97 protein-coding genes, 3 tRNA genes and 2 pseudogenes (2 of these 102 cut by a window edge) are annotated in these 115343 nt (G+C 62.7%); 59 read left to right on the forward strand and 43 right to left on the reverse strand.

The window, feature by feature from the left end; genetic code table 11:
- Both B2U07_RS23160 and B2U07_RS23165 read left to right on the forward strand, forming a co-directional pair.
- Positions 1–897 (forward strand): annotated as a pseudogene (locus B2U07_RS23160) (cache domain-containing protein); its annotated part reaches 126 nt to the left of the window's first position; the annotation flags it as partial.
- A gap of 135 nt (positions 898–1032) precedes the next feature.
- Positions 1033–1761, forward strand: a complete 729-nt coding sequence (locus tag B2U07_RS23165; protein WP_419096366.1) for a methyl-accepting chemotaxis protein — start codon at positions 1033–1035, stop codon at positions 1759–1761.
- Positions 1762–1878: 117 nt separating this feature from the next.
- Here B2U07_RS23165 and B2U07_RS18790 read toward each other — a convergent pair whose 3' ends face one another.
- On the reverse strand, positions 1879–3006 hold the full coding sequence (locus B2U07_RS18790; protein WP_275547243.1) for a GGDEF domain-containing protein: 1128 nt from the start codon (positions 3004–3006) through the stop codon (positions 1879–1881).
- Between the two features lie 251 nt (positions 3007–3257).
- On the opposite strand from B2U07_RS18790, the gene B2U07_RS18795 reads away from it, so the two are divergent.
- Entirely contained in the window at positions 3258–4190 is a 933-nt protein-coding gene (locus tag B2U07_RS18795; RefSeq protein ID WP_275547242.1) for an SdiA-regulated domain-containing protein, read from the forward strand.
- A 1-nt stretch (position 4191) separates the two neighbouring features.
- On the opposite strand, the gene B2U07_RS18800 is transcribed toward B2U07_RS18795, so the two are convergent.
- The 7 genes from B2U07_RS18800 to B2U07_RS18830 form a co-directional block, all read right to left on the reverse strand.
- The gene (locus tag B2U07_RS18800; RefSeq protein WP_197859145.1) at positions 4192–4641 is read right to left on the reverse strand and encodes a DMT family transporter; all 450 of its coding nucleotides are present in this window, start codon (positions 4639–4641) and stop codon (positions 4192–4194) included.
- A 42-nt stretch (positions 4642–4683) separates the two neighbouring features.
- Positions 4684–5169: a GNAT family N-acetyltransferase gene (locus B2U07_RS18805; RefSeq protein WP_275547241.1), complete on the reverse strand. Its 486-nt coding sequence runs from the start codon at positions 5167–5169 to the stop codon at positions 4684–4686.
- Between the two features lie 14 nt (positions 5170–5183).
- On the reverse strand, positions 5184–5738 hold the full coding sequence (locus tag B2U07_RS18810; RefSeq protein WP_197859147.1) for a DUF4136 domain-containing protein: 555 nt from the start codon (positions 5736–5738) through the stop codon (positions 5184–5186).
- Positions 5739–5759: 21 nt separating this feature from the next.
- Positions 5760–6338 carry a DUF4136 domain-containing protein gene (locus B2U07_RS18815; RefSeq protein WP_197859148.1) on the reverse strand — a complete coding sequence of 193 codons (579 nt, stop codon included), beginning with the start codon at positions 6336–6338 and terminating at the stop codon, positions 5760–5762.
- A gap of 75 nt (positions 6339–6413) precedes the next feature.
- The gene (locus B2U07_RS18820; protein ID WP_275547240.1) at positions 6414–7163 is read right to left on the reverse strand and encodes a methyltransferase domain-containing protein; all 750 of its coding nucleotides are present in this window, start codon (positions 7161–7163) and stop codon (positions 6414–6416) included.
- Positions 7160–7465: a nucleotide pyrophosphohydrolase gene (locus B2U07_RS18825; protein WP_197859150.1), complete on the reverse strand. Its 306-nt coding sequence runs from the start codon at positions 7463–7465 to the stop codon at positions 7160–7162. The genes B2U07_RS18820 and B2U07_RS18825 overlap by 4 nt, the downstream gene beginning before the upstream one ends.
- A gap of 323 nt (positions 7466–7788) precedes the next feature.
- Complete coding sequence (locus B2U07_RS18830; RefSeq protein ID WP_275547239.1) at positions 7789–8646, reverse strand: MaoC/PaaZ C-terminal domain-containing protein; 858 nt, start codon at positions 8644–8646, stop codon at positions 7789–7791.
- A gap of 187 nt (positions 8647–8833) precedes the next feature.
- On the opposite strand from B2U07_RS18830, the gene B2U07_RS18835 reads away from it, so the two are divergent.
- Positions 8834–9826: an AraC family transcriptional regulator gene (locus B2U07_RS18835; RefSeq protein WP_275547238.1), complete on the forward strand. Its 993-nt coding sequence runs from the start codon at positions 8834–8836 to the stop codon at positions 9824–9826.
- Between the two features lie 105 nt (positions 9827–9931).
- On the opposite strand, the gene B2U07_RS18840 is transcribed toward B2U07_RS18835, so the two are convergent.
- Positions 9932–11287, reverse strand: coding sequence for a 3-oxoacyl-ACP reductase (locus B2U07_RS18840; protein ID WP_275547237.1), 1356 nt, complete (start codon positions 11285–11287; stop codon positions 9932–9934).
- Between the two features lie 303 nt (positions 11288–11590).
- Here B2U07_RS18840 and B2U07_RS18845 point away from each other — a divergent pair, with 303 nt between their 5' ends.
- From B2U07_RS18845 to B2U07_RS18885, 9 genes are all read left to right on the forward strand, one after another.
- Complete coding sequence (locus B2U07_RS18845) at positions 11591–12868, forward strand: acetyl-CoA C-acetyltransferase (protein WP_275547236.1); 1278 nt, start codon at positions 11591–11593, stop codon at positions 12866–12868.
- 417 nt (positions 12869–13285) lie between these two features.
- Complete coding sequence (locus B2U07_RS18850) at positions 13286–14728, forward strand: cytochrome ubiquinol oxidase subunit I (RefSeq protein WP_197859155.1); 1443 nt, start codon at positions 13286–13288, stop codon at positions 14726–14728.
- Positions 14729–14730: 2 nt separating this feature from the next.
- Positions 14731–15738, forward strand: a complete 1008-nt coding sequence (cydB, locus tag B2U07_RS18855) for a cytochrome d ubiquinol oxidase subunit II (protein WP_275547235.1) — start codon at positions 14731–14733, stop codon at positions 15736–15738.
- Between the two features lie 192 nt (positions 15739–15930).
- On the forward strand, positions 15931–16080 hold the full coding sequence (locus B2U07_RS18860; protein ID WP_197859157.1) for a DUF2474 domain-containing protein: 150 nt from the start codon (positions 15931–15933) through the stop codon (positions 16078–16080).
- A 119-nt stretch (positions 16081–16199) separates the two neighbouring features.
- Positions 16200–16700, forward strand: a complete 501-nt coding sequence (locus B2U07_RS18865) for an RNA polymerase sigma factor (RefSeq protein ID WP_275547234.1) — start codon at positions 16200–16202, stop codon at positions 16698–16700.
- Positions 16690–17610 (forward strand): FecR family protein, encoded by a 921-nt coding sequence (locus tag B2U07_RS18870; RefSeq protein WP_275547233.1) that lies wholly within the window; start codon positions 16690–16692, stop codon positions 17608–17610. The genes B2U07_RS18865 and B2U07_RS18870 overlap by 11 nt, the downstream gene beginning before the upstream one ends.
- 743 nt (positions 17611–18353) lie before the next feature.
- Positions 18354–20756, forward strand: a complete 2403-nt coding sequence (locus tag B2U07_RS18875) for a TonB-dependent receptor (protein WP_275547232.1) — start codon at positions 18354–18356, stop codon at positions 20754–20756.
- A 104-nt stretch (positions 20757–20860) separates the two neighbouring features.
- Positions 20861–22303 (forward strand): TldD/PmbA family protein, encoded by a 1443-nt coding sequence (locus B2U07_RS18880; protein ID WP_275547231.1) that lies wholly within the window; start codon positions 20861–20863, stop codon positions 22301–22303.
- A complete protein-coding gene (locus B2U07_RS18885; protein ID WP_275547230.1) occupies positions 22303–23622 on the forward strand; it encodes a TldD/PmbA family protein in 1320 nt (439 codons plus the stop codon). Before B2U07_RS18880 ends, B2U07_RS18885 begins: the two co-directional genes overlap by 1 nt.
- 3 nt (positions 23623–23625) lie before the next feature.
- Here B2U07_RS18885 and B2U07_RS18890 read toward each other — a convergent pair whose 3' ends face one another.
- The 3 genes from B2U07_RS18890 to B2U07_RS18900 form a co-directional block, all read right to left on the reverse strand.
- Positions 23626–23922, reverse strand: a complete 297-nt coding sequence (locus B2U07_RS18890) for a type II toxin-antitoxin system RelE/ParE family toxin (RefSeq protein WP_275547229.1) — start codon at positions 23920–23922, stop codon at positions 23626–23628.
- Complete coding sequence (locus B2U07_RS18895) at positions 23910–24167, reverse strand: type II toxin-antitoxin system Phd/YefM family antitoxin (RefSeq protein WP_197859164.1); 258 nt, start codon at positions 24165–24167, stop codon at positions 23910–23912. Before B2U07_RS18895 ends, B2U07_RS18890 begins: the two co-directional genes overlap by 13 nt.
- Positions 24168–24235: 68 nt before the next feature.
- The gene (locus tag B2U07_RS18900; protein ID WP_275547228.1) at positions 24236–25360 is read right to left on the reverse strand and encodes a class I SAM-dependent methyltransferase; all 1125 of its coding nucleotides are present in this window, start codon (positions 25358–25360) and stop codon (positions 24236–24238) included.
- Positions 25361–25429: 69 nt separating this feature from the next.
- On the opposite strand from B2U07_RS18900, the gene B2U07_RS18905 reads away from it, so the two are divergent.
- The gene (locus B2U07_RS18905; RefSeq protein ID WP_275547227.1) at positions 25430–26206 is read left to right on the forward strand and encodes a ferredoxin--NADP reductase; all 777 of its coding nucleotides are present in this window, start codon (positions 25430–25432) and stop codon (positions 26204–26206) included.
- On the opposite strand, the gene B2U07_RS18910 is transcribed toward B2U07_RS18905, so the two are convergent.
- Positions 26207–27232 (reverse strand): CNNM domain-containing protein, encoded by a 1026-nt coding sequence (locus B2U07_RS18910; RefSeq protein ID WP_296277457.1) that lies wholly within the window; start codon positions 27230–27232, stop codon positions 26207–26209.
- 195 nt (positions 27233–27427) lie between these two features.
- Between B2U07_RS18910 and B2U07_RS18915 the strand changes: the two genes are divergently transcribed.
- Entirely contained in the window at positions 27428–27670 is a 243-nt protein-coding gene (locus tag B2U07_RS18915; RefSeq protein ID WP_013714008.1) for a YdcH family protein, read from the forward strand.
- Positions 27671–27749: 79 nt separating this feature from the next.
- Positions 27750–28028, forward strand: coding sequence for a YdcH family protein (locus B2U07_RS18920; RefSeq protein ID WP_275547225.1), 279 nt, complete (start codon positions 27750–27752; stop codon positions 28026–28028).
- A gap of 97 nt (positions 28029–28125) precedes the next feature.
- Here B2U07_RS18920 and B2U07_RS18925 read toward each other — a convergent pair whose 3' ends face one another.
- On the reverse strand, positions 28126–28620 hold the full coding sequence (locus B2U07_RS18925) for a GNAT family N-acetyltransferase (RefSeq protein WP_275547224.1): 495 nt from the start codon (positions 28618–28620) through the stop codon (positions 28126–28128).
- A gap of 92 nt (positions 28621–28712) precedes the next feature.
- Between B2U07_RS18925 and radA the strand changes: the two genes are divergently transcribed.
- Both radA and B2U07_RS18935 read left to right on the forward strand, forming a co-directional pair.
- Positions 28713–30071 carry a DNA repair protein RadA gene (radA, locus tag B2U07_RS18930; RefSeq protein WP_275547223.1) on the forward strand — a complete coding sequence of 453 codons (1359 nt, stop codon included), beginning with the start codon at positions 28713–28715 and terminating at the stop codon, positions 30069–30071.
- 184 nt (positions 30072–30255) lie between these two features.
- A complete protein-coding gene (locus B2U07_RS18935; protein ID WP_197859172.1) occupies positions 30256–30408 on the forward strand; it encodes a hypothetical protein in 153 nt (50 codons plus the stop codon).
- Between the two features lie 7 nt (positions 30409–30415).
- Here B2U07_RS18935 and B2U07_RS18940 read toward each other — a convergent pair whose 3' ends face one another.
- Positions 30416–30787 carry a PilZ domain-containing protein gene (locus B2U07_RS18940; protein ID WP_275547222.1) on the reverse strand — a complete coding sequence of 124 codons (372 nt, stop codon included), beginning with the start codon at positions 30785–30787 and terminating at the stop codon, positions 30416–30418.
- A 166-nt stretch (positions 30788–30953) separates the two neighbouring features.
- Here B2U07_RS18940 and B2U07_RS18945 point away from each other — a divergent pair, with 166 nt between their 5' ends.
- On the forward strand, positions 30954–31460 hold the full coding sequence (locus B2U07_RS18945) for a DUF3015 domain-containing protein (protein WP_275547221.1): 507 nt from the start codon (positions 30954–30956) through the stop codon (positions 31458–31460).
- A 61-nt stretch (positions 31461–31521) separates the two neighbouring features.
- Here B2U07_RS18945 and glyA read toward each other — a convergent pair whose 3' ends face one another.
- Entirely contained in the window at positions 31522–32775 is a 1254-nt protein-coding gene (glyA, locus tag B2U07_RS18950; RefSeq protein ID WP_275547220.1) for a serine hydroxymethyltransferase, read from the reverse strand.
- A 161-nt stretch (positions 32776–32936) separates the two neighbouring features.
- Positions 32937–37154, reverse strand: coding sequence for an EAL domain-containing protein (locus tag B2U07_RS18955; RefSeq protein WP_419096357.1), 4218 nt, complete (start codon positions 37152–37154; stop codon positions 32937–32939).
- A 449-nt stretch (positions 37155–37603) separates the two neighbouring features.
- Between B2U07_RS18955 and ettA the strand changes: the two genes are divergently transcribed.
- Complete coding sequence (ettA, locus tag B2U07_RS18960; protein ID WP_296277462.1) at positions 37604–39271, forward strand: energy-dependent translational throttle protein EttA; 1668 nt, start codon at positions 37604–37606, stop codon at positions 39269–39271.
- Positions 39272–39976: 705 nt separating this feature from the next.
- Here the strand turns inward: ettA and B2U07_RS18965 are convergent.
- Entirely contained in the window at positions 39977–40309 is a 333-nt protein-coding gene (locus tag B2U07_RS18965) for a PilZ domain-containing protein (RefSeq protein ID WP_197859177.1), read from the reverse strand.
- 9 nt (positions 40310–40318) lie between these two features.
- Positions 40319–42631: a DUF1631 domain-containing protein gene (locus tag B2U07_RS18970; RefSeq protein WP_275547218.1), complete on the reverse strand. Its 2313-nt coding sequence runs from the start codon at positions 42629–42631 to the stop codon at positions 40319–40321.
- 206 nt (positions 42632–42837) lie between these two features.
- Between B2U07_RS18970 and B2U07_RS18975 the strand changes: the two genes are divergently transcribed.
- The 3 genes from B2U07_RS18975 (at position 42838) to B2U07_RS18985 (ending at position 43080) form a co-directional block, all read left to right on the forward strand.
- Positions 42838–42913, forward strand: a tRNA-Asn gene (locus tag B2U07_RS18975).
- A 9-nt stretch (positions 42914–42922) separates the two neighbouring features.
- Positions 42923–42999: transfer RNA gene (locus tag B2U07_RS18980), tRNA-Pro, on the forward strand.
- 5 nt (positions 43000–43004) lie between these two features.
- A tRNA-Lys gene (locus B2U07_RS18985) sits at positions 43005–43080 on the forward strand.
- Positions 43081–43366: 286 nt separating this feature from the next.
- Here B2U07_RS18985 and B2U07_RS18990 read toward each other — a convergent pair.
- From B2U07_RS18990 to B2U07_RS19005, 4 genes are all read right to left on the reverse strand, one after another.
- Positions 43367–44668, reverse strand: coding sequence for an NAD(P)/FAD-dependent oxidoreductase (locus B2U07_RS18990; RefSeq protein WP_275547217.1), 1302 nt, complete (start codon positions 44666–44668; stop codon positions 43367–43369).
- 63 nt (positions 44669–44731) lie between these two features.
- A complete protein-coding gene (locus B2U07_RS18995; protein ID WP_161864860.1) occupies positions 44732–44905 on the reverse strand; it encodes a DUF3094 family protein in 174 nt (57 codons plus the stop codon).
- A 269-nt stretch (positions 44906–45174) separates the two neighbouring features.
- Positions 45175–45729 (reverse strand): MOSC domain-containing protein, encoded by a 555-nt coding sequence (locus tag B2U07_RS19000; protein ID WP_275547216.1) that lies wholly within the window; start codon positions 45727–45729, stop codon positions 45175–45177.
- The gene (locus tag B2U07_RS19005; RefSeq protein ID WP_197859181.1) at positions 45726–46355 is read right to left on the reverse strand and encodes a DUF1780 domain-containing protein; all 630 of its coding nucleotides are present in this window, start codon (positions 46353–46355) and stop codon (positions 45726–45728) included. Before B2U07_RS19005 ends, B2U07_RS19000 begins: the two co-directional genes overlap by 4 nt.
- Positions 46356–46856: 501 nt before the next feature.
- Here B2U07_RS19005 and B2U07_RS19010 point away from each other — a divergent pair.
- Complete coding sequence (locus tag B2U07_RS19010; RefSeq protein WP_197859182.1) at positions 46857–47546, forward strand: energy-coupling factor ABC transporter permease; 690 nt, start codon at positions 46857–46859, stop codon at positions 47544–47546.
- Between the two features lie 106 nt (positions 47547–47652).
- Entirely contained in the window at positions 47653–47868 is a 216-nt protein-coding gene (locus B2U07_RS19015) for a hypothetical protein (protein WP_197859183.1), read from the forward strand.
- 311 nt (positions 47869–48179) lie between these two features.
- On the opposite strand, the gene yacG is transcribed toward B2U07_RS19015, so the two are convergent.
- From yacG to pilB, 5 genes are all read right to left on the reverse strand, one after another.
- Positions 48180–48374, reverse strand: coding sequence for a DNA gyrase inhibitor YacG (gene yacG, locus B2U07_RS19020; RefSeq protein WP_197859184.1), 195 nt, complete (start codon positions 48372–48374; stop codon positions 48180–48182).
- Complete coding sequence (gene coaE, locus B2U07_RS19025; RefSeq protein WP_197859185.1) at positions 48371–48979, reverse strand: dephospho-CoA kinase; 609 nt, start codon at positions 48977–48979, stop codon at positions 48371–48373. The genes yacG and coaE overlap by 4 nt, the downstream gene beginning before the upstream one ends.
- A 326-nt stretch (positions 48980–49305) precedes the next feature.
- Complete coding sequence (locus B2U07_RS19030; RefSeq protein WP_296277466.1) at positions 49306–50175, reverse strand: prepilin peptidase; 870 nt, start codon at positions 50173–50175, stop codon at positions 49306–49308.
- Between the two features lie 3 nt (positions 50176–50178).
- Positions 50179–51396, reverse strand: a complete 1218-nt coding sequence (locus B2U07_RS19035) for a type II secretion system F family protein (RefSeq protein ID WP_296277468.1) — start codon at positions 51394–51396, stop codon at positions 50179–50181.
- A 2-nt stretch (positions 51397–51398) separates the two neighbouring features.
- Positions 51399–53102: a type IV-A pilus assembly ATPase PilB gene (gene pilB, locus B2U07_RS19040; RefSeq protein WP_296277470.1), complete on the reverse strand. Its 1704-nt coding sequence runs from the start codon at positions 53100–53102 to the stop codon at positions 51399–51401.
- Between the two features lie 220 nt (positions 53103–53322).
- Between pilB and B2U07_RS19045 the strand changes: the two genes are divergently transcribed.
- The 8 genes from B2U07_RS19045 to B2U07_RS19075 all read left to right on the forward strand — a co-directional run bounded on the left by B2U07_RS19045 (position 53323) and on the right by B2U07_RS19075 (position 61022).
- Complete coding sequence (locus B2U07_RS19045; protein ID WP_296277472.1) at positions 53323–53736, forward strand: pilin; 414 nt, start codon at positions 53323–53325, stop codon at positions 53734–53736.
- Positions 53737–53839: 103 nt separating this feature from the next.
- A complete protein-coding gene (locus B2U07_RS19050) occupies positions 53840–54244 on the forward strand; it encodes a pilin (RefSeq protein WP_296277474.1) in 405 nt (134 codons plus the stop codon).
- A 98-nt stretch (positions 54245–54342) separates the two neighbouring features.
- On the forward strand, positions 54343–56250 hold the full coding sequence (locus B2U07_RS19055; RefSeq protein WP_296277475.1) for an ArnT family glycosyltransferase: 1908 nt from the start codon (positions 54343–54345) through the stop codon (positions 56248–56250).
- The gene (locus tag B2U07_RS19060) at positions 56250–57098 is read left to right on the forward strand and encodes a glycosyltransferase family 2 protein (protein WP_296277477.1); all 849 of its coding nucleotides are present in this window, start codon (positions 56250–56252) and stop codon (positions 57096–57098) included. The genes B2U07_RS19055 and B2U07_RS19060 overlap by 1 nt, the downstream gene beginning before the upstream one ends.
- Positions 57099–57101: 3 nt before the next feature.
- Positions 57102–58268: a DegT/DnrJ/EryC1/StrS family aminotransferase gene (locus B2U07_RS19065; protein ID WP_296277479.1), complete on the forward strand. Its 1167-nt coding sequence runs from the start codon at positions 57102–57104 to the stop codon at positions 58266–58268.
- 11 nt (positions 58269–58279) lie between these two features.
- The gene (locus B2U07_RS23170; protein ID WP_419096367.1) at positions 58280–58921 is read left to right on the forward strand and encodes an acetyltransferase; all 642 of its coding nucleotides are present in this window, start codon (positions 58280–58282) and stop codon (positions 58919–58921) included.
- A gap of 17 nt (positions 58922–58938) precedes the next feature.
- Complete coding sequence (locus tag B2U07_RS19070; RefSeq protein ID WP_296277480.1) at positions 58939–59814, forward strand: class I SAM-dependent methyltransferase; 876 nt, start codon at positions 58939–58941, stop codon at positions 59812–59814.
- Positions 59815–59876: 62 nt separating this feature from the next.
- Positions 59877–61022: a lipopolysaccharide biosynthesis protein gene (locus B2U07_RS19075; RefSeq protein WP_296277482.1), complete on the forward strand. Its 1146-nt coding sequence runs from the start codon at positions 59877–59879 to the stop codon at positions 61020–61022.
- Here B2U07_RS19075 and B2U07_RS19080 read toward each other — a convergent pair.
- From B2U07_RS19080 to nadC, 5 genes are all read right to left on the reverse strand, one after another.
- Entirely contained in the window at positions 61010–61963 is a 954-nt protein-coding gene (locus B2U07_RS19080) for a glycosyltransferase (protein WP_296277483.1), read from the reverse strand. The genes B2U07_RS19075 and B2U07_RS19080 overlap by 13 nt on opposite strands.
- Positions 61964–62042: 79 nt before the next feature.
- Positions 62043–63197: a glycosyltransferase gene (locus tag B2U07_RS19085; RefSeq protein ID WP_296277484.1), complete on the reverse strand. Its 1155-nt coding sequence runs from the start codon at positions 63195–63197 to the stop codon at positions 62043–62045.
- Complete coding sequence (locus tag B2U07_RS19090) at positions 63184–64068, reverse strand: glycosyltransferase (RefSeq protein WP_296277485.1); 885 nt, start codon at positions 64066–64068, stop codon at positions 63184–63186. Before B2U07_RS19090 ends, B2U07_RS19085 begins: the two co-directional genes overlap by 14 nt.
- Positions 64069–64254: 186 nt before the next feature.
- A complete protein-coding gene (locus B2U07_RS19095) occupies positions 64255–65565 on the reverse strand; it encodes a nucleotide sugar dehydrogenase (RefSeq protein WP_296277487.1) in 1311 nt (436 codons plus the stop codon).
- Positions 65566–65891: 326 nt separating this feature from the next.
- Positions 65892–66740 (reverse strand): carboxylating nicotinate-nucleotide diphosphorylase, encoded by an 849-nt coding sequence (gene nadC, locus B2U07_RS19100; RefSeq protein ID WP_296277489.1) that lies wholly within the window; start codon positions 66738–66740, stop codon positions 65892–65894.
- A 411-nt stretch (positions 66741–67151) separates the two neighbouring features.
- Between nadC and B2U07_RS19105 the strand changes: the two genes are divergently transcribed.
- From B2U07_RS19105 to B2U07_RS23180, 5 genes and pseudogenes are all read left to right on the forward strand, one after another.
- Complete coding sequence (locus B2U07_RS19105; RefSeq protein WP_296277491.1) at positions 67152–69452, forward strand: DUF1631 domain-containing protein; 2301 nt, start codon at positions 67152–67154, stop codon at positions 69450–69452.
- Between the two features lie 220 nt (positions 69453–69672).
- Entirely contained in the window at positions 69673–70224 is a 552-nt protein-coding gene (gene ampD, locus B2U07_RS19110) for a 1,6-anhydro-N-acetylmuramyl-L-alanine amidase AmpD (RefSeq protein WP_296277493.1), read from the forward strand.
- 2 nt (positions 70225–70226) lie between these two features.
- Complete coding sequence (gene ampE, locus B2U07_RS19115) at positions 70227–71057, forward strand: regulatory signaling modulator protein AmpE (RefSeq protein ID WP_296277495.1); 831 nt, start codon at positions 70227–70229, stop codon at positions 71055–71057.
- Between the two features lie 1321 nt (positions 71058–72378).
- Positions 72379–72585, forward strand: a pseudogene (locus B2U07_RS23175) (HAMP domain-containing protein); the annotation flags it as partial.
- Between the two features lie 150 nt (positions 72586–72735).
- Positions 72736–73440, forward strand: a complete 705-nt coding sequence (locus tag B2U07_RS23180) for a methyl-accepting chemotaxis protein (RefSeq protein ID WP_419096368.1) — start codon at positions 72736–72738, stop codon at positions 73438–73440.
- 422 nt (positions 73441–73862) lie between these two features.
- On the opposite strand, the gene B2U07_RS19125 is transcribed toward B2U07_RS23180, so the two are convergent.
- Entirely contained in the window at positions 73863–74642 is a 780-nt protein-coding gene (locus tag B2U07_RS19125; protein WP_296277498.1) for a TatD family hydrolase, read from the reverse strand.
- Positions 74643–74777: 135 nt separating this feature from the next.
- On the opposite strand from B2U07_RS19125, the gene B2U07_RS19130 reads away from it, so the two are divergent.
- Positions 74778–76829 carry an AsmA family protein gene (locus tag B2U07_RS19130; RefSeq protein WP_296277499.1) on the forward strand — a complete coding sequence of 684 codons (2052 nt, stop codon included), beginning with the start codon at positions 74778–74780 and terminating at the stop codon, positions 76827–76829.
- 197 nt (positions 76830–77026) lie between these two features.
- Complete coding sequence (locus B2U07_RS19135; protein WP_296277502.1) at positions 77027–79207, forward strand: hypothetical protein; 2181 nt, start codon at positions 77027–77029, stop codon at positions 79205–79207.
- A 126-nt stretch (positions 79208–79333) separates the two neighbouring features.
- On the opposite strand, the gene cobB is transcribed toward B2U07_RS19135, so the two are convergent.
- Positions 79334–80041 carry a Sir2 family NAD+-dependent deacetylase gene (gene cobB / locus B2U07_RS19140; RefSeq protein WP_296277503.1) on the reverse strand — a complete coding sequence of 236 codons (708 nt, stop codon included), beginning with the start codon at positions 80039–80041 and terminating at the stop codon, positions 79334–79336.
- A gap of 181 nt (positions 80042–80222) precedes the next feature.
- Here cobB and B2U07_RS19145 point away from each other — a divergent pair, with 181 nt between their 5' ends.
- Positions 80223–82643 carry a membrane-bound PQQ-dependent dehydrogenase, glucose/quinate/shikimate family gene (locus B2U07_RS19145; RefSeq protein WP_296277505.1) on the forward strand — a complete coding sequence of 807 codons (2421 nt, stop codon included), beginning with the start codon at positions 80223–80225 and terminating at the stop codon, positions 82641–82643.
- A 226-nt stretch (positions 82644–82869) separates the two neighbouring features.
- On the opposite strand, the gene B2U07_RS19150 is transcribed toward B2U07_RS19145, so the two are convergent.
- The gene (locus B2U07_RS19150) at positions 82870–84453 is read right to left on the reverse strand and encodes a peptide chain release factor 3 (protein WP_197857617.1); all 1584 of its coding nucleotides are present in this window, start codon (positions 84451–84453) and stop codon (positions 82870–82872) included.
- Between the two features lie 239 nt (positions 84454–84692).
- Here B2U07_RS19150 and B2U07_RS19155 point away from each other — a divergent pair, with 239 nt between their 5' ends.
- From B2U07_RS19155 to B2U07_RS19210, 12 genes are all read left to right on the forward strand, one after another.
- Entirely contained in the window at positions 84693–87221 is a 2529-nt protein-coding gene (locus tag B2U07_RS19155; RefSeq protein ID WP_296277507.1) for a sulfite reductase flavoprotein subunit alpha, read from the forward strand.
- Positions 87222–87310: 89 nt separating this feature from the next.
- Positions 87311–88009, forward strand: a complete 699-nt coding sequence (locus tag B2U07_RS19160; protein WP_275547193.1) for a response regulator transcription factor — start codon at positions 87311–87313, stop codon at positions 88007–88009.
- Entirely contained in the window at positions 88006–89340 is a 1335-nt protein-coding gene (locus B2U07_RS19165; protein WP_275547192.1) for a sensor histidine kinase, read from the forward strand. The genes B2U07_RS19160 and B2U07_RS19165 overlap by 4 nt, the downstream gene beginning before the upstream one ends.
- A gap of 88 nt (positions 89341–89428) precedes the next feature.
- Positions 89429–91384, forward strand: coding sequence for a TonB-dependent receptor domain-containing protein (locus tag B2U07_RS19170; protein ID WP_275547191.1), 1956 nt, complete (start codon positions 89429–89431; stop codon positions 91382–91384).
- On the forward strand, positions 91384–92487 hold the full coding sequence (locus B2U07_RS19175; protein ID WP_275547190.1) for an ABC transporter substrate-binding protein: 1104 nt from the start codon (positions 91384–91386) through the stop codon (positions 92485–92487). The genes B2U07_RS19170 and B2U07_RS19175 overlap by 1 nt, the downstream gene beginning before the upstream one ends.
- Positions 92488–92498: 11 nt before the next feature.
- On the forward strand, positions 92499–93536 hold the full coding sequence (locus B2U07_RS19180) for a FecCD family ABC transporter permease (RefSeq protein ID WP_275547271.1): 1038 nt from the start codon (positions 92499–92501) through the stop codon (positions 93534–93536).
- Positions 93533–94336 (forward strand): ABC transporter ATP-binding protein, encoded by an 804-nt coding sequence (locus B2U07_RS19185; RefSeq protein WP_296277508.1) that lies wholly within the window; start codon positions 93533–93535, stop codon positions 94334–94336. The genes B2U07_RS19180 and B2U07_RS19185 overlap by 4 nt, the downstream gene beginning before the upstream one ends.
- The gene (locus B2U07_RS19190) at positions 94320–94598 is read left to right on the forward strand and encodes a DUF2218 domain-containing protein (RefSeq protein ID WP_197857610.1); all 279 of its coding nucleotides are present in this window, start codon (positions 94320–94322) and stop codon (positions 94596–94598) included. Before B2U07_RS19185 ends, B2U07_RS19190 begins: the two co-directional genes overlap by 17 nt.
- 380 nt (positions 94599–94978) lie before the next feature.
- Positions 94979–96142, forward strand: a complete 1164-nt coding sequence (locus tag B2U07_RS19195) for a type III PLP-dependent enzyme (protein ID WP_275547187.1) — start codon at positions 94979–94981, stop codon at positions 96140–96142.
- A 121-nt stretch (positions 96143–96263) separates the two neighbouring features.
- Positions 96264–96932: a Fe2+-dependent dioxygenase gene (locus B2U07_RS19200; RefSeq protein WP_197857609.1), complete on the forward strand. Its 669-nt coding sequence runs from the start codon at positions 96264–96266 to the stop codon at positions 96930–96932.
- A gap of 18 nt (positions 96933–96950) precedes the next feature.
- Positions 96951–98060 (forward strand): alpha-hydroxy acid oxidase, encoded by a 1110-nt coding sequence (locus B2U07_RS19205; protein WP_296277509.1) that lies wholly within the window; start codon positions 96951–96953, stop codon positions 98058–98060.
- 276 nt (positions 98061–98336) lie between these two features.
- Positions 98337–100535, forward strand: coding sequence for a TonB-dependent receptor (locus tag B2U07_RS19210; protein ID WP_296277511.1), 2199 nt, complete (start codon positions 98337–98339; stop codon positions 100533–100535).
- Between the two features lie 78 nt (positions 100536–100613).
- Here B2U07_RS19210 and B2U07_RS19215 read toward each other — a convergent pair whose 3' ends face one another.
- Positions 100614–102845, reverse strand: coding sequence for a TonB-dependent receptor domain-containing protein (locus tag B2U07_RS19215; RefSeq protein ID WP_296277513.1), 2232 nt, complete (start codon positions 102843–102845; stop codon positions 100614–100616).
- Between the two features lie 229 nt (positions 102846–103074).
- Between B2U07_RS19215 and B2U07_RS19220 the strand changes: the two genes are divergently transcribed.
- Positions 103075–103818, forward strand: a complete 744-nt coding sequence (locus B2U07_RS19220; protein WP_275547184.1) for a 5-oxoprolinase subunit PxpA — start codon at positions 103075–103077, stop codon at positions 103816–103818.
- 4 nt (positions 103819–103822) lie between these two features.
- Here B2U07_RS19220 and B2U07_RS19225 read toward each other — a convergent pair whose 3' ends face one another.
- Together B2U07_RS19225 and B2U07_RS19230 are read right to left on the reverse strand one after the other, a co-directional pair.
- Entirely contained in the window at positions 103823–104113 is a 291-nt protein-coding gene (locus tag B2U07_RS19225) for a DUF2218 domain-containing protein (RefSeq protein WP_275547183.1), read from the reverse strand.
- 55 nt (positions 104114–104168) lie between these two features.
- Positions 104169–104810, reverse strand: a complete 642-nt coding sequence (locus tag B2U07_RS19230; RefSeq protein ID WP_275547182.1) for an NAD(P)-dependent oxidoreductase — start codon at positions 104808–104810, stop codon at positions 104169–104171.
- Positions 104811–104911: 101 nt separating this feature from the next.
- On the opposite strand from B2U07_RS19230, the gene B2U07_RS19235 reads away from it, so the two are divergent.
- A complete protein-coding gene (locus B2U07_RS19235) occupies positions 104912–105799 on the forward strand; it encodes a LysR family transcriptional regulator (RefSeq protein WP_275547181.1) in 888 nt (295 codons plus the stop codon).
- Between the two features lie 140 nt (positions 105800–105939).
- Positions 105940–106827 (forward strand): PA4780 family RIO1-like protein kinase, encoded by an 888-nt coding sequence (locus B2U07_RS19240; RefSeq protein ID WP_275547180.1) that lies wholly within the window; start codon positions 105940–105942, stop codon positions 106825–106827.
- A 138-nt stretch (positions 106828–106965) separates the two neighbouring features.
- Here B2U07_RS19240 and cueR read toward each other — a convergent pair whose 3' ends face one another.
- The 3 genes from cueR to B2U07_RS19255 all read right to left on the reverse strand — a co-directional run bounded on the left by cueR (position 106966) and on the right by B2U07_RS19255 (position 110220).
- Positions 106966–107397, reverse strand: coding sequence for a Cu(I)-responsive transcriptional regulator (gene cueR, locus B2U07_RS19245; protein WP_296277522.1), 432 nt, complete (start codon positions 107395–107397; stop codon positions 106966–106968).
- Complete coding sequence (locus tag B2U07_RS19250) at positions 107394–109763, reverse strand: heavy metal translocating P-type ATPase (protein ID WP_296277524.1); 2370 nt, start codon at positions 109761–109763, stop codon at positions 107394–107396. The genes cueR and B2U07_RS19250 overlap by 4 nt, the downstream gene beginning before the upstream one ends.
- A 64-nt stretch (positions 109764–109827) precedes the next feature.
- The gene (locus B2U07_RS19255; RefSeq protein WP_197857598.1) at positions 109828–110220 is read right to left on the reverse strand and encodes a hypothetical protein; all 393 of its coding nucleotides are present in this window, start codon (positions 110218–110220) and stop codon (positions 109828–109830) included.
- A 102-nt stretch (positions 110221–110322) separates the two neighbouring features.
- Here B2U07_RS19255 and B2U07_RS19260 point away from each other — a divergent pair, with 102 nt between their 5' ends.
- Positions 110323–110520 (forward strand): heavy-metal-associated domain-containing protein, encoded by a 198-nt coding sequence (locus B2U07_RS19260; protein ID WP_296277526.1) that lies wholly within the window; start codon positions 110323–110325, stop codon positions 110518–110520.
- Positions 110521–110585: 65 nt separating this feature from the next.
- On the opposite strand, the gene B2U07_RS19265 is transcribed toward B2U07_RS19260, so the two are convergent.
- Complete coding sequence (locus B2U07_RS19265; RefSeq protein WP_197857596.1) at positions 110586–111206, reverse strand: TetR family transcriptional regulator; 621 nt, start codon at positions 111204–111206, stop codon at positions 110586–110588.
- Between the two features lie 113 nt (positions 111207–111319).
- Between B2U07_RS19265 and B2U07_RS19270 the strand changes: the two genes are divergently transcribed.
- On the forward strand, positions 111320–112468 hold the full coding sequence (locus B2U07_RS19270) for an efflux RND transporter periplasmic adaptor subunit (protein WP_197857595.1): 1149 nt from the start codon (positions 111320–111322) through the stop codon (positions 112466–112468).
- Positions 112469–112473: 5 nt separating this feature from the next.
- Positions 112474–115343, forward strand: partial view of an efflux RND transporter permease subunit gene (locus B2U07_RS19275; protein WP_296277528.1) — the 5' portion only. The gene runs 262 nt beyond the window's last position; 2870 of the gene's 3132 nt are visible here — the first part of the coding sequence; the start codon lies at positions 112474–112476; its stop codon lies beyond the right edge, outside the window.

The following is a 115343-nucleotide window of genomic DNA, read 5'->3' on the forward strand; positions in this document are numbered from 1 at the left end:
GACCTGGAGCGAGTGCTGACCGCGCCGATTACCGCCAACGCCTCGATTGCCGAGAACAGTTTGGTGCAGGACTGGCTTGCGGCGGGCGAGGAGGCCGCACGGCGCGACGAGTTCGCTCGTTATCTCGAAAGCGTGCGCGCCCAGCAGAACGCCATGACCACTTCCATCGTCGCCCTGGCCAGTGGCAACTACACCACCGGCGAAGGGCTGGTGCGCACGCTCGACCGCAGCCAGGCGGAGAACCAGTGGTTCTACCGCCTGATCGACGGCGAGCGCGACCGCGTGCTGGAGATCGACATCGACAAGACCACACGGCAGCCCACGCTGTTCATCAACCAGCGCATCAAGCGCGGCGGCAAGACGCTTGGCGTGTCTGGCTTGGGCTATAGCCTGGCGGACATGTCGAAAATGATCAGCGACTTCCGCTTCGGCGAGCGTGGCCAGGTGTTCCTGATCGACAGCCAGGGCAACATCAAGGTCCATCCCAATTCGCAGCTGAGCGGCAGTGGCAAGCTCGGCGAGCTGTTCGGCGCCGATGCCAGTCGCCAGGTTCTGGCTGGCGACAGCCGTGCGTTGCGCTTCGAGCGCAATGGCGAGACCTTTCTTGCCGTGGCGCAGAAGTTCGCCAGCATAGACTGGCTGCTGGTCAGCGAAGTGCCGGAGGCCGAAGTCTACGCCGAGGCGCGTCAGGCGCTGCTGATGACCAGCCTGATCGGCGTGGCCGTGGCACTGCTGTTCCTTGGCCTGGTGGTACTGCTGGCGCGCGGCCTGGTACGGCCGATCCGTCAGGTGACCCAGGCGCTGGTGGAGATCGGGGGTGGTGGGGGCGACCTGACGCGGCGTCTGGATGAATCGCGGGCTGATGAGCTGGGCGACCTGGCGCGTGGCTTCAACCGTTTTCTCGCCAGCCAGCGCGATTTGATCGGTGATGTGCTAGCCACCAGCGAGCGCCTGCGCACTGCTGTCGGTCAGGTGGCGCGGGTGGTGGAGAACACCGCTGGGCGCGCGGGCCAGCAGCAGGATATGACCGATATGGTGGCTACCGCGGTGAACGAGATGGGCTTGACCGTGCAGGAAATCGCGCGCAACGCCAGCGACGCTGCGCAGTCCTCGCACAGCGCCCGCGAAGAAGCGCAGAGCGCGCGTCAGGTGGTCGGGCAGTCCATCGCCCATATCGAACGGATGTCCGCCGATATCGGCAGCGCCGCGGATGCGGTAACCGAATTGGCCGAGCAGGTTGCGTCCATCGATCAGGTACTGGCGGTGATTCGCGGAATCTCCGAGCAGACCAACCTGCTGGCGCTGAACGCCGCCATCGAGGCGGCGCGGGCCGGGGAAATGGGCCGCGGTTTCGCCGTGGTGGCCGATGAGGTACGCACTCTGGCCAGCCGTACCCAGGCCTCGACCGACGAGATCCAGCAGATGATCCAGCGCCTCAAGCAGGGCGCGGAAACCGCGGTCAGCTCGATGCACGCCGGCCAGTCGGCTACCAGCACCGGCGTCGAGTCCAGCCAGCGTACCGGGCAGTCTCTGCGGGCCATCACCGAACAGGTCGAACGCATCAGTGATATGAATACCCAGGTGGCGGCAGCGACCGAAGAGCAGAGTTCGGTGACCGAGGAGATCAATCGTAACGTGCAGGGCATCGCCGATCTGGCGCACGCTACCGCCGGTGAGGTACGCGCCTGTCGCGAGGATTGTCAGACGCTGAGCCGCCTGGCTGACGATCTGACCGGGCAGATGGGCAAGTTCCGTCTCTAGTGGTGATGGCTTTCGTAGGGTTCGCTGTCGCAGCGATTATCACCGCTCGGGTGCGCCCAGCCTGGGCGGCCCTGCGAGCCCTACTTAAACCCCGCGCGATCCTGAGGCCGCCGTGCCTCAGTGATCGGCCGCGACTAGGCGGTTGCGGCCTTCACGTTTGGCGCGATACAGCGCGCCATCCACGCGCCGGAAGAAGGCGTCGGCGTCGCCATCGTGCCGTTTGCTGAAGCAACCGACGCCGAGGCTGGTCGTTAGCTCCAGGCGCTGGCCGGCCAGCAGCAGGCCTTCGTTCTCCAGTTCCTGACGAAAGTGCTCTGCCAGGTCCCATGCCTGAGCCAGGGTGGTGCCGGGCAGCAATACACCGAATTCCTCGCCACCAAGGCGCAGCAGTGCGTCGGCATCGCGACGGAACACCTTACGCATGCGCTCGGCGAACGCGCTCAGGCAGGCATCGCCGCCGGCATGGCCATGCTCATCGTTCACTTTCTTGAAGAAGTCGATGTCCATCAGCACCAGCGATAACGGTTCGCCCTGGCGCACGGCGTTGGCCACCAGGCTGGGGAACAGGTTGTTGAACTGATAGCGATTGCCCAGCTGCGTCAGGCTATCGGTGCGGCTGAGCAGGTCGAGCTGATTTTGCTGCTCGAGCAGCTTCAATTCCAAATCGAGCGTGGCGCGGTATTCGCGGTGATTGCGGCCGAGTACCAGCACCAGATAACCGAGGTAAAAGGTCAGCGTGATCAGCATCGCGTGCTGTTGCTGCCAGTTCAGCGCCATCACCAGCAGGCCTGGCAGGTAGAGCAGCCCCAGCGCCAGCAGCGCGCGGCCACGGCGCATGGCGAAGTTGAAGGTCATCGCCGTGCTGAAGGCCACCGTGGCCAGGGTGGCGACCATTTCCGAATCGTTATAGGCATCGTTGTAAAGCGCCAGGGCGTGAGCTTGGCCCCAGCACAGCGCGGTCAAGAGGATCAGCCCCCAGTGACGATCCAGCCAGCGCTGCAATTGCTCGGGCTTGCTCAGACCATCGGGCCGGTGCAGCAGACGTGCCGCCAGGAGTGCGCCGAATAGCGCGCAACCTAGCACTCCGCCAAGAATCAGCTCGCCCGGCGCAGCGCTGAAGACCCAGGTCAGAAGCCAGGCGAGCAGATAAAAGATACCCCCCAGGCGCGTGCGAATTCGGGTGTCATCCACTTCACGCCACAGGGCAAAGGTATTGGGCTGGAGCGGTACTTCGGCATTGGTCATTTTTGTGATCACAGAAGCTGCTCGCCGGAGCATAGCGCGTTTGACGAGGCAAATCATGTCGCAATGCCAGTATCCGCCGTGCGGTAAGTAGACGTTGGCGAGAGTGCTAATCACGCTTGGTTACCTTTGTTCCGCTTGGCGGGCTGAACCGCTCTAACATCAGGCTGTCCCAAATGTGCCTGGGAGTCGACCAACTGCAACATCGGTCCGGCACACTGCGGCGTATCCACTACTTAATGCGAGAGCTTTCGATGCTGTCCGCCATTATGGGGAGGCTAGGAAGGCTACCTGTCGTGAGTCCATGGAAATGGGCGCTGTTGTTGTTCTCGCTGCTGGCCATTCATCAGGTGCGCGATCTGCATTTGGATGATCGCCTGTATTTCTGGGCCAAGACCATTTGGTACGAAGACACCTGGGAACCGCGCAGTTTGTGGCTACCCGAATACCGCGTGAGCATCGATGCCAAAGCTGTTGGCGGCGTGACCGACAATTTTTCCGGCTTGAGCTACGACGACGATCGTCAGCAGATCTGGGCGGTGGTGAACAATCCGGAGCAGTTGTTGCTGCTCGATCGTGAGGGCGAGCTGCTGGGCCGTTATCCCCTGAGCGGTTTTTCCGATGTCGAAGGTGTGACCTATCTCGGCGACGGCCTGCTATTGCTGGCCGAGGAGCGCAACCACGCGCTGGTCATGGTGCGGGCACCGGAGAAACCGGGGCCGCTGTTTCGCGAGGACTGTCGTGCGCTGACGCTGGGCATCGGCCTGGGGGGCAACGAGGGCTTCGAGGGGCTGGGCTACGACCGTGCGGGTGACCGCCTGTTCGTGGTCAAGGAACACTCGCCGCGCAAGCTCTACGAGATTCGCGGACTCAAGCGCAGCATGGCTGGCGACTTCGACCTGGAAATCATAGATCGACAGGAATGGGTCGAGCAGATGCCGGTCACCGACCTGGCATCGGTGCACTTCGATGACCGCACCGGCCATCTGGTGGCGCTGAGCGACGAATCCAAGCTGTTGGTCGAGCTGGATCGTGACGGCCGCCTGGTCAGCTTCCGCTCGTTGCTTGGGGGCTTTGCCGGCCTGCAGGACAGCGTGCCGCAGGGCGAAGGGGTGACCTTCGATGACCAGGGCACCCTGTACCTCGCCAGCGAGCCCAACCTGTTCTACCGCTTTGAGCGCAAGTGATTCAGCCGCGCCGGATCATCCAGATTCCGGCGACGATCAATGCCAGCCCTGCCACCTTGCCCAGGGTGACGGGGGATTCGCGAAAGCCGGCCCAGCCGAAATGGTCGAGGGTGATGGCCATGGCCAGTTGGCCGGCGATCACCAGCACCATGAACAGCAGCGCGCCAACACGCGGCCCGGCGAAGGCTGCGGTGGCGATGAAGAAGGCGCCGAGCAGGCCGCCGCTCCAGTGCCACCAGGTCAGCTCCTTGAGCGCGCCAAGGCCGGGCAGCTCGCGCTGGCTCAGGGTCATCAGCAGCAACGCCAGGCTGCCAACGGCGAAGGAAATCAGCGCAGCGGCGAAGACGCTGGAAAGGTGACGGGCAAGTTGGCCATTGATACCGGCCTGCAGAGGCAGCACCGCGCCAGCGAGAAAGGGCAGGGCCAGCAACCAGCCGCTGAGATGGTTCATGGGTAACTCCAGGGAGGACAATCGGGTTTTGCGGCGAGGGCGTTACAGCAGGGCTTTTTCCAGCTGCACCAACGCCACGCGGCTGCCGTCCGGCGCGCGGCGTTCGACGATGCCGGCGGCGCGGTAGCCGAGGCGGGTGTAGAGCAGCAGGCCGCCGGCGTTGGCGTTGAAGCAGGACACCTTCATCAGCGGCGCCTTATAGCGTTCCCGCGCGAAAGTTTCCATCACTTCCACCAGGTACTGGGCCACGCCCTGGCTGCGGGCCCAGGGTGCCACCATCAGGTTGCCCAGGGCGCAGAATTCGCCATGCTGCCATTGGTAGAAATTGGCGAAGCCGACGACTCTGCTGGCAAGTTCGGCCACGGTGCTTTCGCGCCGCTCGGCGACGGTGGCGGCAAGCTGGTCGACGCCCAGCGGCCAGGTGGCCCTGGGGTAGCAGAAGAACAGCTCATCGAGGTTCTGCGGGAAACCGGCCACGACGCCGAGGTCGGCGGCCGTGGCCGGGCGGTGTTGCAGGTTCGCGTTCAAACCGGTTGGCCCTGTCAGCGCGGTGGATATTGCGAGAGCACCTGGGCCACGGTTTCGCGGATCGCCCGTTCGCGTTCGGCGGGTGTCGGCGGCTGGCTGCGCATGATCTGCTCGCCGCTGCCGCGCCATACCAGCTTGCCGTCCCTGGCGTCGTACAGGTCGATCTGCAAAGTGGCGACCTTGTAGTCCACGCGGCGCGTTTCGGTGAAGGCCGGGCCACCCCAGTAACCGCCCCAATAGCCACCCCAGCCACCGCCGTACTGGGTGGTGATCTGGTCCTGGCGCTGGTCGACGATCAGCACGCTCTGCACCTTGAGGTCGGCCTTGCCATCGGTGGCCTGACGCAGGCCGCGCTGGTCGAGTTGTTCGGCCACGGCCTGGCTGATGCGCGCCTCGGTGATGTCGCTCTTCAGGCGGGCGTCATCGGGCTGGTAGGCGAGCTTGTCGTCCATCCAGCTCCAGGTGCGATAGGCGGCGAAATCACGACTGGGGTCGAAGTCGCGCTCCAGGCTGACGCTGGCGCAACCACTCAGCAGCAAGGCGAGAAGCAGGTAGGGCAGGGTACGCATGTCGTTCTCCAGAACGGTCGATCAATAAGGGGGATAACCGTCCAGCGCTGCGCGGATAGCCACGCGCATGGCATCGGTCTGGGCCGCCTGATCCTTGCCGGCCACGGCTTCACCGCTACCGGACCAGACCACCTGACGGTCGCGTGGGTCGATCAGTTCGATGCGCACCACGGCCACTTTCTGCTCGTAGGTGCGCACGATGGGTACGCTGCCGTAGGCGCCGTAGCGACGATCCCAGTCGCTGCCGGTGCCATAGTAGCCGCCGACGTTGTCCTGATACTGGCGCAGTCGGGTTTCCTGGCTGATGCGAGCGCTGACCAGCACATCGCCGGGGCCGTTGAGCGCCGGGCGCAGGCCGTATTGATCGAGACCGGCGCTGACGCCGTCGGCCAGTTCACTGCTGGGCACGCGGCCGTCCAGCCAGCTCCAGTTGCGGTAGCGACCGTAATCGCGCGGCGCTGCCGGGTAGGCGCTGCGGTCGAAGGTCGTGGCCGCTTCGGGCGGCGCCGGTGGCATGGGTAGCGACTCGGCCTGGTAGGGGTTCTGGCTCTGGCAGGCGGCCAGCAGCGGCAGGATGAGTATGGCTATGGCAGTGCGCATGGTCGTCTCCGTGGTCGCGCGCGACATCCCCGATGGCTTCAGGCTACGCCGGGCTGTCGGCTTCGTCCAATGTGCTCAGGTCGGCCGACAGATCCAGTGCAGATAGCGGCCCAGGCCGGCGAAAGTGGGGTGGCGCCGATGGGCCAGCTCCATTTCCAGCAGGTCGATCAGCTCGGCCTTGGCCTGGAATTCCTGCGGCATGTAGTCGTGGAATACGCGCACGCCGCTACGGCTTTCGACCTGCCAGTATTCGCTGAGTTGCGTGTCCAGCTCGCGCGGATCGAGCGGGCGCTGCGGGGTCAGGCTCTGGCCTTCGCCAGCGAAGCGTTCCTTGCGCAGTTTGCGGAAGTGCCCCTTGAGCAGGTTGCGATAGATCAGCGCGTCCTTGTTGTAGAAGGCTAGCGACAGCCATCCATCCTTGGCCGTCAGCTGGTGCAGCAGCGGCAGGATGGCCGCCGGCTCGGCCAGCCATTCCAGCACGGCATGGCACAGCACCAGATCGAAGGGTCCCTGCAGCTGGCCGAGCAGCTCCTGCCAGGGCGCCTGGATGAAGGTGGCGCTCTGCCCGGCTTCGGCGAAGCGTTGACGTGCCCCGGTGAGCATGGGTTCGGCAGGTTCTGCCAGAGTGACCTGATGGCCGCGCTGGGCCAGCCACAGGCTCATGTGGCCAAGCCCTGCGCCGACATCCAGCACGCGCAACGGGCGGTCCGGCAGCGCTTCGGCCAGGTCGGCCTGCAGCACGGCGAGGCGGATGGCCCCCTTGGCGCCGCCGTAGATCTTCTCGGCGAAGCGGGTGGCGAGTTCGTCGAAGTGGCGGTCGCTCATTTGAGAAAGCGCCGTTCGTTGTCTGCGAGCTTGTCGAGCACGGCCTGATTCATATCCAGACCCAGCTCGCTGCACAGTTGCAGCAGGTAGAGCACCACGTCGGCCACTTCCTGGCCGGCATGCGCGAGCTGGTCGGGAGGCAACTGGCGGGATTGTTCCTCGCTCAGCCACTGGAAGATTTCCACCAGCTCGGCCATTTCCACGCTGGCGGCCATGGCCAGGTTCTTCGGGCTCTGGTAACGGCGCCAGTCGTTGTGATCGCGAATGGCGTGCATGCGCGCGGTGAGTGCAGCGATGTTCATGGGGCGGCTCCTTTCGAGCCGCATAGCTTCGGCTCGAACGCTACGCGCTGCAAGGTGTGGTGCGCGAAAGGCGGGGCTTGCATGGTGTAGGAGCGGCTTCAGCCGCGATCAATCCAGCCAGCGGCGGGCAGCCCCGGATTTCATCCAGGCTAGAAGGGCGCGCGGGTTGTCTCCCCTCTCCCGCTTGCGGGAGAGGGCCGGGGGAGAGGGTTACCCGGTAATACTGGCGCCGCTTGAATCATTCTCCCCAGCATGGCCCGTAGCCCGGATGCAATCCGGGGGCGCGTGTCGAGAATATCCACCCGGATTGCATCCGGGCTACGTCAGGCAATCAACGGCTGCCAGCTTCCGACCATATGCGGCGTATCGTCTTCACCAATCAGGCGGAACTGGCCGCTTGCAGCCGGTTCGCTGGCCTGTAGCGCCAGGTGAGTGGGCAACAGCACCGGTTTCTGGAAGCGCACCTGCACTTCGTAGCCGGCCTGCGGCAGGTGTGCCTGCAGCGCGCCCAGGCTGCGCGCCTTGTTCCACAGACCGTGGGCGATGGCGCGAGGGAAGCCGAACAGTCGTGCCGTCAGCGCATGCAGGTGAATCGGATTGTAGTCGCCGGCCACGCGGGCGTAACGCCGGCCGGTATCGGCGGGGGCGGCCCAGTCGGTCAGCGGCGCCAGCGGCAGGGGCTCCTGTTCGGCTCGGGGCTGCGGCTGTCCGTCGAGGCGCAGGGCGCGGCAAAGGATGCGGCTGTCGCCTTGCCAGAGCAGGCCGAGCTGGTCTTCCAGACGGGTGATCACGCTGAACGTGGCGCCCTTGTCGTGCGGCTGCAGGTCGGTCGCCTGCACGCTGACCTGGAACGGGCCCAACCCACCCAGCGGGCGCAGCACGCGGATGCGGTTTTCCAGATGCACCAGACCCAGCAATGGGAAGGGGAAGCGGCGGTCGGTGAGCAGCTGCATCTGCAGTGGGAAGGCGAGGATGTGCGGGTAGACCGGCGGCAGATAGGCGCTCTCGGCAAGGCCGCAGACCTGGCGATAGCGCGCCAGGTGCTTCGGGTCCACGATCACTGGGCAGCGCAGGCCAATATCGGGTAATTGACGGCCTGTCACCTTGCGCCGCAGCGCGGCACGCAGAAATAGGCCGGGCAGGGCCGGTGGGGTATCGAGATCGAGCCAGTCGATGGCCATTGGCGAACTCCTTGGCAAATGGATGACAGCAGCTTAACCCTCAGACCTGCGCTGTCATTGGCTGTTCTGCCTGGCGTCTGTGCAGGTCAGTCAATCGGTCTGCTGCGTGTTTGCGCACGGTGGTCCGCAGCCCTAAGATGGTGCGGCCCACGAATAATGCTCACGAATAAGAACAACAGCAGAAATCATGCGTGATCTGACCGACGATGTGGCGCTGATGCGCCCGGTAATCGATGCCCTGCGCGCCAGCGGAAACGATCCTGACCGCGTGCTGGTGCATGTCGGCCTGCCTCCCGGCGGGCTGCCCGCTGGCCGTTTCCCTCATGCCGCCCAGGCCGTGTTCTGGAAGGCCGCCAGCGAAGAGTGCGGCGAGGAGCATGTCGGCCTGTACCTGGCCCAGCACCTGCCGGCCTTTCACGGCCTGCTGCTGGAATACCTGTTCCTCTCCAGCGAAACCTTCGGCGCCGGACTGCGCCATGCGCTGCGCTACGTGCGCCTGCTCTCCGATACCCTCAATGCGCGGCTGGACGTAGACGGCGAGATAGCCGTGCTGACCCTGGGCGTGGAGGCCGATACGCCGCGGCACTTCCCGGAGATGCTCGCCGGCGCGGTGATCCGCCTGTTCGCCGCGCTGACCGAAAACGATTTCCGACCGCGTGAAGTGCGCTTTATACATGCCGAGGGCGCGTCCGCCGAGCGCTACCAGGCGATCTACGGCTGCCCGGTGCGCCTGGGCGCCGAGGACTGCGCGCTGCTGTTCGACGCCGCAGTGCTGGACAAGGCCTCGCGCCACGCGGCACCGGAGCTGCTGCGCATGCATGAGTCGCTGGCGCGGCGGCAACTGGCAGAGGTGGAAAGGCTGGATCTGGTGCGCCAGGTGCGTGAGCTGATCGCCGAGCTGCTGGTCGACGGCGGCGCAACGCTGGAGCAGGTGGCCGCTCGCCTGAACATGCCGGCGCGGCGCCTGCGTGAGCGCCTGGCCATGGCTGGCGTGCGCTTCAACGACCTGATCACCGACTACCGTTGTCGCCTGGCCAAGGAGCTGCTGCTCAAGACCGACGAGCGTATCGAGGTGATCGTCGAGCGCACCGGTTTCTCTGAGCCGAGTACCTTCTACCGCGCGTTCAAGCGCTGGGTCGGCGAAACGCCGGTGGAGTTTCGCAAGCGCGGCAAGGGCTGATGCCATCCTGTGGGAGGGGCTTTAGCCGCGACAGTCGCCGCTGAAGCGCCTCCCACCACAGTCAATCGCCTGGGCGGCGATCCGCTTCAGCCCCTCGCCGCGGTCTCAGGCGCCCAGCAGACTCTGCCCGCACACGCGCAGCACCTGCGCGCTCAGCGCCCCCGAACCGGGCTGGGCGAACCAGGCCACGGCTTCGGCAACATCCTGCGGCAGGCCGCCCTGGCTCATGGAGTTCATCCGTCGCCCGGCTTCGCGGATACCCAGCGGAATGGCCGCGGTCATCTGCGTTTCGATGAACCCCGGCGCCACGGCATTGATGCTGATGCCTTTCTTCGCCAGGGCCGGCGCCCAGGCCTGGGCCAGGCCTATCACGCCGGCCTTGCTCACTGCGTAATTGGTCTGGCCCATGTTGCCGGCGATGCCACTGATCGAGGCGATTAGTACCACGCGGCCGTTGTCGTGCAGCTTGTCGGCCTCCAGCAGCGCCTGGGTCAGCACCTGCGGGGCCTTGAGGTTGACGTCGATCACCGAGTTCCAGAAGGCATCGCTCATCTTCGCCAGGGTCTTGTCGCGGGTGATGCCTGCGTTGTGCACGACGATATCCAGGCCTTCGGGCAGCGCCTCGACCAAGCGCTGCGGCGCGTCTTCGGCGCAGATATCCAGGGTCACCGCCTGCCCACCCAGGCGCGCTGCCAGAGCCTGCAGTGCGTCGGCAGCCTGGGGTACGTCGAGCAGCACCACGTCGGCGCCATCACGGGCGAGCACTTCGGCGATGGAGGCGCCGATGCCGCGCGAGGCGCCGGTGACCAGCGCCTTCTTGCCGGCCAGCGGGCGCGTCCAGTCCCTGACCTGTTCGGTGCAGGCGCCCAGGCGCAGCACCTGGCCGGAGATGTAAGCGCTCTTCGGCGAGAGGAAGAAGCGCAGCGCGCCTTCCAGCTGCTGGTCGCCGCCTTTGCCGACGTACAGCAGCTGCACGCTGCCGCCGCGGCGAATCTCTTTGCCCAGCGAACGGGTGAAACCTTCCAGCGAACGCTGCACGCTGGCGGCGACGGGATCCTTGAGCGACTCGGGGGCGCGGCCCAGCACCACCACGCGCGGGCTGTTGGCCAGGCCTTTGAAGGTTGGCTGGAAGAAGTCGCGCAGCTCGATCAGTTGCTCGAAGCGGGTCAGGTGGCTGGCGTCGAATACCAGGGCCTTGAGCTTCGGACCGTGCTCGGCGGTCCAGCGTGGCAATTGCAGTTGGCCCTCGCGAGCGCTGAACAATTGATCAGTGAGCTTGTTGGCGAAAGGCAGCACGGCCGTCAGCAGTTCGCCGTCACCGCCCAGCAGCAGCGCGCCGTCCACCGGCCTCACGCGGCCGGCCATCCAGCGTTCCAGGCGCACTGGCGCCGGCAGGCCAAGGGCACCAACCAGGCGGCGGCCGGTGGAGGAGTTGGCGAAGGCGAGATAACGATCGGACATGAAAGACTCCTGCGGGCGAATCGAAAGTCGTGTCACTGTACGCGGCGACAGGCAAAGCGCAATTGACTCTGTTGCCTCATGCACCGGCAAGGCGGCCAATGTTCGTGCCTGCCTGAGGTTTAGCCTGTTGGACCAAAAGATGTGGGCGCGAATTCATTCGCGAAAAATTCGCTCCTACAAGGTGTCACAGGTTTTTGCTCAGCCACATTGGCCTTCCGGTCAGGCGATTGCCCTGCCTGTGTGGCCGGCAGGCTAAAGTGTATGCCTGATTTCATTCAGCTCTTCGACCAGCAAGGAGTCCTCATGGCCCAGTTGCGCCGGGTCGCCATCGTAGGCGGCAACCGTATTCCGTTCGCCCGTTCCAACACCGTCTACGCCAGGGCGAGCAACCAGGAGATGCTGACCAGCGCCCTCGAAGGGCTGGTGGAGCGCTTCAACCTGCACGGCGAACGCCTAGGCGAGGTGGTGGCCGGTGCGGTGCTCAAGCATTCGCGAGATTTCAACTTGACTCGCGAGTGTGTGCTGGGCTCGCGCCTGGCGCCGGAAACCCCGGCCTACGACCTGCAGCAGGCCTGCGGCACCGGCCTCGAAACAGCGATTTTGGTGGCCAACAAGATCGCCCTCGGGCAGATCGACTGCGGCATCGCCGGCGGCGTCGACACCACCTCCGACGCGCCTATCGGCGTCAACGAGGGGCTGCGGCAGATTCTGCTGGAAGCCAACCGGGCCAAGAGCACCGGTGACAAGGTCAAGAGCCTGCTGAAGATTCGCCCGCGCCACCTGGCGCCGCACATCCCGCGCAACGGCGAGCCGCGCACCGGGCTGTCGATGGGCGAGCACTGCGAACTGATGGCGCAGCGCTGGGCCATCCCGCGCGACGAGCAGGATCAGCTGGCGCTGGCCAGCCACCAGAAGCTGGCCGCGGCCTACGCCGAAGGCTGGCAGGACGACCTGATGACGCCGTTTCTCGGCCTGACTCGCGACCAGAACCTGCGCCCGGACATCAACGCAGAGAAGCTCGCCTCTCTCAAGCCCTGCTTCGAGCGCGGCCCGCGCGGCACCCTGACCCCGGCCAATTCCACGCCGCTGACCGATGGCGCCTCTGTGGTGCTGCTGGCCAGCGAGGAGTGGGCCCAGGCCCATGGTCTGCCCGTACTGGCCTACCTGCGCGATGGCGAGGCGGCGGCGGTGGATTTCGTTCAGGGCAAGGAGGGCCTGCTGATGGCGCCGGTCTACGCGGTGCCGCGTCTGCTCGCGCGCAATGGCCTGACTTTGCAGGACTTCGATTACTACGAGATTCACGAAGCCTTCGCCGCCCAGGTGCTGTGCACGCTCAAGGCCTGGGAAGACGCCGACTATTGCAAGGAGCGCCTAGGCCTGGACGCGCCGCTGGGTTCCATCGACCGCAGCAAGATGAACGTCAAGGGCAGTTCGCTGGCCGCCGGCCATCCATTCGCGGCCACGGGCGGGCGTATCGTCGCCAACCTGGCCAAGCTGCTCTCGGTGGCTGGAGAGGGGCGCGGTCTGATTTCCATCTGCGCCGCCGGCGGTCAGGGTGTGACCGCGATCCTCGAACGGTAATCCAATACGGGTGAGCGTAAGTCATCGCGTTCACTCGATGTAAGCAACTCCGTGATTCTGGCGGCCCGCTTAGCGCGTGGCCGCTTTTTTTTGCGCGCACGTTCGCGGCGGGGTGCCGCTCCTACAGGTAGGGGCCACCGCTTTTCGTAGGAGCCCCGCGTCGGGGCGAAGCTTTTTTGGTGAACGCTGCGGTGGCCTGTCGCGCGGCAAATCACCACAGCGCTTGCGGTGTCTTTAGCGGCTAGTCTTTTAGTGCGCATTGATCCAGATCAATGCGTCATTTCGTGTTTTGCTCAGTAGCCTTTTGGCTGCAGTTCACTTCAATAAGAACAATTTCAGCTCGTTTGACTCCAAGACTGGAGTCTATGGATCGGCTTTGCGTGCTGGGGCCGAAATAACCCTGAATGAGGATGTGACATGTTCGGCCTAGAGGCGCTCGATCTCGCCCGAGTCCAGTTTGCCTTCACCATTTCCTTCCACATCGTCTTCCCGGCCATCACCATCGGCCTGGCCAGCTACCTGGCGGTGCTCGAAGGTCTGTGGTTGAAGACCAGCAATACGCTGTACCGCGATCTCTACCACTTCTGGTCGAAGATCTTCGCAGTCAACTTCGGCATGGGCGTGGTCTCCGGCTTGGTCATGGCCTATCAGTTCGGCACCAACTGGAGCGCCTTCTCCGACTTCGCCGGTGCGGTGACCGGGCCGCTGCTGACCTACGAGGTGCTGACCGCGTTCTTCCTCGAGGCGGGCTTCCTCGGCGTCATGCTGTTCGGCTGGAATCGCGTCGGGCCGGGCCTGCACTTCTTCTCCACGGTGATGGTGGCCATCGGCACGCTGATTTCCACCTTTTGGATCCTCGCTTCCAACAGCTGGATGCACACCCCGCAGGGCTTCGAGATCGTCGACGGTCGGGTGATACCGGTGGACTGGTTCGCCGTAGTGTTCAACCCGTCGTTTCCCTATCGCCTGACGCACATGGCCACCGCGGCTTTCCTCGCCACCGCCTTCTTCGTCGGTGCCTCGGCGGCCTGGCACCTGCTGCGCGGCCGTGACAACCCGGCGATCCGCAAGATGCTCTCGATGGCGCTGTGGATGGCGCTGCTGGTGGCGCCGGTGCAAGCCGTCATCGGTGACCTGCACGGCCTCAACACGCTCAAGTACCAGCCGGCGAAGATCGCCGCCATCGAGGGCCACTGGGAGAACGTTGGCGACGAGCCGACCCCGCTGATCCTCTTCGGTTGGCCGGACATGGAACGTGAGGAAACCCGCTTCAAGGTGGAGATTCCCGCGCTCGGCAGCCTGATCCTGACCCACAGCCTGGACAAGCAGGTGCCGGCGCTGAAGGACTTCCCGCCGGAGGATCGCGCCAACTCCACCATCGTCTTCTGGACCTTCCGCATCATGGTCGCCATGGGCCTGATGATGATCTTCACCGGACTGTGGGGCACCTGGCTGCGTCGTGGTGATCGGCTGTACACGTGCCGGCCATTCCTGCACCTGGCGGTGTGGATGGGGCCGAGCGGTGTGATTGCCATTCTCGCCGGCTGGTACACCACCGAGATCGGCCGTCAGCCTTGGGTCGTCCATGGCCTGATGCGCACCGCCGACGCCTCCTCCGGTCATAGCGCGACCCAATTGGGCTTTACCCTGGCGTTGTTCGTGGTGGTCTATTTCGCCCTGTTCGGCGCCGGCATCAGCTACGTGATGCGCCTGGTGCGCAAGGGACCGCAGCTCGACGAGGGGGATGAAGCCCCTCAAGAAGGCGGGCCTGGCAAGCCTCGTACTCCGGCGCGGCCATTGTCGGCTGCCGATGAGGGTACGCAAGACGGTGAGTCCGACACGCTGCCGGAAAGGAGTTGAACATGGGTATCGATCTTTCGCTGATCTGGGCAGTGATCATCGCCTTCGGGGTGATGATGTACGTGGTGATGGACGGCTTCGATCTGGGCATCGGCATCCTCTTTCCCTTCGTCAGGAACGAGGGCGAGCGCGATGTGATGATGAACACCGTGGCACCGGTATGGGATGGCAACGAAACCTGGCTGGTGCTCGGTGGCGCCGGCCTGTTCGGCGCCTTCCCGCTGGCCTACTCGGTGGTGCTGAGCGCCCTCTACCTGCCACTGATCCTGATGCTGCTGGGGCTGATCTTCCGCGGCGTGGCCTTCGAATTCCGCTTCAAGGCCAAGGCCGAGAAACGTCACCTGTGGGACAAGGCCTTCATCGGCGGTTCGCTGACCGCCACCTTTTGCCAGGGCGTGGCGTTGGGGGCCTACATCGACGGCTTCGAGGTGGTCGACCGGACCTTTGCCGGTGGCGCCTTCGACTGGCTAACGCCGTTCTCGGTGTTCTGCGGCCTGGCACTGATCGTGGCCTACGCGCTGCTTGGCTGCACCTGGCTGATCATGAAGACCGAAGGCCGCCTGCAGCAGCAGATGCACGATATGGCGCGGCCGCTGGTATTCGTGGTGCTGGCGGTGACCGGCATAGTCAGCCTGTGGACGCCGCTGGAGCACCCGGCGATCGCCGAGCGCTGGTTCAGCCTGCCCAACCTGTTCTGGTTCATGCCGGTGCCGGTGCTGGTGCTGCTGTGCACCTACGCGCTGCTGCGGGCGGTGGCCGACAACCGCAACTACTCGCCGTTCCTGCTCACCCTGGTGCTGATCTTCCTCGGCTACAGCGGCCTGGGCATCAGCCTGTGGCCGAACGTGATCCCGCCATCGATCAGCATCTGGGAGGCTGCCGCACCGCCGCAGAGCCAGGGTTTCATGCTGGTCGGCGCGTTGCTCATCATCCCCTTCATCCTGATGTACACCGCGTGGAGCTATTACGTGTTCCGCGGCAAGGTGACCCAGGACGACGGTTATCATTGAGATCCGGTCCAAAGCCTGCTGTACGTCGTCCCTGCGGCGTTAAAAGCAGGCTCGGCCAGCTTATTTACAGCTCGTCAAACCGAGCGCGACTCCGGCCGATCCTCGCCTGCTTTGATTAGCCGGAGGTCGTTACTTACGTTGTGCCTCGCATGGCTCTAGCGCGAGGCGTTGAATCAGTTCGAAGGAGGCGATATGACCAAGGTCGAGCAAGAGAAGAAACCCCTGTTGCAGCGTCTGGGTTGGCTGGTGCTGATCTGGACGGCCAGCGTGCTGACGCTGGGCGCGGTGGCCTGGCTGCTGCGCCAGTTCATGAGCGCGGCGGGGCTCGGTACGCCGGGTTGAACGCTGGCAAGGCTGGCGCCCCCATGAGTCAGTAGGGGTGCGATAGCCTGTCGGATATGTTTGAAAATCATTTCCAACTGTAATATTTTCTCGGCCTTTCCCGGCACCGAGTAGCGTTCGTGTCCCTGCCTGTCGATCCTCAGCCCCCCGAAGAGCTGTTCCGGCGCCATTCCTCGGAGCTGTTGCGTTTCTTCACCCGGCAGACACGCTGCAGCGAACTCGCCGCCGACCTGCGCCAGGAAACCTGGCTGCGCCTGCAAGGGCGCCGGACCGAGGAGATCGGCAACGTGCGCGCCTTTCTCTACCGTATCGCCCGCAACCTGCTCATCGACCACCACCGCCAGCAGCAGGCTCGCCCGCAACTGGCGCCGCTCGACGAGGCGCTGGAAAGCGAACTCCCCGAACCCGAACGCGCCACCGAGGACAGCCGCCGCCTGGCTCGTCTGCAGACGCTGATGCGCGAGCTACCCGAGCATCTGCGCCAGGCGTTGTTGTGGAATCGCCTGGACGGCCTCACGCAGCGTGAGATCGGCGAGCGCCTTGGCGTCTCGGAAAGTATGGCCGGACGCTATATCCTCAAGGCCCTCGAATATTGCCAGGAACGCATGGATGACAACTGAGGCGGATTTGCGCAGCCAGGCCCGGGAGTGGCTGGTGCTGCTGAACTCCGGGCGGGCCAGCGCGGCCGATCGCGCGGCAGCCGAGCGCTGGCGCCATGCCAGTGCCGAGCACGCCAGCGCCCTGGCTGAAGTGGAACGCCTGTGGACGCTGCTCGGCCAGGTCGAGCGCCCGCCTGCCGTGGTGCAGGCGATGCCGCGTCGTGTGCGGCGCTGGCCGCTGCCCCTGGCCACCGCGGCCTGCCTGCTGCTGGCTCTGTGGCTGGCGCCGCCCGGCTGGCATGCCGACGTGCGTACCGAGGCCGGCGAGGTCCGTGAGGTGACGTTGGACGATGGCTCGCAGCTGCAGCTCAACGGCGCCACCGCCCTGGACTGGGACGCCAACGCCGATGGCCTGCGCCGCGTGCGCCTTTACCGCGGCCAGGTGGATTTCCAGGTGGCCGCCGATGCGGCGCGTCCCTTCGTGATCGAGGCCGGCGAAGCGCGCATCCTCGTCACCGGTACCCGCTTCGACGTCAACCTGCTGGGCGATCAGGTACTGCTCGCAGTCACCGTGGGGCATGTGCAGGTCAGCGATGCTGGCGGCAGCGAGCGGGCCGTGCAGGCCGGCGAGCAGATCGCCTGGCAAGGCGGGCGCCTGCAGTCCCTGGAGCCGCTGGACCGCGCCCGGGCATTGGCCTGGCAGCGTGGCCGCCTGGTGTTCCGCGATCGCCCGCTGCCCGAAGTGTTCGAGGAGCTACAGCGCCAGCAGTCGCAGCAGGTGCTGTTCCTCGACGCGCAGGCGCGTGCGCTGAAGGTGACCGGGGTGTTCGCCCTGGACGATCCGCAGGCGGTTCTGCACGCCATCGAGACCGCCCTGCCGGTCAAGCTGACCCGGCTGCCGGGCGTCCTGCTGGTGTCGTCGCGCAGCTGATGAGCTGGGCGTAGGATCGGACCGCTCGGGCTGCAGCAGAAAAACTCGCGGACAAGTCCGCTCCCACAGGACAAGCGGCGCTGCTGAATTTGTGGGAGCGGACTTGTCCGCGAACTGAGCGCAAGCGAACGGTCATCGCCAGGTCAATCCGTAGCCCGGATGCAAATCCGGGGGAATAATTCGCGCTACCACCCCGGATTTCATCCGGGCCACATATCTGAATTTGTGGGAGCGGACTTGTCCGCGAGCTGAGCGCAAGCGAACGGCCATCGCCAGGTCAATCCGTAGCCCGGATGCAATCCGGGGGGAACAATCGCGCTACCACCCCGGATTTCATCCGGGCCACATATCTGAATTCGTGGGAGCGGACTTGTCCGCGAATCTGAGCGCAAGCGAACGGCCATCGCCAGATCAATCCGTAGCCCGGAAGCAATCCGGGGGAATAATTCGCGCTACCACCGCGGATTTCATCCGGGCCACATATCTGAATTCGTGGGAGCGGACTTGTCCGCGAACTGAGCGCAAGCGAACGGCTATTACCAGGTAAATCCGTAGCCCGGATGCAATCCGGGGAACAATTCGCGCTACCACTCCCGTATTTCATCCGGGCTACGTTCTCGGTGTCGGGCCTCTCTTCGCAAAAATATCGCGCTTCCGGTTCAGGAATGCGAATCGCCTTCGTCTTCTGTTTCTGCAAATGCGACTTCTTCGCATGACTAGCCAGCAGAGCACAGGACACCCGCATGCGTTCGTTTCCCTTCCTCCCGACGTTGATCGCGCTTTCCCTTGGTCTTGCCGCCGCGCAGGTACAGGCCGTCGAACTCGATATTCCGGCCCAGCCCCTGGATTCGGCGCTCACCGATTTCGCCGAGCAGGCCGGCGTCCGCCTGCTGTACGACGCCAGCCTGACCCGTGGCGTGGGCGGCAGCAGCGCGTTGAAGGGCGACTACTCCGTCAGTGACGGGTTGCAGCAGCTGCTACAGGGCAGCGGCCTGACCTTCAGCATCGGCGCCGATGGCACCGTTACGCTGATCCCGCGCCCCGCGGATGACGACGTGTTGGAGCTGGGTGCCACTACCGTCAGTGGCCAGGCCGACGGCCGCCGCGACCTGCCGAGTGAGTACGCCGGTGGCCAGGTGGCGCGCGGCGCCAATATCGGTTTGCTAGGCAACCAGGACATGCAGGACGTGCCCTTCGCCTTTTCCAGCTACACCAGCGAACTGATCGAGACGCGCCAGGCGCGGACCCTGGCCGACGTGCTGGCCAGCGATCCGGGTGTGCGCCAGTCCTACGGTTTCGGCAACTTCTCCCAGGTCTTCGTCGTGCGCGGCTTTCAGCTGTTCAGCGACGATATCGCCTTCAATGGCCTGTACGGCATCCTGCCCCGGCAGATCATCTCCACCGAGTCGGTCGAGCGGGTCGAGGTGTTCAAGGGCGCCAATGCCTTTCTCAATGGCGTGTCGCCCAGTGGCAGCGGCGTCGGCGGGGCGATTAATGTGGTGTCCAAACGCGCCGAGGATACCCCGACGCGCAGTTTCACCCTGGATTACGCCAACGATAGCCGGGTAGGCGGGCACCTGGATCTCGGCCAGCGTTTCGGCGAGGACAACCGCTTCGGTGTACGGGTTAACCTGGCGCAGCGTGAGGGCGAGACGGGCATCGATGACGAACACTCGCGCTTCGGCCTGGCGAGCATGGCGCTGGACTACCGTGGTGAGCGCCTGCGCCTGGCGGCGGATCTGGGCTACCAGAAGCAGCGTGTGAACGAAGGCCGGTCCGTGGTGTACCTGACCACCACTGGCGCGACCTCCACCCTCAACGGCAAGGTGCCCTCGGCGCCGGACTCCAGTCACAACTACGCGCAGCCCTGGAGCTGGTCGCAGCTGGAAGATACCTACGGCATGTTCAGCGCCGAGTATGACCTGTCGCCGTCCTGGACGGCCTACCTCATCGGTGGCGGCAAGTACACGCGGGAGAATGGTGTATACGCCTCCAGCTACGTGTACGGTGCCGATGGCGCGGCGCGCATCGGTCGCCTGTATTCGCCGCTGGATCAGGAAACCCTGAGCGTGGCCACCGGCCTACGTGGCGAGCTGCTGACCGGGCCGGTCAGCCACAAGCTCAACCTGGCAGCCAACGGCATCTGGCAGGAAAAGCGCAATGCCTTCGAGTCCACCGCTGTTGGCAATCGTGGCTACGGCAACCTCTACGAGGGCCTGCCCGTACCGGTGCCCGCGGCCAGCCCGCCTTCCGGCGACCTGCACGATCCGGATACCACTGCCAAGGTGCAGAACAAAAGCCTGGCCGTGTCCGATACCCTGGGCTTCTACGATGATCGTGTGCTGCTGACCCTGGGCGTTCGGCGCCAGACCATCGGTGCCGATGCCTGGAGCGCAGCCAATGGCAGCCGTACCTCCAACTACCAGGAGAGCATCACCACACCGGCCTACGGCCTGGTGATCAAGCCCTTCGAGTACCTGTCGCTCTATGCCAACCGCGTGGAATCGCTGCAGCAGGGCCCAACCGCGCCCAATGCCGCGAACAACCGCGGGACGATGTTCGCGCCATATCGCTCCAAGCAGACCGAGCTCGGGGTGAAGCTGGACTGGGGGCGCTTTGGCGGCAACCTGAGCGTCTTTCGCATCGAGCAGCCACAGGGCGTGATCGATGGCAACGGCAACTACGGCGTGGATGCCGAGCAGCGCAACCGCGGCGTCGAGCTGAGCCTGTTCGGTGAGCCGCTCAGCGGCCTGCGTCTGCTGGGCGGAGCAACCTGGACGGAGGCGGAGCTGCGCGGCACCGCTGGTGGTGCCAATGATGGCAACCAGGCCGTCGGGGTGCCCGAGTTCCAGTTCAACGTCGCGGCCGACTGGGACGTGCCGGGCGTGCCCGGTCTGAGCCTCAATGGCCTGTTACTGCGCACCGGTGGCCAGTTCGTCGACGCCGGCAACGACTACAGCATTCCCGCCTGGACCCGCGTCGACCTGGGCGCACGCTACAAAACACGCCTGGACGAGCGCGCGGTGACTTTCAACGCGGTACTGGAGAACGTCGCCGACGAGAACTACTGGGCGTCGGCCAACGGCGGTTACCTGACCCAGGGCGCGCCGCGCACCTTCAAGGTGTCGGCGACCGTCGATTTCTGAGACGCCCGCCGCCGCGCATAAGCTGCCTGTGTTCGCCCGGCGGTTGATCCCGCCGGACGATTGTTTTCATACTGACCTCCTTTGCCGCATGCCGAGGAGGCCCGATGTTCGCCCTCAGCGACACCCTGGAGCGGCGCTTTGCCGCGCTGAGAACCACCGCCGATTTCCACTCGCTGCGCCATGTGCAGGAGAGCCGGGAGTCCTACTGGGTGCGCCGGCGGGTCGCGCAGGCACCGTCCTTCGTCGATGACGCCGGCGCCATGCTCACCGTGCGCATCGCCGGCGTTGAGGCCTATGTGGCCACCAGTGACATCAGCCAGGCCGGCCTGCAGGCCGCGCTGGAGCGAGCCGAGCGGATGGCCCGAGCCCTGGCCGGACATAACCTGCTGGATCTCGCCAGCCTGGCGCAACCGGCCGAGCTGAGCGATGACGTGATGCCCGGTTACGACCAGCCGGTGGCTGGTGCCGCGCACTGGTTCGAGTCGCTGATGGCCGAATCGGCGCTGATTCCCCGCGATGCGCGTCTGGTCGACAGCCATGTCGGGCTGACCTTCACCTGCCATGAACAGATCTACCTCAACAGTGCCGGCGCCCGTCTGCGCCGAGCCCAGCGTTATGTCTTTCCACAAGTCGGCGTGACCGCCAGTGACGAGCGCGACAGCCAGAGCCGCAGCTTCGGCGGCAGCCACCTGGCGCGCCAGGGTGGCGCCGAGGTGCTCGATCAACTGGGTGTGCCGGGCAGTGCCGCGCGCATCGCCGATGAGGCGTTGCAGTTGCTGCTGGCGCCGAACACGCCGAACGACTCGCGTGACCTGCTGCTGATGCCTGACCAGATGATCCTGCAGATTCACGAATCGATCGGCCACCCGCTGGAGCTGGATCGCATCCTCGGTGACGAGCGCAACTTCGCCGGCACCAGCTTCATTCGCCAGGAAGACTTCGGTCACTACCGCTACGGTTCGCCGCTACTCAATGTCAGTTTCGACCCGGGCGTGCCGGGAGAGCTGTCCAGCTATCGTCATGACGACGATGGCACGCCGGCCGAGCGCCAGTTGCTGATCCGTGACGGCATTCTCCAGCGACCGCTGGGCGGCGCGCTGTCGCAGTGGCGCAGCGGCCTGCCGGGCGTCGCCAACAGCCGCGCGTGCAGCTGGAACCGGCCGCCCATCGACCGCATGGCCAACCTCAACCTGGAGCCGGGCGACAAGAGCCTGGCCGCGCTGATCGGCGGCATTGAGCGCGGCATTTTAATGAGCAACAACCGCTCCTGGTCGATCGATGACGCGCGCAACAAATTCCAGTTCGGCTGCGAATGGGGCCAGTTGATCGAGAACGGCGAGCTCAAGGGCGTGGTGAAGAACCCCAACTACCGCGGCATCAGCTCGCGCTTCTGGCGCAACCTGCGTGCGGTGGGCGATGCCAGTACCTTCGAGGTACTCGGCACGCCCTACTGCGGTAAGGGCGAGCCCAACCAGGTGATCCGCGTCGGGCATGCCTCGCCCGCCTGCGTATTCGCCGATATCGATGTATTCGGAGGGGCTGCCTGATGGACGCACGGCAACATTTCAGCGCCTTGCTGGCTCGACTGCAGGCGCAGGTCGGCAGCGAGGAGGGCTTCACCCTGGCCTATGGCGCCGAGGACTCCAGCTTCATCCGTTTCAATCACGGGCAGGTGCGCCAGGCGGGGCAGGTACAGCAGGCGTACGCCACCCTGTCGCTGTACCAGGGGCAGCGTCACGCCGAGCACAAGCTGGCGCTCAGCGGTGTGCTCGACGAGGACGCGTCGCGCCTGCAGCAGGCCTTGCAGCAACTGCGCGCCGTGCTGCCGACCTTGCATGATGACCCTTATCTGCGCTTGAACCGCGAGGCCTGGCGCAGTGAACTGGCGGCCGTGGGCGAGCCGCTGGACAGTGCGGCCATGGCGCAGCAGGTGGTCGCCGCGGCGCGCGGCCTGGACCTGGTCGGATTCCTCGCTGTCGGCCCGCAGTATCAGGGCTTCGCCAGCTCCTGGGGTGCGTTCGGCTGGTACGCGGCGAGCAGTTTCAACCTTGAGTTCAGCCTGTTCCACGACAACGGCCAGGCAGTGAAAAGTGCCTATGCCGGCGAGCAGTGGGACGCTCAGGCGTTCGCCCGCAAGCTCGATGGCGCCCGGCAGCAGCTGGAATTTCTCGGTCGCCCGGCCAGGGCGCTGCAGCCCGGGGCCTACCGTGCCTACCTGACGCCTGCGGCGCTGGAAGAGCTGGTCAGCCTGTTCTGCTGGGGCTTCGGCGCGCAGGCGCTGGCCTCCGGCGGCAGCCCCCTGCAGCGCCTGTTCAATGGCAAGGCTGAACTCAGCCCGCGGGTGACCATGGAAGAGCGCATCGAAGGCGGCCTGGCTCCAGCCTTCACCGCCGAAGGACCTCGCCAGCCGTTGCGCCTGATCAGCCAGGGGCGATCCGGCGAGCGCCTGGTCAGCTCGCGTAGCGCCGCCGAGTACGGGCTGATCGCCAATGGCGCCTGCCGAGGCGAGTACCCGTTGTCGTTGCGCATGCACGGTGGTGAGCTGGACGAGCAGGAGGTGCTGCAACGGCTAGGCACCGGCCTGTACATCGGCAACCTGTGGTACGGCAATTTCTCCGACCTGCCGGCCGGACGCCTGACCGGCATGACCCGCTTCGCCACCTTCTGGGTCGAGGACGGGCAGATCCAGGCGCCCGTCGACACCATGCGCTTCGACGACTCGCTGTTCGAGTTCCTCGGCCCGCAACTGGAGGCGCTGACCCGCGAACCGGAACTGCTGCTGCCCAGTGGCACCTACGGCGCCAGACAGACGGGTTCCATGGCGTTGCCGGGGGCGCTGCTTTCGCGCTTTACCCTGACGCTGTGAGTTTCAACCGAGCATGTGAGCGCGCAGCATGCGCTCCTCTCGCATGATGTGGATGATGAAAACTCTTTCCTCGCTGTGCCGATAGAAGATGCGGCAAGGGGGCACCACGACTTCGCGATAGACGGAGCCAGGAAGCTCCTCTGGTACATGGCCGGAGAGAGGAAACTGAGCTAGCCGCGACACGGTGTCCATGACCCTGCCTACCAGCGCTCTGGCGGCATCGGGGTTATCGAGGGCTATGTATTCGGCGAGGTCGTTGAGCTGCTCCAGGGCGGGGCTTGTCCAGACTATTTCAGCCACTTGCCCAGCCGCTCCCTGGCCTGATCGTGATTAAGGGTATTGCCTTCCACAATGGCCCGTTCGCCGCGTGCCAGGGCATCCAGCAGCGCGAGGCGTTTCTGCATGAATTCATAGTCCTGAACATCCACCAGATAGGCCGAGGGTTGCCCATGCTCGGTAATTAGCACGGCTTCCTTGGTCTGTTGCAGGTCCGCGAGGATCTTGGTGGCATGTCGCTTCAGGTTGGTTACCAACTCGACTTTCATGATGGCTGACCGGCGTTCGATTGAAAGTGCTACTTTAGTGATACTCTGCCATCGTTACAATTCGTCTATCACTTGCTTGCCTTGAGCACCACGAATTTGGGGTTGGCCGCTACCTGCTCAACGCCGCGGAACAGGCGCGCCAGCTTGGCGTGATAGCCGAGGTGGCGATTACCGACGATCCACAGCTCGCCACCGCTGACCAGTGCCGCGCGGGCCTGCTGGAACATGCGCCAGGCGAGAAAGTCGCCGACCACCTGCTGCTGATGGAACGGCGGGTTGCACAGCACCAGATCCAGCGAGTCGGCCGGCTGCTCTGCCAGGCCGTCTCCGGCGCGTATCTCCACGGCGCGCTCGCCGAGCGCCGCGCGCCAGTTCTCCTGGGCTGACTGCACGGCCATGTACGACTCATCCACCAGGGTCAACTGCGCCTGCGGGCTGCCCAGGGCGTAGGCGATGCCGAGCACGCCGTTGCCGCAGCCAAGGTCGGCGACGCGGGTGCGCCCGAGGTGCTTCGGCATGTGCGGCAGGAAGGCGCGCGTGCCGATGTCCAGGCCGTCGCGGCAGAACACATTGGCGTGGTTGAGCAGTTCGATGGCCGGTTTGTCGAGACGGTAACGCGTGGGGTAGGGCGAGCTTGGAGCTGCCTTTACTTCTGGCGTGGCCGTCAGCAGGCGCGCCTTCTTCACCGCCAGCGAGGCCTGGACCGGGCCGACGTATTCTTCCAGCAGATCACCCGCCGCACGCGGCAGATGCTTGACCATCGCCCCGGCCACCACGCGGGCGTTCGGCGTCAACTGGCCATGCAGGCGAATCAGTTGCTCCTCCAGCAGCGCCAGGGTTTTGGGTACGCGGATCAGCACCCAGTCGAACGGTCCCTGCGGTGTTTCGCAGCTCGGCACAAAGGACACTGCATCGCTGCCCAAACCATTGGCCGCGAGGTTCTTCTGCAGTGCGAGGAACCCCAGGTGCGAATCGCTGCTGCTGGTCACCCGGCAACGCCTGGCCAGCGAACAGGCGAGGGCGCCAAAGCTGTCGTTGAGCAGCAGCACCGAGTCCTCGGCTCGCAGGCCCTGCTCGTACAGATGGTTGAGCAGATACTCGTCCGCGGCGTCGAAAGCTTGCAGAGGCTCGTTCGCCTGATGCGGTTGGCGCAGCAGCTCGAGGCTGGCGAAGGGAGTCGTGAAAATAGGCATGGAAACCGTCAGTGTTTGCCGGCCGCACAATGCGCGACACTGGCAGCAGATTCGAACAAGGGGGCGATTATGACCGTCAGCGAAGACAAGTTCACCCGTCAGACGCTACTCGAGGTACACAGCCTGACGCCGAGCCTGTTTACCTTACGCACTACCCGTGATGCCGGTTTTCGTTTTCGCGCCGGGCAGTTCGTACGCCTGGGGGTGGAAAAGGCCGACGGCAGTCTGGTCTGGCGCGCCTATTCGCTGGTCTCGGCGCCGCATGACGAGTTTCTCGAGTTCTTCTCCATCGTGGTACCGGGCGGCGAGTTCACCAGCGAGCTGAGCCGTCTGGTCGTTGGCGACAGCCTGCTGGTGGAGAAAATGGCCACCGGCTACCTGACCCTGGACCGCTTCGTCGATGGTCGCGACCTGTGGCTGCTGGGCAGTGGCACCGGCATCGCGCCGTTCCTGTCGATCCTGCAGGATTTCGAGGTGTGGCAGCGTTTCGAGCGCATCGTATTGGTGTACAGCGCCCGGACCTGTGCCGAGCTGGCGTATCAACCGCTGATCAGGGGGCTTGCCGAGCTTGAGTATCTGGCCGAGTTCGCTGACAGGCTCACCTACCTGCCGGTGGTCACCCGCGAGCAGGCGCCGGATTGCCTGAACGCGCGCGTTACCGATCTGCTCGACAGTGGCGAGCTGGAGCAGGCCGCCGGGCTTGAGCTGACGCCTGAGCATTCGCGGGTGATGATTTGCGGCAACCCGCAGATGATCGACGATATTCGTCAGCGTCTGAAGGCGCGGGGGCTTAACCTGAGCCTGACCCGCAGGCCGGGTCAGGTGGCAGTCGAAAACTACTGGTGATCAATCTTCGCGGATCGATTTGATCCGGTGCTCCCAGCGGCGCTTGGCGAAGCGGCGCATGTTGGGGATATCGTCGGTCTCGTCGAGAATCGGCTTGCCGATGATGGTTTCCATGATGTCTTCCAGCGTCACCAGGCCGCGCCAGCTGCCGAACTCGTCGTACACCAGGCACATGTGCTGACGTTCCTGCATCAACAGGGTCATCAGGTTTTCCACGTTCATGCTTTCCGGCACGACTTTGAGCGGCTTCATGATCCGGGTGATGGGCTCGGCATCGTTCTCCGCGGCCAGGGCGTCGTAACGGAACACCACGCCCAGTGGTGATTCGTCTTCGCCAATGACCGGGTAGCGGGAGAACTGGCTTTCCCGGGCACGTGCCTTGAACGCGGCGATCGACTCATCCGGTGCGGCCGACTCGCAGACGATGCGCGGCGTCATGATGTCGCGCAGACGAATCTCGTGCAGGTCGAGGATATTGCCGATCACCCGCTGCTCGTCTTCGTCGAGCTTGCCCACCTCGCGGCCGAGCAGGGTCAGCGCCTTGATTTCCTGGCAAATGTCATGCTCCGGCTCCTTGCCGCCGAACAGGCGCATGATCAGGTCCGACAGTACGATGAATGGCTTGAGCAGCAGGATCATCGCCCGCAGCAGGCTCGGCAGAAAGGGCGCCAGGGTGCGCCAGTAACGGGCGCCGATGGTCTTCGGCAGAATCTCCGAGAGCACCAGAATCAGCAGGGTCATGACCGCCGAGGCGATACCCAGGTAACCGTCACCGAAGACGATTGCCACCTGCGCACCGACACCGGTCGCACCAACGGTATGCGCCACAGTATTGAGGGTCAGGATGGCCGCCAGCGGCTGGTCGATCTTGTCTTTGAGCTCTTTCAGCCTTTCGTACAGCTGAGGCTTTTCGACCTTCTGCTGAGCGATGTAACTGGGCGTTAGGGAGAGCAGGGCGGCTTCGAGGATGGAGCAGATGAACGAAACCAGAATGGAAAGGACAGCGAACGCTATCAGGAGTGTCATGTAGGGGGATAAGTGACCAAGGGGCAGCCAATTTAGCGGAAATACAGAGGAATATGCAGGAAAGCTGCAACATTTCATTTCATATTGCCGGTCCGGCCTATTCTACCGCGGCTCTCGGCCCGGCATCGCTAGAGGGCTGCACCCGGCTCAGCTTCGGCTAGGCTAAGTAGGAACTATGTCCGGGGAGGATTCTTCATGCCGCTTGAACATCATCCGCTCAATCGAGAATTTCCACAGCATCACGATGCGTTGCGCAAACTGATGCAGGGCGATGCGCGCTTCGCCAGCCTGGCGGCGGAGTATGAAGCGCTGGACAAGCGCATCTACGAGATAGAGGACGGTCGCTCGGCGGCCGATGATCTGACGCTACAGGGGCTCAAGCTACAGCGCGTTGGCCTCAAGGATGAGATTGCCGGCCTGCTGCACGGGGCTACCTGAGGCGGGTTTGATCGGGATCAAGGGAGATGCACGGTAGACCGGCTAGCCTGCGAGCAACACCTTACTCAGGAGCTGCGCCATGCACGTCGATCACCACCCGCTTGTCCATGATTTCTCCGAAGATCGCGAAGCACTGCAACGCCTGCGTCAGGAAGATGCGCTGTTCGCCCGCCAGGCTGAGGAATACGAGGCACTGGACAAGCGCATTTGCCGCATCGAGGACGGTATCGAGCTACTCGACGATGTTTCGTTGCAGGCGCTCAAGCTCAACCGCGTCGCCCTCAAGGACGAACTGGCGAGACAGCTCAAGCGCGCAAGTGGTCAGTGCTGCGGTTGTGGCAATGGTTGTGGCGGCTGACGGCAAACCTCCGTAGGGGCGGCTTCAGCCGCAAATCTCGCTGCACAGCTGTTCGTGGCTGAAGCTACTCCTACCGCCATTGCGGGGTGACCCCGCTTCAATGCACGGGCGGGTTGATCAGGTAGGTGAGCAGCCCGTCCGCCTCTTCTTCCGTCCACACCGTGCGCGCCGGTCTCGGCCACTCGCCCAGAAGCTGCTGCCAGAAGGCGCACGCCAGCTCGTCCTGGCGGTAGTAGCGCAGCAGCCACGGGCGGCCGTCGCCCATGACCTGTTGCATCAGTGCACGGCCGATGCCGCGACGACGATACTTTTTCAGGATGAACAGGTCGGCGAACTCCGGTGCCTCGATACCCGGCAATTCGCTGCGCTCGATCAACAGAAAACCGGCTATGAATCCATCAGCGAGGATCAGTTGCGCGCTCCAGCCCGGCTCCTGCCAGTAGCGCTGCAAGTGTGGCTGGTGGATATAGAAACGACCGTCCGTTTCCACGTCTTCCTGCTCCCAGTCGGAGCTTTCATAGGCATAGAACTGGTACAGATTGGCCAGCAGCGGCAGCTGTTCGGCAGTGGTTGGCAGCAGTTGGATCTGCATGGAAGCGTTCCGAGCGAAGTGGACGTGGTCTGTAAATTTATCCAGTTGTTCGGTATCGTTCCAGCCTTCGTTCAGCGGCAGGATCGATCGCAATGGCCAAGGCAAAACGCATGTACGGCTGCACCGAGTGCGGCGCCACCTTTCCCAAGTGGGCGGGGCAGTGTGGTGAGTGCGGCGCCTGGAACACCCTGGTGGAAACCGTGGTCGAGGGCGCCACGCCCAGCGGGCGCACCGGTTGGGCCGGGGACAAGGCCAATATCAAGACCCTGGCCGAGGTCAGTGTCGAGGAAATTCCGCGTTTCTCTACCGCCTCCAGCGAGCTGGACCGGGTACTCGGTGGTGGCCTGGTCGATGGTTCGGTGGTGCTGATCGGCGGCGACCCGGGCATCGGCAAGTCGACCATCCTGTTGCAGACCCTGTGCAATGTCGCTCAGCATTTCCCAGCGTTGTACGTTACCGGCGAGGAGTCGCAGCAGCAGGTGGCCATGCGCGCGCGGCGCCTGGACCTGCCACAGGACAAGCTCAAGGTAATGACCGAGACCTGCATCGAGTCGATCATCGCCACCGCGCGCCAGGAAAAGCCCAAGGTGATGGTGATCGACTCGATCCAGACCATCTTCACCGAGCAGCTGCAGTCGGCACCCGGCGGCGTGGCCCAGGTGCGCGAGAGTGCGGCGCTGCTGGTGCGCTTCGCCAAACAGAGCGGCACGGCGATCTTCCTGGTCGGCCACGTCACCAAGGAGGGCGCGCTGGCCGGCCCGCGCGTGCTGGAGCATATGGTCGATACCGTGCTGTATTTCGAGGGCGAGTCCGACGGTCGCCTGCGCCTGCTGCGGGCGGTGAAGAATCGTTTCGGCGCGGTCAACGAACTGGGCGTGTTCGGCATGACCGACAAGGGCCTCAAGGAAGTGTCCAACCCCTCGGCGATCTTTCTCACCCGCGCGCAGGAGGCGGTGCCCGGCAGTGTCGTGATGGCCACTTGGGAAGGCTCGCGGCCGATGCTGGTGGAAGTGCAGGCGCTGGTCGACACCAGCCACCTGGGTAACCCGCGCCGCGTCACCCTGGGCCTGGATCAGAACCGCCTGGCCATGCTGCTGGCGGTGCTGCACCGCCACGGTGGTATCCCGACCTATGATCAGGACGTGTTTCTCAACGTGGTCGGCGGGGTGAAGGTACTGGAGACGGCCTCCGATCTGGCGCTGATGGCAGCGGTGATTTCCAGCCTGCGCAACCGGCCGTTGCAGCATGATCTGCTGGTGTTCGGCGAGATCGGCCTGTCCGGCGAGATCCGCCCGGTGCCGAGCGGCCAGGAGCGTCTCAAGGAGGCGGCCAAGCACGGCTTCAAGCGCGCCATCGTGCCCAAGGGCAATGCGCCGAAAGAAGCGCCGCCGGGTCTGCAGATCATCGCGGTGACTCGCCTGGAGCAGGCGCTGGATGCGCTGTTCGAGTAACTAAAGTCGCGGCTAAAGCCCCTCCCACAGGTGCCGGGAGTCCGCTGTGGGAGGGGCTTTAGCCGCGATTCTGGACTGCGGCGTTCTGTCGCCAACTGGGCCTGGCGAAAACTGACGCAGATCAATAGGTAGCAGGCTATCGGCGAGCAGCATGAAGGCGTATCCACTTGAAGGAGACGCCATCATGTTTTTGTTCTTCGATTTCTTTTCCCGCGCTTTCAACTTCGACGCCAAGGCCGCGCAGTCGCACGAGGCGCATGGTGAGGCGCTGCGCATCCAGGCGCTGCGTCAACAGCGCCAGCAGCGTAAGGACGAGGCGGCGCGCAAGCGCCATTGAGCGCGGCTCAGTCGCCTTCGCCGAGCGCCGCCAGTTCCCGTTCCAGCAGCTGCTCATCGCCCAGGTTGAGTTCGACCAGGCGGCGCAGATGGCTGATGGAGTCCAGATCGATATGGCGGCAGACGAAACCCAAAGACTTTGGCTGGGTGCGTGTCAGCACCACCTCCATCTTCACCCTGGCTTCGCCACCCAGTTCGATCACGGCCTCGAAGGGCTGATTCGGATCCCCGCTCCAGTCGCGCGGTGTGGTGATCAGCAGGCCCTTGAGTGAAATATCGTGCAGAGCCGCCGACCATTGCCGCTCGCCCTGTGCGATTACGGTGGGGGCGTCGAAGGCGATGCGCTGAAAGCGCCGACGCTCGTTGGCTGATTCGCTCATGCCGGTACTCCTGAAGGGTTTACATCACTATAGCCAAGGCTGCTGGCCACGTACTCTAACCCCTGTGCCGTGGCGCACAACTGATGCACATCAGTTTGACAGGTAGCCAAGTCTCGCCGAAGCTCCTTATGCGGTTTTTATTACTCGATATTGCGGAGCGATAGATATGAGCAAGCGACTGCTGGGCAAGGGTTTGGTATTTGGTCTGTTGAGCATGGCCAGTGTCGGCGCGTTTGCCGATGCAGCGGGCGGCAATGGCTGCGGCTGGGGCAACATGCTGTTCGAAGGGCAACGCGGCATGGCTCCGCACTTCCTCGCCACCACCACCAACGGTACTTCGGGTAACGCCACCTTCGGTATGACTTCCGGTACCAACGGTTGCGATACCAGCGCCGTGTTGGGTTACGGTGGTCGCTCCATGCTGGCGATGAACGGCATGCTCGATTCCATCGCCGAAGACATGGCCATGGGCCAGGGCGAAGCGCTGGATGCCTACGCCACTTTGCTGGGTGTCGAAGCCGAGGACCGCGCGCATTTCGCCAAGGTCACTCAAGACAACTTCGGGACCATCTTCAGCGAGGCCGATGCCACCAGCGAGCAGGTACTGGCCGCCACTCTCGACGTGATGAGCCGTGACGCGCAGCTGGCGCGTTATGTGAAACAGCCGGCCTGAGGCAAATCCCAGGCAAAAAGAAGCCCGCCAATCGGCGGGCTTCTTCGTTTCAGGTGTCGCCTCAGTTGGCGTACACCGGGAACTTGGCGCACAGCGCCTTGACCTGCTCGCGCACGCGGCCTTCGACTTCATCGTTGCCGATGTTGGCCAGAACTTCGCAGATCCAGCCCGCCAGTTGGCGGCACTCGTCTTCCTTGAAACCACGAGTGGTCACGGCCGGGGTGCCGATACGCAGGCCGGAGGTGACGAACGGCGAACGCGGGTCATTCGGTACGCTGTTCTTGTTCACGGTGATGAAAGCGCGGCCGAGGGCAGCGTCGGCATCCTTACCGGTGATGTCCTGCTTGATCAGCGAGAGCAGGAACAGGTGGTTCTGCGTACCGCCGGAAACCACGTCGTAGCCGTTGTCGATGAACACCTGGGCCATGGTCTGGGCATTCTTGATGACCTGAGCCTGGTAGGCCTTGAACTCAGGCTGCAGGGCTTCCTTGAAGCACACGGCCTTGGCGGCGATAACGTGCTCCAGCGGGCCACCCTGGCCGCCCGGGAAAACCGCGGAGTTGAACTTCTTCTCCAGCTCTTCGTTCTTGCGCGCCAGGATCAGGCCGCCGCGCGGGCCGCGCAGGGTCTTGTGGGTGGTGGTGGTGACCACGTCGGCGAACGGCACCGGGTTCGGGTACAGGCCGGCGGCGACCAGACCTGCCACGTGCGCCATGTCGACGAACAGATAGGCACCGACCTTGTCGGCAATGGCGCGGAAACGCGGGAAGTCCAGCACCTGCGAATAGGCGCTGAAGCCGGCGATGATCATCTTCGGCTTGTGCTCGACGGCCAGGCGCTCGACTTCGTCATAGTCGATCAGGCCGGCGTCGGTGATGCCGTACTGCACGGCGTTGTAGATCTTGCCGGAGAAACTGACGCTGGCGCCGTGGGTCAGGTGGCCGCCGTGGGCCAGGCTCATGCCCAGTACGGTGTCGCCGGCGTTGAGCAGGGCCATGTACACGGCGCTGTTGGCCTGGCTGCCGGAGTGCGGCTGGACGTTGGCGTAGTCGGCGCCGAACAGCTCCTTGGCGCGGTCGATGGCGAGCTGCTCGACCACGTCGACGTACTCGCAACCGCCGTAGTAACGCTTGCCCGGGTAGCCTTCTGCGTACTTGTTGGTGAGCACGCTGCCCTGAGCTTCCATCACCGCCGGGCTGGTGTAGTTTTCCGAGGCGATCAGCTCGATGTGCTCTTCCTGGCGCTGGGCTTCCTGCTCCATAGCGGCAAAGAGTTCGGCGTCAAAACGAGCGAGGGTCAAATCACGGCTGAACATGGCGGTCCCCTGAAATCAGCTGGGCGGTGGAAAGAGGGGGCGGATTCTACCGCAAAGGTCGCATTCAGGCATATGAAGGTCGGTCATGAGCCTGACAAAAGGCCTTCATGCTGGATCCTGGCCGCAACTGGCAGCGCGCCAGCCCAGTCCGCTGTTCCTGTTCAGCTGAACAGGAACAGCGCTGCGTCGCCGAACTCTGCGCTGAACTGGCGAGCGTGCATCGGCCTGCCGAGCAGGTAGCCCTGGACTTCGTCGCAGCCATGCTCGCGCAGGAACTCCAGTTGGGCATGACTTTCCACGCCTTCGGCGATCACCATCATGTTCAGGCTGTGCGCCATGGCGATGATGGCCCGGGCGATCTGCGCGTCCTGTTCGCCATCGGGCAGGCCATCGACGAAGCTGCGGTCGATCTTCAACACGTCGATGGGGAATTGCTTGAGGTAGTTCAGCGAGGAGTAGCCGGTGCCGAAATCGTCCACCGCGATGCACAGGCCGAGGCGCTTGAGCTCGTTGAGCGTCTGCATCGCGCTGGATACGTCGCGCATCAGGATACTTTCGGTCAGCTCCACCTCCAGGCACGCCGGGGCTACGCCGGCTCTTTCCAGAATGGTGGCGATACGCGCCGTCAGGTCGCCCTCGCCGAACTGGCGGGCCGACAGGTTGACCGAAATTTTGGGGATGCGAATCTTCTCTTCGTGCCAGGCTTTGAGCTGCCTGCACGACTCTTCCAGCACCCACTCGCCGACCTGCACCACCAGACCAAGCTCCTCCAGCACCGGGATGAAGTCATCCGGCGGCACCAGGCCGCGGCTCGGGTGATTCCAGCGCAGCAGCGCTTCGACGCCGGTGAGGCGGCGGCCATCGCCGGAAAACTGCGGCTGGTAATGCAGCACAAACTGGCCCTGTTCCTGGGCGTGGCGCAGGTCGCTTTCCAGCTCCAGACGTTCCAGGGCGCTGGCGTTCATGTCGGCCTGGTAGAACTGGAAGTTGTTCTTGCCGCGCTCCTTGGCGTGGTACATGGCGGTGTCGGCGTTCTTCATCAACTGGCTCAGTTCGTTGCCGTCCTGCGGCGCGAGGGCGATACCGATACTGGCGGTGACGAAGAACTCGCGGCCTTCGAGGACGAAGGGGCGGGCCAGGCTGGAGAGAATCTGCTCTGCGACATGAATGGCGCGGTTGAGCGCGCCCTCGCGGGTCGCGCGTGGCTGCAGCAGGAGGGTGAACTCGTCGCCACCCATGCGCGCCACGGTGTCGTCGCCGTCGACGCAGGCGGACAGGCGCACGGCCACGTCCTTGAGCATGCGGTCGCCGGCGGCATGGCCGAGCGAGTCGTTGATCGGCTTGAAGCGGTCAAGGTCGAGGAACATCAGCACCACCCATTCGCTGTGCCGCTCGGCGTGCTGCAGGGCGCTGTGCAGGCGATCCTGGAACAGGGTGCGGTTGGGCAGATGGGTCAGGGCGTCGTAGTAGGCCAGACGGTGGATACGCTGTTCGCTGGCCTTGCGCTCGCTGATGTCGCTGAAGAAGCACACGTAGCTGACCAGGTCGCCTTCCTCGTCATGCACTGCGGTGATGCCGACCCAGGCCGGGAAGTTCTCGCCGCCCTTGCGCTTGAGCCACACCTCGCCTTCCCAACTGCCGCGCTGGTTGAGCTGGCCGAGGATGTACTGCATGTGGGTCGCCTGCTGGCGGTCGGCGGTCAGCATACCGGGCAACTGGTCGAGTACCTGGCCGGCCGAATACCCGCTGACGCGGCTGAACGCCTTGTTGACCTGAACGATATAGCCGGCCGGGTCGGTCACCAGAATCGCAGCGGTGGAGTGTTCGAAGACCGTGGCCGCCATGCGCAGGTCTTTTTCCGCACGGCGTTGCTGGCTGATGTCGCGGCCAACGCCGAGGATGCCTTCGAAGCGACCGTTCTCGTCCCACATCAGCACCAGGCGCAGCTCCACCGGAATCTTGTGGCCATCGGCGCGCAGGCAATCGAAGACGAACAACTGATCCGGCAGTTCGTCGCGTAGGCGATTGAGGCGGTCGCGCTCGCCGAGCGCATCGCGAATGCGATCGAGCAGCAGGTTGAGGCCGTCCAGTTGCTGCGGATTGGCCGCCAGGCCGTAAAAACTGTTGGCCATCATCCAGTTGACGGTATAACCCAGCACCGGCTCGACCGAGGGGCTGACATAGTTGAGGCTCAGCGCGCTGTCGGTGGAGAAGATCACATCGCTGATGCTTTCTGCCAGCAGGCGATAACGCTGCTCGTTATCGCGCAGCGACTGGTTGCGCTCGATCTGTTCTGTGATGTCCTTGGCCACGCCGATCAGACGGCTGACCCGGCCGCGATCGTCGCGTGCCAGGGCCTGCTCGCGGATGCTGAACCAGTGCCACTGGCCATTGCGATGACGCCAGCGCAGCACAGACTCGAGCAGCACGCCGTCGCCGACCACTTTTTGCAAGTTGCGGATGCGCCAGTAGTATTCGGCGTCGTCCGGGTGCAGTACCTGCACCCAGAAGTCCTCGCGCATGGCGCGCAGCTCGGCTTTGCTGTAACCCAGTTGCTGGCCCAGGCTGTGGTTGCTGAACAGCACCTGCCGGCTCTGCATGTCATGCACGTAGAGGAGATCAGGCACCGAGCGCACCACTTCCGACCAGAAGCGCTCACGCTCGATCAGCGACAGCTCGATGCGCTTGCGGCTGGTGATGTCGCTGATGCTCAGGGTGACGGCCTGATAATCCTGGATCATTTCCGGCAGGCGCAGTACCAGCCAGACGTGACGTTGCAGGCCCTGTGCGGTGACCAACTGGGTTTCCAGTTCCACCAGGTTGGGGCCTTCGAGTACGGCCACGGCCAGTCGATAGCGCAGGTCGTCCGGATGAATGGGGCCGTTGTCGATCAGTTGCTGCCAGGCCTGCTCGGTGCTCTTCACCCCGAGCAGGTTGAGGGCAACCTGGTTGGCCTCGGTGATGCGCAACTGCTCGACCAGCAGTTCCTGATGCTCGGCATCGGCGCGCAGCCAACGTTGCAGGCCTGCTGCGTCACGCAGTTTGTGTTGCAGCAACAGGCTGCGCACGCCGGAAAGGTCGAGCACGCACAGGGCCACGCCGGTGCCTTCGAAAATGTCCTGATAGCGCCGGCGGGTTTCCTGCAGCACGCGCATGGCCTGCTGCTCGTTGGTCACGTCGCGCAGCACCCAGACGTAGCCGGCCTGGCGACCGATCTCGCTGATATCGCTGCGGGTCACGGCGAACAGTCGTGCGCGGCCCTCGCTTTCGACTCTGACCAGCTCCGGTCCCAGATCATTGGCCGGTTGCGGGCTATTGAGCAGCAGCGGGTCGAGATCGGGCAGCAGGTCCAGCAGGTGCATGTCCCAGGCCGCTTCGCTGCTGATGCCGAACAGCGTCTCGGCCTGTGGGTTGAGGTAGCGCAACTTGCCGTCGGCCTGGGTCACCAGAATGCGCTCTTCGACGGCGCCGAGGGCGCTGGCGGCCTGGCGCAGAGAGCGGCGCGATTCGGTGTTCAGGCGTTGTAGGCGGCGTTGCTCGCGTTGCAGGCCGTACAAGGCCGCCAGGGTCAGCAGGCTGCACAGGGCGAACAGCAGGAATTTGCCGGCCAGGGTCGGCATCAGCTCGTTGCCGGCGCGCTCGGCATCGAACAGGGCGCGCAATTGCCAGTCGCTGCCGGGCAGGGCGACCAGTTCCAGGCTCTGCGCCTGCTCCGCTGCGGTAACCGGGGCGATGATGCTGCCAACTTGTTGCAGGTCGTCGGCGCGGGCGATTACCCGCTGACTTTGCAGGTCTTCGAGCAACCACTGGTATTCGCTCTGATGCTGTTCGCGCAGCCAGTTACGCAGCGCACTGGCGCGCATGCGCAGAACATACTGGCTGCCGTCTGGCTGGCGCAGCAGCAAGTAGAGCGCGCCACCGCCCTGTGCGCTGAAGGCGAAGTGGTAAGGCGCCGAGCCGCTGCGCCGCTGCAGGTCGCGAAGGAAGCTGAGGTCGCGCGATCCGCTGGCGCTGTCGGCTAGCAACTGCCCCTCGGTATCGAGCCGGGCCATGCTGTCCAGCGTCGGAAAGATACTGCGCAGCGTCGCCACCACTTCGCTTACGCCGCCTTCGTGCGCCGGGGCGTTTTGCAGCATTGCCTGGCCTGCCTGCGCTTTCAGGCGCATGTTCAGGCTCAGATGCTTGGCCAGTTGGCTGGCGTAACCCTGGCTCAGTTGCTTCTGGCTGGCGAGCAACTGGCGATATTCCTGCGTCAACTGCCAGGCCAGTAACCCCAGGATCGCTAACACCAGCACCAACAGCGCGCGTCTCAGCGCTACGCGCTTCGGTGCGCGCGACTCGCCCGGAGTTGATGAAGGCAGGGATGAGGGAGTCGACACGTTTGTGAACCTGCAGCCAGTGCTGAGCTATCTGAGCTTTGAGACATATGAGCCGGCGTATGCTCATGTCAGCCGGGTAGAATGCCTGTAAACGTGGCCAAGTGCCAGCTGCGCCGACGAGCGTAGGTTTGCCCTGTCACGTACATTGCGGTAGCTTTGCGCCGCGCGCGTGAACTGTCCGCGCGGTACTTGGCGTTCGCTCCGGCAGGGGCTAAGGTCTCTGCACATTGCGTACGCGTAGGTGGTGTGAAAACTGATGGCTAGCGCACGTTAACGACCCTGGCCTCTCGGTAGGAGCGGCTTCAGCCGCGAATTTCGCGGATAAATCCGCTCCTGCAGGGTGTACAACAGCTAACGCGAACATAGCCCCTCGACGCATTCATCATGTTTTCACGCGACCTGCATGGCGCGCCGTTTCCAGCTCCCAATTCTCATCAGTCAGGTTCTCCATGGCTCAGTACGTCTACAGCATGCATCGGGTCAGCAAGGTCGTCCCGCCGAAGCGTGAAATTCTCAAGGACATCTCCCTGTCGTTCTTCCCAGGCGCCAAGATCGGCGTGCTGGGCCTCAACGGTGCCGGTAAGTCGACCCTGCTGCGCATCATGGCCGGCGTCGATACCGAGATCGACGGCGAAGCCCGTCCGATGCCGGGGATCAAGGTCGGTTATCTGCCGCAGGAGCCGCAGCTCGACCCGAGCAAGAGCGTGCGCGACATCGTCGAAGAAGCCGTAGGCGAGATCAAGCAGGCCCAGGCGCGTCTCGACGAGGTGTACGCCGCCTATGCCGAGCCGGATGCCGACTTCGACGCACTGGCCGCCGAGCAGGCCAAACTCGAAGCCATCCTGCAGGCCTCCGATGGCCACAACCTGGAGCGCCAGCTGGAAGTCGCGGCCGACGCCCTGCGCCTGCCGCCATGGGACGCCAAGATCGAACACCTGTCCGGTGGCGAGAAGCGCCGCGTGGCGTTGTGCCGCCTGCTGCTGTCGGCGCCCGACATGTTGCTGCTGGACGAACCGACCAACCACCTGGATGCCGACTCGGTAGCCTGGCTCGAGCGCTTCCTGCACGACTTCCCCGGCACCGTGGTGGCCATCACCCACGACCGTTACTTCCTCGATAACGTGGCCGGCTGGATTCTCGAACTCGACCGCGGCCACGGTATCCCGTACGAGGGCAATTACTCCGGCTGGCTGGAATCGAAGGCCAACCGTCTGGCTCAGGAAGCCAAGGCCGAGGCATCGCACGCCAAGGCGATGAAGGCCGAATTGGAATGGGTACGCCAGGGCGCCAAGGCGCGGCAGTCGAAATCCAAGGCGCGTCTGCAGCGCTTCGAGGAAATGCAGTCGCAGGAATTCCAGAAACGCAGCGAGACCAACGAGATCTACATCCCGGCCGGTCCGCGTCTGGGCGACAAGGTCATCGACTTCGTCAACGTGTCGAAGTCCTTTGGCGACCGCGTGCTGATCGACGATCTGTCGTTCAGCATCCCCAAAGGCGCCATCGTCGGCGTGATCGGTGGTAACGGTGCCGGTAAATCGACCCTGCTGCGCATGATCACTGGCAAGGAACAACCGGACTCCGGCAGCATCGAGATCGGCGAAACCGTACAGATCGCCAGCGTCGAGCAGAGCCGCGAGGCGCTCGAAGGCAACAAGACCGTGTGGGAGCAGGTTTCCGACGGCTTCGACATGATCAAGGTTGGCAACTACGAGGTGCCGTCGCGCGGTTACGTCGGGCGCTTCAACTTCAAGGGTGCCGACCAGCAGAAGTTCGTCAAGGATCTCTCCGGCGGTGAGCGTGGTCGCCTACACATGGCGCTGACCCTCAAGCAGGGCGGCAACGTACTGCTGCTCGACGAACCGTCCAACGACCTCGACGTGGAAACCCTGCGCGCTTTGGAAGAGGCGCTGCTGGACTTCCCCGGCGCTGCCATCGTGATTTCCCACGATCGCTGGTTCCTCGACCGTATCGCCACGCACATCCTCTCCTACGAGGACGACGGCAAGGTCAACTTCTTCGAAGGCAACTACACCGAGTTCGAAGCCGACCGCAAGAAGCGCCTGGGCGAAGCCGCCGCGCAGCCGCACCGCGTGCGTTACAAGAAGCTGGCGCAGTAAGCCTTAGCCAGATGAAAAACGGAGCCTTCAGGCTCCGTTTTTTATTTCAGTAGCGCTGCGGACATAAGCTGCGCATGGCCGCGAAAAGCTTCGCTCCGGGGAGGGCTACCGCGAAAGGTTCCTCAGGAGTCCTGTCTGATCGGCATTGGCATTTTTTCATTGGTATTGGCGGGCGCCGTTCCGTCGTCGTCATTCAGGGCAAAAAGCTTCGCGGACGAGTCCGCTCCCACAAGAAAAACTGTGCCAGCGCTGCGAGCGCTGTTCCCCTGTGGGAGCGGACTTGTCCGCGATAACGTAGTCGTCATCCAGGGCAAGAAGCTTCGCGGACGAATTTCCTCCCACAAGGAAAACTGTGCCAGCGCTGCGAGCGCTGTTCCCTGGGGGAGTGGACTTTTCCGCGATAACGTAGTCGTCATCCAGGGCAAAAAGCTTCGCGGACGAATTCCCTCCCAGTGCTGCGAGCGCTGATCTCCTGTGGGAGCGGACTTGTCCGCGATAACGCTTTGGTTCGCGAGCGGCACTCGCAAATGCTCGATCAAGTGAAAGTGCCGCGATCCTGGGCGTTTTTTCTCGCACTGTAGGAGCGGCGCCCCGCCGCGAACACATGCTGTGCTATCTGATGGGTTTGCCGCGCCGTTGTGTTGCCGTAGGGCGCCGCGTACCGGCTACGCTGGAATAGCGTTGCGCACAGCGCACCCTGCCTGCTCAAAGCCTGGCCAGCAAACTCTCCAGCGCCTTGGCCTGGTCCTCGGCCAGGTCGATGATGTGAAAGCCGGCCCAGCAATGCTGACCATCGGCGCCGGGGCGACTCCACAGGCAATCGGCGCCCAGGAGCACCTCCTGCACCACGGCGGCGTTCGAGGTGCAGACCAGGCGGCATTCCAGCACGGCATCGGCGGTATGCGGCGTATCGCTGAACAGCATGAAGCCATCGATGGACAGGTCGACGATGCGGCCAAGGCGCTGGCCGCTGTTCAGGTCGAAGACCTCCAGCTGCATTTCCGTGCCATGGCGGCTGTGTTGGCGACGCTCTTCCATGGAAATTCCTCAGCGGGGTTCGGCTGTGCGTCCAGTGAAACGCTGCAGCACACGGTAGATGGCATTCAATGCGCGATCCATGAGCGGAGTCGTGCGTTCGGGGGTAACGATGCGGGCCAGACCCTGTTCCATTTCGCTGGCCAGCAGGGTCAGCGGCTTGATCGCCACGCGCTGGCCGCTGTTGTCGACGAACATGTAGTTGTGCGTGGTCGGGCTGAACCAGGAGAGCTTGAGTACGCGGCTCTTGCCGCCCTCGACGAACTCGAACCAGGTGCCGAACTCGACATTGGCCAGTTCCCTGACCAGGCTTTGTGCGCGAGCCGAGAGCGCGCTGGGTGAAGGCGCCTGGCTCGCCAGGTCGGCATCCTCACCGAGCATGGCGCCCAGCGGGCTTTGCGGCAGGTCAGGCTTGAGCTGCGCGGCCAGTTGCGGCTGTCTGGCCTGTACTGCCTGCTGGCAGGCCACCAGGTCCTGCAGCAGGCGGCGGATGCCATCTTCGTGGTAGCCGCCGAGCAATTCCAGGCCCTTGCGCAGGTCGCTGAGCATGGACGCGCGTATCTCATGCAGATGCTGCTTGTGCTCTTCACCGAGCGGGGTGCCACTCCAGGCCAGTTGCTCGGCCACTTCGCAGGCGCGCTGCCACTCTGCGCTCTGCTCGCCATGGCGCAGCAGCACGAAAACCAGCACATCGGCCCAGGTCAGTTCGAGAAAGTTGCGGATGATCGCCGGCAATTCGCGCTGGTTCACGCAGCGCTGGATCACCTCCAGGGACTGCTCGCGCGCGCCGAGCAGGCGGTCACGGCCCTTGGCTGCCTCGACCGCGCGGCGTTCGCGCAGCTCGACCTTTTGGCGCAGTGTGAGGACGTACTCGTTGAACTCCTCGATCAGGTTGTCGAACAACCCCAGGTCGCCGCTGAAACCATGAATCACCCGTTCGACCACCCAGTGCATCTTGGCCAGCAGGCCGCGTTCATCGCCTTCATTGCCATACAGCACGCCTGCCTGGGCCATGGTGTTGAGCAGGCGCCTGGCCGGGTGGTGGTGCTGGGTGAACAGGGCCTTGTCCAGCAGGGCGATCTTCAGATAGGGCGTGTGCAGGTGCGAAAGCGCCGTCTTGCAGGCGTCCGGCAGGTTCTCGTCATCGAGGATGAAGTCGAACAGCATGCCGACCAGGTCGATCACGTCGGCTTCCCGGCCGGATACCTTACTGTCGCCCGGCAGGCTGCTGTGCGCTTCCAGCTGCTGCTGCAGGTCAGCCTTGAGACCTTCTACCGCCTGGGGCTTGTGCAGGCGCTGAGCGAGTTCGTGGGCCGACTGCTGCTGCATGCGGTTGAGTGCGGCGAGCAGCTCGCTGGCGCTGTAGGTGCGGTTGGCCTCGCGCGGGGAGAAGCTGACGATGCTGCGTGTGCCACCCAGCAGCGGCTTGTCGGGGTGGCTGTGGCGGCGCTCGTCAAGCAGGCTGGACAGGCCGCTGAACAGCGCGCCCTGGTCACTCGGCGGCGGTGCGCTGAGGTCCAGATCGAGCAGTGCCTGTTCCATAGGCGTGGACACGGTGCCTGGCCTGTCCGCTGCCTGGGTCGTAACCTCTGGCTTGGCGGCAGGGCGGTTGACGCCCGGATTGATCATCGCACTGTACTTGAGATTTGGCAGCACACCGGCATCGATCAGGCGCTGGTTGAGTGCGCCGTAGAGTGAATCGAGGCTGTGCATGACATGCTTATCGAAGAGCATGTAAAGGATCGTCTTGATCTGCAGCGGAAAAGGGCAGGGCGCCAAGGCGTCGCGAAAGGCCTGAGCGATGGCCTGCGGGCCGAAGGGGTTGCTGTCCTCGCCGAGCTTCTGGCCGTTGTTGAGCAGGGCCAGGCGCTGGTCCAGACCGAACAGCGGCTCGGTGCAGCGCGCCTTGACCCGGCTGACCATATTGGTGACCTGCAAGGTCTCCTCGTAATCCTCGTTCTGCACCAGCGCCAGCTGCTCCGGGTCGACCTCGGCGATGGTCGGGTTCTGCAGCTTGCCATCGAGGAAGTCGGAGAAATTGCTGGCGATCTTCTGATGGTAGCTGCGCTCGATCTGAGGGCGCTGCCGGCGAATCTCGCGCATGCTGTCGAAGAACAGGGTCTGCACCTTGTTGTTCTCGGCTTTTTCCGCGCACTCGAACAGGGTGTCATCGACCTGGCCGAACACACCGCCGAGGTGCTCCGCCAGACGGTTCATCACCAGCTTGCGGCAGGCCTGCACCAGATCGCCGAAGCGCGGCTGGATGCCGCGGCTGGCGAGGCTGACCACCTTGGGATGAACGGGGGGCTTGTCCTGCTTGCTCATGGACTGTCCTGGCTGGCGTCATCGGCTGGCGCGTCCTGCACGCTGCCGCAGTTCAATGAAACATATAGTAGTCCATGCTCGCGTCGCAAAGCATTGTCATAAAAGCAGTTTGCGGGGGTTGACAGGGAATTTTTGCTACGTAAAATGGCGCGCCTCTGAAGCGGTAAAGCAAAAGCTGAAACGCAGCAGAGATGGAAGACCGAAGTTCCGCGATAGCTCAGTCGGTAGAGCAAATGACTGTTAATCATTGGGTCCCTGGTTCGAGTCCAGGTCGCGGAGCCAACTTCCTTACGGGGTATAGCGCAGTCCGGTAGCGCGCTTGCTTTGGGAGCAAGATGTCGGGAGTTCGAATCCCCCTACCCCGACCATATTTGGGTCGTTAGCTCAGTTGGTAGAGCAGTTGGCTTTTAACCAATTGGTCGTAGGTTCGAATCCTACACGACCCACCACCACAACGACGAAGCCCGCCTAGTGCGGGCTTTTTCGTTTCTGCGTTGTGGAAACCGTTCAGGTGGTAGCCACGCTGCTTTTGTGGGAGCGGACTTGCCCGCGAATATGAACAGCAAAAGCTCGCGGACAAGTCCGCTCCCACGGGTTCGCATCCCGCATGTCTGCTGACCCTCGCCTATGAATGGCAGTTCGTAGGGTGGGCTGAAGCCCAGCCTACGAGACTTGCTTGTCGCCCCTCTCCCATGAATGGGAGAGGGTCATCAGAAGGCCGCTCTGCGGCTGCTTTTAGTGCAGCTTGAGGCGCGGCTCGGTGCTGCGCCCGATGCGATCGCTGAGCATCAGCAGCAGCGTACGCAGGGTGCCGTACAGCGCCATCTGGTGCATGCGGTAAAGCGATACGTAGAACACTCGCGCCAACCAGCCTTCGAGCATCACGCTGCCAGTGAGATTGCCCATCAGATTGCCGACCGCCGAGAAGCTCGACAGCGAGATCAGCGAGCCATAGTCGCGATAGCGATACTCCGGCAGCGACTGACCACTGATCTTCAAACGCAGCGACTTGGCCAGCAGCGATGCCTGCTGGTGCGCCGCCTGGGCGCGCGGCGGCACGTTGCGGCCGTCGTTACCCGGCTGCGGGCAGGCCGCGCAATCGCCGAAGGCGAATACGTCGTCATCCAGCGTCGTCTGCAGCGTCGGGCGCACCTGCAACTGGTTGATGCGGTTGCTTTCCAGGCCGTCGATATCCTTGAGAAAGCCGGGCGCGCGGATGCCGGCCGCCCAGACTTTCAGGCTCGCCGGTATGAAATTGCCATCGGCGGTCTTCAGGCCATCGGCCGTCACTTCGCTGACTGCCGCGCCGGTCAGTACCGTGACGCCGAGCTTCTCCAGTGTCTGGTGCACCGGGCGGGCGATGCGTTCGGGCAACGCCGGCAGCACGCGCGGCCCGGCCTCGATCAGGGTGATGCGCATGTCTTCCGGGCGAATGCGATTAAGACCATAGGCGGCCAACTGCTTGGCAGCATGGTGCAGCTCGGCTGCCAGCTCGACCCCCGTGGCGCCGGCGCCAACGATGGCGATGTCGATCTTCGAGCCGTCCTCGCTCTCGTTGGCGTGCGCACGCAGATAGTGGCTGAGCATGCGCCGGTGGAAGCGCTCGGCCTGTGCCCGCGTGTCGAGGAATATGCAGTGCTCGGCTGCGCCAGGCGTGCCGAAGTCATTGGTGGTGCTGCCCACGGCGATCACCAGGCTGTCATAGGCGATGCGGCGTTCAGGCATCAGCACCTGGCCGTCGTCATCCAGCGTGGGCGCCAGGGTGATGCTCTTGCCGGCACGGTCCAGGCCGGACATGCGCCCGAGCTGAAACTCGAAATGATTCCACTTGGCCTGGGCCACGTAGTTCAGTTCGTCTTCCGAGGAGTTCAGCGAGCCGGCGGCCACTTCGTGCAGCAGGGGCTTCCAGATATGGGTGAGGTTGGCGTCGACCAGGATGATCCGGGCGGCGCCGCTCTTGCCGAGTTTTCTACCAAGGCGGGTGGCCAGCTCCAAACCGCCGGCGCCGCCGCCGACAATCACGATGCGATGGGACATGGATAATGCTCACAAGGCTTTGAAAAAGACGGAGTGAGTGCGAGAGGGCGAGCGCGAGGCAGCTCATAGCACCAGTCGACTCAGAAAGCGGCTCAGCAGACCCAGGCCGATGACGACGACCAGTACCACGGTGAGTAGGCGCCAGACGCGAAACGGCTGACGTTCGACCTGATGCTGCGGTGCGCTCAGGTAGTGGTCGACTTTCTGCTGGTCTTCGGGGCTCAGGCGGCTGGTCATGGGGAGGCCTCTGCTTGAATGCGGCTATCTTAGCAGGCTGTTGAAAAACTATCTGCGTTGCCACTGCTGCGTTAAAAACAGGCTCGTGCACGAGTCCGATCTAGGCGCCTCCATCAAAATGCTCATTTACAGTTCGTAAAGTCGAGCGCGACTCCGACCGTTTTTCGCCTGTTTTTGCGGGGCCGCCATCGGTATTGCATTGGCTGCCTCGGCTCGGGCTTCCTGCTTCGTTCTACCTCCTGCATTCATGCAGTCGTCGCCTACGTTTTTCAACGGCCTGCTAGGCGTGCCCGCCAGCCTTGGCGAGCGTCGTTGTTCTGCGGGTCAGATATTGGGTCAATGGCTTGCACGCTCACGACGTCGTCCAGGCGGATGATGCCGCCCTCGATTACACGAGCGGTGATGCCGCCATGGCCGCGCATGGCCTGGAAGGTGCCGGGGCCAAGGCGTTCCTCGAGACGCGCACAGGGCTGGCACCAGCCAGTGGTCTCCAGCAGCGCCTGGCCAATGCGAAAGCGCCTACCTTTCAGGCTGAACAGGTTGATGCCGGCGACCGCAATGTTGCGCCGTAGCTCGCTCGGCTGCATGGGCGCATCGCGGCCGAGCAGGGCGGCGACGACTGCCAGGTGCTCCCATTGAATCAGCGTGACCTGCCGTGCATTGCGCGGCCCGGGGCGGCTGTGATCGCCGGTCAGGCCGGCTTCGCGTCGGGCTTCCACGGCCTCGACTTCGAGTATTGCCTCGCGCGCCCTTGGGCGAACGCCTATCCAGCGTACCTGGCCGACCTGCGGCACCGCGGCGAGCAATTCCTGCAGCGGGCTCACAGGTCGATACCGATGTCGAACAGCAGGCTGCGTCCGAGATTCTGTCGCAGAAAGTCCGGCGCGTCCGGATGGGCGAACAGCACGCGGGCGAAGCGCGGGCCGACCAGTGACAACGAGCGCCAGCCCTGGCGCAGGTATTCGGTCGGAGGCGGGAAATGGCTGTTGCAGTCGAGCACGGCGCGCTTGAGGCTGACGAAGGCGACCAGGTCGAGTTCGCCCAGATCGAGGCCGCGCTCACGGTAGTTGTGTGCCTTCTTGCGCAAGGTCGGCGCCAGGCGCGCCTGCATCTCGCTGGCTGCAATGCGCTTGGGGCGTGCTTCGCGGCGTACCAGCTGGCTCAGGGAAAAAGCGCTGCGGCGCCTTTCCAGCTCGGCACGCCACTCGTCATTGAGGCGTCGCCCTTCGTCGAGCACGAAGAACACTTCGAAATTGGCATCTCGAAACAGCACGTCCGGCGGTTCCTGGCCGCTGGGCGTGAAATCTTCGTTATGGTGGCGCACGTTCAGCGCTTGCAGCAGGCGCTGACAAACCCAGCGCTCGCGTTCCCACTTCCTCGCGTTGGAGAGAAAGGCATTGGCCTGTTCGGCCTGGTGCGTAAGTAGGCGCAGGTAATCGGAGTCGTCCATGTCCAAAGCTTAGCCGGAGCGCCGACCTGCCTGCCAGTGCCTGCAACAGCTGACATCGTGCGTAGTGCCTGTCTCCGAAACCTTCCTGGTCGGCGGCGGGAGTCGGTCCAGGCTGTGATTGTCTGCGGGCAATGAAGATGCAGGCGCATTTCCGCTCGCTCCGTTGTCAAAAACCCTCCAGGGCGCCGGTGTAGACTGCCTGCCATGGCAATGAACGAAGAAACGGGTGCGCGCTATGCCTGTCAGATAGACGCCCGTGATTGCTTTACAGGATCGCGGCATTTTCATCTGATCAAGCAGCAGCGGATAGCGATAGCGCTCGTGAATCAAAGAACTGTCGCTGACAAGTCCGCTCCCCAGCTGTTCAGTGCTCTCAGCGTGGCTACGGTGATCCTTGTGGGAGCGGACTTGTCCGCGAAGCCCTTGTGTCCTGGATGACGACTAGATACAGCGGTATCGTCCTAAAAAAACCTTAACTGACAGGCATTAGGGTACGCACGCATGATCGCTTCCAACCTGCTGGCATTTTCCACCTTGTTCGGCGGTTGGCTGATCTACGGGCTGGCACTGCTCTGGGCGGTCGCTCGCGCGCCCTGGGTCGAGCTGTTCAGCGACCTGCGCCGCCAGCATCTGTTGTTCGGCACCATGCTCGGGCTGTTCTTGTTGTGGCTGGTGCGCCGCGATTTCGATTCCGGGCTTTCCTATCACTTCGTCGGCATGACCGCGGTCACCCTGCTGCTCGACTGGCCGCTTGCCGTACTCGCTGGCCTGGCGGCGCAGCTTGGCCTGCTGGCTATCGGGCGCATGGACCTGGCGTCGCTCGGCATCAATGGCGTGCTGCTGGTGCTGATCCCGGTGCTGGTTACCGAGCTTTGCGCCATCCGGGTCGAGCGCGCGCAGCCGCGCAACCTGTTCGTCTACATCTTCTTCTGCGGGTTCTTCCCGGCCGCGCTGGCGACGCTGATGACCCTGCTCGGCGGTCTCGCCTTGCTGTGGATGGACGGCCTGTTCCCCATGCCGCCCTGGCTGGACGACTTCGCCGGCTACCTGTGGCTGGTGGCGTTCCCCGAGGCCTTCATCAACGGCACCATCGTCACGGCGCTGGTGGTGTTCTATCCGGACTGGCTGGAGACCTTCAACCGCAGCCGCTATCTGCAGGCGCCCTGGAAGGAAAACGATCGCGGCGAATGAATGACGCCGTATTGGCCGATTGAATGCCGCTGGCAGGGTTGATCCCGGTCAATGCTCGGAGCGTGCCTGCCGCCATGCTGTGAAAAAGGCCTCCGAGGGATTCGACATGAGTATTCACAGTTGGGCGAGAAAGGCACTCGAGGGCGATCTGCATGACGCCGAGGCTCAGGGCTACGAGCCTGTGATGGCATTGCGTGCACTATTGGCTGAGGTCGTGCAGCAGAACAAGGCGCTGCGTGATGCCCGGGAACTGGCCCACGAACTGCAGTTTCTCGCCGACAACCTCGACGATGATCGCGACTACGCCTTTATGCGGCCCTGAGGCATCCACTGCTTCGCTTGTGTGGGAGCCGCGTCTCGCGGCGAATGGTTGTGTCAAGGCTAAAGTCAGAAGCTTTCCTTTGAGGCGTAAAGCTGTTCACTTAACGTTGCATGCTTTTGGCTCCCCCCTCCCATTTATGGGAGGGGGGCTGGGGCGAGGGCTGGAAACACCGCAAAACTGCCAGTCTTCTCACTCTCCGAACGCGGCCCGTCCTTACCCTCTCCCCAGATGGGCGAGGGGACTGATCGCGTTGGACCGTTACTTATGTGAACAGCATTACTCTCCGTGGCGGGGCTCCTACATCGGGCCGATCAATGCGGCCGTGTCGGCAGATCGCCGCTGAACATCTCGTCTTCCAGATCGTTGCCAGGGATCGCATGTTCTTCGGCGGCCCAGGCGCCCAGGTCGATCAGCTTGCAACGTTCGCTGCAGAACGGGCGATAGGTGTTTTCGGTCTTCCACTCGACGGGCGCGCCACAGGTGGGGCATTGAACGGTCGTAGTCATGGCTGGCCTCCGCGCAGGGTCAGGTAAAAGTTGTGCAGGCGCTCGACCTCGGCGTCCAGCCAGGCCATATCGCGATCATTGACCAGCACGTCATCGGCATGACGCAGCCGCTCTTCGCGGCTAGCCTGTGCCTGCATGATGGCGCGAACCTGCTCTTCCGAGCTTTGGTCGCGGGCGATGGTGCGTTGGATCTGCAATTCGGCAGGTGTATCGACCACCAGCACGCGCTGGGTCATCTGCCGCTGGCCGGACTCGACCAGCAGCGGCGAAACCAGGATCGCATAAGGCGACTCAGCACGTGCCAGCACCTGAATGATTTCCGCGCCGATCAGCGGGTGCAGGAGGCTCTCCAGCCATCGACGCTGCTCGGAGTCGGCGAATATCAGCTTACGTAGCGCGGTGCGGTCCAGCTCGCCGGAGGTCTGCAGCACGCTGTCACCGAAGTGCTCGGCGATCTTCGCCAGTGCCGGTCGGCCCGGCTCGACTACCCAGCGCGCCGCGTGGTCAGCATCGACCACATGCACGCCGCGCTCCATAAAGCCTTGCGCCACCGCGCTCTTGCCGCTGCCAATGCCGCCGGTCAGGCCGAGTATCCAGGGTTTCATAACGCCAATGCAGCCTTGCTATCTCTCAAGGCCGCGATTGTAGGGGGGATTGCTTGATGATGCGAACCGCGTGTGCGCCTCGAGCTCATGTAGGAGCCGCGCCCCGCGGTGAATGATTCTGAGGGGCAGCGCTAAATTCAAAAGCTTCGCCCCGAGGTGGGGCTCCTACAAATACGCGACCGCGGATCGAAACCAGCGAACCTCAGGCGGTAGACCGTGCAATCTGGGGAAATGTATCGGCGATCCCCGGCTTTCATCCGGGCTACGGGCTGTAGGAGCGGCGCCCTGCCGCGAATCCGCACGAGGCGCCGGGAGCTAGAGGAGCGTCAGAACCCGGCGAACTTCAAATAACTCCCGGTAATCACATCGCCCCAAAGCAACGCGATCCACCCGGCGATCGCCAGATAGGGGCCGAAGGGAATCGGCGTGCCTGAATCACTGCCACGCATGCGCAGCATGATTACACCTAGCACCGCCCCGACCAGCGAGGACAGCAGAATGGTCAGCGGCAGAATCTGCCAGCCACCCCAGGCGCCGAGCATGGCCAGCAGTTTGAAGTCGCCGTAACCCATGCCTTCCTTGCCGGTGATCAGCTTGAACAGCCAGTACACCGACCATAGGCTCAGGTAACCGGCAATTGCGCCCCACAGCGCATCCTCCAGGCTAATGAACAGCTCGAAATAATTGACGATCAACCCCATCCACAGCAGCGGCAGCACCAACACGTCCGGCAGAATCTGGTGATCGGCATCGATCAGACTCATCGCCAGCAGCCCCCAGGCCAACACCAGCATCGCCCCGGCCTGCCAGGTAAAACCGAAATGCCAGGCGACGTAGCCGGAGAGCACGCCACAGGTCAGTTCGACGATGGGGTAACGCTTGCCGATTGGCGTCTTGCAGTTCGAGCACTTGCCGCGGAGGAACAGGTAGCTGATGACCGGTATATTCTCCCAGGGGCGAATCTCATGCCCGCAGCTAGGGCAGGATGAGTTGGGCAGGATCAGATTGAAGGTTTCTGTTGTTGGTGTCGCTGGCAATTCCAACACTTCGCGCGCCTGGCTCTGCCAATCGCGCTGGAGCATTTGCGGTAGACGGTAGATCAGCACATTCAGGAAGCTACCGACCAGTAGACCTAAGACCAGAGCGCATAAAACAAAGGCCAGCACATGGCTGGCCAGAAATTCAAGTACGGGCATTGATTAGACCACGGCCCCCAGCTGGAAGATTGGCAGGTACATGGCGATGATCAGGCCACCGACCAGTACGCCCAATACGGACATGATCAGTGGTTCCATCAGGCTGGTAAGGTTATCCACCATGTTGTCCACTTCAGCCTCATAAAAACTGGCCACTTTATCGAGCATTTCATCTAGTGAGCCAGACTCTTCACCGATAGCAGTCATTTGCACGGCCATCGAGGGGAACGTTCCGGTCGTGCGCATGGAGAAGTTCAACTGCATACCCGTTGAAACATCTGCCTTGATCTTGTTGGTTGAGTTCTTGAACACCACGTTGCCGGTGGCGCCAGCCACCGAATCAAGAGCATCTACGAGTGGCACACCCGCTGCAAAAGTAGTGGACAGCGTTCTGGCGAAGCGTGCGACCGCCGATTTATAGAGAATGTCACCCACGATGGGAAGCTTGAGTACGCTGCGGTCAACCGAGTCGCGTAGCTTCTGAGATCGCTTCATTGCCTCTTTGAACGCAAAGGATGAGGCCAATATGGCGACCACGAAGATGAACCACCATCGTTGGAGAACCTCGGAGATATTGATCACCATCTGAGTGAAAGCTGGCAGTTCTGCACCAAAACCGGCAAAAACATCTTGGAACTGCGGCACCACTTTGATCAGAAGAATTGCCGATACGATGATCGCAACCACGACGACTGCAATCGGATAGGTCATCGCTTTCTTAATCTTGGCTTTCAGCGCTTCGGTCTTTTCTTTGTAGGTGGCGATACGATCCAGCAAATTCTCCAAGGCACCTGCCTGCTCGCCGGACTCCACCAGGTTGCAATAAAGCTCATCAAAGTACTCTGGCTTCTTGCGCAGCGAGGCAGCGAAGCTATTACCTGCGGCGACCTCCTGCTTCACTTCATCCACCAGCTTGCGCATATTGGGGTTGTCGAAACCCTCGGAGATGATGTCGAAAGACTGCAGTAGCGGTACGCCAGCCTTCATCATGGTCGCCATCTGCCGGGTGAACAGGGCGATGTCCATGGGCTTGATCTTCTTGCCCTTGCCAAAGGACAGCGATGACTGCTTGCGCACTTTGGTTGGGTTGATACCCTGTTTGCGTAGCTGCGCCTTGACCAGGGCAGGATTCTGTCCATTGATCACGCCGGATACGGCCGCACCGCGTCTGTCTTTGCCTTCCCACTTGAACGCGCTGTTTTTTAGAGCTTTTTCGGCCATGGTTAATCCTTGGTCACGCGGTTGACTTCCTCAAGGCTGGTAACCCCTTGCATGGCCTTGAGCAAAGCGGAGGTGCGTAAGTCATTAAAGCCGTCTTTACGCATCTGCGCGGCAATATCGATGGAGTTGCCTTCCTCCATGATAATCCGCTGCAGGTTGGGCGTGTTTTTAACCACTTCATAAATACCGACACGACCCTTGTAACCCCCCTTGCAATTGTCGCAACCGACCGGGCCGTAGATCTTGAAGCTGCCGATCTTATCCTCGGGGAAACCTTCGGCCAGCAGAGTTTCTCGGGGGACGTTCACTTCCTTCTTGCAGCTGTTGCACAGCTTGCGTGCCAGGCGCTGGGCGATGATCAGGTTGACCGAAGTGGCAATGTTGAACGACGGCACACCCATATTGCGCAAGCGGGTCAGGGTTTCTGCGGCGCTGTTGGTGTGCAGGGTGGACATCACCATGTGTCCAGTCTGTGCGGCCTTGACAGCGATGGAGGCGGTATCCAGGTCGCGGATCTCACCCACCATGATGATATCCGGGTCCTGACGCAGGAAGGCGCGTAGCGCCTGAGTGAAGTCCATACCTTGCCTGGGGTTGACGTTGACCTGGTTGATACCTTCGAGGTTGATTTCCACCGGGTCTTCGGCGGTGGAGATATTCACATCCGGTGTGTTGAGGATGTTGAGGCCGGTATAAAGCGATACTGTTTTGCCCGAGCCAGTGGGGCCAGTGACCAGAATCATGCCTTGAGGCTGCTTCAGGGCTGTCATATACAGCTCCTTCTGCTCTTCCTCGTAACCCAGTGCATCGATACCCATCTGCGCGCTGGTGGGGTCGAGAATCCGCATCACTATCTTCTCGCCCCAAAGCGTGGGCAGGGTGTTAACGCGGAAATCGATGGCCTTGGTCTTGGATATCTTCATCTTGATCCGGCCATCCTGCGGCTTGCGCCTCTCGGAAATATCCAGCGCGGCCATAACCTTCAGGCGGGCGGAAATTCGCGGAGCCAACTGGATCGGTGGGCGAGCCACCTCATGCAGCATACCGTCCGTACGAAAACGTACCCGGTAGGCTTTCTCGTAGGGCTCGAAGTGCAGGTCCGAGGAGCCACCTTTGATGGCGTCCAATAGCATCTTGTTGACGAAGCGCACCACGGGGGCATCGTCTGCGTCTGCACCTCCCTCTCCGACGGGTTTGTCATCATCTACGGCCTCGACATCCAGGCCATCGAGGTCCACGTCGGCAAGGTCGTCCATTCCGCCGTTGGCGGAGTCGAAGAATTTATCAATGGCATCGCCGAGCTTGTCATCTTCGACCAGGATAGCTTCGGTGGTCAGGCCGGTGCTGAATTGAACGTCTGTAACCGCCTGGTGGCTGGTGGGGTCGGAGATGCCTATGAATAACTTGTTGCCACGCTTCCACAGGGGCAGCACGCGGTGCTGTCGAACCAGCTTTTCACTGACGAGATCGCGTGGCTGAGCGTCCTTGTCGATGGAGTTGAGGTCGAAGAAGGCTACGCCGAATTGCTCGGCAGCCACCTCCGCAAGGGCACGGCTTTTCACCAGCTTGTTCTGCACCAGGTAGGTCACCAGAGGCAGCTTGTTGCGCTGAGCCTGTTGCTGAGCCTGTTGGGCTGCCTTCTCATCCATTAGGCCGGCTATCGCCAGTTGCCTGGCCAGGCCGGAAAGGGAAATGCTCTCGTTCATCACGCGCTCCAAACACAATGCCTGCCTTATAACGTAGTTGCAGATGGCCTGCCAAACACGTCTGCCTGATGTGACAAAAAATGGCAGTTATTGCCTTTCATATGGCTTGAGAACTGGCCGCTGCCACGAAGGTAGCTGGAATTCATGGGTGTCGAAGTTGGCACGCCGGCTGCATTGTTGAGTGTAGGTCGCTGGACCTGTCCATTTTTAGGAGAGAAGAATGAAAGCTCAAATGCAAAAGGGTTTCACCCTGATCGAACTGATGATCGTGGTTGCGATCATCGGTATTCTGGCCGCCATCGCCCTGCCGGCTTATCAGGATTATGTGGCTAAGTCGCAAGTGACTGCTGGTCTGGCTGACATCCGTGGTGGTGTGACGGCGTTTGAAGAAATCATTCAGTCCGGCGCTTCGCGTCCATCCGATGCTGAAGATATTGGTCTGCAGGCTAGCACTGCTCGTTGCGACATCACTCTCACCGGTACCGACGGTTCTGAAGAGATCTCTTGTGCACTGAAAGGTAACCCAAAAGTCGCATCCAAGACTGTTGATCTTGTACGTAATAGCTCCGGTGCTTGGAACTGCGTAGTTGACACTACCATTGAAAGCAAATATCGCCCGGTTGGCTGCAACTAATCGCCTTAGCGGTTAACCAGCTACAGATAAACCCCGCTGCGGCGGGGTTTATTTTGCCTGAGTGCAAACGGCACTTTCATAACAACTCATACAGGTATCTGTCATGCAATACGCACGAGGCTTTACGCTGATTGAGCTGATGATAGTCGTCGCCATTATCGGCATTCTGGCAGCCATTGCGCTGCCGGCTTATCAGGACTATGTGTCGAAATCACAGATTACTGCCGGGCTGTCAGAAGTGACCAGCGGTAAGACTGCCTTTGAGGCGAAGATTCTAACTGAAAGTGTTGTCACCTTTAACTTGGCGGATATAGGTCTACCGGCCTCAACGCCACGCTGTAACCTGAGCATGGATCCTGGCGATAACGGCTTTATCCGCTGCACGCTTAAAGGCAACCCTATAGTCAACGGCAAAACCGTGGAAATTGCCCGTGTTGCTTCCGGAGCCTGGACCTGCAAGGTCGACAGCAGTATCCCCGCCAAATATCACCCGGTGGGCTGTGAATAAATAGGGTTACCGGCCAATAGGCATCCTACCTCCACGCCGTGATACAGACGGTGCTTTAAAAAAGTGAATACGCAGTGTTACAGCAAGCCCGCTCGCCAATGAACGTCCGTATTGCCAGGCCCTTGTTGGCATTGGCTATTTTTTTTCTGGTGCTGTTGTTGTTCTGGCCGGGTGTGTCGGGCGGTTTTCTATTCGACGACTACCACAACATCGTCACCAACGCATTTGTCCAAATAAAAGAACTCAGCGCTGCCAGCCTGTGGAAGGCTTCCAAAGGCTATTCCGATAGCACTCGCCAGTTGGCCATGGTCAGCTTTGCCCTGAATGCCTACTGGGCCGGCATTCACCCCTGGGCCTATAAAGTCACCGGCCTGTTGGTGCATGCCGTCAATGCGGTATTGGTGTACTGGCTGGCGCTGCGCCTGCTGGCTTTTAGCCCGCGAATTCAAGCCGGGCACCTGCCAATGGCCGCGATGGCAGTGGCGTTGGTCTGGGCGCTGCACCCGATTCAGGTGTCCTCTGCCCTGTATGTCGTGCAGCGCATGGAGACCCTGTGCTTCACCTTTTTGTTTATTGCCTTGTTGCTGTATTTGCGCATACGCAGCCAGCAGATCATTGGCGAGCCAGTCAAGTTCTGGCTGTGGTTGGGGCTGCTGCTCAGCTTTGTGCTCGCGACCCTGTTCAAAGAGAGTGCGGTTTTACTGCCGCTGTTTTGCCTTGCGCTGGAGGCAACGGTGCTGGGCTTTGCCGGCAGTAGCGGCCAGCGCCGCTTCTGGCGTATCAGCTATGGCGCGGGCTCTGCTTTAGCGCTGCTGGCTTTTGTTTTTTGGGCAGTACCGCATTACTCCAGCCTGGAGCCTTATGGTGGGCGTGACTTTAATACTGTTGAACGTCTGCTGACTCAAGGGCGCGTGCTTTGGCTGTACATTCAGCAAATGCTGCTTCCGCTGCCGCAAACCATCTATTTTTATTACGACGATATGGCTGTGTCTCGTGGTTGGTTGCAACCATTCACCACCCTGCCTGCCGTTGTTGGCCTAGTCTTGCTATTTGCTCTGGCCGTTTACTGGCGTAAGCGTTTTACGTTGGCAGCGCTAGGTGTCTTCTGGTTTTTTGCCGCGCACTTCATTACCAGTAATGTAATCGGTTTGGAAATGGTGTTTGAGCACCGCAATTACTTTGCTCTGCTTGGCACTTCACTGCTGGTGGTTGAGCTGGTTAGCCGCTTACCCGTGCGTGATGGCCCGGCCATTAAATATGTGGGTGTGGCCGTGCTGGTACTGGGCGTGGGTTTTCTGGGTGTAGTGCGGGCTGCCACCTGGGGCAACCCTATTTTGCTGGCCACGGATATGACCTCGAAAAATCCCAATTCGGCGAGGGCAGCAATGGATATGGGGGTAGCTTATTTCGAGCTATCTGATGGCGATGTAAATTCGCCTTTCTACCATTTTGCGGCTAGAGAATTTGAACGCGCGTCAGCATTGCAAGGTGCCAGCACCCTGCCGGATGTCAATCTGATCTTGATGCACGGCGCTGCCGGGTTTCCCGATGATCTTATTGATATTGAGGCCGTCTGGCAGCGCTATTTGCAGCGTTTGCGAGCCCTCCACCTGAGTGTTGAAACCCGTGATTCAGTCTGGTCATTGCTGAAGCAGCGCTTGAATGCCCGTAATATCGACGATGACAGGCTGCAGCAGGCCATGACGATCATTTTTGAGCGCCAAGAGCAACCGGACTACCGCCACGCCATGATGGCCGATTATCTGCTGCTGCATTTGGGCAAGCACGAACAAGCCGAAGCACATTACCGTGTGGCTATCAGCAAGGCGCGAGAAAAAGGCAACCAACAGCTGATTGAGCGCATTGCTGCTGATCTGGCCGCATCCGGCTATTCCCAGCTGGCAAACGAGCTCACCGGATTAACCATCGCGCCCGAAGATATTTTGCTCAACAGATTGAGGCTGGACAGCACTCTGTTGCAACAACTCAATGAGGGGGGTAACTAATGCAGGGTTTATCCATCATTCTACCCGCAAAAAATGAATCTGCCGCCATCGGCGCAACGGTGTCCGGCATTCACCAGCACTGCCCACATGCCGAGGTGATAGTGGTCAATGATGGTTCCACTGACGGCACGGCAACGGTTGCCGAGGCTGCTGGCGCCAGGGTTGTCCATCATCCATACAGCAAAGGCAACGGCGCGGCGATCAAGACCGGTGCGCGAGCTGCCAGTGGTGAGATCATCGTATTCATGGATGCCGACGGCCAGCATGACCCGGCTGATATTCCCCGCCTGCTGGTGTTGATCGAGCAGGGGCACGACATGGTCGTGGGGGCGCGTCAGAAGGGTTCACAAGCCAGTGTGGGGCGCGGCTTGGCCAATGGCTTTTACAACAAGCTCGCCAGTTGGATGACTGGGCATCGTGTCGAAGATCTCACGTCCGGCTTTCGGGCCGTTCGGGCAGATAAGTTTCGCGAGTTTCTTTACTTGCTGCCCAACGGCTTCTCTTACCCAACCACCAGCACCATGGCTTTTTTTCGTGCGGGCTATTCGGTCGCTTATGTGCCGATTCACGCTGCCCAGCGTATCGGCAAAAGCCATATCCGCCTGTTACGTGATGGCACCCGTTTTTTGTTGATAATCTTCAAGATCGGTACGTTGTTTTCTCCGGTGAAAATCTTCGCCCCGGTGGCGCTGGTCATGTTCCTGCTGGCTTCGGGCTGGTATGGCTATACCCTGTACAGTTTCGGTCGCTTCACCAATATGAGTGCGTTGCTTTATAGCGGGTCGGTGATGGTTTTTCTGATGGGCCTGATTTCTGAGCAGATCACGGCCCTGATGTACAAGGGATAGTGAATGAGCGGCAAAAAGACTATGGGAGAGGCTAACCGGGCAATTCACGGTGCGCCGCCTGCATTTTTGCGGCCATTACATGTTGGTCAGCCAAATATCATCAACCGCGATAAGTTTCTGGCGGGCGTCGCTCGTGCGCTGGACAACCGCTGGCTGACCAACAATGGCCCATTGGTGCAGGAATTTGAGCAGCGTGTTGCCGATAAATTGGGTGTCAAGCACTGCGTTGCCATGTGTAATGGAACCATTGCATTGGAAATCGCCATTCGCGCTTTGGGTCTTGGGGGTGAAGTTATTGTGCCTTCTTGGACCTTTGTTGCTACCGCTCATGCTTTGTATTGGCAAGGCATCACTCCTATTTTTGCCGATATTGACCCAGAGACGCACAACCTTGATCCTATCGCCGTACGCCGCATGATTACGCCGCGTACCAGTGGCATCATTGGCGTGCATGTCTGGGGGCGCGCCGCGCCGGTGGACGAGTTGTGCGCCATTGCGGATGAGCACGGACTTAAGCTGATGTTCGATGCGGCACACGCCTTTGGTAGCAGTTACCAGGGGCAGAGCATTGGCCAGTTTGGTGCTTGCGAGGTATTCAGCTTCCACGCCACCAAATCGTTCAACACGATGGAAGGCGGCGCTGTTACCACCAATGACGACGAATTGGCCGAAGCGATGCGCTTGATGCGCAACTTTGGCTTCAAGGGCTACGACAACGTCATCCATCCCGGGACTAACGGTAAGATGATCGAAGTGTGTGCGGCGATGGGGCTGGCGAACCTGGATGGGTTTGATGAGCTGGTGGAGGCTAATCGCCGCAACCATGTTGCCTACAAGCAAGCGCTGGCTGACATTCCCGGCATCAGCGTGCTTGATTACGCGTCGGCTGAACGAAACAACCACCATTACATCGTGCTGGAAGTGGGCGATGAATGCCCTGTCAGTCGTGACAACATAATTGCCGCACTACATGCGGAGAACGTATTGGCGCGCAAATATTTCTGGCCGGGGTGCCACGGTATGCAGCCGTATCGGGATTTGTTTCCGCATGCGAGGTTAATGTTGCCCAATACGATTGCCGTGGCGAAGCGGGTTGTCGTCTTGCCGAATGTCGATCAAGAGTCGATTCGCTTAATCTCCGAGATTATTGCGGACGCGGTGAACACGTGAACCTCACGTTAATGGCACCTAGGCTGCTATATATAGTTGGTGCTGGTGGGTCTGGGCGAGAAGTGGCTTGGCTCGCTTCGGATATCTGGGGCAACAAGACTGCGATTCGTTTTGTCGTGGATCATCCGGACTACCTGACAGACGCAGTAAACGGCATCCCAGTAGAACTACTTTCTAGCCTTAGGCGAGACAAGGATTCATCCTATGTTGTGGCCATCGGGGAGCCGTCGTTACGTAGCAAGCTGGCAACCAAGATGCGAGATGCCGGGTTTCAAGCGCAGACTCTCATCCATCCCGGGACTCGCATGTCGAAGTGCGTAGAGCTAGAGGAGGGGGTAGTAGTTGCCGCAGGCAGCATTCTGACGACTGGCATCAAGCTAGCGAGGCATGTACACATTAATATTGCATGCACGATTAGCCACGACGTGACTATCGGCGAATTTTCCACGCTTTCGCCGGGCGTGCACGTTTCTGGGCACGTGCGGATTGGTAAAGGTGTCTTCATCGGGACAGGTACCAACATCATCAATGGATCTGCCAGCCAACCTCTCGTAATTGGCGATGGCGCCATAGTTGCCGCAGGCGCATGCGTAACCCGTGATGTGGAGCCGGGATCGATGGTAGCTGGGGTTCCAGCGACTCGTCGGCGCTGACATGCTGAAGCAATTCATTGAGCTTCTTGCCTGATCCCATTGAACAAGCATCTTTCAATTCAGGTGCTCCCCTGCAATTTTTGATCATGCTCTATTTTATGATGCCCAGCTTCCAAAGATCCCTGCTTTTTCCGACAGCAAAACGTGTATTTGGATACGCACGTGCGCTCATGCGGCTTTCTCCTGGCTATTGCAACGTTTGTGACAGAAGTGTGCCGGGCTTCCTGCCGTACAGGATCGGTGCGGCTTCAATGTCCCCCATCCTGAGAGATCTGGATTTGGTGGGCTCCGATCTGGAACGCTTCGGATGCCCGCATTGCGGCGCCACTGACCGCGAGCGCCACCTGCTGGCCTACATGCAGCGCACAGGCGTGTTAGAACTGGCGGGCAAGCGCGTGCTCCATTTCGCTCCGGAAAAGAATTTGCGCCTGCGTATTAAGGCAGCCGGGCCAGTTGAATACGTCCAAGGCGATCTGTTTCCCGGGGATGCCCAGATCACACGCGTGGACATCACCATGATGCAGTTCCCTGATGAGCACTTTGATCTGCTCATCGCAAATCACGTGCTGGAGCATGTGCCGGAGGACATCACCGCATTGCGTGAAATCGTGCGTGTCCTCAAGCCTGGTGGACACGCCATTCTGCAAACACCATATGCAGCGAAGCTTGAGCGCAGCCTCGCTCTCTCTCATATCAGTTCGGATGCCGCCCGCCTGGCTCTGTATGGGCAGGAGGATCATGTGCGCCTCTATGGAACAGATATCTTTGAGCGCATCACACATGCCGGCCTGTTGCCCCGTGTACAAGTTCATGGAGACCTGTTGGCAGACATGGATCCGCATCACCATGGCATGAACCCGCGCGAGCCCTTCATGCGCTGGGTCAAACCCTAATTCGCATGCGAGGCCGCCTAGCCCGCAACACGTTGCTGGCCTCTTTCTGGCAGGCTGTCAGGGTGGCCTGTCAAGCCGCATGGATTATCGTCATCGCGCACGCGCTTGGTGCCAGCGGATTGGGCGCGCTGTCCGGCACACTGGGCCTTGCTGTCACGCTAGGAGGTCTGTCCGGTTTGGGCGGAGCCATGCTCCTGCTGAAGAATGTTGCGCGCAAGCCTGAAAGCTTTAGTCGCTATTGGCGGCAATCTCTTGTATTGAGTGCGTGGAGCGGCAGCTTGCTCGTAGTGATCTTTCTGATTTTTTCTCCAGTTCAGTATGGTTGGGTTTTGCTACTGGCGATTGCTTGCGCTGACCTCATCTGCGCGCCGTTCATCGTGCTCTGCAGCCATGCTTTCCAAGCCCATGAAAGGATGGGGTGGCACAGCGCACTTCCGGCGATCAGTGCGTTCACGCGACTGATGGCCGCAATGGCATTCTGGCTTCTCTCGGCGGAACATGGTATTGGCGGCTATGCCTTGCTGCATGCACTAGCCAGTTTGCTGGGTGCAGGGCTTGCATATCTATCGGTTGTTCTACTGCTCAAGCCGCGGCGACACCCATTCGTTTGGTCGATTGGCGAAGCACGCGAAGGCACGGCGTTCTCCGCCTTGTGGGTCACAGGGAATGCCACGACAGAGTTGGATAAAGCCGCGGCTTTGTATGTGGGGGGCGGAGAGTTGGCGGGAATCTATGCCGCCGCCTATCGATTCGCGAGCGTGATGGCTTTGCCGATTGTTTCCCTGATTGGCTCCATTCAGCCGCGCTTGTTCCGCAACGACTCGGCGCGGGGGCGGTTGCTGTGGCACTCGCTTGTAGCGATTATTGGCTGGTCGGCTGTGGGCGGATTGGCCTTGCAGTGGCTGGCACAATTCATCCCCATGCTCCTGGGCGAACAGTTCGCGCAGGCAGCGCAGTTGGCGCGTTGGCTGGCGCTTTGGATGCCTCTTTATGCTCTGCGTATGCTTGGCACCAGCGTCCTGGCCTCACAAGGTAGGCTGGCAACGCGCATCAGCATTGAATGCACAGGGCTTGCAGCCATGGTTGCGCTGGCTGCATGGTCAATCCCGCAATGGGGAGTGATCGGTGCTGTGGCAATGGCTCTGGGCACCGAGGCGCTGCTTGCCACGCTTGCTTGGGCAGCAGTGGCTTGGGTTCAGCGCCGATAGAACACGCTGGCTCTCATGAATCGGCGGCTGTCGTGCCGCTTGCGCAGGTAGCGCCACAGGGACAAAGGTACTCGTAATACGCCAAGCAGCAACGCGCGTGTAACGGGGACAGGGCTTTCTTCGTACAAGCGCCGGGCCCAATACCACGCCGCGTCTATCTTTCCATGCATCAAGTTGGCGACCAGTACCTGTTCGAAGAAGTGAGTGACGGCGGCTTGCTGCGCAGCCTTGCAGACACCGCCTTCGGCCGCGTATTTCAGCGCCTGCCAGAAATTCTCGTGAACCAGGCCACGCATCGCGGCGCGCATTGAGGTACTTGAGTTCCAACGATAGGCGACGAGTGGGGCGCGTAAGTAGCCTATCTTTCCGATCATGGCTAGCCGGATCACGAGCATGTAGTCGATATAAGGTACTGGGACTTCCAGCAATCGCGCTTTGTATGTGGCCCGGTATAAGATGCTGCCGTGACAGATAAAATTTCCTCGGCCGACAAGGTCATCCAATCCGATGTCTTTTTTCGGGTAGTCCGTGAAGAAGCCCAGCGGATTGCCATCGTCGGAGATAACCAACGCGTTGCATACCACCGCTGGCATCAGTGGGTTCCTATTCAGTATGGCAAGTTGCTCAATCAGTTTGCCCGGAAGCCAGTAATCATCACCATCTAGGTGAGCGATATATCGACCCTTGGCAAGTGCGATCAAATTGCTCAAATTGCCGCTGGGGCCGAGATTCTTCTCGTTGAATATCGGCGTCACGATGCCTTGCCAAGTCCTTGCATATGTAGCGACGATTTCTCGCGTTCCGTCCGTTGAGCCGTCGTCGCCAACCAAGACTTCGATTTCTCCTGGGGATAGCTGTGCCACGACGCTTTCCAAACATCTGGCAATATATCGCTCATGGTTGTAGGTGGATATGCAGATGCTGACGAGTGGGCTAGTCATGAACCGTTCCTCAATAGGCCACAGCGGCACTCATTTACGGGGGCAGTTTGTAGCCGTGCGGCGTGCCTGGGCTGCGGTATTATTCGCGGCGTGCTTCGTTGGATTCGGCAAATAACAAACGCTCCAGCAGCTGCATCGATGCAGCATTTGAAAGGTGCTTAACGTAAAAACTTCTAGCTGACTCGGCCAGGCGGATGCGTTCCTGGGGAGAGTCTGCCAGAAGGGCTATGGCGTCAGCCAAGGCGGATGGGTTGTTCACAGGGACACCGAGGAAGGGAGAGCAGAGGGCTGATCCAACAGCCGACTGAAGCCAATCCGTATTGCCTGTTATGATCGCCCGGCCAATTGACGAGTATGAATAAATTTTGTAAGGGCATACCCGCTGGGTTTTGTCAGTATCGCCAAAAATTCCTAGACAAATGTCAGATGCTTTGATTTCTCTGGCCAATTCCTCCGCAGAGTACCATCTTCGCTGCCAAGTCACATTTACAAGATCTGCAATTTCCGCCTGAAGTAATGGTGCATCGGCACCATCGCCTATGATTTGAAACTCAACATCCTGTCGCGAAGCCAGCCGGCGGGCAGCCTCGATTATCGTGCGTATTCCGTGCAATGGAACCAGTGTTCCGATGAATAACACGCGACAACATTTTCCGGATGGAGAGTAAGGTGTGGGTGCATAGTCAACTTCGTTTGTGGCTAATGGCAGTGCCAAAAAATGCGCAGGAGAGAGATTAAATAACTTTGAATAAAACTTGGCGTTCTGCGAAGTGTCAACCAAGACAATGTCTGCCTTGATGAAGGCGTATCGCTCTAACTTGTATAAAAGTCGAGACAGTAGTGAGTTAGGCGACCACAGTTTCCGGTCATTAACTACCGTGTCGTACAAAGAAATGAATCCATCCACGACGATGCGGCGAGGGCGATGCGGCAATAGAGATGCGAGCAATGCGACCAATGGTGCAGGGTAAGGAATATATATAATATTGCAGTGCGACCTGCATCCAACGGCCCATGCCACCTGTAGGTGGGAGGTGATCGCCCGCCACAGTGTGTGTATCGGTGAACGCGTACTTTTCCATCCCCCGCTGGTAGTCGACCACATTGGGAAATTTACTTCGCGTGCATCAAGCTGACTTCGCAGCTGGTTTACCCGATACAGCGTGTTAGGGTACGCCTCGGTTGATTGATGAACCCCTGCCACCAGTAGCGGGGAAGAGTTAGATTCTTTCAAGTGGGCCGCTCCTGCCAATTAATCCGTGCCATAACCCTCGTGTGAAGGCGCAAATTTTGGGAGCTTTATCAGATTCAATGAACGCTATTGCAAATCCTTCGCCGATCAACCGGAATATCTGGCGTGCGGCCCAAAATGGGTATGTGGTGCCGTGCTGTCTTAAAGTAAGAATTGTATTGCGCGCTAGGTAATAGCGTCGAGTTGCATGATGCTGCAGGGACAGGGTCAGGCCGAAAAGGCTGGTGCCTGCGTTCCCCATGCGGTGACGCATAAATGGCTGCACGGTCATTAGTATTTCGGCACCATGGCGATGTGCGCGCAAGCAAAATTCGTGGTCTACCGAGTCAATGAAATAGTCTTCGCGAAAACCACCGATCTCGCGGGCGAAACATGCGGGCATGAAGGTGCCCGAAGTGATGAGTGTTCGACGTACCCAGGCGTCTGTTACCTGATGCGGCGCGCGGTGCGCAACTTTGGTATCGCCATCGTTTAGATAGTTGCATCCAACCAGAACCGGGGTTGGTGTTCGGCGTGCCGAAATGGAAACCACATCTTCCAGATATCCTGGAAGAATTTCGGAATCCTGATCAAAGGTGGCGACCCATTCATGGCCTTTTTCAATGGCGAGGTCTACCCCCTGATTCAAGGCTGCTGCTATTCCGAGGTTGCGATCATTGCGTAAAATATTAACCGACGAGGGCAGATTGGTTAGGGCCGCCTCTTTTGGGGTGTTGTCAACGAGAATGACAGAAGAGAATTGCGTCAGGATTTTTTGTAGTCGACAGCCAAATGCAGCATCCGGATGGAATAGCACCACGATTGCACAGGCCCCAGAACTTGTGGGTGTTGAAACTTTGATTTTATTTTTCACGCTTGCTGTCTTCAATGATCACGAAGGAGGCTATCGTCTTCTATGCTATAAAGATGTGCTCTCCTTCATCGTTGGAGAATGCAGCCATCTCGGCAGCCAGGCCGTTGAGCTAGTTGATTTGGCGTTTGAGTTGGTAGCTGCTTTCTTCACTGCGAGCAAGCAACTCCTGGGCGTCCATGTTAGCTCCTATGCGCTTATCACATTGCCACCGCCGCTATAGCGGCCTCGGGTGTCAATGATTAGGCGGGCCTGTTGTTTTAGCAGGTCGTAGTCGAAGGCGTCGTGGTCAGTAGCGATGAGGAGGCAGTCGAAGCTGCGGATGCTGTCTGCGTCAAGCGGCGTGGATGATAGTGCGAAGCGGTAGTCCCGTTTGTGTGGAAACATCGGTACATGTGGATCCGAGTAGGCGATTTCCGCGCCTTTTTGTTCGAGTAGGGACATGATTTCGACGGCAGGGGACTCGCGGGTATCGTCGATGTTTTTCTTGTAGGCCAGGCCCAGCACCAGAATGCGGCTGCCTTTGACCGCTTTGCCGTGCTCGTTGAGGGCGTCAGCAGTTTTCTGCGCGACCCAGTGCGGCATGTAATGGTTGATCTCACCGGCTAGTTCGATGAATCGGGTATTGATGCCGTACTCCTTCGCCTTCCAGGTCAGATAGAAGGGGTCAATGGGAATACAGTGACCGCCCAGGCCAGGGCCAGGATGGTAAGCGGTGAAACCAAAGGGTTTGGTTGCGGCAGCGCGAATGACCTCGTGAATGTCTATTCCCATTTTGTCGGCGACGATCTTCATTTCGTTGACTAGGCCAATATTCACTGCGCGGTGAATGTTCTCTAGAAGCTTGGTCATTTCGGCAGTGCGGGTGCTGCTAACGGGCACTAATGAACGAATGGCGTGCTGGTAGAGTGCTTGGCCCAGTTCTAGGCAGCTTGGCGTCATGCCGCCGATGATTTTGGGGATGTCATGGGTGCCATAGTCCGGATTGCCTGGGTCTTCCCGTTCGGGGGAGAACACCAGTGCGCAGTTTTCACCGGGGATGAATCCCTTCGTCGCCAAGCGGGGAGCGAGCTCCTCGTCTGTTGTTCCTGGCCACGTGGTGCTCTCCAGGCTGAGGAGTTGGCCGGCTCGGAAGTGGGGAAGTAGTGCTTCTACTGTGTTGATGACGAAGCTCAGGTCGGGTTCGCGGTGCGCGTTGAGTGGGGTGGGAACGCAGATGATCAGTGCGTCGACTTCGCCGCTGCGGGAAAAATCGGTAGTAGCTTCCAGCCCCTGCGCTAAGGCGTTCTTGATGCGCTGAGGCGTTAACCGCTCGATGTAGCTTTGCCCGGCGTTGAGCGTGTCGACCTTGTAATCGTCGATGTCGAAGCCGATGACCTTGATGCCGACTTCGCAAAAGCGCAACGCGAGGGGAAGGCCGACATAGCCCAGACCATAAATACCGACAGTTGCGGTGCCTGAGGTGATTCTTTCTCGCAGAAGAGCTAGCGCTTCGTTCACGGTAGGGCTCATGTTTGATGTGGGCTTCGTTGCTGCATGATGCCAGACCTTTTAGGCTGAGGCCGCGTGTTTAATCACGCTTGTGAAGTGCTGAAGCAGCCGATTTACCGTGCTGTCAGGTATCGATCTGTGCGTACGAAACCAATAGGCCTGCGGCGAATTCATGCCAGGCAGCCAAGTATCACTACATGCTAAGGGTGCGCCCTGCCGTGAATCTATACATCCCTGGTTTGCGAGGTTTCGCCTTGGGGTAGGGCTCCTACGAAAAGCTGTTTGAGGCCCTTATCTGATCGGCATTAAGCAGTGAGCCATGATGCGCTGGAGGCCTAAAACACCAACCGCATCGACAAATCGACCGCCTTCACATCCTTGGTCAGCGTCCCCAGCGAGATGTAGTCCACGCCCGTTTCGGCGACTGTGCGCAAGGTGCTGTCGTTGATGCCGCCAGAAGCTTCGAGTTTGGCGCGGCCGGCGGTGAGGTTTACGGCTTCGCGCATGTCTTCCAATGACAGTTCGTCGAGCATGACGATATCGGCGCCGGCTTCCAGCGCTTCGCGCAATTCTTCCAGGCTTTCCACTTCCACTTCCACCGGCTTGCCGGGGGCGATCTGCTGGGCGGCTGAAACTGCCTGGGCGATGCCGCCGCAGGCGGCGATGTGGTTTTCCTTGATCAGGAAGGCGTCGAACAGGCCGATGCGGTGGTTGTGGCAGCCGCCGCAGGTTACGGCGTATTTCTGTGCCAGGCGCAGGCCGGGAAGCGTCTTGCGGGTGTCGAGCAGTTTGACCTCGGTGCCTTCGACGATGTCGGCGTAATGGCGGCAGCGGGTAGCAACGGCTGACAGGGTCTGCAGGAAGTTCAAGGCGCTGCGTTCGCCGCTGAGCAGGGCGCGGGCCGGGCCTTCGACGGTGAACAGGGGCTGGTCGGCCTGAACGCGGTCGCCGTCCTGCACCTGCCAGTGCACCGCCACGCGCGGGTCGAGTTGGCGAAATACCGCATCGACCCAGGCCGTGCCGCACACTACCGCCGCCTCGCGAGTGATCACCCGGGCGCTGGCCAGGCGCTCGGCTGGAATCAGCTGGGCGGTGATGTCACCGCTGCCGATGTCTTCGGCCAGGGCGCGGCGGACATTGGCTTCGATTTCGCTGCTGAGTTCGGCGAGTGTCAGGTTGGGCATGGTCGGCTCCGGTGTAGGCGAGGGGCGATTATAGAGCCAGGCGGGGACGGGGCAACGGTCGAGTGCCGTTCTGTGCCGTTCGGTTTTCGATGATTGACTGGGCACTTTCGCCCAGTACTACAGCTCTTATCGATGGCAATGCACCGACCACCGGTGCAGCGGCGCGTAGCTGGCAGCGTTAGGCTGTAGAGGTGCGAGGGTGTTGTAGAGCCTACCGCCTGTAAGTGGCGTGAGGCTATCTGTGATGCGGATCATGTCTCTAGAAAAAATTGACTTGGTATGGCGCGCAGCCTCCCTATAATGCCTTTACTTTTTATTTTATTGACGCCAGGCCTTTGACGTTAGGGACGACGCTCGGTTGACGCTGTGCAGACCAGGAAGCCCGGTTCGGGCAGTCTGCGGGAGACTAGAATGAAGACCGACGCGAATGTGGTGCCCCTGACCAAGGCGACCGCTGAGCAATCGCCAACTTCGCCGGTAGGAAGACTGCCCGTGGCGCTTATTCAGGTGCGTGACAAAGCCGCGCAACAGCTCAAGCAGAACCTGCAGAGCCTGTTCGACAATGCTGACGATACCCTCTTCGAGATGGCGGATCGGGCGACTAGCAATGCCGAGCAGAACGCTTTCTTCGAGGCGATGCGCGACCTGCGTCTGAAGCGCAAGAACATCGAGCGCGGTTTCCTGCAGAAGGTTTTCGAGTCTTTCGCCAATCTCAACCAGTATGAAATCGGCAAGCAGCAGCCTGCTCTGGATGCAGTCTCGTTCGACAGCCTGAGCCTGGTGCAGAACGACGAGCTGGAAGAGACGGTGGCGCTGGATGCCATGGTGGCTAAGGTCATGAGCCGTGATGCCATGGCGCTGGGCCACCTCACCACGCGTCTCAATGCGGTGATCAGCAAGAAGCTCGACGACAAGAGCAACCCGCTTGGCCCGACGCTGCTCAGTGAGTACTTCCTCGATGCCTGCAGCGGCCTGGGCGTGGAGATCAAGGTCAAGCTGATCATCCTCAAGCTGTTCGAAAAATACGTGCTGGGCAGCTGCGACGCTCTTTATGCCGAGGCCAACCAGGCCCTGGTCAATGCTGGCGTGCTACCGGAGCTGAAGTCGGCGCCGCCGCGTCGTCAGCAGCGCCCCGCGGCCTCTGTTTATAGCCAGGCCTCGGGCGAGGAAGGCATTCCTCTGCTCGAAGGCGCTGATCAGGGCGTTCAGGAAGTCTTCGGTGCGCTGCAGGATTTGCTCCTGCAGGTACGCGGCACTGCCATGCCGCGCCGCGCCCAGGTGGCCGATGCGCTGCCGATCACCAGCAATGACCTGATGCGCCTGCTGTCGCACATGCAGCAGCGTGCCCCGGCGCAGGTCGATTTTGCGGACTTCGATCTGCGTGATCAGCTCGAGCGCTTGCTCGAACGTGCCAGCGTCAAGAGCGGCAAGACGCGCGTGGTCGGCGAAGTCGATGAAGACGTGATCAACCTGGTGTCGATGCTGTTCGAGTTCATTCTCGATGACCGCACTTTGCCGGATTCGCTCAAGGCGCTGATCGGCCGCCTGCAGATTCCGATGCTCAAGGTCGCGGTGCTGGACAAGACCTTCTTCAGCCGCGGCAGTCACCCCGCGCGCCGCCTGCTCAACGAAATCGCCTCCGCGGCCTTGGGTTGGGGCGATCAGGACGATGCCCAGCGCGACAGCCTGTACCAGAAGATCGAACAGGTGGTGCAGCGCCTGCTTAACGACTTCGTCGATGATCCGGCGATCTTCTCCGAGTTGCTCGCCGAGTTCATGGCCTTCACGGGTGATGAGCGTCGTCGTAGCGAATTGCTCGAACAGCGTACCCGTGATGCCGAGGAGGGCAGTGCCAAGGCCGAACTGGCGCGCCGTCAGGTCGAACAGGCGCTGAATGAGCGGCTGCTGGGCAAGACCCTACCGGAAGTGGTGGTGCGTCTGCTGCAGGAAGCCTGGAGCAAGGTGCTGATGCTCACCTGCCTCAAGCATGGCGTGGACTCGGACGAATGGCAGGCTGCGTTGCAGACCATGGATGATCTGGTCTGGAGCGTTGCCCCGCATGAAGATCCCGAGGCGCGACTGCGCTTGCTGGAACTGGTGCCCGGCCTGCTGAAGGCGCTGCGCGAGGGTATGGTCAGCGCGGCCTTCGATCCGTTCTCCACCAGCGAATTTTTCAGCCAGCTGGAGGCACTGCATGTGCAGGCCTTCCAGCGCTTCAAGCGCGCCACGGCCGAGCCCGAGGTTGCGCTGGACGAATCCGAATCCACCACTGACGCCGCGCAAGCAGGTATCGAGCTGCCGCTGCTGGAGTTGCCGGCAGCGGAAGAGGTCGAAGATGCGCCGGCCATGGTCGAGGTGGTCGAGGAGATCGTCCTGCTGGCCCCGGGTCAGACCCGGCCTCAGGAGCCGGACGTGGCAATGCCGGACGATGACGAGGCGCTGCAGCAGGTCGATAGTCTGCGTGTAGGCAGTTGGGTCGAGTTCCAGGAAGACGATGAGCACAAGCTGCGCTGCAAGCTGGCGGCGATCATCAAACCCACTGGCAAGTACGTGTTCGTCAACCGTACCGGCATGAAAGTGCTGGAAAAGAGCCGCAATGCGCTGGCCGTGGAGTTCCGTCGCAACACCATTCGCCTGCTCGACGATGCATTGCTGTTCGATCGTGCGCTCGAATCGGTGATCGGTAACCTGCGCAAATTGAAGAACGCCTGATTCGTTGCCTGCAACGTTCTGCTGCTGGTAGCGAGTGGCCTTGTAGGAGCCCCGCCTCGAGGCGAATCTTTTGGCTTAGCGTTGCCGCAACCATTCGCCGCGGGGCGCGGCTCCTACTTTGTGCCCCCTCTATTTTCCGTCTTCGCACATCCTGTTGCTGTCTCGCTCTTGGCCGTCTGGGTCGGCTGTTCTAGAGTGGTGCCACGCTCAGGAGTGCCATATGCAGCTCGACCCCACGACCGGCTGGTTTCAGGGTATCCATCATTGCCCCTCGCCGAATTTCAACGCTCGCCCCAGTGGTGAGATTTCCCTGTTGGTGGTGCACAACATCAGCCTGCCGCCCGGCCAGTTCGGCACGGGCAAAGTGCTGGAGTTCTTCCAGAACCGGCTGCCCACGCACGAGCATCCCTTCTTTGCCGAAATCGCCTCGCTGCAGGTTTCCGCGCATTTCTTCATCGAGCGTGATGGCCGGCTGACTCAGTTCGTCTCCTGCCTGGATCGTGCCTGGCACGCCGGGGTTTCCTGGTTCGAGGGGCGTGACAACTGCAACGATTTTTCCTTAGGTGTGGAGCTGGAAGGTGCGGATGACGTGCCTTACAGCGATGCTCAATACGCCAGGTTGGCGGAGTTGACGCGGCAGTTGCTGGATGCCTACCCGGCGCTGTCGGCGCAGCGTATCCGTGGTCATTGCGACATCGCCCCTGGGCGCAAGACCGATCCGGGGCCGGCGTTCGACTGGCCGCGGTTGCATGCCGAATTCAATGAGAGGTAGCAATGAGTTTTCTGGTGATTCTGCTGGTGCTGTGGGTCGAGAAATTTTCCGCCTGGCGCCTGCGCATCCAGCAGGACGGCCCCTGGCTGGCGCAACTGCAACGCCTGCAACAGGGCGGGCTGCAGCAGGCCCCGTGGCTGTGCCTGGCCATTCTGGTGTTGCTGCCGGTGCTGGCGCTGGGCCTGGTGCTGATCCTCGAGCCGCTGGCCTACGGTTGGCTGGCCTTGCCGGTGCATTTGCTGGTGCTGATCTACAGCCTGGGACGCGGCGATTTGCTTGCGGCTTTGGGGCCGTTCCGTGACGCCTGGCGCCGCGGTGATGGTCAGGCGGCCTACCATGTGGCCGAGCGCGACCTGGCATTGCAGCCGGAGGAGGGTGCCGAGTTGCTGCAGCAGGTTCAGGGGCATCTGTTGTGGCAGGCTTATCAGAGCTTCTTCGCGGTGATCTTCTGGTATCTGCTGCTGGGGCCGATGGCGGCGCTGGCCTATCGCCTGCTGGCACTAAGTGCCGAGCACGCCGAGCAGCCGGCCCTGCGTGAGCGCGCCGTGCAGCTGCGCCATGCCTTCGATTGGCTGCCGGCGCGGGTGCTGGCTTCCAGTTTCGCGCTGGTCGGCAACTTCGTCGCCGTCAGCCGTGCCCTGCTGCATGAGCTGCTGAGCTGGGATATTTCCGCTGCGCAACTGGTGATCAAGGCCGGGCGTGCTGCGGGCGAGATGCCGCCGCCGGTGATGGGCGAGGAGGGCGTCGATACCCTGGACCAGCTCTGGCAACTGCTGATTCGCGCGGCGGTGGTCTGGTACGCCGGCTACGCGGTCTGGGTGCTGTTCATCTAAGGCGCCGATCACAGGCAGAACCCGGCAGGGCGGGAGCGGCCGGGCCCGCCTGGTGGCGGGTTTCACCCGCCCTACGTTTTCATCAGGATCATGCGCTGTACCTGGCCGCGCCCGGGACAGCATGTGCGCTGCGCTTGCTTAACCTTAAGTTACAGAGAGGCGTGTCGATAAGCGGTATAAGGAGGCGGCAGTCGACCTGTTTGGTGATTTCCATCACGTTTATCGGCCTGTATTCGGCGCATGTATCCGCATGCCATATGTCGGTCGAAGCAGGATACCGTCACGAGATCGTAAGAGGCTCGGCGGCTGCCAAGCGAGACCTAATAACAATAATGGCAACTGGAGACGTCGAGTGAAGACCGTGTTGTATCCGGCCATCGCGCTGATGAATCGCCTCAGCTTCGGCATGAAGTTCAGCCTGATCAGCGTTCTATTCTTCCTGCCCATGCTCGTCACCAACTTCTATCTGGTGCGAGATTCCTATCGTCAGTTCGTCGGCACCCAGACGGCTCTGGAAAGCCTCGAGCTGCTCGGTAGCAGCCTGCAGCTGCGCCGCGATCTGGAGAGCCTCAACGACCTGGTACAGATCAACTCGATGATCGGTCAGTCCGGGCAGGCGGGGGATCTGGAGGGGCGGATCGGCCAACTGCAGCAGTCGCTCAATGCCGGGCTGCAAGGGCTGCAGCCGGTGACCAGCGATAGCGAGCAGGCAGCGGAGTTTGTCGCCAAGCGCGACGAATTGCTGGCCGAGTTGAAAAGCGCGGAGGCCGAGACGTCGCTGCAGAGCAAGACGGTCATCGTCGAGAAGCTGCTGGGCTCTTCCCAGGTTTTCATCAAGCTGGTGGCCAGTCAGGCCGGGTTGAGCCAGGACCCGCAACGTCAGGTACGGCAGATCACCGAGCTGATCACCAATGTCACCCCGCAAATTACCGATGTGCTCAGCCAGGGCCGAGCGGTTGGCGCCTATTCCCTGGGCCAGGGTTATCTCAACTCTGCAGCCAGCACCAAGTTCGACGACCTGCTGCTGCAGTTGGAGAAACTGCACGCCGAGTATGGGTTGAACCTGCAGGATGCCCTGGCCGGCAACGTCGCCGCGCAGAACGGCCTTGGCAGCCTGGCCGAGGCGAGCCGCCAGAGTTTGAAGGACAGCGCCGTGCTGTTCGAGGATCAGGTCATCATCGCCGACAGCCTGGATACGCCCTGGACGCAGTTCTATGAGCAGACCAGCCAGCAGATGGCCAGGACCTACGCGTTCAACGACGGTCTGTTGGCCTTCCTCGACAATCAACTGAGCAAACGACTCAGCGAAAACCGTGCGCAGATGGTGCTGCTGGCGGTGGCGCTGGTGGTGGTGTTCCTGCTGATCGTCTACCTCTACAGCGGCTTCTACGTTTCCACGCGTGCGACCCTGAAGAACCTGGGGCGGGTGATGGACAAGGTGGCCGCAGGCGACATGACGGCCAACTTCCAGGCGCAGAGCCGCGATGAGCTGGGTGAGCTGGGCCAAGTCTTCAACCAGACCGTGCAGCGTATTCACGATCTGATCGAGCGCGTCGGCCATACCGTGGGCGAGGTTGGCGGACAGGCCGACCGGGTCGAGCTGGTTTCGGGCGAGAGCAACCAGGCGGTGGCCAGCCAGCGAGCGCAGATCGAACAGGTGGCCACGGCGATGAACCAGATGTCCGCCACCGCCCAGGAAGTCGCGCGCAGCGCAGCCGCCGCGGTGGGCAGTGCGCAAAGCGTGAATCAGGAGACGGTCAGCGGTCGTGCCCTGGTCGAACAGCAGGTGGGGGCGATCCAGCGGCTGGCCGGTGAAATCGACCAATCGGTGTTGGTGATCAACCAGCTGGCCAGCGACAGCGCCGCGATCAGCCAGGTGCTGGACGTGATCAAGGGCATTGCCGAGCAGACCAACCTGCTGGCGCTCAACGCCGCGATCGAGGCGGCGCGAGCCGGCGAACAGGGCCGTGGTTTCGCCGTGGTGGCCGATGAGGTACGCAACCTGGCCAAGCGCACCCAACAGTCCACCGAGGAAATCGAGGCGATGATCGCCAAGCTGCAGGGCGGAGTTGGGGCTGCGGTGAAGGCGATGAATGCCAGTCACCAGATGGCCGATGGCACCGTGAGCGAATCAGCCAAGGTGCAGCTGGCGCTGGAGAATATCCTCGGCGCCGTGGGCATGATCGTCGACCAGAACCAGCAGATCGCCGCGGCGGCCGAGCAGCAGACGGCGGTGGCCCATGATATCGATCAGAACATCGTCGAGATCAATCATGCCGGTGAACGCACGGCGCAAGGTGCCAGCCAGACCGAGCAGGCCAGTCGCGAGCTGAGCGAGTTGGTGGCGCGGCTCCGGCAACTGATCGGGGCGTTTCGTGTGTGAGTGAGGATTGGCCTCGTGGGAGACGCTTCAGCGGCGACGTTTTTTGATAGTCGCGGCTAAAGCCCCTCCCACAACATTCCCGCGGCCGTCGCGCTAGCCTGGTAGGAACGGCGCCCCGCCGGGTTTGAGTCGTGACTTCATAACGCTTCGCCCCGGTGCGCAATGCTGTTCACATAACAAGGGACGCGCACAATCAGTCCTCCAGCCCCTTTGCGGAGAGGGAAAGCTGACGGTCTCGCGGCGTTTTCAGCCCTCTCCCCCAGCCCCTCTCCACTAGGCGTGCCGCCAATAAATGGGAGAGGGGAGCCAAGCGCGTACAGCCTTCAAGTACACAGCATTATCTCCACAGGCTGTGTTATAGGAGCGGCGCCCCGCCGCAAACGTTTCGCCCCGGGGCGGGGCTCCTACCCAGAGTTGCTCACCTATCCCCAGCCGAACAACTCATCGGCGTTCCGGCTGCTGGCCGTTGCCAGTTCTTCGGGCGTAACGCCGCGCAGTGCGGCCAGCTCGGCGCAGATGTCCGTCAGGTATTCGGGGCTGTTGCGCTGGTTCGGGTGCATCGCCGGTGCCATGTCCGGGGCGTCGGTTTCCAGCACGATGGATTCCAGCGGCAACTGAGCCACCACCTTGCGCAGGCGGTTGGCCTGCGGCCAGGTGGCGGCGCCGCCGAGGCCGAGGCGAAAGCCCAGCTTGATGTATTCGCGCGCTTCTTCAAAGCTGCCGGCGAAGGCGTGGATGATGCCGCCATGTGTCGGGCGAAAGCGCTTGAGCGTGGCGATGGTGGCGGCATGGGCGCGGCGCACGTGCAGCAGCACCGGCAATTCGAACGCCACCGCCAACTCCAGCTGCGCTTCGAACAATTCCTGCTGACGTTCGCGATCCAGCTCCGCCAGGTAATAATCCAGACCGAACTCGCCAATGGCGCAGAGCTTGCCATGTCCGGCCAGCTTGCCCAGCCAGTCGCGCAATTCGGCAAGGTGTTGCGGCTGGTGATCGTCCAGATACACCGGGTGCAAACCGAACGCGGCATACAGACCCTCGTTCGCCTCGACCAGTCGCCACAGACGCTGCCAGTTGGCCTGGTACACCCCGAGCACCACCATACGCTGCACGCCCAGGGCGCGGCTGCGTGCGAGCACTTCGTCGCGGTCGGCGTCGAAGTCCGGGAAATCCAGGTGGGTGTGAGTGTCGATCAGGCGCATCGGTCGGCTCGCGAATGGGCTTTCAGGGTGGGCTATTTTCGCCATTGCTGCCAGTGTCGGGGAGCGTTGGCTAATCTTTTCAGTCGTATGGCTATGGACGGGTTTCACTCGAACGTCAGATGAGGAGGTCGCCGGGTGCGTCAGGTACGCAAACTGATGGGCGCGTTGTTCGCTGTTTTCCTGCTGCTGGTGGCGGCGCTGATGCTGTTTCTGGTGCTGTTCGACTGGAATCGCGCGCGGCCGCTGATCAACGAGCAGGTATCGGCGGCGTTGAACCGGCCGTTCGCCATCGAGGGTGATCTGCGCGTGATCTGGCAGCGCGAACCTGGCCAGCAGGGGTTGAGCGCCTGGATGCCCTGGCCGCATTTCTCCGCCGAGCGCCTGCGTCTGGGCAATCCTGACTGGGCGCAGGGCGATACCTTCGTCAGCCTCGACCGCGTGCGTTTGCGTTTGTCGCCCCTGCCGCTGCTGTGGAAGACAGTAAGCATTCCGAGCATTGAACTCGGCGCACCGAATGCCGATTTGCAGCGCCTGGCCGATGGTCGTGCCAACTGGGTGTTCGACCTGGGTAGCGAACAGGCGGACGACGAGCAGCCCAGCCCCTGGACGCTGGATATCGGCACCATCGCCTTCGACCAGGGGCAGGTCAAGCTCGTTGACAAGGTCAGCAACACCGCTCTGGAGGCGGTCATCCAGCCGCTGGGCGAGCCGATTCCCTTCGCCGAGATCGTTGGCAGGAGCGCTGCCGAGCGGCTGGCCGAAAGCGATGCCAGCGCCCAGGACTACGCCTTCGCCTGGCAGACCAAGGGCAGCTTTCGCGGTCAGCCGCTGACCGGTAGCGGCAAGGTCGGTGGTTTGCTGGCGCTGCATGACGCCTCGCAACCTTTCCCGCTGCAGGCGGATGTGCGCATCGGGGCCACTCGCATCCAAGTCGCCGGCAGCCTGACCGACCCGCAGAATCTGGGCGCCCTGGATCTGCGCCTGCAGCTTGCCGGGGCCAGTTTGGGCCATCTCTATCCATTGACCGGCGTTACCCTGCCGGACACGCCGCCCTACAGTACCGACGGTCGTCTGCAGGCCGATCTGCGTGATGCTGACGGGGCGACCTTTCGCTACCTCGGTTTCAACGGGCGTATCGGCGACAGCGATATCCATGGCGACCTGACCTTCGTCGCGCGCCAGCCGCGGCCGAAACTGTCCGGCCGCCTGACCTCCAACCAGCTGTTGTTCGGTGATCTTGCGCCCCTGATCGGTGCTGATTCCAGCGCTGACAAACGTGAGCGTGGCGAACGCGACACGCAGCCGGCGAACAAGGCCTTGCCGATTTCGGAGTTTCGTACCGACCGTTGGCGCGCCATGGATGCCGATGTGCGCTTCGTCGGCAAGCGCATCGTGCACAGCGAGCAACTGCCGATCAGTGACCTGGATACCCATGTGGTACTCAACGACGGCATGCTCAGCCTGGAACCACTGCGTTTCGGCATGGCCGGTGGCGTGCTTGATGCGCAGATTCGCCTCAATGGTGCAAACACGCCGTTGCAGGGGCAGATGCGCCTACGCGCGCGCGATCTCAAACTCAAGCAGCTGTTCCCCACCTTCGCGCCGATGCAGACCAGCTTTGGCGAGTTGAACGGCGATGCGCGTCTCAGTGGTCGCGGCAACTCGGTGGCAGCCCTGCTGGGCAGCGCCGATGGCGAGCTGAAGATGTTGATCAACGATGGTGCGGTGAGCCGCGGGCTGATGGAAATCGCCGGGCTGAACGTCGGCAACTACCTGGTGGGCCGGCTGTTCGGCGACGAGGAGGTAAAGATCCACTGCGCAGCGGCCGATCTCGGCATCGAGCAGGGGCTGATGAGCACGCGGCTGTTCGTCATCGACACCGACAATGCGGTGATCAAGGTGGACGGCAGCGCCAACTTCGCCAGCGAGCAGCTGGATTTTACCGTCACCCCGGCCACCAAGGGCTTTCGCATCTTTTCCCTGCGTTCGCCGCTCTACGTGCGCGGCACCTTCAAGGAGCCCGCGCCAGGCGTGCAGGCCACGCCGCTGGCGCTGCGCGGTGCCGGGCTGGTAGCACTGGGCGTGGCCGTGGCGCCGGCCGCCGGCCTGCTGGCGCTGGTGGCGCCCAGTGCCGGTGACGAGCCGAGCCAGTGCGAGCCGTTGCTGCAGAAGATCCAGGGCGGCTGATGCTGTTCGCAGTGTTCTACCGTGCATGGGATTGAGGCCGGTAGGCGCTCGGCGATGCCTTCGTGCCTCGGTTACACTGAATTGAACAGCGCCTGGAAAGCAGGAGTCTGTTGAATGGTCCGTGCGTCGATGCGCAGCGATGGATCATCGCCGGCTCCCTGGCGCAGTCGCCCTCACAAAGAAAGGATCTTTTGTAGATGACTCAAGCTCTCGCGCATCGCTGGCGCTTCTTCCGTGCTGGCGGCTTCGACCAGGTGCAACTGGAAATCCCCGCCGACCTCGCCGCGTTGCGCGGCCTTGACCAGAAACTCTGGGCCAGCCTGGCCTGTCCGGTGAACAACCTGGAGCTGGATCGGCGCATGCTGCAGTACATCGACCTGAACAATGACGGTCGTATCCGCGCGCCGGAAATTCTCGATGTGGTGGACTGGACGCTGGCGCGTCTGCGTGACCCCTCCGTGCTGTTTGAGGACGGGCCGCTGCAGCTTTCCTCGCTCCCTGACGATGCCGTGGGCGGGCACCTGCGTCTGGCCGCGCAGCGCCTGTTGGGCGTGCTCGGGCGGCCTGATGGCGACAGCCTGACGCCGCTCGATACCGCCGATCTGGCGCAGCTGTTCCCGCCGCAACAGCCCAATGGCGACGGCCTGGTGCCGGCAGCCCTGACCGAGGATGCCGAGCTCAAGGCCGCCATCGCCGACATCATCGCCTGCCTCGACGCGCAGACTGACCGCAGCGGCGAGCCGGCCATCGGCGTCGAGCAGATCACTGCCTTCTTCGATCAGGCGCGCCAGCTGCATGCCTGGCATGCCCGCGCTGCCGAGCAGGGGCTGGACGCCTTTGGTGAAAGTACGGTGGCGGCGGTCGAGGCACTGAGCGCAGTGCGCGGCAAGATCGACGACTATTTCACCCGCGTGGCCATGGCCGAGTTCGATCCGCGTGCGGCGGCACTGATGAACGCCCAGGAAGAAGAGCTGGTGCGTCTGGCCTCGCTGTCTCTGGCCGATGCCGGCGAAGTAGCCGGCCTGCCGCTGGCCGTGGTGCAGCATGGCGACGAGTTGCCGCTGGGTAAGGGGCTCAACCCGGCCTGGCAGCGCGCCATCGACGAGTTCCACCAGCGTGTGGTGGTGCCGGTCTACGGCGAGCAGGACAGCCTGTCGCGCGAGCAGTGGCAGCATCTGGTCGCGCTGTGCAGCAACTACCTGGCCTGGCGCGCCGAGACGCCGAAGGTGGCGATTGCCGAGGTTTTGGAACGTGGGCGTATCCTCGAACTGGTGGAGCAGGGCGCCGAGGCGCGCCTGCTGGCGCTGGTGGAAGAGGACAAGACCGTGGCCGAGGCGGCGGACGGCCTGGTCGAGCTGGACAAGCTGATTCGCCTGCGCCATGGGCTGGTCACGTTGCTGCGCAACTTCGTGTCCTTCCAGGCCTTCTATTCGCGGCACGAGAAAGCCGTCTTCCAGGCCGGCGTGCTGTATATCGACGGCAAGAGCTGCGAGCTGGTAGTCGAGGTCGACAACGTCGAGGCTCACGCCAAGATTGCAGCAGCCAGTGATTGCTTCCTGCTCTACTGCGCCTGCACGCGCCGTGGCGAGCCGGTGCGAGGCAAGGAGACCCTGAACATCGTGGTGGCGCTGACTGCCGGCAGCGAGGGCGATATGCAAGCCGGGCGCCATGGCCTGTTCTACGACCGTGACGGCAATGACTGGGATGCCACGGTGGTCAAGGTGGTGCAGAACGCTATCAGCATTCGCGAGGCGTTCTGGTCGCCGTATCGACGCGTTTCCAAGCTGGTTTCCGATCAGGTCCAGAAGCTCGCCGCCAGCCGCGATGCCGACATGGTCAACAAGACCGCGGCCAAGGTTGGGGAAACCGGGACAGCGCCAGCGGCGGCATCGACACCCGCGTTCGATATCGCCAAGTTCGCCGGTATCTTCGCGGCCATCGGCTTGGCGGTCGGCGCATTGGGTACGGCATTGGCGGCCGTGGTCACGGGCATCCTGTCGCTGGCATGGTGGCAGGTACCGTTGCTGCTGCTCGGCGTGCTGCTGGCGATTTCCGGCCCGGCCATGCTGCTGGCGTGGTTCAAGCTGCACCGCCGCAGCCTGGGACCGATTCTCGATGCCAATGGCTGGGCGGTGAACGCCAAGGCGCGTATCAGCATCCCCTTCGGCACCGCGCTCACTCAGATGGCGGAACTACCCAAGGGCAGCGACCGTGCGCTGCGCGATCCCTACGCCAACAAGCCGGTGTTGTGGCCCTGGATCATCGCGCTGCTGCTGGCGCTGGCTGTGGGTTACTACGCCTGGAACAACGGCGCGTTCAGTCCGGAACCCGAGGTGCCGACCGAAGCGGCGGCGCCCGTTCAGGATGCGGCAGGCTGAACGTTGCCCCTGCTCGCGTAGGAGCGGCTTCAGCCACGAAAGCTGTTCGCGGCTGAAGCCGCTCCTACGGGTGGAATGCTTAGTCGGCCAGCCATTTGCGTTTTGGCGGGTTGCCCGGCCCTACGTTTAGCTAGCCAACAGCTCGGCCACCCAGCGCGGCAATTGCTCGGTAGCCGGGCCGTAGCGTTTCTCGGCGAACAGCGAATGGCCCTGGCTCGGCTCCAGATTGATCTCCAGCGTATGCGCGCCGGCGCGGCGCGCCTGCTCAACGAAACCCGCTGCCGGGTAGACATGGCCCGAAGTGCCGATGCTGACGAACAGCTCGCACTGCTCCAGCGCGTCATGGATGCGCTCCATGTAATAGGGCATCTCGCCGAACCAGACGATATCCGGGCGCAAGGTACCGACCTTGCCGCAGCAGGTGCACGCCTGGCTGACCGGCATGTCTTCCAGTAACGGGAAACGCTGCTGGCAGTTGCTGCACAGCATCGACTGCAGCTCGCCGTGCATGTGCAGCAAGCGTTTGGAACCGGCGCGCTCGTGCAGGTTGTCGACGTTCTGCGTGACCAGCAGGAACTCGCCCTGCCAGTTGGCCTCCAGCTCAGCCAGGGCCAGATGCCCGGCATTCGGCGCAATGGCCGGATCACGCAGCTGGGCGCGGCGCATGTCGTAGAACCGCTGCACCAGCGCCGGGTCGCGGGCGAAACCTTCGGGCGTGGCCACCTCTTCGATGCGGTGGTCTTCCCATAGGCCGTCCGCGGCGCGGAAGGTGCGGATGCCGCTCTCGGCGGAGATACCCGCGCCGGTCAGGATGACGATGTTCGGGTGGGTCATTGCTGCTCCAGGGCGGGTCGGGGTCAGGCGCCACTTTATGCCAACACGGGCGATGTGGGGGAGGGCCAGGCAGGGCTGCTTGTCATTCTTGGCGCGAGAGAATCGCTGAACTCTCACCATCACTTCGTATCCACAGATCACGGCCCTGGTATGGACGGGGCAGTGGTTCGGGGAGCGAGCGATGACTGAGAACAACAACGCAAAACCTCTGCGCATCACCCTGACGGCCTGGGTGGCCGTTGTTATGGGTGCGCTGCTGGCGCTCGGTGGCGCCTATCTGCTGTGGCTGGGCGGTTCCTGGTACTACCTGCTGGCCGGCCTCGGTCTGCTGCTGGTGGGCGTACTGATGTATCGCCGCCAGCGTGCGGCGCTGTGGCTGTATGCCTTGGTGTTGCTGGCGAGCCTGGCCTGGACGATCTACGAGGTGCGCTTCGACTGGTGGCAGATGGCGCCGCGTATCGACCTCTGGTGCGTGTTCGGTCTGTGGCTATTGCTGCCCTGGATCAACCGGCACATTGCGCCTGAAAAGCCCTGGCGTGACGGTGCCAGCGTGGTGCTGGGCATCGGCCTGCTGCTCGGCGCGGGCATGGCGGTTTATTCGCTGACGCAGGATTATCATCGCCTGCCTGGCCGTTTCGACGAGCCGCGCATGGCCGCTGCTGACGGGGCACCAGCTGGCCGTTCGGCCAGCGAATGGACTGCCTACGGTGGCTCGTCGCTTGGCGAGCGCTACGCCAGTGCGGAGCAGATCACCACGGCCAATGTCGGGCGGCTGAGGAAGGCCTGGGAGTTTCACACCGGCGACCTGCCTGGCGAGGGCGATCCCGGCGAAATCACCAACCAGGTGACGCCGCTGAAGGTCGGCGACAACCTGTTCATCTGCACGCCGCACAGCATCGCCATCGCGGTCGATGCCGACACCGGCGAGGAGCGCTGGCGCTTCGACCCGGCGATCAACCGCCAGGCCGACTACTACCAGCACATGACCTGCCGCGGCCTGGCCTATCACGATGCAGCGGCCTACCGCGGTGCGCCGATTGCCTCGCAAGATGGCGCGGCGCCGGAGCCATCGCCGGCAGCGACGCCGCGCTGCACCCAGCGCCTGTTCCTGCCGACCAACGATGCCACGCTGTACGCGCTCGATGTGCACGACGGCAAGCCCTGCGAGGATTTCGGCGAAGCCGGCATGGTCGATCTCAAGATCGGCCTGGGCGATGACGCGCTGGGCGTCTACCTGCCCACCTCGCCGCCGGTGGTGACCGAGAAGCTGGTGATCGTCGGTGGCTCGATCACCGACAACGGTTCGGTGGACTCGCCGGGTGGGGTGATTCGCGCCTACGACGTGCGCAGCGGCGAGCTGGTGTGGAACTTCGATCCCGGTCGCCCCGAAGCCACCGAGCCGCTGGCCGATGGCGAGACCTACGTGCGCAGCACGCCCAACTCCTGGACCATCGCCACGGCGGACGAGGCGCTGGGCCTGGTGTACATCCCCATGGGCAACCAGACGCCTGACCAGTGGGCGGTAGAGCGCAGCCCCGAGGCCGAGCGCTTCACTGCGGCGCTGGTGGCGCTGGATCTGGAAACCGGACGGGTGCGCTGGGAGTTCCGCACGGTGAACCATGATCTCTGGGACCGCGACCTGCCATCGCAGCCCAGCCTGGTGGACGTCGAAGGTCCTGAGGGGCCAGTGCCGGCGATCATCCAGGCGACCAAGCGCGGCGATCTGTACGTGCTCGATCGGCGCAGTGGCGAGCCCATCGTGCCGGTCAACCAGCGGCAGGTCCCACAGGGCACGGTGGAAGGCGACTTCGCCGCGCCGACCCAGCCGGTCTCCGCGCTTACCTATGCGCCTGACGAGCCGCTACACGAGCGTGACATGTGGGGCGGTACGCCGTTCGACCAACTGATCTGTCGTATCCAGTTCCACCGCCTGCGTTACGAAGGCGACTTCACCCCGCCATCGGAGCAGGGCTCGCTGATCTACCCGGGCAACGTCGGGGTGTTCAACTGGCCCTCGGTGGCGATTGACCCGCAGCGGCAGATACTCTTCGGCGCGCCCAATTACCTGGCGTTCGTCTCGCGTCTGGTCAAGCGTGAGGAGGGCGGCGGGCAGGCCGGTTCCGGTGGCAGCGAGGTGGGTCTGCAACCCAACCTCGGCGCGCCTTACATGGTCAGCCTGGAACCCTTCCTGTCACCGCTGGGGCTGCCCTGCCAGGCGCCGCCATGGGGCTATGTCACGGCGGTTGACCTGCGCAGCATGGACAAGGTCTGGCAGCGCAAGAACGGGACCAGCCGCGACAGCGCGCCGCTGGGCATCCCCCTGACCGTCGGCGTGCCGAATCTCGGTGGCCCGCTGATTACAGCCAGCGGCCTGGGCTTTCTCAGCGGCACGCTGGACTACTACCTGCGCGCCTATGACATGCGCACCGGCGAGGAACTGTGGAAGGACAGACTGCCGGCAGGCGGCCAGGCCACGCCCATCAGCTACGTTTCTGAAAAGACCGGCAAGCAGTACGTGGTGGTAATGGCCGGCGGGCACGGCTCGTTCGGCACGCGCATGGGCGATTCGCTGGTTGCCTGGACGCTGGAGGAAGAGGAGTAGCGGGTACAAGGCCCACTAAGCGGTGATGCGGTTCATTTAGGGCCGTGTGCGCTTAGCTCCCCTCTCCCATTTATGGGAGAGGGGTTGGGGGAGAGGGCTGAAAGTAGCGCAGAGCCGCGGTCTTTCCCCTCTCCCTAGCCCTCTCCCCAGGAGGGCGAGGGGACTGACCACGTTCCCCCCATCCCCTATGTGAACAGCATTGCCGTAGAACGGGCCTTGTCCGCTATTAGTGATGCTCGCGGGTGGCGCGGAATTTCACTTCCGGCCAGCGCTCTTCCATCAGGCTGAGGTTGACGCGGGTCGGGGCCAGGTAGGTAAGGTGGCCGCCGCCGTCGACGGCGAGGTTCTCGTAGGCCTTGTCCTTGAATTCCTTGAGCTTCTTCTCGTCGCTGCATTCGATCCAGCGCGCCGACCAGACGTTGACCGCCTCGTAGGCGCACTCAACCTTGTATTCCTCCTTCAGGCGGCTGGCGACCACGTCGAACTGCAGCACACCGACGGCGCCGAGGACGATGTCGTTGTTGCGCTCGGGGAAGAACACCTGGGTGGCGCCTTCTTCGGCCAGTTCCTGCAGGCCCTGGCGCAACTGCTTGGATTTCAGCGGGTCCTTCAGGCGCACGCGGCGAAACAGTTCCGGGGCGAAGTGCGGGATGCCGGTGAAGCCCAGGCTTTCGCCTTCGGTGAAGGTGTCACCAATCTGGATGGTGCCGTGGTTGTGCAGGCCGATGATGTCGCCAGCATAGGCTTCGTCCAGGTGCTCACGCTCGCTGGAGAAGAAGGTCAGGGCGTCGCCGACGCGCACGTCCTTGCCCAGGCGGGCGTGGCGCATCTTCATGCCCTGGGTGTACTTGCCCGAGCAGATGCGCATGAAGGCGATGCGGTCGCGGTGCTTGGGGTCCATGTTCGCCTGGATCTTGAACACGAAACCGGAGAACTTCTCCTCGGTCGGCTCCACGCTGCGCTCGTTGGCTGCACGCGGCAGCGGGCGCGGCGCCCAGTCGACCACGGCATCGAGCACATGGTCGACGCCGAAGTTGCCCAGTGCGGTGCCGAAGAACACCGGGGTCATCTCGCCCTTGAGGAAGGCATCCGGCTCGAACTCGTGGCAGGCGCCCTGCACCAGCTCCAGCTCCTCGACGAAGCGCTCGTACATGTCGCCGAGGTGCGCGCGGGCTTCATCGGAGTCGAGGTTCTGAATGATCTTGGCTTCGGTGCGCTCGTGGCCGTGGCCCGGGGTGTAGACGATGATGTAGTCGCCGGTCAGGTGGTAGACGCCCTTGAAGTCCTTGTAGCAGCCGATCGGCCAGGTGATCGGCGCGGCCTTGATCTTCAGCACCGCCTCGATCTCGTCGAGCAGCTCGATAGGATCGCGGATGTCGCGGTCGAGCTTGTTGATGAAGCTGACGATCGGCGTATCACGCAGGCGGCACACATCCATCAGGGCGATGGTACGCGGCTCGACGCCCTTACCGCCGTCGAGCACCATCAACGCGCTGTCTACCGCGGTCAGGGTGCGGTAGGTGTCCTCGGAGAAGTCTTCGTGGCCGGGGGTGTCGAGCAGGTTGACGATGTGCTCGCGATAGGGGAACTGCATCACCGAGGTGGTGATGGAGATGCCGCGCTGCTTCTCCATCTCCATCCAGTCGGAGGTGGCATGACGGTCGGATTTACGCGACTTCACGGTACCGGCGACTTCGATGGCCTTGCCCATCAGCAGCAGCTTCTCGGTGATGGTGGTCTTACCGGCGTCCGGGTGGGAAATGATGGCGAAGGTACGGCGCTTGGCGACTTCGGCGGCCTGGGTGGTCATGAATATGTGCCTGGATTGAATCGTTGAGGGCGCCTCAGGCGTCCGGAAAACTGGCGATTATACCGATAACTGCGGGCGCTGGCGGAGGCACGGCCATCGGGTTTGCGTCGCGCTGACAGGCAACGCAGGTTGGGCCAATCGGGCGATGCGTAAATATCGCGTAAAAGAATGGTTATGAAAATTATTCCCATATAGAGTAGCCGCCCGTCGCAGTGGGTCAGGGTAAGGGTGGCTCCGTCGTGTTGAAGAAAATCATCTTCCAGTTGCACTGGTTCTTTGGCATCAGTGGCGGTCTGGTGTTGGCTATCATGGGCATCACTGGCGCCCTCTATAGCTTCGAAGGCGAGATCATCCGGGCGCTTAACGCAGAGCGCTGGCAGATCCAGCCCAGCGAGCAGGGGCACCTGACTCCGGCCGAGCTGGCTTCGCGGATCGAGACGGCCACCGCTGACCGCGTCACCGGGTTGTGGGTCGATGGTCGGCACGACGGGCCAGGCATGGCATTTCTTTCCCCTCCACCGGGTGAGCGGCGCGGGCCGCGCATCGTGTTCGACCCTTACACCGGTGAGGTGCTGGCCAAGCCGATCGGCCAGGACTTCTTCCAGTTGATGCTGATGCTGCACCGCTTCCTGTCCATGGGCGAGGTGGGCAAGCAGATCACGGCGGCCAGTACCCTGGCGCTGCTCTTTTTTTGCCTGTCCGGCCTTTATTTGCGCTGGCCACGCAAGGCGCTGAGCTGGCGCACCTGGCTGACCCTGGACTGGAAGAGGAAAGGCCGCAGTTTCAACTGGGACCTGCATGCCGTCGCCGGTACCTGGGCGCTGCTGTTCTATTTGTGCGCCGGGCTCACAGGCCTGTATTGGTCCTATGACTGGTACCGCGAGGGGCTGACGCACCTGCTTTCCGATACGCCACCGGAAAAACGCGAAGGCCGTGGTCGCGGTGGCCGCGAGACGCCCAACGGTGCATTGCCCGAAGTCGACTATCACACCATGTGGCAGAGCATCCAGCAGGCAGCGGGGCCCAAGCTGATCGCCTGGAACCTGCGCCTGTCGCCGGTAGCGGGGCAGCCGGCGACGGTCTTCTACATGCTCGACGATGCCGACCACGTAAGCGCATTCAACCAGTTCCAGATCGATCCGCAGAGCGGCGTAATCAGCCGTCACGAACGCTATGTCGACAAGAGCTTCAAGGCGCAGCTGCTGGCCAGCGTCTACGCGCTGCATGTCGGTGAGTACTTCGGCCTGCCGGGGCGCATCCTGATGATGCTGGCCACGGGCGCGCTGCCGCTGTTCTTCGTCACCGGCTGGCTGTTGTACCTGGATCGCAGGCGCAAGAAGCGCGCGGCACTGGCCGCACGAGGCTCGCTCAAGGGGGATGATGCGGCAGGCGGTTGGCTGGTCGGTTTCGCCAGCCAGAGCGGTTTTGCCGAGCAACTGGCCTGGCAGAGCGCCGGGCAACTGCAGGCCGCCGGTATCCCGGTGCGGGTAGAGCCGCTTTCGCGGGTCGATGCCGACAGCTTGCGCCAGGCGCGCAAGGCGCTGTTCGTGGTCAGCACCTTCGGCGATGGCGAAGCGCCGGACGCGGCCCTGGGTTTCGAGCGCAAGGTGCTCGGCGCCTCGCTGCCACTCGATCAGTTGAGCTATGCCGTGCTGGCCCTGGGCGACCGGCAGTATCAGCACTTCTGTGGCTTTGCCCGGCGTATCAACGACTGGCTGGGTTTGCAGGGCGCGCAGCGCCTGTTCGACAGCGTCGAGGTCGATGGCGCCGACCAGGCCGCGTTGCAGCGCTGGCAACAGCATCTGAGTGACCTGACCGGCGCTGCGCCGGTTCGCTTCGAGGAGGCGCCCTGGCAGAACTGGACGCTGAACGAGCGGCGCCTGCTCAACCCTGGCAGCCAGGGCGCGCCGGTATTCCTGCTCGGCCTGACGCCGCCCGAGCAGAGCGCCTGGCAGGCTGGCGACATCCTGGAGATCCGTCCGCGTCACGACGCCGCTGCCGTGCAGACCTGGCTGCAGCATTCGGGCTTCGACGGTCTCGAACCGGTGGTGCTCGATGGCCAGGCGAGCAGCCTGGGCGAAGCGCTGGCCGAGCGTCAGCTGCCGGAAAGCTTCGCCCATCTGGTTGGGCTGCATGCCCAGGCGCTGGTCGACGCGCTGGTGCCGCTGGGTACGCGTGAATATTCCATCGCCTCGGTGGCAGCCGATGGTGTGCTGCAACTGATCGTGCGCCAGGCGGTGCAAGCCGATGGCCGTCTCGGCCTGGGCTCAGGCTGGCTGACCGAGCACCTGCCCGACGGCGGCCAGTTGCTGGCGCGAGTGCGGCGCAACAGCGGTTTCCATCTGCCGGATGATGATCGCCCGCTGATTCTGATCGGCAACGGCACCGGTCTGGCCGGGCTGCGCTCGCTGCTGCGCGCGCGCGCACTGGCAGGGCAGGGGCGTAACTGGCTGCTGTTCGGTGAGCGCAATCGCGCCTGCGATTTCTTTTGTGGTGACGAGCTGCAGGCGGCGCTGGAGGCAGGCGAGCTGCAGCACCTGGATTCGGTGTTCTCCCGCGACCAGGCCGACAAGCGCTACGTACAGGATCTATTGCGCGAGCGGCACGAACGCTTGCACGCCTGGCTGGCCGAAGGAGCTGCCATCTACGTCTGCGGCAGCCTGCAGGGCATGGCCGGTGGCGTCGATGCGGCACTGCGCGAACTGCTCGGCGACGAGGCGGTGCAGTATCTGGTCGAGGAAGGTCGCTATCGCCGCGACGTGTATTGAGCCGAACTGGCCACGATGCGCGGGGGGAAGTTGCCGAAGTGATTTTTATATATGAGAATCATTCGCCTACATCGCCCTGAGTAAGCCACATGACTGCCAGCCTGGCTCGCATCCTGATCGTCGAGGACGATCGCACCCTGGCCGCTCAGCTAGGCGAGCTGCTGCGCGGTCAGGGTTATGCCACCAGCGCCTGCCATCTGGGCGAGGCGGGCCTGGAGACGGCGCTGCGCGAGTCGCCGGATCTGCTGTTGCTCGATGTGATGCTGCCGGACGTCAATGGGTTTTCCGTGTTGCGGCGCCTGCGTGAGCAACAGCAGACCCCGGTGATCATGCTCACCGCCTGTGGCGCCGAGGAGGAGCGCATTCGTGGCCTGCGCCACGGTGCCGATGACTACCTGCCCAAGCCCTTCAACATCACCGAGCTGCAGTTGCGCATCGACGCCGTGCTGCGCCGCACGCGCCCGCAGGAGGGCACGCGCGGCGGCCAGGCGCAGCAGTTGCAGGTCGACGAGTTGCAGCTGGACCGCCACGCTCAGCAGGCGCGGGTCGGCGACTGCGACCTGGCGCTGACGCCGTTGCAGTTCCGTCTGCTCTGGTTGCTGGTCAGCCATCGTGGCGAGGCGCTGAGCAAGCCCTATCTGTACCGCATGGCGCTGGAGCGCGAGTACAGCCAGTACGACCGCAGCCTGGACATGCACGTCAGCCGCATTCGCCGCCGCCTGGCCGAAGCCGGCCTCGGCGCCGACCGCTTGCAGACGCTGCACGGCCGCGGCTACGCCTTCACATGAACCGGCGCCTGTTCTGGAAGCTGTGCCTGGTCATCGCCTTGGGCAGCGTGGTGCTGTTCTGGATCATCGCCCGTGTCGCCTGGCAGACCGAGGAGCGCATGAGCTTCATCGATGCCGAGCACCAGCAGACCTTGCGTCATTACGCCCAGCAGGCCGAAGCCATGTATCGCTCCGGCGACCATGCCGCGCTGGGGCGTTGGCTGGATACCCTGCAGCAGCAGGAGCAGACCTGGGCGGCGCTGGTCGAGGCCGAGGTGCGGCCGCTGGCCGGCAGCGAGCTGTCGCGGCGCTTCACCGACAGTTTCGGTCTGGGCCGGGATCTGAGCTGGAAGATTCACCTGTACTTCCAGGAAAACCCGATCATGGACATTCCGTTCAGCGACGGCAGCGCGCACTTTCTCATCCAGTTGCCGCAGCGCATGCGTCCCGGCCTGTATTGGCACTACGCCAAGCTGCTGCTGCAACTGGTGGTGCCGCTGGTGTTGCTGGTGATTCTCTGCCTGATCCTCTATCGCCACCTGATGCAGCCGCTGAGTCGCCTGGAGCAGGCCACCCGGCAGTTCAGCGACGGCCGTCTGGACGTGCGCGTGCGCTCGCTGCTCGGCTCGCGCAACGATGAGCTGGCCAGCCTGGCGGACACCTTCGACGCGATGGCCGAGCGCACCGGCCAATTGATCATCGACCAGCGCCAGCGCCTGGCGGACATGTCCCATGAGCTGCGCACGCCGCTGACGCGCATCGAGATGGCGGTCAGCCTGGCCGAACAGAACGGCGGCAGCCAAGGCTTGCTCGAACGCATTCGCGAGGACTGCGCCGGTATGCGCCGCCTGGTCGAGGATGCCCTGACCCTGAGCTGGCTGGAGAACGAACGTCCCGAGTTGCGCGACGAGAACCTGGATCTGTCCGAGCTGATCGACAGCATCCTCGACGATGCGCGTTTCGAATATCCCGATCGAACGATCACCTGCCAGACACCGGACAGCGCACCGCTGCACGGCAGCAGCAGCCGGGCGCTGGGCCAGGCCATCGAGAACGTGGTGCGCAATGCGCTGGGCCACACGCCGGCCGGTGGTGAGGTCGAGGTCTGCCTGCAGGAGACAGGCGGCGACTGGTCGCTGACGGTCGCCGATCAGGGGCCAGGGGTCGCCGAGCACTGGCTGGAACGCATCTTCCAGCCGTTCTTTCGCGGCGGCAGCGAGCGCGCCGGCTTCGGGCTCGGCCTGGCCCTGGCGCAGCGCCAGGTCAATGCTACCGGCGGCAGTATCCGTGCGAGCAATCGCAGTGGCGGCGGCTTGCTCATGGACATTCGGTTGCCACGCACGGCGGTGTAACAGTTGTAAAAGTGATTCCCTGGCGCAAGGCATGTGATGAAAATTCGCAAATGCGAAGTATTCACATTTCTTTCGGGGAGGATTGAACATGCAGCGTTGCCCTTACCGCCTGAGCCTGCTCGGCGCCATGACCTTCGGAGGTCTGCTCGGCGCATCGCATGCGCACAGTGCCGAGTCTCTGCTGGAGCTGGACGCCCAGGAAATCACCGCCGCCGCGCTGGACCGCAGCGAAAGCGTCGAGGCCGAGCAGCTCGAGCGTTACCAGGCCAGCGACCTGCAGGAAGTGTTCGAATCCAACCCCGAGGTAGCGGTAGCCGGCGGCTCCACGGCTGCGCAGAAACTCTACCTGCGCGGTCTGGAAGACACGCTGCTGAACATCACCATCGACGGTGCCAGCCAGCCGGGGCAGACCTTCCACCACACTGGTCGCATCAGCATCGAGCAGGAGTTGCTCAAGCGCGCGGAAGTGCAGGCCGGTACCGGTGATGCCACCGCCGGGGCGGGGGCGCTGGGCGGCGCGGTGCGCTTCGTCACCAAGGACCCGGATGACCTGCTGCGCGAAGGCGAGCAGCTCGGCGCGCTGCTCAAGACGGGTTACTTCAGCAATGGCGAGGGCTACAGGAGCAGCGCCAGCGTGTTCGGTCGTTTCAATGAAAACTGGTCGGCGCTGGCCATGGCCAGCTATCAGGATCAGAACGATTACGAGGACGGCAACAACGACGACGTGCTCGGCACTGGCGCACGGCAGAAGTTCGGCTACGCCAAGCTGGTCGGCAAGCTCGATGAAGCGCAGACCCTGCGCCTGAGCTACGAGCGCCGTCTCGATGAAGGCGAGCGCCCGCAACGTCCGCAGTGGGTGGTCTCGGTGCCGCGCAATGCGGCGTATCCATTGCAGACCGAGCGTGAAACCTGGACGCTCAATTACGCCCTGCAACCGCTGAACAACGACCTGCTCGACCTCGAGCTGACCACCTACTACACCACCAACGAGCTGCAGCAGGATGGTCGTTTCGGTCTGTATTTCGGTGAAACCCGCAGCAGCGGCTTCGACCTGCGCAATACCAGCCGCTTCGCCGCGCACAAGCTGACCTACGGCGTGGACTACCGCGACGATCGCACCACCCTGGGCCCGGAAGGCGACCGTGAACTGGACGATGAGAACGGGGAGGTGCTTGGCTTCTACGTGCAGGACGCTTACCAGATCACGTCGCGCCTGCTGCTCAACGCAGGTCTGCGCTATGACCGTTATGAGCTGGACGACCGCGACAAGCAGACGTTCAAGGAAGAGGGGTTCAGCCCCAACCTGAGCCTGCGCTACCAACTCACCCCCGAACTGGCGGTGTTCGCCGGGCATTCCCAAGCGCTGCGCGGCCCGCAGGTTCGCGATGCGTTCAAGCTCGACGTGGCCGGCAACGACCCCAGCCTGAAAGCGGAGAAGGCGCGCACCGAGGAGGTCGGCTTCGACTACCGCCTGGGTGGCCTGGAGTTCATGGGCAAGGCCTATGTCACGCACATCCGCGATGCCATTTCCTATACGCCTGAGCGGGCCAACCTGTATCGCAACCTAGGTGACCTGGAAACCAAGGGCGTGCTGCTGCAAGGCGCCTATCACTGGCAGCAGGTCAGCCTGGGGCTCAGCTTCCATCGCAACATCGCCCGCCTGGATGATCGGCGACTCAACGCCTACGAGCACAACGGCCTCGGCACCAGCCTGGGCAATACCTGGACGACCTTCGCCGACTACCGTGCCAGCGATAGCCTGACCGTCGGTTGGCAGGGCCGCTTCGTGCGCGGTATCGATAAGCTGCATACGATCGATGGTGACGTCTCCAAGCCGGGCTACGGCGTGCATGACCTCTACGCCGAATGGCAGGCGCTGCCGGAGCAGCTGACCCTCACCCTGACCCTGAAGAACCTGCTGGACAAGCAGTACCTGGATCACGCCAGCAACGAGGACTTCACCCATATTCCCGGCTACGGCATCGTGCGCGGCTCCTACGAGCCGGGGCGTGAGTTGCGTCTGGGGGTTGCGTGGCGTATCTGATGCAGCGGTTGATTCTTGGCGTCTTGTTGGGACTGGCCTCGCTGGCGTCGGTGCAGGCACAGGTGTTGACTGACCTGGCCGGGCGCGAGGTCGAGGTGCCCGACAAAGTCGAGCGCATCGTGCTCGGTGAAGGGCGCCTGCTGCCGGTGCTGGCCATCCTCGAAGACGAGCAACTGCTGGAGCGTCTGGTGGGCATGCCGGCCGACCTGGCGCTGGTCGATCCGGGCAGCGCGCGGCAATACCAGCAGGCCTTTCCCGCCCTGGCCAAGGTGCCGCGCATTGGCCAGGGCGCGGCCGATACTTTCAGCCTCGAGCAGGTGCTGACGTTGCGCCCTGACCTGGCCATCTTCAGCCTGTCCGGGCATGGCCCCGGGAGCACCCAGGGGCGGATGATCGAGCAGTTGCAGCGCGCCGGTGTTGCGGTGCTGTTCGTCGATTTTCGCGAGCAGCCTTTGGCCAACACGCCGCGCAGCATGACGCTGCTTGGCCGCGCGCTGGGCCGCGAGGCGCGTGCCGAAGCGTTCAATGCCGCGCATGCCGAGGCCCTGGCCGCGGTGCGCGAGCGGCTGCCGCAAGGCGCTGGGCCCAAGGTGTTTCTGCACAGCCGCGCCGGACTTGGCGAGGGCTGCTGCGAAAGCATGGCGCGCGGCATGTTCGCCGATCTGCTGGTCGAGGCCGGCGGCGACAATATCGCCCGTGAGCGTCTGCCCGGGCATGCCGGCGTCCTGAGTCTGGAGCTGCTGCTCAGCCAACCGCCGCAGCTGTATATCGCCAGCGCCGTGGGTTCGGCCGATAGCCTGGCTGCGGGTGCGTCCTATATCGCCCTCGGCCCTGGGGTCGACGCCGATCCGGCGCGCGCCTCGTTGCAGCGCCTGGTCAGCCGCGGCGGCCTGCAGCATCTGGCTCCGGTGCGCGACGGGCAGGTGCATGCCATCTGGCATGGTTTCTACAACAGCCCGTTCAATGTGGTGGCGGTGCAGGTCTTCGCCAAATGGCTGCATCCGCAAGCCTTCGCCGATCTCGATCCGCGGCGCACGCTGGAAACCTTCTACGGCCAGTTCCAGCCCGTAGCGTTGGACGGCCAGTACTGGATCAGCCTGTGAGCGCGCACGCTATGCAGACGCTGAACCGCGCCTATCGCCGCACGCTCTGGCGGCGCTGGGCGTGCCTCGGCGTGCTGGCGGCACTGCTGCTGGCCAGCTTCATTGCCGACCTGGCCACCGGACCGGCGGGCCTGGGCTGGTGGGATGTGGCGCGCGGGCTTTTGCAGCCGCAGCACCTCGAACCGTCGCAGGCGGTGATCATCTTCGATATCCGCGTGCCCTACGCGCTGATGGCGCTGGTGGTCGGCGCCAGCCTGGGCCTGGCCGGCGCCGAAATGCAGACGGCGCTGAACAATCCGCTGGCCAGCCCCTTCACTCTCGGCGTGGGCGCGGCCGCGACGCTGGGCGCGGCGCTGGTGATCCTGTTTCGGCCCGCTATCGGCGGGTTGGGCGCCGATCTGCTGTTGCCGCTGGCGGCCTTCGTCTGCGCGTTCATTTCCTGCCTGCTGCTGCTTCTGGTAGCGCGGATGCTGGGCGAGGCGCTGCACACCCTGGTGCTGTTCGGCATCGCCCTGCTGTTCGGGATCAATGCGCTGGTCGGGCTGCTGCAGTTTCTCGCCGATGCCGATGCGCTGCAGCAGATCGTGTTCTGGACCCTTGGCAGCCTGGCCCGCGCCGATCTGCAGCGGGTGGCGCTGGTGGCTATCGTGCTGGCTGTCTGCCTGACGCTGGCGCTGCGCCAGGCCTGGGCCATGACCAGCCTGCGCGGCGGCGAGGAGCAGGCGCGCAGCCTGGGCATTCGCGTCGGCCGTTTGCGCACCTTTGTATTGCTGCGGGTCAGTTTGCTCACCGGCGTGGCTACGGCCTTCGTCGGCGAGGTCGGCTTCATCGGCCTGGTCGGCCCGCACGTGGCGCGCCTGCTATTGGGTGAGGATCATCGTTTCTACCTGCCCGGCAGCGCCCTGGCCGGAGCCTTGCTGCTGTCGCTGGCGTCCCTGGCCAGCCGCGCGTTGCTGCCCGGGGTGATCCTGCCGGTGGGGCTGGTCACCGCAGTGGTCGGCGTGCCGCTGTTCATCGGCCTGATCCTGGCGCGGGGGAGCAGCCTATGAGCCTGCTGATCGAGGGGTTGGGGCTGAACTATGGCGCGCGCAGCATCCTGCAGGACCTGACCCTGGCTGCCGTCGAGGCGGGCAGCCTGGTTGGCGTGCTCGGCCCCAATGGTGTCGGCAAGTCGTCGCTGCTGCGCGCCATTGCCGGTCTGCAGGCGTGCGGTGGCGTGGCGCGATTGGGCGAAGCGGTCTTGAGCGGCGTGCCACCCTGGCGCCAGCAGGCGAAGGTGGCCTACCTGCCGCAGCAATTGCCGCAGGCGGTGTCGCTGCTGGCGTACGAAAGCCTGCTGGCGGCCACGCGGGCGCGTTGTCCGCAGCTTGCCTCGCACGAGCTGGCGGCGCGGGTCGAAGCCATTCTCCAGCGCCTGGGCATCGAGCATCTGGCCCTGCAGCGCATGGATCGTCTGTCCGGCGGGCAGCGACAACTGCTCGGCCTGGCGCAGGCGCTGGTTGGTGAGCCGCACCTGCTGCTGCTCGACGAGCCCACCAGTGCGCTCGACCTGCACTGGCAACTGCGTGTGCTCGACTGCGTCGCCGAGCGTTGCCGCACTGAACGCACCATCGCCCTGGTGGCCTGCCATGACCTTAACTTGGCGCTGCGTTTCTGTACTCATCTACTGTTGCTGGCGCCGGGCGGGGGGTACCGCTTCGGTGTAGCCGACAAGGTGCTGGACACCGCCTGGCTGCGCCGCGCCTATGGCATCGAGGCGCGTATCGAACATTGCTCCCTCGGTCAGGCACTGGTGCTGGCTGACCGTCCACTGCTCAAGGAATCATCCAGTCATGCCGAACAGCCATAGTTCGTTCACCTGCACCCAGGCGCCGCGCCTGCTCGGCCGCCTGTGCAAACATTTTTCGCACAAGATCGAGGCGCGCTGGAGCGAGCAGGAAGGTCTGCTGCGTTTCTCCATCGGCGAGTGCGTGCTGCGCGCCGATGAGCAGGCCTTGCATCTGGCCTGCACGGCGCCGAGCGCAGCCGAACTCGATGAGTTGCAGGAGGTCATCCGGCGACATTTGCAGGGCTTCGCTCAGCTGGATCAGTTGGTGCTGCAATGGCACTGAAACACGGCTGCGCCAAACTGGCTGAAAGCCCCGCCTGTTCAGCATTTCAGGGCGTTTTGTGTGATATCCGGAACGAGACGAAATTAGGCAGAATTTCCGGTTGATCTGCGCGGCGCATGGTCTTAAAGTCCGCGCCCGAACGTCCATGCTGGAAACGATCCATCCGGCTCAAGTACTGACGACGAGAGGTTGCCGGCCGGCCAGGTCGGTACCGGTGATGCTCGGCGACATGCCTTGGGAAGTAGGCGAACCAAAGTGGGGAAACTGTCAGACGTTCAGGCCGGCGCATGGCGCGGCCAGCCCCGACACGTGGCGGAACCTGCAAGCGGTTCTGCTGCCCGAATCAATGTGTTCCCGGTTTTGCCAATGGAGTCCCCAGCATGTCGATCAAGGTCGAAGACTACTACGCACCCGCCACTTTCCAGCGCATGAAGGCGTTCGCCGATCAGCACGAAACCCCGTTCGTGGTGATCGACCGGCAGATCATCAGTGACGCCTACGATCAGTTGGGCAACTGCTTCCCGTTCGCCAAGATCTACTATGCGGTCAAGGCCAACCCAGCCACCGAAATCATCGAGCTGCTGCGTGACAAGGGCTCGAGCTTCGATATCGCCTCGATCTACGAGCTGGACAAGGTCATGGCCACCGGCGTTGGCCCCGAGCGCATCAGCTACGGCAACACCATCAAGAAATCCCGCGATATCCGTTACTTCTTCGACAAGGGCGTGCGCCTGTTCGCCACTGACTCCGAAGCCGACCTGCGTAACATCGCCAAGGCCGCGCCGGGTTCGAAGATTTATGTGCGCATCCTCACCGAAGGCTCGACCAGCGCCGACTGGCCGCTGAGCCGCAAGTTCGGCTGCCAGCCGGACATGGCCTTGGATCTGCTGATCCTGGCCAAGCAACTGGGCCTGGTGCCTTACGGGATTTCCTTCCACGTCGGCTCGCAGCAGCGCGACATCGACGTCTGGGACGCCGCCATCGCCAAGGTCAAGGTGATCTTCGAGCGTTTGAAGGAAGAGGACGGCATCACCCTGCAGATGATCAACATGGGCGGCGGCTTCCCGGCCAACTACATCCAGCGCACCAATGATCTGGAAACCTATGCCGAGGAAATCACCCGCTTCCTCAAGGAAGACTTCGGTGACGAACTGCCGGAAATCATCCTTGAGCCGGGCCGCTCGCTGATCGCCAACGCCGGCGTACTGGTCTCGGAAGTGGTGCTGGTAGCGCGCAAGTCGCGTACCGCGGTCGAGCGCTGGGTGTATGCCGATGTGGGCAAGTTCAGCGGCCTGATCGAAACCATGGACGAAGCCATCAAATTCCCCATCTGGACCGAGAAGAAGGGCGAGATGGAAGAGGTGGTGATCGCCGGCCCGACCTGCGACAGCGCCGATATCATGTACGAGAACTACAAGTACGGCCTGCCGCTGAACCTGGCCAGCGGCGACCGCCTGTACTGGTTGTCCACCGGTGCTTACACCACCAGCTACAGCGCGGTGGAATTCAACGGCTTCCCGCCGCTGAAGTCCTACTACCTGTAAGGCCCCACGCAAACTGAATGCGCCCACCTTGTGTGGGCGTTTTCATTTATGACGCAGTGGCTGTTGTTTGTTGCGCAAGCTATTTAGAATCATTATCACCTTACACCTGTGGAGAGCGCGCATGCTGCTGATCATCCCTGACGTGCTCGACGCCGAGCAATTGCGTCAGTACCGTGCCGCGCTCGAAGCGGCAAACTGGCAGGACGGGCGAGTCAGTGCCGGGCATCAGGCGATACAGGCCAAGAGCAATCAGCAACTGGCGCAGGACGATCCACTGGTGACCCAGCTCGGCGACTTTCTGCTCGACTGTCTTAGCCGCCATCCGCGTTTCATGGCTGCCGCGCTGCCGCTCAAGGTGGTGCCGCCGCGTTTCAACCGGTATGCCGGCGGCGGCCAATACGGCGATCACATCGACAATGCCATCTTCAGCGTACCGGGCACTGCGCATCGTATTCGCGCGGACCTCTCGGCCACCCTGTTCTTCAGCGAACCGCACGAATACGACGGCGGTGAACTGGTGATGCAGGACCGGCGCATCAAACTGCCGGCCGGGCACATGGTGCTTTATTCCAGTGGCTGCCTGCATCGCGTCGAACCGGTGACCAGTGGTGCCCGTCTGGCCTCGTTCTTCTGGGTGCAGAGCCTGGTGCGTCAGGATGATCAGCGCAGCGTTCTGCTGGAGCTCGATGACAGCATCCAGGCGCTGCGTCAGCAGGTACCGGACAGCGCCGAACTGCTGCGACTGACCGGCATCTACCACAACCTGCTGCGGCAATGGTCGCAAACCTGAAGCGCCGGGAGTACCCCTATGTCCTCGCCCAAGCTGGCACAGATTCCTGCCGATATCGCTGCCGTGGCCGATTACAGCGCCTATGCCCGCGAGCGCCTCGGCGAGCAGGCCTGGGCTTATCTGGCCGGAGGCGCAGCCGATGAGCTGACCCTGCAGGACAACCGCCAGGCCTTCGACCGCTTGCGCCTGCGCAGCCGGGTCCTGCAGGACCTGCAGGGAGGGAACACGCGCCTGCGGCTGTTCGGCGATGACTTTGCTCACCCGATCTTCGTCGCTCCGGTGGCCTACCAGCAGCTAGCTCACCCGGACGGCGAACTGGCATGCGTGCTGGGCGCCGGTGCCATGGGAGCTGGCATGCTGGTCAGCACCCAGGCCAGCGTCGAACTGGAGGCCATCGCTGCACAGGCGCAGGCGCCGCTGTGGTTTCAGCTGTATATCCAGGCCGACCGCGACTTCACCGTAGCGCTGGTACGTCGTGCCGAGGCGGCCGGCTACCGCGCTCTGGTGGTCACCGTGGATGCGCCGGTGAGCGGCATTCGCAACCGCGAGCAGCGCGCAGGTTTCGTTCTGCCGCCCGGTATTGAGGCGGTCAATCTACGGGGAATGCGCCCGCAGCCCAGTGGCGCCCCGCCTGGCGATAGTCTGCTGCTCGGCGGTCCGTTGCTGGCGGCGGCGCCGACCTGGCGCGACCTGGCCTGGCTGCGAGAGCAGACTCGCCTGCCGATTCTGCTTAAGGGGATTCTGGGCGCTGCCGATGCCGAGCAGGCGCTGGCAGCCGGAGTCGACGGGCTGATCGTCTCCAATCATGGCGGACGTACTCTTGACAGCCTGCCGGCGACCATCGATGCACTGCCGGAGGTGGCGGCAGTAGTGCAGGGCCGCATTCCTCTGCTGCTCGACGGCGGCGTGCGTCGTGGCACCGATGTCCTCAAGGCGCTGGCGCTGGGTGCCGATGCCGTGCTGGTGGGCCGGCCCTGTGTCTTCGCCCTGGCCACGGCCGGTGCTCTGGGGGTGGCGCATGTAATGCAGATTCTGCGCGCCGAACTGGAAGTAGCCATGGCACTGACCGGCTGCAGGGACCTCGCCAGTATCGGCCCGCAGCTGATCTTCACTCGGTCCCATCACTGAGCGGGCGCCTGCGCAGAGCCTATTCGACGGGGCCCTCAGTGGTTGGTCGGCGTTGCGAAAAGCTGGCTGCGCGAGGCGCACGAGCCATCGATAAATGCGAATGTACTTAAGAGCGCTTCTTATTTGACTTTGAATTATTTACAAATAATATACGTTCGCTTTTAGCTGCTGGCCTCGTGCAGGTCTGTTGGCTGGGCGTCGACGCGCGGATTCGTAAGAGAGTTAATGCGCGATCGAATGTAAATAATTATTAATAATTAAGAGTTCGTATTCTCGATGAGTGCCAAGAATAATCTGCATGCTCTGCCTACCAAGCGCCTGCTCGCCACCGCCGTCGGCCTAGCCATCGCCACGCTGGCCCTGCCGGCCCTGGCCGACGATTCGGTCAAACTCGACAGTGTCACCGTCAAGGGTGAACGTGACGGGGATTACAAGACCGAGTCGGCATCCTCGGTCAAATACACCGCACCGCTGTTGGATACCCCGCAGACCGTGACCGTGGTACCGCAGAAGGTAATCGCCGAGCAGCAGGCGCTGAGCCTGCGCCAGGTGCTGTCGAACGTCTCCGGTATCACCTTTACTGCCGGGGAGGGCGGCGGTGGTTCTGGTGACAGCATCAACATCCGTGGCTTCAGCGCCAACGCCAACATGCAGATCGACGGCCTGCGTGACAGCGCGCAGACCAACCGTACCGACACCTTCAACATCGAGTCCGTTGAGGTCATAAAGGGGCCGAACTCGGTGTTCGGCGGCAGCGGCACTACGGGCGGCAGCATCAATCAGGTGACCAAGGCGCCCGTGCAGCGCGACTTCACCCGCATCGGCGCCGGCCTGGGCACCGACAGCTATCATCGACTGACGCTGGACAGTAACCAGACCCTCGACGGTATCGGTACCGACAGCGCCTTTCGCCTCAACCTGATGGCCCACGAGAACGACGTACCGGGCCGTGACGAAATCGACCGCAAGCGCTGGGGTATCGCGCCATCGCTGGCTCTGGGGCTGAGCGAAGACACCCGCCTAACCTTCAGCTACTTCCATCAGACGGACGACATCCTGCCGGACTATGGTGTACCGGCGCGCGATGGCAAGAAGATCGCCGGCGTTGATCGCGAGGCTTACTTCGGCTGGAAGAACCTGGACAAGGACGACATCCGGACCGACTCCTTCACCATCAAGCTGGAGCACAGCTTCAACGACAGCCTGAGCCTGCAAAACCTCACCCGCTACAGTCAGATCGACCGCAATACGGTGGTTTCCGCCTCCCACGTCAACATCACCGGTGTGCCGGCTGGCAATTACCTGCCTGCCGGGCCGCAGGCCTATGGGCGTGACGTGAACAGCGAGATGCTGATCAACCAGACCAACCTGCGCGCCGACTTCGAAACCTTCGGCCTGCTGCACAGCCTGGCCGCTGGTGTGGAAATCTCCCGGGAGAATTACGACCTGCTGGTCTACAACCACGGCCTGGGCGGTTATCCAGCCGGCGGCTACCCGCTGGGTAATCCGCCGGGCTACTGGAACGGAGCGGCGAACAAGACACTGACAGCCGACAACTCGACCCGTCTCGACAACCAGGCAGTGTACGTTTTTGACACCATCGCCCTGAGTCCGGACTGGGACCTGAGCCTGGGGCTGCGCTACGACTGGGTGGAGGGTGACTACAAGAGCACCGCACTGCCGGCCGGTACCCTGACCAAGCTGGACACACGCGATGAGGAACTCAGCGGGCGCGTTGGGCTGGTCTACAAACCTGCTGACAATGGCCGGATCTACGTGGCCTACGGCACCTCCTTCAACCCCTCGGCCGAGAACCTGGTGACGACCGGCGGTGGCGTTTCGGCCGCGACGGCCGATCTGGCGCCGGAAAAGAACAAGACCTGGGAGCTGGGGACCAAGTGGGAGCTGCTCGACCGTCGCCTGGAGCTGGATGCTGCGATCTTCCGTGTGGAAAAGACCAACGCCCGTGAAACCATGCTTGACGGCAGTACCCAGCTTGCTGGCGAGCAGCGCGTTGACGGTATCGAACTGGGTATGACCGGTCACATCACCGAGCGCTGGGATGTATTCGCCAACTACACGGTGCTCAGCAGCGAAACGCTCAAGGCATCCGACACCGCTGCCGGTATCGCGCGCGAAGGTCAGGCCCTGGCCAATACCCCGCCACGTTCGTTCAACCTGTGGACCTCCTATCAACTGCCGGCCGGCTGGAGTCTCGGCTATGGTGCGCGCTATGTCAGCGAACGCAACGTCAGCTCCAGTGGCGGCGCCAAGCTCGACGCCTACTGGCTGCACAACGCCATGGTCGGCTACCAGGTCAACGACAATCTCGATCTGCAGCTGAACCTCAACAACCTGTTCGATGAGGACTACGTCGAGCGCGTGCGCCAGACGCCCGGTGCCGACAACCGGTCTTCGGCTATCGAATACGGCGATGGTCGCTCGGCCATCCTCTCGGCGACTTACAGCTTCTAAGCACTCACCGCTTGTTTCCGTAGTCCGCAATGCAAAACGCCAGCCCTGGGGCTGGCGTTTTGCCTGGGGGGGCGTGAGTCAGAACTCGATCACAGTCGACAGCCACAGGCGGCGTCCTTCCTCCAGGGTGCCGGTGGTCGACTGGGCGATCTGCGTATAGTCGGAGGCCCAGCCGGTAGTGCCGGTATTGGTGGTGTAGTAGCTACCGCTGGTGAAGTCCTTGTCGAACAGGTTGTAGATCGTGGCGCTGACCGTGACGTTCTCCGAGGCCTTGAACGAACCTCCAAGGTGGAAGACTTCGTAGGCTTTCAGATCATCGGCTGCGTCGTACAAGGCCTTGTTCGCGGCAGTCAGGTTTTCGTAGCGATCAGTGAACCGCGCACGCTCGCCGCGATATTCACCCTTGAACCATAGCGTCAGGCGATCATTGGCTGCCCAGCTCAAGCGTGCATGAGCCATATGCTCAGGGGTATTGGTCAATGGCGCGCCCTTGTTGATACCGCTCTTCTGCTCGCTGTCGGTGTAGGTGTAGTTGACGGCCAGTGCCCAGGCTGGAGCAAACTCCCAGCGACCTGCAACCTCGACACCCTTGGTGACGGCTTCGCCGATGTTCACGCTCTGGGAGAAGTTCTCCTGAGTGAAGCCCGAGCCGTAACTGACGCAGCCTGGCTGGTTCGGGTTCGCAGTGTAGAAGCAGTTGGCCAAAGGCGTGCCGTCGTCGATCTTGTCCTTGAATTTGTTATGGAACAGGGTGACGTTGGCGTTGAAGTCGGACAAGTTGTCGTAGTAAGCACCGATCTCGGTGTTGGTGGTGATTTCCGGATCAAGATCGGGGCTGCCGATGGTGATGGTCGAGCCCTGGCCGGTGACGCCATTTATGCCGCTGTGCAGTTGATTGAGTGTCGGAGTCTTGTAGCCACGGCTTACGCCGCCCTTCAATGTCCACATATCCGTGGTATTCCACACCAGATAGGCGCGCGGGCTGACATGACCACCAAAGGCCTCATGATCTTCGTAGCGGGCGCCCAACGTCAGTGCCAGGTCGTCACGTAGACGCCATTCATCTTCTGCGAACAGCGCCCAGGAGGTTTGCTGGAAATCGTCATCGGCGATGCCGTCGGTGACCTTGGCGTCCCACCACTGTGCACCGACGGTTGCGATATGCGATTCGCCGACTGGAGCGACCAACTTGGTATCGACGACCAGGTCGGTGGACTTCAGTTTGCGGTCGTCGCCGATGATGATCGACGGAAAACCGGTGTACGCGTTGCCGATCGGGTTGCCTGGAATGGTGCGACCGAAGGTTTCCGTAGTGTTGTGGGTGATGCTGCTTTCCAGCGTGCCGAAGCTGAAACGTCCGGTATGGCTGAGTGCTAGCTGGTCTCGCTCGAAACGCAGTTCATCTTTGTAACCATTGGCACGTGAAGGTGCATCGGTTGTACAGCCATCGGTGGCGCTGCCGCCGTTCTTGCCATCCAGATTTCCGAGTTGGCAATTGTCGTTGTTGTAGACCTGGCGACCGCGTTCGACATCGAGTGCGAAATCATGGGCTTCGTTCGGGGTCAGCGTCAGGCGAGTACCGAAAGTGGTATTGCGTCCTTCGACTGGCGATGCGCCGCGTTTGCTGACGGTGCTGTCGTTATCGAACTGCAGATCGGATTCGCCACGGTCATACAGGCTGCCGCGTACGGCAAGCCCCAACAGCCCTTCGATCAGCGGACCACTGGCGTAGAGGCTGGTGCTGCTGGCCTCGCCGTAATCGCGGTTTTCCTGGAACGTGTGGTCCAGGCTCAGGCTGGCTCCCCATTCCTTGGCTACCTTGCGGGTGATGATATTGACCACGCCACCCATGGCATCAGAGCCATACAGGGTCGACATCGGGCCACGAATCACTTCGATGCGCTCGATGGCGGACATCGGCGGCATGAAGCTGGTAGCAGTCTCGTTGAAACCGTTGGGCGTGACGTTGCCTGCCGTGTTCTGGCGGCGGCCGTCGATCAGAATCAGGGTGTAGTCGCTAGGCATACCGCGAATGCTGATGTTCAACCCGCCCGTCTTGCCGGTGCCCTGGCGTACGTCGATGCCTTCGACATCCTCGAGTGCCTCGGCGAGATTACTGAAGCTCTTCTGCTGCAACTCTTCGCGACTGATCACGCTAATACTGGCGGGGGCTTCGGTGATCTTCTGCTCGAAGCCGGAAGCACTGACGACCACGTCGCCCAGGGCGATGGGCTCGTTGGCCTGGGCGCCGAAGCTGGCGGCCAGAGCAATGGCGCTAGCCAAGGCGGTACGGGAATTGAGGGCGGACATCGATCTACTCCTGGCAGTAAGAAAGTGCAGGCGGAACGGTTGCAAACGGCCGGGATGATAGTGATTTGCATATAAGGTTCAATCGCGGGTGATTTCAACGACCACTCGGTTCAGCTACAGAGGGCGCGGCTACTGGGCTGCAGACAGATGTAAATTTTGTAAATGCGATCGGTTCTCGAATGAGTCAGCTCGCTTTACGCCTGTATTCCAAGCGCTCTAAGCTGCCGGTATGAACCTGATTCTTCTCAATTGCGACATGGGCGAGGGCTTCGGCGCCTGGCGCATGGGCGACGACCGACTGGCCATGCCGCTGATCGATCAGGCCAACCTGGCCTGCGGCTTTCATGCCGGTGACCCGCTGATCATGGCGCGCAGCGTCGAGCTGGCGGTGGCGCATGGCGTGAGTATCGGCGCGCATCCGTCCTATCCCGACCTGCAAGGCTTTGGCAGGCGGCACCTGCAGTGCTCGCCGGAGGAGGTGCGCGCGCTGGTGCTGTATCAGATCGGCGCGCTGGATGCCTTCTGCCGCGCGGCTGGCTGCCAGCTGGCCTACGTCAAACCGCACGGCGCGCTGTACAACGATCTGGTTCGAGACGATGCGCTGCTGATGGCGGTGCTCGATGCTTGCGCCAGCTACCGCAAGGGCCTGCCGCTGATGGTGTTGGCGCTGGCCGACAACGCTCGTGAGCTGCGCCTGGCCGACGAGGCCGACGTGCCGCTGATGTTCGAGGCGTTTGCCGATCGCGCCTATCTGTCGGATGGGCAGCTTGCGCCACGCCGCCTCGCTGGCGCAGTGCACCAGGACCCCGAGCGCATCCTCGCCCAGGCCATGGCCATTGCCCGTGGCGAGCCCTTTGCCGATATCGACGGCAAGCCGCTGCGTCTGCGGGCCGACAGCCTGTGCGTGCATGGCGATAATCCCGAGTCGCTGGCGGTGCTGCGCCGTTTGCGCGCCTGCCTGGATGCGCTCTGAGGGATCAGGCGGGCTGCCAGTCCAGGGTCAGCGCTTCCTGCCAGGCAAAGCGTTCAAAGTGGCTGGCGACCACGCCTTGCAGGCGCTGCAGGTCCTCGCTGCTTGCGCTTTGCACCTGCAGGCGCAGGCCGCGCTCCTCGGCGCTCAAGGTCGCCAGGCCGGCGCCGAACTCGATGCGCCCCTGTTGTTCGTCGAAGCTGACCGGGATCTTGTGCGCGAAGTGCTTGCACAGCCGGCTGATATAGCGCGCCGGCGTGTCGGTGGCGACGAAGGCGCTGCTGCTGAATGGGTTCATGAAAAATTCCTCTGGTTTCCAGCGTTCGGAGCGGCCACCCGAGCAGCCGCGTGGTTCAGTACGCCAGGGTGAAACGCTGGCGGATATGTTGCGGTTTTTCGACTTCGTCGATCAGCGCCACGGCCAGATCGGCGACCGAAATGCTGCCCGGCTCGTCACCGTTCATCAGCAGTTCGTCATGGCCCAGGCGGAACTTGCCGGTGCGCGGTCCTGGAACGAGCTGGGCGGCCGGCGAGAGAAAGGTCCACTCCAGCGCCTGCTCGTTCCGCAGCATGTTAAGTGTCTGGCGCGCGCCTTCGGCACCTTCCTTGTATTCGGCGGGAAAGCCCGGGGTATCGATCAGTTGCACCCCGGGGGCGACGTACAGACTGCCAGCGCCGCCGACCACCAGTAGGCGTTTGACGCCAGCTTGCTTGCTCGCGGCGATGATCGCGCGGCTGCCGGCGATGAACTGCTCGCGAATATCCGCAACACTCCAGCCCGGGTTGAACGCGCTGATCACGGCGTCATGCCCGCGTAATTGCTCGGCCAGCGCCGCGCTGTCCTGAACGTCTGCCTGGACGGCGGTGAGGTGCGGGTGTGCACCGAGTTTCTGTGGGTGGCGCGCCAGGGCCGTGACCTGATGTCCGCGCTCCAGCGCTTCCTGCAGCAGCGGGGCACCGACATAGCCGGTGGCGCCGATCAGAGCGATCTTCATGGGTTCGTTCTCGAAGGGTTGAGGGTGGACACATGATCGCTGCTGGATAAAGACCGGAAAAAGTGGCTTTATGCACTTGGATAATTAAGCGGAGCTTCATAATGGAGCAGCTCAAACGCATGGCCCTGTTCGCCACGGTGGTGGAAAAAGGTTCGATGGTGGCCGCGGCAGAAGCGCTGGGCATGACGGCTTCGGCAGTCAGTCAGCAGATCCGCCGCCTGGAGCAGGCCACCGGCGTTACGCTGCTGCATCGCACCACGCGCAAGCTGACCCTGACCGAAGCGGGCGCCGCGTTCTACGACAGCTGCCGGCAGATCGTCGAGCTGGCTCAGCAGGCTGAACAGCGGCTGGCCGAACAGCGCGACGCGCCGGTAGGAGAGTTGCGTGTCGCCGCGCCGGTGGGTTTTTCCGGGCCCATGCTGTGCGAAGCACTGGCTCCACTGCTCAGCGCTCATCCGGGCTTGAGCCTGAGCCTGTTCTTTCAGGACGAGCAGATCGATCTGATCGAGTCTCGAATCGACCTCGCCATCCGCGTCGGCAACCAAGAAGATTCCAGTCTGATCGCCCGTCACGTGACCGACTGGCGCATGCTGTTATGCGCGGCGCCGGCTTACCTGGCCCGCGCGGGTGTGCCGGTCGAACCGCAGCAATTGCTCAGGCTGGACTGGATCGGCCTGCATCTGGAGCGCAGCCAGCACCTCACCCTGCATGGCCCCGGCGGGGCGCAGCAACGCCTGCGCCTGGAGACGCGCATCAGCTGCAATAACATTCTGGCCGCGCGTCAGTTCGCTCTGGCGGGCATGGGCGTTTCGTTGCAGCCCGAGCCGGAAATCCGTGAATTGCTGACTCGCGGCGAACTCCTGGCGCTGCTGCCGGACTGGCAGCTGGAGCCTTTCGGCCTGTATATCGTCACCCCGCGCCGCGATGCGCAACCGGCCAAGGTACGCTATGCCATCGAAGCGCTCAGGCGTCATCTGGTGAGCGCATGATGATCGACAGTCGGCATCCGCCACTTTGTGGGTTCTCGCCCTGCCTGGCCGTAGCTCGCGAGCCTTTGAACAGGTTCCTGGCTGTGCGAGGATGGTCGCCAAATAATCTCTCCGTCAGAAAGGACCCGTGATCCACACCGATGAAGACGCCCAAACGTATTGAACCCCTGGTCGAGGATGGCCTGGTGGACGAGGTGCTGCGACCGCTTATGAGCGGCAAGGAAGCAGCGGTCTACGTGGTGCGCTGTGGCGACGAGCTGCGTTGCGCCAAGGTCTACAAGGAAGCCAACAAACGCAGTTTCCGCCAGGCATCCGAATACCAGGAGGGGCGCAAGGTGCGGGGCAGCCGCCAGGCGCGGGCCATGGCCAAGGGCAGCAAGTACGGGCGCAAGGAGCAGGAGCAGGCCTGGCAGAACGCCGAAGTCGCGGCGCTGTTCCGCCTGGCCAATGCCGGCGTGCGAGTGCCCAAACCCTACGACTTTCTCGATGGCGTGTTGCTGATGGAGCTGGTGGACGACGGCGAGGGCGATGTGGCGCCACGGCTCAATGACGTCGACCTGCACCCGGACGATGCCCGCGAGTTTCACGCCTTCATGATCCAGGAGATCGTCAAGATGCTCTGCGCCGGCCTGGTGCATGGCGACCTGTCGGAGTTCAACGTGCTGCTCGGCGCAGACGGTCCGGTGATCATCGATCTGCCGCAGGCGGTGGATGCCGCTGCCAACAACCACGCCTTCAGCATGCTCGAACGTGACGTGCGCAACATGGCCGAGTACTTCGGCCAGTTCGCCCCGGAGCTGAAGTACACCAAGTACGCCAAGGAAATGTGGGCGCTCTACGAGGCCGGCAAGCTGCAGCCCGATACGCCACTGACCGGTGAGTTCGCCGAGCCTGAGGACGCGGCCGATATCGACGCGGTAATGCGCGAGATCAAGGCTGCGCTGGCCGAAGAGGCGAAGAAGCAGGCGCTACGCAACGCCGAGGACGAACCCAAGGACGCCGAGCCGACGCCGCCCTGGATGCGTTGATAAGGCTTTTGCCGGGCTCCGCTCCGCAGGGTGCCGTGCGCACCCTCCTCACACGACGCCCCGGGGCATTAGAACTGGGCGCCACTGACGTAGGGCGGGTGCAACCCGCCATTGTCGGTCTGGCGGGTTTCACCCGCCCTACGGCTGACGGTGCGACGAACACTCCGCCGCGCCGCAGCTCACGCCTTGTTCGATTCCCTTCAGAATCGGGCAGTCAGGCCGGTCATTGCCCTGGCAACTGTTCGCCAGTTCCACCAGCGTGTCGCGCAAGGCGCTCATCTCGGCGATCTTGCGCGAAAGCGTGGCGATATGCCCCTCGGCCAGCGCCTTCACATCGGCACTGGCGCGTTGCTTGTCCTGCCACAGGGCCAGCAGCTTGCCGACTTCTTCCAGAGAAAACCCCAGATCCCGCGCCCGCTTGATGAATGCCAGGCGGTGCAGATCCGGCGCGCTGTACTGCCGATAGCCACTCTCCGTGCGCCCGGCATGGGGCAGCAGGTCGATGGATTCGTAGTAGCGAATCATCTTGGCACTCAGGCCGGTGTGCCTGGCGGCTTGGCCGATGTTCATGCGCGTGGTCTCCAGCGATTGAGCAGCAGTGCGTTGCTCACCACACTGACGCTGGACAGCGCCATCGCGGCGCCAGCGAACATGGGATTGAGCAGGCCGGCGGCGGCCAGCGGGATGCCGATCAGGTTGTAGATGAAGGCCCAGAACAGGTTCTGGCGGATCTTGGCGTAGGTGCGCCGGCTGATGTCCAGCGCGGCCGGCACCAGGCGCGGGTCGCCGCGCATCAGCGTGATGCCGGCGGCATGCATGGCCGCGTCGGTGCCGCCGCCCATGGCGATACCGACGTCCGCGGCGGCCAGAGCCGGCGCGTCGTTGATGCCGTCGCCGACCATGGCCACGGTCCCCTGCTGGCGCAGTTCGCCGATCAGTCGTGCCTTGTCCGCCGGCAGCACCTGCGCATGAGGTTCGTCGATGCCCAGCGTGCTGGCGACCGCCGCTACGCTGCCCTGGTTGTCGCCGCTGATCAGGTGGCTTGTGATGCCCTGTGCACGCAGCTCGGCGATGGCGTCGGCCGCACCTTCCTTGAGCTGATCACCGAAGGCCAGCAGGCCGAGCAGGCGAGGGGCGTTGCCGGTTTCGATCAGCCAGGACAGCGTGCGCCCCTGCGCTTCCCAGGCCTTTGCCGATTCGGCCAGTGCACCAGCCTGCAGATGGTTTTCTTCCAGCAGGCGGCTGCTGCCCAGTTGCAGGGAACGGCTCTCGACCTCGCCGGCGATGCCGCGACCGGCCAGCGCTCGGCTCTCGCTCAGCGTTGGCAGGGCAATATGCTGCTCGGCGCAGCGCTGCAGCACGGCCTTGGCCAACGGGTGTTCGCTGCCCTGTTGCAGGCCGCCGGCCAGGCGCAGCAATTCCTCTTCGCTGGCCTCGCCCAGGCCGATATGGACGATGCGCGGCTTGCCTTCGGTAAGGGTGCCGGTCTTGTCGAAGGCGATGTGCTGAACGGCGTGGGCGACTTCCAGCGCCTCGGCATCCTTGATCAGGATGCCGTGACGCGCGGCGACGCCGGTGCCGGCCATGATCGCGGTCGGCGTGGCCAGGCCCAGGGCGCAGGGGCAGGCGATTACCAGCACGGCGACGGCATTGAGCAGGGCGTTTTCCAGCGAGGCGCCGAGCGCCAGCCAGGCCAGCAGCGTGGCCAGGGCGACCAGCAGCACCGTGGGGACGAACACCTGGCTGACCTTGTCTACCAGCTTTTGGATCGGCGCCTTGGCCGCCTGGGCGTTCTCGACCAGGCGGATGATGCGTGACAGCACGGTTTCCGCGCCCAGGGCGGTGGTCTCCAGCAGCAGGCGACCTTCGCCGTTGATAGCGCCGGCGGTGACCTTGTCGCCCGGCTGCTTGGCTACCGGCAGGCTTTCGCCGCTGATCAGCGCTTCGTCCGCATGGCTATGGCCCTCCAGCACCTGACCGTCGACCGGGAAGCGCTCGCCGGGCTTGACCAGGATGCGGTCGCCCAGCGCCAGGGCGTCGATGCCGACGCGCTCCTCGCGGCCGTCCACCAGGCGTACCGCGTGGTCCGGGCGCAGGGCCTGCAATGCGCGAATGGCACTGGCGGTCTGGCGCTTGGCGCGGCTTTCCAGATACTTGCCGAGCAGGATCAGGCTGATGATCACCGCCGAGGCTTCGAAGTACAGGTGCGGCATCTGCCCGGCCGGTGTCACGGCCCATTGATACAGACTCAGGCCGTAACCGGCGCTGGTGCCGATTGCCACCAGTTGATCCATGTTGCCCGCACGGGCCTTCAGCGCCTGCCAGGCCGCGCGATAGAAGCGTGCGCCGAAGATGAACTGCACCGGCGTGGCCAGCAGGAACTGCGCCCAGGCCGGCAGCATCCAGTGCAGGCCGAACGGCTCGACCAACATCGGCAGCACCAGCGGCAGGGTCAGGGTGATGGCAGCCAGCAAGGTCAGGCGCTCACGCTGCAAGCGGCGCTGCGCCTGATCCGTGGCCGGGCGCTCGCCAAGCAGCTGCGCCTGGTAGCCGGCAGTGACAACCGCCTGCACCGCCAACTGCGGGTCGAAACCGGCGAGCACCTGCAGGCGTGCCTTCTCGTCGGCGAGATTGACGGCGACCTGGCTGATGCCCGGCACCTTGTTCAGAGCGCGCTCGATACGACCCACGCAACTGGCGCAGGTCATGCCTTCGATGCCCAGTTCCAGAGGCTGGTTGGGCACGCCGTAACCGGCGCCTTCGATGGCGGCGATCAGCTGCGGCAGGCTGTCGGCAGGTGCTTCGATGCGCGCCTGTTCGTTGGCCAGGTTGACGCTGGCGCCGGTCACCTGCGGCAACTTGCGCAAGGCGCGTTCGACACGGCCGGCACAGCTGGCGCAGGTCATGCCCTGGATCGGCAGGTCGTAGGTGGTCATGGTTCGGCTCCCTGTAACGGCATGGCTACAGGATCAACCTTGACCCCATGGTAAGGTCAAGCCTTCAGTTCAGCGCAGGCGCGGCATGCAGTCGCAGGCCGTCGCTGCCCATGGCGATGCGGTAACGGCGCACTTCGCCGGCAAGAAGCTCCAGCGATTGTCCGTTCAACTGGGTGATGCCGTTCTGGCATGGGCCGGTGCCGGTCAGGCCGAGGCGCAGCGAGACCTTGCCCGGCGGCAGGTTGAAGGACACCGACTGGCCCTGGTACAGGCGTGCGGCCAGCTGATCGTGCACATACAGCGCTACTTCGCAGGTGGTCGCCACCTCCAGGCGCTCGCGCGAAACGATCAGCACCGCGTAACCCTCGCCCTGTGTCGTCGAAGGTAGCGGTGCCAGTGGGTCGGCCAGTGCCAGAGGCGCCAGCAACAAGGCGAAGGCAGAAAACAACAGGCGCATGACGAGGATCCTCTTGCAGAAGCCGGAGTGGCAGGACTTGACCTTGCCATCGTGGCAAGGTCGAGACTACACCCATCTTCCATCGGTTTAAGGAGTCAGCAGATGCAACAGTTCAAGGTTAGCGGAATGTCATGCGGTCATTGCGTGCGTGCCGTCACCCAAGCGATCCAGGCGCTGGATCAGGCGGCCAGGGTCGAAGTCGATCTGGCCGCGGGGCTGGTACATGTGGAGGGCAGTCTGGACGCCGCGCAGATTCAGGCCGTGATCCATGAAGAGGGCTATGAGGTTGTGCCCGCGTAGGACCCGGGCCGGCTAAGAACCTGTTTTTGCCTTGCATTGCTCTAGCTCGCGAGACTGAACAGGTTCTAAGGCCACTGCCGCAGCAGACCGCGAAAGCAACTGTCGATCATGGCCGGGGTGTCGGTCTGGGCATCGAACAGATTGGGATCGCGCAGCCAGTCGCTGAACAGCCCGACGATCAGCGCGTGCAGCGTGCGCGAGGCCAGACGCGGGGTAATGCCCGGCTGCAGATGCGCTTGCACCGTCGGCAGTGCGAACTGCTGCTGGCACAGGTCGATGAACTGATTGACGAAGGTTTCGTGGCGCTCTTCGGCCTCGCGTAGTTCTTCGGTGAACTCGCAACGACGCAGCAGCACGGTGAGGATGCGCCGCCGCTGTTCATCCAGCACCAGATTGGCCATGGCCTCGATGCACAGATCGCGCAGCAACTGCAGCGATGACAGGCCGTCGACGGCCGCCAGTTGCTGAGCCAGCGGCTCCAGCGGCAGGCGTACCTGGTTGAGCATTTCGTGGAACAGATGTGCCTTGTTCTGGAAGTGCCAATAGACCGCCCCGCGAGTCACCCCGGCATGCCGGGCGATGTGCTCCAGGCTGGTATGGGCGACGCCACGCTCGAGGAACAATTGTTCCGCAGCGGCGAGGATGGCGCAGCGGGTTTTCTCTGCATCTTCTTTGGTTCTACGCATGGCGATCCGGCTAATTGGAGCTAGGCTCGATTGTACCGATTATGCCCGCCTGCTGGTGGCGCGCTTCTTTGTGCGGCTTCTGCTCTGCGTCTAGCCAAGGAGAGGGATGCATCATGTGGTTCGTTCGCCTGGATCGTTTCTGCCTGTCCGCAACGCTTATTTTCACCCTCGGTGCACAGGCCGCCGACGCGCCGCCCACGGCGGTGACGGTCGAACAGGCCAAGGTCGGCGACTTGCCTATCGTGCTGGAGTATCCCGCGCGGACCGCCGGTTACCGTGAGGTGCAGGTCAGGGCCCAGGTTGGCGGCATCCTGCAGGAACGCACCTACCAGGAGGGGAGCAGGGTACAGAAGGACCAGGTGCTGTTTCGTATCGATCCGCGCCCCTACGAGGCTGCCCTGGCCCGCGCCAAAGGCGCACTGGCACAGGAGCAGGCGCGTTTCCGGCAGACCGATCGTGATCTCAAGCGTATCCGCGAACTGCAGAAGAAGGGCTTCGCCAGCGAGAGCGAGCTGGACAACGCCATCTCCAATTTCGAGCAGAGCAAGGCCAATATCGAGGCGGCCCAGGCCGAGGTGCAGTCGCGCCAGATCGACCTCGATTACACCACGGTGAAGGCGCCGATCACCGGCATCACCAGCAAAGAAAGCGTCTCTGAAGGCAGTCTGATTGTCGCGGGCGACCCCAGCGCCAGCCTGCTCACGCAGATCACCCAGCTCGATCCGATCTTCGTCAACTTCGCCTATCCGGATGCCGAGGCCGAGCGCCTACGTCGCGAGCTGTCCGAGGGCAGCCTGGTGCCGCCGGCCAGCGGCAAGCTGAATGTGGAGGTGCATTTCGGTGATGGTTCGGCGTATCCGACGGTGGGTGAGGTGGACTTCACCGACAGCCTGATCGACCGCGGCACCGGCACCGTCAGCGCCCGTGGCGTGGTGCCCAACCCCGAGCAGAAACTGCTGCCGGGGCAGTTCGTACGGGTGCAGGTCAAAGGCCTGACCCGCCCCAATGCCATTACCGTGCCGGAGCGCGCCGTCGCCCAGGGGCCACGCGGTACTTTCGTCTACGTCGTCGACGATCAGAACGTCGCGCGCATGCGTCAGGTCGCCACGGGCGACACCGCAGGTGGGCGCTGGTTGATCCTTTCCGGGGTCAGCGATGGTGAGCGGGTGATCGTCGACGGCCTGGCCAAGGTGCGGCCGGACAGCCCGGTCAAGGTCGAGGAGGCGCAGGCAGCCAAGCCCGCCAGCCAGGCGCAGGAGTAACGGCCATGATCTCGCGCTTCTTCATCGACCGTCCGGTGTTCGCCACCGTTATCTCCATCGTCGTCGTGCTCGCCGGGTTGGCCGCGATGCGTGCGCTGCCCATCGCCCAGTATCCGGAAATCCTGCCGCCGCAGGTGTCGGTCAGCGCCTCCTATCCCGGCGCCAGCTCGCAGGTTATCGCCGAAACCGTGGCGGCGCCGCTGGAGCAGGAGATCAACGGCGTCGAGAATATGATCTATCAGCTGTCGAACTCCTCCAGCAGCGGAGCGATGAGCCTGACGGTGTACTTCGAGGTCGGCACCGATCCGGACCAGGCCACCATCAACGTCAACAACAAGGTGCAGGCGGCGCTGGCCAAGCTGCCGGAAGAAGTACGCCGCCAGGGCGTCAAGGTGGAGAAGAAGTCCTCGGACATCCTCCAGGTGATCACTCTGTACTCGCCGGATGACTCACGCGACCCGATCTTCATCAGCAACTATGCGCTGATCAACGTCATCGACGAACTCAAGCGCCTCAAGGGCGTGGGCGATGCCAGTCAGTTCGGCTCCAAGGACTACTCCATGCGCATCTGGCTGCGCCCGGACAAACTGGCGCAGTACAACCTCACCCCCACCGATGTGGTGAACGCCATCCGCGAGCAGAACTCGCAGTTCGCCGCCGGCAGCTTCGGCCAGCAGCCGCTCAAGGAACCGCAGGACTTCACCTACACGGTCACCACCCAGGGCCGCTTCACCGACCCCAAGGAGTTCGAGAGCGTCATCCTGCGCACTGACGACACCGGGGCCAGCCTGCTGCTCAAGGACGTGGCGCGGGTCGAACTGGGGGCACAGGATTACTCGCTGGTCACCACCCTCAATGGCCAGCAGAACGCCGCCTTCGGCATCTACCTGCAGCCCGGCGCCAACGCGCTGGACACCGCCGAAGCGGTCGAGCGCACCATGCAGCGCCTGAGCCAGCGCTTCCCCGAGGGCATCGCCTACAAGATCCCCTACGACACCACCAAATTTGTCCAGGTCTCTATCGAGGAGGTGATCCACACCTTCTTCGAGGCGCTGGTACTGGTGGTGCTGGTGGTGTTCATCTTCCTGCAGAACTGGCGCGCCACGCTGATTCCGGTGCTGGCGATTCCTGTGTCGCTGGTCGGCACCTTCGCCGGCATGTACATGCTGGGGTTCTCCATCAACCTGCTGACCCTGTTCGGCATGGTGCTGGCCATCGGCATCGTGGTGGACGACGCCATCGTGGTGATCGAGAACGTCGAGCGGGTCATGCGAACCGAACATCTCAACGCGCGGGATGCCTCGATCAAGGCCATGGAAGAGGTCACCGGGCCGATCATCGCCATCGTTCTGGTGCTCTGCGCCGTATTCGTGCCGGTGGGCTTTCTCGGCGGCCTGGCGGGGCAGATGTACAAGCAGTTCGCGATCACCATCGCGGTCTCAGTGGTGATTTCCGGCATCGTCGCCCTGACCCTGTCGCCCGCGCTCTGCGCGCTGCTGCTCAAGCCCGGCCACCACGAGCCGGCTGCGCCGTTTCGCGCCTTCAACCGCTTCTTCGAAAAGGCCACGGAGGGCTACGGCGCCGGCGTGAGCTTCTTCCTCAAGCGCTCGCTGATCGGCCTGTTGCTGTTCGGCGGGATGATCGCGCTGATCATGCTGCTGTTTGCGCAGGTGCCCGGCTCCCTGGTGCCCGACGAGGATCAGGGCTACGTGATCAACGCCTACTACCTGCCGCCGGCGGCCTCGCTCAATCGTACCGAGGCGTTGAGTGGCGCGGTGACCCGGCAATTGATGGAGCACCCGGCGGTGCAGGACGTGGTGACCTTCGCCGGTTTCGACGTGCTCACCTTCGGCGTGCGCAGCAATGCCGGGGTGTCCTTCGTGCCGCTCAAGGACTGGAGCGAGCGCACCACCGATGAGCTCGATGCGCGCAACCTGACGCGCGAGTTCATGGGCATGGGCGCCGCGCAGAAGGACGGCCTGGTGTTGTCGTTCAACCCGCCGCCGATCACCGGCATGAGCACCACCGGTGGTTTCGAGTCCTACATTCAGGACCGCTCCGGTGGCAGCGTCGAGCAGCTTGGCGATAAGGTGCAGGCTTTCGTCGAGGCGGCCGGCAAGCGACCTGAGCTGGCCGGTGTGCAGAGCACCTTCAGTGCCAACGTGCCGCAGTACTACATCGACCTGGACCGCACCAAGACGCGTGCCTTGAGCGTCAGTGTCAGCGACGTGTTCACTGCGATGCAGGCGACCTTCGGCAGTTACTACGTCAACGATTTCACCCTCTACGGACGCACCTGGCAGGTCAGTTTGCAGTCCGAATCGGAGTTCCGCCGCAAGCCGGAAGATCTCGGCCAGGTCTACGTGCGCTCCAGCGGTGGCGATCTGGTGCCGCTGTCGACCCTGCTGCGGGTGCGGCGCATCCTCGGCCCGGATTCCTATGACCGTTTCAACGTCTACCCGTCGGCCAAGGTGCTCGGCGGCCCGGCACCGGGCTACAGCTCCGGGCAGGCGCTTGCGGCGATGCAGGAAGTCGCCGACGAGGTGCTCGGCGAGGACTACAGCCTGGGTTGGATCGGTTCGGCCTATCAGGAGCTGGCCACGCAGGGCTCGGGCGCCCAGGCCTTCGTCTTTGGCCTTATTCTGGTATTCCTGATCCTGGCGGCGCAGTACGAGCGCTGGACGTTGCCGCTGGCGGTGGTCACCGCCGTGCCCTTCGCGGTGTTCGGGGCGATTCTCGCGGTGTGGCTGCGCGGCATTCAGAACGACGTGTACTTCCAGGTCGGCCTGGTCACCCTGATCGGCCTGGCGGCGAAGAACGCCATTCTCATCGTCGAGTTCGCGGTGATGCTGCGTGCCGAAGGCAAGGGCATTTT

This window comes from Pseudomonas sp. UBA7530 (assembly GCF_002479365.1).
Taxonomy (GTDB): Bacteria; Pseudomonadota; Gammaproteobacteria; order Pseudomonadales; family Pseudomonadaceae; genus Aquipseudomonas.

What these genes read in the sequence shown, in the direction of transcription:
- B2U07_RS23165 (WP_419096366.1), top strand. Translation starts at nt 1,033, where the DNA reads ATGGTGGCTACCGCGGTGAACGAGATGGGCTTGACCGTGCAGGAAATC.
- B2U07_RS18790 (WP_275547243.1), bottom strand. Translation starts at nt 3,006, where the DNA reads ATGACCAATGCCGAAGTACCGCTCCAGCCCAATACCTTTGCCCTGTGG.
- B2U07_RS18795 (WP_275547242.1), top strand. Translation starts at nt 3,258, where the DNA reads ATGCTGTCCGCCATTATGGGGAGGCTAGGAAGGCTACCTGTCGTGAGT.
- B2U07_RS18800 (WP_197859145.1), bottom strand. Translation starts at nt 4,641, where the DNA reads ATGAACCATCTCAGCGGCTGGTTGCTGGCCCTGCCCTTTCTCGCTGGC.
- B2U07_RS18810 (WP_197859147.1), bottom strand. Translation starts at nt 5,738, where the DNA reads ATGCGTACCCTGCCCTACCTGCTTCTCGCCTTGCTGCTGAGTGGTTGC.
- B2U07_RS18815 (WP_197859148.1), bottom strand. Translation starts at nt 6,338, where the DNA reads ATGCGCACTGCCATAGCCATACTCATCCTGCCGCTGCTGGCCGCCTGC.
- B2U07_RS18820 (WP_275547240.1), bottom strand. Translation starts at nt 7,163, where the DNA reads ATGAGCGACCGCCACTTCGACGAACTCGCCACCCGCTTCGCCGAGAAG.
- B2U07_RS18825 (WP_197859150.1), bottom strand. Translation starts at nt 7,465, where the DNA reads ATGAACATCGCTGCACTCACCGCGCGCATGCACGCCATTCGCGATCAC.
- B2U07_RS18830 (WP_275547239.1), bottom strand. Translation starts at nt 8,646, where the DNA reads ATGGCCATCGACTGGCTCGATCTCGATACCCCACCGGCCCTGCCCGGC.
- B2U07_RS18835 (WP_275547238.1), top strand. Translation starts at nt 8,834, where the DNA reads ATGCGTGATCTGACCGACGATGTGGCGCTGATGCGCCCGGTAATCGAT.
- B2U07_RS18840 (WP_275547237.1), bottom strand. Translation starts at nt 11,287, where the DNA reads ATGTCCGATCGTTATCTCGCCTTCGCCAACTCCTCCACCGGCCGCCGC.
- B2U07_RS18845 (WP_275547236.1), top strand. Translation starts at nt 11,591, where the DNA reads ATGGCCCAGTTGCGCCGGGTCGCCATCGTAGGCGGCAACCGTATTCCG.
- B2U07_RS18850 (WP_197859155.1), top strand. Translation starts at nt 13,286, where the DNA reads ATGTTCGGCCTAGAGGCGCTCGATCTCGCCCGAGTCCAGTTTGCCTTC.
- cydB (WP_275547235.1), top strand. Translation starts at nt 14,731, where the DNA reads ATGGGTATCGATCTTTCGCTGATCTGGGCAGTGATCATCGCCTTCGGG.
- B2U07_RS18860 (WP_197859157.1), top strand. Translation starts at nt 15,931, where the DNA reads ATGACCAAGGTCGAGCAAGAGAAGAAACCCCTGTTGCAGCGTCTGGGT.
- B2U07_RS18870 (WP_275547233.1), top strand. Translation starts at nt 16,690, where the DNA reads ATGACAACTGAGGCGGATTTGCGCAGCCAGGCCCGGGAGTGGCTGGTG.
- B2U07_RS18875 (WP_275547232.1), top strand. Translation starts at nt 18,354, where the DNA reads ATGCGTTCGTTTCCCTTCCTCCCGACGTTGATCGCGCTTTCCCTTGGT.
- B2U07_RS18880 (WP_275547231.1), top strand. Translation starts at nt 20,861, where the DNA reads ATGTTCGCCCTCAGCGACACCCTGGAGCGGCGCTTTGCCGCGCTGAGA.
- B2U07_RS18885 (WP_275547230.1), top strand. Translation starts at nt 22,303, where the DNA reads ATGGACGCACGGCAACATTTCAGCGCCTTGCTGGCTCGACTGCAGGCG.
- B2U07_RS18895 (WP_197859164.1), bottom strand. Translation starts at nt 24,167, where the DNA reads ATGAAAGTCGAGTTGGTAACCAACCTGAAGCGACATGCCACCAAGATC.
- B2U07_RS18900 (WP_275547228.1), bottom strand. Translation starts at nt 25,360, where the DNA reads ATGCCTATTTTCACGACTCCCTTCGCCAGCCTCGAGCTGCTGCGCCAA.
- B2U07_RS18905 (WP_275547227.1), top strand. Translation starts at nt 25,430, where the DNA reads ATGACCGTCAGCGAAGACAAGTTCACCCGTCAGACGCTACTCGAGGTA.
- B2U07_RS18910 (WP_296277457.1), bottom strand. Translation starts at nt 27,232, where the DNA reads ATGACACTCCTGATAGCGTTCGCTGTCCTTTCCATTCTGGTTTCGTTC.
- B2U07_RS18915 (WP_013714008.1), top strand. Translation starts at nt 27,428, where the DNA reads ATGCCGCTTGAACATCATCCGCTCAATCGAGAATTTCCACAGCATCAC.
- B2U07_RS18920 (WP_275547225.1), top strand. Translation starts at nt 27,750, where the DNA reads ATGCACGTCGATCACCACCCGCTTGTCCATGATTTCTCCGAAGATCGC.
- B2U07_RS18925 (WP_275547224.1), bottom strand. Translation starts at nt 28,620, where the DNA reads ATGCAGATCCAACTGCTGCCAACCACTGCCGAACAGCTGCCGCTGCTG.
- radA (WP_275547223.1), top strand. Translation starts at nt 28,713, where the DNA reads ATGGCCAAGGCAAAACGCATGTACGGCTGCACCGAGTGCGGCGCCACC.
- B2U07_RS18935 (WP_197859172.1), top strand. Translation starts at nt 30,256, where the DNA reads ATGTTTTTGTTCTTCGATTTCTTTTCCCGCGCTTTCAACTTCGACGCC.
- B2U07_RS18940 (WP_275547222.1), bottom strand. Translation starts at nt 30,787, where the DNA reads ATGAGCGAATCAGCCAACGAGCGTCGGCGCTTTCAGCGCATCGCCTTC.
- B2U07_RS18945 (WP_275547221.1), top strand. Translation starts at nt 30,954, where the DNA reads ATGAGCAAGCGACTGCTGGGCAAGGGTTTGGTATTTGGTCTGTTGAGC.
- glyA (WP_275547220.1), bottom strand. Translation starts at nt 32,775, where the DNA reads ATGTTCAGCCGTGATTTGACCCTCGCTCGTTTTGACGCCGAACTCTTT.
- ettA (WP_296277462.1), top strand. Translation starts at nt 37,604, where the DNA reads ATGGCTCAGTACGTCTACAGCATGCATCGGGTCAGCAAGGTCGTCCCG.
- B2U07_RS18965 (WP_197859177.1), bottom strand. Translation starts at nt 40,309, where the DNA reads ATGGAAGAGCGTCGCCAACACAGCCGCCATGGCACGGAAATGCAGCTG.
- B2U07_RS18970 (WP_275547218.1), bottom strand. Translation starts at nt 42,631, where the DNA reads ATGAGCAAGCAGGACAAGCCCCCCGTTCATCCCAAGGTGGTCAGCCTC.
- B2U07_RS18990 (WP_275547217.1), bottom strand. Translation starts at nt 44,668, where the DNA reads ATGTCCCATCGCATCGTGATTGTCGGCGGCGGCGCCGGCGGTTTGGAG.
- B2U07_RS18995 (WP_161864860.1), bottom strand. Translation starts at nt 44,905, where the DNA reads ATGACCAGCCGCCTGAGCCCCGAAGACCAGCAGAAAGTCGACCACTAC.
- B2U07_RS19005 (WP_197859181.1), bottom strand. Translation starts at nt 46,355, where the DNA reads ATGGACGACTCCGATTACCTGCGCCTACTTACGCACCAGGCCGAACAG.
- B2U07_RS19010 (WP_197859182.1), top strand. Translation starts at nt 46,857, where the DNA reads ATGATCGCTTCCAACCTGCTGGCATTTTCCACCTTGTTCGGCGGTTGG.
- B2U07_RS19015 (WP_197859183.1), top strand. Translation starts at nt 47,653, where the DNA reads ATGAGTATTCACAGTTGGGCGAGAAAGGCACTCGAGGGCGATCTGCAT.
- yacG (WP_197859184.1), bottom strand. Translation starts at nt 48,374, where the DNA reads ATGACTACGACCGTTCAATGCCCCACCTGTGGCGCGCCCGTCGAGTGG.
- coaE (WP_197859185.1), bottom strand. Translation starts at nt 48,979, where the DNA reads ATGAAACCCTGGATACTCGGCCTGACCGGCGGCATTGGCAGCGGCAAG.
- B2U07_RS19030 (WP_296277466.1), bottom strand. Translation starts at nt 50,175, where the DNA reads ATGCCCGTACTTGAATTTCTGGCCAGCCATGTGCTGGCCTTTGTTTTA.
- B2U07_RS19035 (WP_296277468.1), bottom strand. Translation starts at nt 51,396, where the DNA reads ATGGCCGAAAAAGCTCTAAAAAACAGCGCGTTCAAGTGGGAAGGCAAA.
- pilB (WP_296277470.1), bottom strand. Translation starts at nt 53,102, where the DNA reads ATGAACGAGAGCATTTCCCTTTCCGGCCTGGCCAGGCAACTGGCGATA.
- B2U07_RS19045 (WP_296277472.1), top strand. Translation starts at nt 53,323, where the DNA reads ATGAAAGCTCAAATGCAAAAGGGTTTCACCCTGATCGAACTGATGATC.
- B2U07_RS19050 (WP_296277474.1), top strand. Translation starts at nt 53,840, where the DNA reads ATGCAATACGCACGAGGCTTTACGCTGATTGAGCTGATGATAGTCGTC.
- B2U07_RS19055 (WP_296277475.1), top strand. Translation starts at nt 54,343, where the DNA reads ATGAACGTCCGTATTGCCAGGCCCTTGTTGGCATTGGCTATTTTTTTT.
- B2U07_RS19060 (WP_296277477.1), top strand. Translation starts at nt 56,250, where the DNA reads ATGCAGGGTTTATCCATCATTCTACCCGCAAAAAATGAATCTGCCGCC.
- B2U07_RS19065 (WP_296277479.1), top strand. Translation starts at nt 57,102, where the DNA reads ATGAGCGGCAAAAAGACTATGGGAGAGGCTAACCGGGCAATTCACGGT.
- B2U07_RS23170 (WP_419096367.1), top strand. Translation starts at nt 58,280, where the DNA reads ATGGCACCTAGGCTGCTATATATAGTTGGTGCTGGTGGGTCTGGGCGA.
- B2U07_RS19080 (WP_296277483.1), bottom strand. Translation starts at nt 61,963, where the DNA reads ATGACTAGCCCACTCGTCAGCATCTGCATATCCACCTACAACCATGAG.
- nadC (WP_296277489.1), bottom strand. Translation starts at nt 66,740, where the DNA reads ATGCCCAACCTGACACTCGCCGAACTCAGCAGCGAAATCGAAGCCAAT.
- B2U07_RS19105 (WP_296277491.1), top strand. Translation starts at nt 67,152, where the DNA reads ATGAAGACCGACGCGAATGTGGTGCCCCTGACCAAGGCGACCGCTGAG.
- ampD (WP_296277493.1), top strand. Translation starts at nt 69,673, where the DNA reads ATGCAGCTCGACCCCACGACCGGCTGGTTTCAGGGTATCCATCATTGC.
- ampE (WP_296277495.1), top strand. Translation starts at nt 70,227, where the DNA reads ATGAGTTTTCTGGTGATTCTGCTGGTGCTGTGGGTCGAGAAATTTTCC.
- B2U07_RS23180 (WP_419096368.1), top strand. Translation starts at nt 72,736, where the DNA reads ATGTCCGCCACCGCCCAGGAAGTCGCGCGCAGCGCAGCCGCCGCGGTG.
- B2U07_RS19125 (WP_296277498.1), bottom strand. Translation starts at nt 74,642, where the DNA reads ATGCGCCTGATCGACACTCACACCCACCTGGATTTCCCGGACTTCGAC.
- B2U07_RS19135 (WP_296277502.1), top strand. Translation starts at nt 77,027, where the DNA reads ATGACTCAAGCTCTCGCGCATCGCTGGCGCTTCTTCCGTGCTGGCGGC.
- cobB (WP_296277503.1), bottom strand. Translation starts at nt 80,041, where the DNA reads ATGACCCACCCGAACATCGTCATCCTGACCGGCGCGGGTATCTCCGCC.
- B2U07_RS19145 (WP_296277505.1), top strand. Translation starts at nt 80,223, where the DNA reads ATGACTGAGAACAACAACGCAAAACCTCTGCGCATCACCCTGACGGCC.
- B2U07_RS19150 (WP_197857617.1), bottom strand. Translation starts at nt 84,453, where the DNA reads ATGACCACCCAGGCCGCCGAAGTCGCCAAGCGCCGTACCTTCGCCATC.
- B2U07_RS19160 (WP_275547193.1), top strand. Translation starts at nt 87,311, where the DNA reads ATGACTGCCAGCCTGGCTCGCATCCTGATCGTCGAGGACGATCGCACC.
- B2U07_RS19165 (WP_275547192.1), top strand. Translation starts at nt 88,006, where the DNA reads ATGAACCGGCGCCTGTTCTGGAAGCTGTGCCTGGTCATCGCCTTGGGC.
- B2U07_RS19170 (WP_275547191.1), top strand. Translation starts at nt 89,429, where the DNA reads ATGCAGCGTTGCCCTTACCGCCTGAGCCTGCTCGGCGCCATGACCTTC.
- B2U07_RS19175 (WP_275547190.1), top strand. Translation starts at nt 91,384, where the DNA reads ATGCAGCGGTTGATTCTTGGCGTCTTGTTGGGACTGGCCTCGCTGGCG.
- B2U07_RS19180 (WP_275547271.1), top strand. Translation starts at nt 92,499, where the DNA reads ATGCAGACGCTGAACCGCGCCTATCGCCGCACGCTCTGGCGGCGCTGG.
- B2U07_RS19185 (WP_296277508.1), top strand. Translation starts at nt 93,533, where the DNA reads ATGAGCCTGCTGATCGAGGGGTTGGGGCTGAACTATGGCGCGCGCAGC.
- B2U07_RS19190 (WP_197857610.1), top strand. Translation starts at nt 94,320, where the DNA reads ATGCCGAACAGCCATAGTTCGTTCACCTGCACCCAGGCGCCGCGCCTG.
- B2U07_RS19195 (WP_275547187.1), top strand. Translation starts at nt 94,979, where the DNA reads ATGTCGATCAAGGTCGAAGACTACTACGCACCCGCCACTTTCCAGCGC.
- B2U07_RS19200 (WP_197857609.1), top strand. Translation starts at nt 96,264, where the DNA reads ATGCTGCTGATCATCCCTGACGTGCTCGACGCCGAGCAATTGCGTCAG.
- B2U07_RS19205 (WP_296277509.1), top strand. Translation starts at nt 96,951, where the DNA reads ATGTCCTCGCCCAAGCTGGCACAGATTCCTGCCGATATCGCTGCCGTG.
- B2U07_RS19210 (WP_296277511.1), top strand. Translation starts at nt 98,337, where the DNA reads ATGAGTGCCAAGAATAATCTGCATGCTCTGCCTACCAAGCGCCTGCTC.
- B2U07_RS19215 (WP_296277513.1), bottom strand. Translation starts at nt 102,845, where the DNA reads ATGTCCGCCCTCAATTCCCGTACCGCCTTGGCTAGCGCCATTGCTCTG.
- B2U07_RS19220 (WP_275547184.1), top strand. Translation starts at nt 103,075, where the DNA reads ATGAACCTGATTCTTCTCAATTGCGACATGGGCGAGGGCTTCGGCGCC.
- B2U07_RS19225 (WP_275547183.1), bottom strand. Translation starts at nt 104,113, where the DNA reads ATGAACCCATTCAGCAGCAGCGCCTTCGTCGCCACCGACACGCCGGCG.
- B2U07_RS19230 (WP_275547182.1), bottom strand. Translation starts at nt 104,810, where the DNA reads ATGAAGATCGCTCTGATCGGCGCCACCGGCTATGTCGGTGCCCCGCTG.
- B2U07_RS19235 (WP_275547181.1), top strand. Translation starts at nt 104,912, where the DNA reads ATGGAGCAGCTCAAACGCATGGCCCTGTTCGCCACGGTGGTGGAAAAA.
- B2U07_RS19240 (WP_275547180.1), top strand. Translation starts at nt 105,940, where the DNA reads ATGAAGACGCCCAAACGTATTGAACCCCTGGTCGAGGATGGCCTGGTG.
- cueR (WP_296277522.1), bottom strand. Translation starts at nt 107,397, where the DNA reads ATGAACATCGGCCAAGCCGCCAGGCACACCGGCCTGAGTGCCAAGATG.
- B2U07_RS19250 (WP_296277524.1), bottom strand. Translation starts at nt 109,763, where the DNA reads ATGACCACCTACGACCTGCCGATCCAGGGCATGACCTGCGCCAGCTGT.
- B2U07_RS19255 (WP_197857598.1), bottom strand. Translation starts at nt 110,220, where the DNA reads ATGCGCCTGTTGTTTTCTGCCTTCGCCTTGTTGCTGGCGCCTCTGGCA.
- B2U07_RS19260 (WP_296277526.1), top strand. Translation starts at nt 110,323, where the DNA reads ATGCAACAGTTCAAGGTTAGCGGAATGTCATGCGGTCATTGCGTGCGT.
- B2U07_RS19265 (WP_197857596.1), bottom strand. Translation starts at nt 111,206, where the DNA reads ATGCGTAGAACCAAAGAAGATGCAGAGAAAACCCGCTGCGCCATCCTC.
- B2U07_RS19270 (WP_197857595.1), top strand. Translation starts at nt 111,320, where the DNA reads ATGTGGTTCGTTCGCCTGGATCGTTTCTGCCTGTCCGCAACGCTTATT.